This is a genomic window from Paenibacillus sp. FSL P2-0136 (assembly GCF_037975325.1).
Classification (GTDB): Bacteria; Bacillota; Bacilli; order Paenibacillales; family Paenibacillaceae; genus Paenibacillus_AQ; species Paenibacillus_AQ silagei.
The window spans coordinates 6110251-6225593 of the sequence record NZ_CP150244.1; the positions used below are offsets into that span (position 1 = coordinate 6110251).

Here is a 115343-nt window from a genome sequence, read left to right on the forward strand (position 1 = left end):
TACCTATCATTCCCTACTGAAAGAACTGAGCCGTCAGGGTAAGCACTTCCATCCTTAAAGCATACAACGTACATATCCCAAAATTCCCCACGAACCCCTTCAGCGTTCTCATAGACATAGAATGGTGAGATGAAAAATTTCCCGCCTACAGCTGGGGATACTAACTGACTACTGGTGCAAAAATTATACACAACATTTTTAGTTCCATTTCTTGATTTTTTGACAAAGCCCTGCCCGACGTTTTTACTAGAGTAATCATAAGCAGTATAGTCAGAACCGTTGTAACCTGCTGGAAAGTGAGTAAACAATCCTACAAAATCCTTTGCTACTAACGGATCTTCATTTTCATATGACATGAGCCTTCCCATATACAAACGTAAGGGATAAACAGTGGGCGTGCCGTCCGTCTCTCCGTTTATATATACAAAGTTACTCGTGGTAAATACAGTCAACTGTTTGTAGTAGAAATCACCCGTGCCTGACGTAATTAATGGTGTAACGGCGTTATTATAACTGTTAATATAGTCCCTTCCAATATCAGCAATGATATTTCCACCCTCGGCTTCGTAAAATCCCGCCTGTATGAAGTGATTGCTCTGAGTGTTAATATTCAACATAAAATATAGCGTAGGGTCTGCCTTATTTTTAAAAGTCATGCTCCCTCTGTTTGTACTATTAAAAGGTTTGGGTATCACGGTAGAGTATGCAACCACCCAGTTTGGATCATCTACCAGGGCAGTTGCAATAGTTGATGCTAGAGAATAGACATTAACACGACCTAAATCATACCTATTTGGTGCTGCCATCTGCTTCACTCCCTATAGTTTTCTTGATATTACTTTTACTACATTGAATTGATTATCATACTGGAAGGTCCTTTTTACAGTCCCCCTCTCTGTCGAAACCTTCTCAGTAGCTACGTAGCCATTAATGTATGTGTAAGCAACTTCCTTCAGTAGAACAGGTACTTCATCTGTGCTGTATGTTCGTTCTGCCTTTATGGAATTGTCAGAATTGTACTCATACTCAATATTTGCGTCAGCCATTTCTGAAGGCGCATTTGTATCTTCACCGCTTACCTCTAAGCAGATAAAGGTTATCCTCTGATTAGCAGGAATGCTCTCGTTAAATCGGATCTTAGTACTGCTGATTTCTTGATAATCCTCTTTTGAGGACATTAAGATACCTTCTGCAAAAACAAGTAAAGAATTATTCCCAACAGTAAACTCCTGGATTGTGAAATCTGTTTGAGGGGAGCTTCGACTCCCAGGGGCTGATTCAAAACGGTACTTTAATCCCCCGCTCCCCCCTTTTCCTCCATCCCCCCCGCCCCCGGTCGCGTTTTTTTGGATATATGACAGCCGGGCATCCAGATCAATAAAATCTTTACGGGCAGCGTCCAGTTCCAAAAGGGCAGAATCGATTTCCTCATGCGTGTAAATACCTTTATTCAGGAGCTCATTATGATCCGTAACTTTAATGTTTATTCCCGTACGTTTTAGCCGAACGGCCAACGAATTCACCCCCACTTGCCCGTTTCTATGAAATAGACTTAACTTATTTAATGTAGTTCGAGACCATATTTATCCCGAACTGAACATCCGATATGCCAGATGAGGCCATCGCGTCCGTGATACGATATATCCGTAGCCAGAAAGGGGTTGCAGTCCCGGCTGCAATTGTTGGGTAGTCAAGAACGGCGTACTTTACAGCCGGCTGGCCATTAATATCCCGATATAGATCCGCTAGTTTCAGATCAGCGGTGGTACCCTTGGGCCAAGTTAGATTAATTTTTATATTTTTTATGGTTCCACTAGCCATATTGTTACGAATCAGAATTCGGAAATCCTTATAATCTTGCCCCATAGATTGCACGTAACCCAAAAACCTCTCCATATTCTCCATTAAGGGAACCTCTTCCCCCGCATCATCCACAAGGTATAAATCGGCGTTAGGTTCGAAATGATACTCATCTCCGCCCCATATCTCCAGGTTTTCCACGCTACTAAACACATTATTTTCTGGAAGCCTTACAACAAAGTTTCCTGTGAAGGGAAGGCTAATTCCTGACACATCCAGATCCAGTTCCGATAACCCCTTCCGGCATATACCAGAAGAGACAATGGTACTTCCTTGCCATAAATCCACCTGGCTTCCTTCTACTAAGCCGGTGATCTTCACCTTGGTGGAGCGAAAAATCCGCACCTCTTGCACAAGCATATCTACCATGCCAGTAAGAAACACTCCCACCTTCGGTGCTGTAATATCAAACTGCTCTGCCCCTTCAAAATTCCACAGCGTACCAGTGTCCGACCATAATGCGCTGTAGGCATAATAACTGCGGATCATACGTATCCATGGGTATGTTTTGGTCCCCCCTTCCGATTCGTCGCAATACTCTTCCATATCCAGACGATCCGCATCTCTGCCGAATATAGTAAGCCCTCCCCTGTCTCCTGAGATAGACGGGGTATACTCATTTTTCAGGTCGAATACGAATTCATTTTCCGCTGTAAGCTGGGGAAAGAACAAAAACAGCGGTGCTGCTTCTGACTTTAACCGTAGCCCCCCTCCTGTTAATTCATAGCTTGCCGGGTCGTGCGGTATCAGCTCCCAGCTACCATCCAGGGCTGTAGCATCAAACTTATCTTGATAGATCAGCCCGCTTTTCTTCAGCGTGACAACTCCCAAAGCAAGAACCCCCTTACGTGAACAGCCATATTTTCCTGCCTATTGAACAAGCTTTTGGTCTGTCCCGCCATAATTTCAGCAGACACTTTATGAGCTCTTCAACACATTTGTCCCCGCCGCCTTTTTCGCAGTAAGGCGTAACACGCACCTTGTCACAAATCCAGTTCTTCAATTGCAGGAGATCGATATCACAGTAGTCCCAGCTGTAACCGCTCCCGAGCTCTGTGAACACCCATTTAAATTCATGAGCTCCCTTGGGGACGGGGTATGAGACATCATAAAAGCCTCCCGGGTCTGTATATGTGCCGACAAGTGTGTTGTCGATAAAGAACTCCAACTTAGCCTGGAACGGATCAGGAACAAAAACCCAATTCTCGTAGGCTGTAAAATCAACCAGCTTGAAGGTTGTCATATAGGGTTTCCCTGTTATAGCACTGATTTGACCGCCCTGCTCTGTCTCAACCTCAACCTTATACTTAGTGTAGGGAGAAAAGGGTAATTTACTAACAAGGAATGAGTTTAGCCCTCCACCAGCGTAAGAAGTACTGTATACCAAAGCTCCTGCTTCGTTATATACTCTGACGTGCATCTTACTTGTATAGCAACCGCCCATCCAAATCGGTTTGTGGTTAGTGGCCTTGAAGCCTGTAATTCGAGCATAGGATGGAATGATAATACTTTTATCAATCAGTTTATACTTTCCTTTGAATAGAGAAGCCCTATCTCCGCTGCATCCGGCTAAGAAAAGCATCGTGACTTCATAAGTCCGGGCTGTTTCAGTATTATTATTTAAATTCACAGTCACTTGCTGCTGTCCTGGTGAACTGTAAACATGCTGGGAAATAAGATTCCCCCCACTTGTGACTGTTACATCCAGCCCGGTACCTGGGCAAATAGTAAGGTTGGACTGATGGAGTTTGATAGCATCAATCCAGCAGTACGAATCATCTGTGGGAAGTGTATATGGCGGATTGGTTGTGGGCGATGGGTAAGGGCTGTTGCCTGGAATATAGTAATTCCCGTTCTTATCCCGGCAATACGGAGACCAGGTTTCGAAGAACTGCCCGGAACTAAGTTGCATGCTCCCCCCTTTGCCGTATAGACCTCCCTTTGTTCCATTCCCCTTTAGCAAAGTATATTTCACCTGGTAAGCATGCCCTGGCTGAAAATCATCAAAGAAAACTTGCACAGTTCGGCTTGTAGCACCTGCTGTTTCGTAAGTTTGTGATTTCACCAAAGACCCGTTTGAGATATCAATAAGTTCAACCTTCACCTTTGTATTATCCACACTATTTGGTATTGTTGTGGGAGCAGTTGAAACCTTAAGGTTAACATTTTTGAATGCAGCATAATATGGATAATTGTTAATATCCTTGTCATAGTCATGGATGGCATCAAACATTTTTAAATAGATATAGTAATTGCCCGGGGGAACGCTTTTCTTAATGGGTGGAATGGATAGTGCATCATTCCAGCTAGTAATATTCTGATAGTAATCAATTGGCCCTATATTCTCCAACTGCTGAAAAACCTGGTTTTCCTTTGTAGCAACTCCAGTAGCAGGAACAATGTGTACACTGAATTCTCCTCGATGATCTGTGTCACGCCCCGATTTATTTCTGGTATCAGGTGTTAGTAGAACTCCTGTCGAATCGACCAGATATGACAATAAATCAAAAGTTATACTCACCCAACCATGGGTGTAGAAGGTGTCAGTTTTCCACCCTGAACCATTCCCTGGTTTAACCCCTGTAATATTTAAGCAGTAATATCCTTTACCTGCAAACAGGTCTTTGTTTTCAGTTGAAATCCCAATAGAAAGCTGCTTTGTCTGGCTTGGAATTGGGATATCTTTTCCAGACTGAATAATTAGTGTTTCAGAGAAGTCCATTTTCGCAAAGCTGTTAAAAGATAGATTTCGCGTAATAGTTGCTCCATCGTTGCCTGTTGCCTGCTGCATTGAAGAGGTATTGAAATTCGTTCCTCCGCTGCGCATCCGTGAGTGCCGGTCTGTCAATAAAGTCCAATCACTTTGGCCGTATACAACAGGCTGGCTAAAGGAGCCTGCAGGATAGCAAACCTCACCTGTATCAGGCGCCACCGCTCCTTCTCCAGGCTCGGTATATGTTGTACCACCAAGGTCTTTGTATATCCATTTGTACACATGTGTCCCTGCGTTGACGGGAACCTTCACAGTTGTTCCTGTAGCACTACTTGTAGTCTGAGCATCGGCCCAAACTACAGCTCCATTAATAGTAAGGGCTAGACTTTCTTTCGCCCCAAACTTCCCCCCGTACTCAAACTCAAGAAACCCATCATTTGATAGAGTGACCCCGGAAAGTGTAATAGTGTTAGTTGAGTTATCCTTCCCAATAACTGCGTATACTCCATCCCCGGTAGCAGGAGGAGAAAACCAGGTGAGAATATCTTTCCACACCCAATTTGAGGTCATATTTATATGAGGGTCATAACTGCCGTTAGTTTTGTTAAACACCTCTTCAAAAATAACTTTGCTGGTACTCTCGTTGACTGGGGCAGTTAGTTGAAGCATCTCTTCTAGATTTAAAGAAGCCCCTGGGTTCAGAGTAACCGTGTAGTTGATTGGGTTTCCGTTCTGACTTGTTGTAGTTCCTGCGTTGCTCATATCCCAGTCTCGCGTGACCGTAAATCCACTTCCAAAGGGTCCCGTTTTGGTAAAGGAATCCCCTTGTGTTGCTGATCCGTAGCTGAAGTCAGACTCTGTAACAGCTGTAATCCTTTCTTCTGTATAGGTGTCTGTAATTCGAAAAGAAATAAAATGCTGTCCTTGTTTTAGGGGAATGTAAATATTTTGTCCTGAGTTCATCTCCCCGGATTCAAACACAACCTCTTCATCAACAAGAACCTCAAACCGTTCTGAAGGCCGAAGCGAATGATCGAAACTGAATTCAAACCAGCCGTCATCTTGCAAGTACAGAACTGTCTGCAGTGAACCGCTTCCTTCAGTGGGGTTGTCCATAAGATATGTGCTGCCGTCTATTTTCTGCCAGTGAAGATTACCACTCTGACTCCAGTTTGCGTTTTCTATGGTCTGGATCATGGAGTCCTCATAATGGTCTATTTCTAGTGGAGGGCATATCATCTCGACTGTCCCACGTGCATCTACGGTGCAGTTCCCTCCAACCACTATGGAATAAGTGATTTTTGCTTTATTTCCTTGCGTGCTGGAGCTGTTCCCATTCAGTGCCCATGACTGGTCGTGGGTTGCTGAAACGGAACTTCCACGCTTCCCCTGGCCATATTGAGAATGGTCTGTGAGGTTGTCGGAAAACATCCAGTAATTCTCACTCTCTACAGCAGGCTGAGCGGTGCCCATCCTGTAAGCAAAGTGAACAGTCCCGTCACATTCATTGTCCAGGCGGTAAAGAAAGGTTCGTGCCCTGTTTTCATTAGTCACCACTCCGTTAAAGTGGGTCTTCACCACACTGCTCTTTGAGTGGGTAATCCATTCAAAACCAGGGACACCATACGCAGCGGAGCCCATAGTGTCATAATCAGGAGGGGTATCGCCGCCCAGGCTACGGATCACTTCGATACACTTAACATCTTTGATATAGACTGCATTCTGTCCAAACTGATCTCCTACTTGTTTTCGTATTAACCAGTCAAACTTATACGTTTGTCCAGGCGCCACATTAAATCTCACCTCCTTCCACCCGGCTTCCCCAGACCATTCTCCGCCTACCTGATTATTATTGATAAAGAAATTAAGACCGTTTCCGCTCGCTGCACTGGCCCAGTATTTAAAGGAGATGTACCCCATGCGCTTCCAGCGCCAGTTAAACGTAATCTTTGAAGAGTTGCCAGGGAGCAGCTGAGAAAGCGCTAGCTTCATAATATTTTCGTTCCCGCTGCTCTCACTATCCCCCACCGAATGAACGATCTCCCACTCCTGATCCTCTACGGATGAAACATACCGAAACAATCCATGAAAATCATCCGATTTTGGAAGTGCTGTCATATCAAACAGTGTACGTTTCACATCATTTCCATCAAAGTGATTATAATAGTCCGCATTGAATGGAAAATAAAAAGGGGCCGGACAAAGAGGAAGTGTCACATTATGAGCAAGTTCGGGGTCTTGCGCTTCTTCTAGAATATGTCGGATGCAATCCTTAATTAATAAGAGGGCCCGCTGGTAATCACTCCGGTTGGGGTCAACCTGCTGCTTTACCCACCACTCCAAACGTTTGTGCATATTCCAAAGCGCTTCACGGCAGCGAACGTTAGAGTACCAAGTCTTATCCCGAAGATATTGCTCAATAATCTGATCTATAACAGATTCAAGGGAATCCAGATTCATTGTTTGCCAGCGGCCTATTCGACCTTTTCCAGGATCACCAAGAGCCGGATTCACATCCCCCGGTTCACGCTGGCCTATCCTAGGTCTATTCGGACTAGCCGGGTTCTCGGGATGATTGGGATCAGTGATATTGTTCACCAGCGATGCCTTCATTCGCCCGAAGACTACATTACCTTGAGCTTTTGTAAAAATGCCAAATGTCGATTTCAAATACCCGCACCTCTAATCTGTAAAGTCATATTGGAGCCTTCCGCTCACGGACAGCTTGATACGTGATCCTTCAACGGAAACCTGAAGCTTGTACCACTTATTCCGTTCCCAGGCAAACGAGTTCATGGGTGCTCCTAGCTGTAGCTGTTGGCCGTCCACTACTTTATAGAGCTGCATAGGACGACTCATACCTAGCGTTCCGCCTACATCTCCCCCATGGATTACGAACATGTAATAATTCTGAGGATTGGTGTACCGGAACAAAATTCCGGCTGCATTATCTCCTTCTTCTGAATCGACCCGAAAGTCTGCCTCAAACATATAATCTTCGTGAGAAAAATCATTCCGGTATAATCCTGTGATAGTATCTAGTCGCTGTTCGCATTTGAATAATCCTTGATTCGGTTCTCTGCTCCAAGCCATTGTCGGCTGGTTATCAAATCGAATCCATTCATCCTGTCCGAGTTCCAGCGTGTCTAGATCCTCCACCCAAGGATAATAAGGATTGGCAGGATCATGAGGATCGTAATCTTCTGGCACTCCATAGCCGCCTGTCCAATCTTCAGGATCCATGCCGTTCTCTAATACGCCATTACTGTAGTCATATACAAGCCCTTGTCCTTCAGTCTGGATAGCCTCCATAAAGGCCTGCTTAATTCTCTCAGTAACTGTCAGGTCTTGATTAAAAGTGCTGTCTTTCAGTCTCTTCACTGCCGACAGGTACTCTTCAAGAACAGCCTCCGCAAGCTCCTTCGTTCCGGCAATTTCCACCAACAGTTCGGTATAATGTTCCCGCTTGTCCGCGATAACTACATCGTGATTAATGGCTGGAAAAGGTTCCATCCTACCGACAATATCCTCTAGCAGTTCTGCAGCATCCGATGGCTTATTTGCAAACATATGCTCCTCCAGAAATGCCTGGTGAAACACTAGACGTGCATACCCCAACAGGCTGTCATTAAGGATGCTGTCATGCTTACTAAACCGAACTGCCTCGTAATACATCTCTGATATAAATCCTGCCCGATCCTGGTGCTCCCCAAAGATGTAGCCTGATGCGAGATAGCTGAGACGCTCCTGAAGTTCAGCTAAGCTGGACTCTTCTGTATCAGCATCTCTTGAAACTTGACCTCCTGTCCCCCCCTCACCAGTGTGCATTGAAGAACGTTCTTTTTGCTTGCCTAGCTTTTCTTCCCCTAATTGTGTGACTTGGCGATTAACTTGCTGTCCGAGTTTTCCTTCTTCTAAGTGCAGCACAGGTCGCTCGTCTTGCTTAGCAAGGAGGGATTCAGGTTCACTTAGAGCAGAACGAATATCTGGTCTTATTCCCTCCAATTCCGCGCCTGTCACTGAGGGTTTAGTAAAACGATCCATCTCTGTATCATCCAATATATTACCTTGGCGATTAGGTTCAGTTCCCTGTACCCCTACCTCGTAGTGAGAAATTCGTTCGTCTACACTGCCCAGATTGAATTCACTTATTTCAGAAGGTTTCCGAGGTTTACCTGAGGTCTTCCCCTCTTCAACGTGAGTGAGACGTCCGGTCTGCCTCCCTTGGGTGTGGCTTCCTAAATAAGAAGGATCCGGTTCAAAATACCCAAAAGGATTTTCAACATGGATGACTGCTGGACGCAGCAGCATATCATTAGCGTCCAATCCTTCTTCTAAATAGGAAGGAATTTGATTTTTGTCTAATTGTTGGACTTCCTCCACATGACTGTATTTGGGATCCTGGGATGCCCATTCTTCTTCCCTGAATTCTGCTGCCTCACGTAAGATCTCCCGATCAGCAAATTTCACATTAAAGACCAAAAGTCCGCTATATGCTTGGTCATTAGCAAATACAACTTTAGATTCAATGAGAGCTTCAATCCGCCCTCGGGCACCCACTAAGAAGTCAGAGGACATCAACTCAGCCGCTCTTTCCTTATTGGCCCATCGAATAGCATATTCAAGTAAGGAGTGACCATTATGCGATCGATCCGCAAAAATCATTGGGTCAAGAAAATCAGAGAAAAACCCTTTCCAAGCGTAAATAACATCCAGAATAGTACCCATAAGTTGCCGGTCTATAACACCTATGTCCAAATCCTCAGGCAGCATTCCCCATTTATTTTCTTGGGCGTTTTCACTGAAAAGGCGCTCCAGTTCCTCAACTATATTGGATGCCCGGGGTATTGTAATCCCGTTGGCATAGGTAGGTTCATCCGTTAACTCGGCAAGAGGAATTCCGCCTTGCCGTACCTTTGCTCCCTCTGCGCCGCTTGGAACATAGAGGTCCTTTGCTTTCTTGAAACTGCCTAACGCGTCTGATAAATGATAGACCGGAACAGTTGCATCTCGTGCTCCCAGTATAGTCTGAGACAGTAATGTATTTTTCTGCAGGTTCTTACTGCTGAAAATTGTTCTGAAGATCTCTGTATTTCGTTCTGTATTGTTTGAGGCTGATTTTATGTGTAGTAGCCGGGTGACCAGCCAATCCGGACGGTAGGCTGCTCCAATTTCCCGTGGGAGGTAGACCTGCAATGGATTTCGGTAAGCCCGTCCAAATTCCTGCATAACCTGAATTACCACTTTACGAGTAATTTCTGCTTTTTCGGAATGGGTTAAGTATGCCAAGAGATTGGCACTCCTAACTGCCATTCCCACTTCATGCCGGTGTAAGCGACCGTCCCAGCTACGGGCACCTGCAGATCTTTCTTCTAGAACACGGGCGGTTCGGTGAATCCCCCTAGATCCCAAGGTATCTATACCCAACTCCATGATTTTATCGATTTTCCGCTTTGCTGAAGACGGGATAAGCACACTGGAACTATTCAGAACGTCACGGGCTGCCTGTCGTATCCGATAGATATCAGTTAAAAAGTCCGTGGATCGCCAGGCTGCAGCCGTTTTATTTGTATCCATTTGGCGTTCCCCGTTACGGTACCCACTGAAATTGACAGCATTCCGGATGGTAAGAAAATCCTTCCTCCGCACGGACTGAATTTCCTTTGTCAGATGTGTTTTATACTGTCTAGTCTTTATCTCGGCCCACTTATACTCTAGAGGAACAATAGCCTCATCGATTGCGTCATCTCTTAGAGCAGAAACTAGATTCGGTACCTGAATAGTGGGATGGTTGTCTCCAACACGTGTAGCCCTAATTCTGTAATAGTCCACTTTGGTAGGCGAATTATCCTTACGCTGGCCTGCGGTGTGACTGGGGGCTACTGAGACGGCATCCCAGGTAAGTAGACGCTTGGCTTCTTCTCGATCATTAAGTACATCGCCTAACCAATTGAAAATACGATGTCCTGTTGAGTAATTACTACTAACCTCGCCCTCCCAATTAAAAGTCCTGTGACCCAAGAGCCGCTCCGCGTTCACCCGCAGATCAAAAAGACTGAGACGGTGACCTGCTCCCCTCTTCTGCATAACCGTTCCTGCTGAGCTAAAGGGACGGAAACCTGCTTCATTCTGCAAATCAATTAATAGGTCCTGCTTATCTACACGAAAGCCCAGGTCCTTCATCTGCAATTTATGAACACCTGAAGTTGAAATCCGGTTCGAGATAAAAATATTTCGTAGCACATTAAAATCCCAATCAATTGGGCGTTCTGCCTGGAACCCATCCGCTTCGGTTATACTTTCAGACTCTTTAGGTTTTATTGCAGCAGGCAGAACATCATCGAAAAAATTACTTTCTCTCTCTTTAATTTGGCCCAGGACATCGAGCAGCACGTAACCCTCCCGGCTACGCTCACTGATTCTGGCCTCCAGGGATTCACTATGGATGGACCGGCGGCTATTTTCATCCTGCTCTGCCATTGCTAAATCTGTAGGTACCCCTAGCCGCTCCCGGCTCTGAACTTGCATCGTTTGAAGGTTGGCAGAAAAACGCGGGTCTTGTTCGGCCAGAGCTATGCTAAATGCCTCTGCTGAACGAATCGGCTCCTGTTCTAAAATAACGATGCCGCTCTCCATTGCAGCCATATCTTCCCGAATGGCTTGTGAAATCTGCTGATGCAGCGCTGCTGGGACCTCTTTTCGAGTCGTAACGAGGAAATCCAGCATAAGCACACTGCTATACCTTCCAAACGGAATGTAGACTAAAAAATAGGACTTGGCGGATGGCCGTAACGTAGTGACTTTTAAGAGATATCCGGTCTGAGACACTGCATAATCAGACACTTTGAAATTGAATTGTTGACCGGGCATAAGAGAATCCTCCGTCCTAAGAAAAAAGGGAATTTCAGAGGGCTGTCTGAAGTTCCCTTTAAGCTCTTATACGATTTATTGAGACAATTTTTTTAGTATCGAACTTCCTTCAGGAAGGCAATCCCCATCTGGATGTTTGCCGACTTCTTCATGAAATGATTTTCGGTATTGTGGTCGAAGTACCTGTAAACTTCCTGCTTCCAAGTTTTCCCTTCGGTTCCATCAGGAATATCTACAATCAATTCATCCAAATGAAGGATATTATTTTTCGAAACAGCAATGCAATAATCAAGACTGCCCCGGTACCCATCGAATGGATGCACAATGTAGATTGGAGAAAGGTGGTACTTTTTCGTCCACGACGAAGCGTTGAAGCCTTGAGGTTCCAGCTTGATGCCTGTATCCCCTACCTGAGTGTCCACGAATGCCTTGCCAGGCGCAGGAGCCTGTGTAATGAAAGAAGCAAAGTGCTGCTGAAACTTGATTCCGGATTTTGTTTTGAACATTTGCAGTGTGTTGTTACCATAAGAGGTATAAGCTCCAAAGTTATAAGGTGCAGCAGGTACTGCAGACGGTTCCGGTGTGACTGAGCCACCGGTAACCATAATATTGCCGTCTACATCCTCCTCATTATATTTAAATGGCTTCAAGGCTCCAATATATACGAAGGATTTACGGTAGTCATCAAAGTTAACCGCCGGATCGCCGACAAGTACCATTGTTAAACGGTTATTCATTACGTTCATGTATAAGTACACTGGTTTATCATGAGTTCGGTCAGTAGTTGGTGTATAATCCTGTTTGGCCCACTCAATAGTGACCGGCTGGCCTGCCTCACCGAATGTGGCAGCACTACCAGTACCTGTTTTGTTAAATAGAGTCTGCACAACCATAGAGCTGTGCTTGGCCGATGTACCAAATCCGCTATTAGTGAATTTCACATAGAACTCCCGGGTTAGAGCATTGATCTTAGAAATTCCTTTTAAAGTAAGTTCTTTGATTTTTCCAGTAGCCACGTCCGAGGTTTCGGAATCAACCGTCCATGTGTTCGTAACTTCAGTCTCGCCAGAGGTTGCGTTGAAGGGGTATTTCACGCCAACTACCTGTGCTTTGATGGTATCGAGAAGCTCACGGGAAGTGGTGATCGTTTCAATATATCTAAAATTAGCCATGCGGGGGAGTCCTCCTTGTATGTGGGAAAATTAATTCGGGGTTGTACGAGTAAAAGGGGAGCCTTCCCCTTACTTTACCTCTTTTAAAATTGCAATAGAGCATTCATTAGGATTTGCGGAAAATTTCAGAAAATTAATGGGTGAATTGACACTAAAGAATTTATAGACCTCTGTCCATGTTCCTTTAGAGTGGTCTGAGGGATCTTTCCATTCCTCTGTATCCACAATCAGCTCGTCTTTATTAATTAGATTAAAGTCATTAATTGCAACTACACCATCCATGTATCCGCGATAGCCTTCGTACTGATGTACAAGGTACACAGGGCTGGCATGGTACCTTTTGGTCCAGACCGAAGCCTGAAAGAAGTTCTTAGTCTTATCAAGGATTAGTTTAGATAGATCGGAAGGAATGCTGCCAACACCACTATAGGATGGCAGTTGTGTAATAAATGCGGGGTAATACGCTTGGTAGAGGACATTTGATTTGGTTCTAAACATGGACAAGGAATACATACCGTTAGAGGTGTTTCGGCCAAACTTGGCATACTCTGGATTCTGATCGACACGGATATCGGAGATTTGGAATCCTGTCTTCTCTTTTACCATATCCCCCATACCCACAGTTACACCAAAGTTACCGCCGTAATCCGTTTCATTAAATGAAATGATCCTTCCAATATAGCCAAAACTGCGATAATATCCTTCAATATCCGGTGCAGGATCACCTTCGAGAACTAAGGTGACTCGGTTATTGTTCACAGAAACCCAGTAGTTTACGTCATAGTCCGGGCGTCTTTTCTTATTAGCAAGCCATGTTACCGTACTGTCTGCACCGAAAAAGAAATGCGCGGCAGGACTAGTAATTTGCGACGTCCCATCGTAGTCATACAGCCAGGCGATATCCGCTGGACTGAATTTACCTACAGAAGAGTTGGGATCATTCCATCGTTGGTAGGCAAGGTGGGCCTCCACTTGGTTTTTTATGACTGGAACCTGATTGATTTTGACAGAAGCGATGTCACAAGCCAGCTTATAAGTATCCGATGAATTGCCTGATGAAGGAATGACTTTAAACTCCTCACCGTAGTAAACATCGAAGTAATTAAATTGCTGTGCAGGCATTTTTAGCATTACATAATAGGCCTTTGCTGCTTGCCCTTCAGGTGGCGCCTTTTCTGACTTCAGTACCACTGTTGTGTCTGAATAATGAGTCTGATTTGCTTTATACGATAATTGGGTATAAGTGTAGGATGTACCCAACTGGGGAGTTAGGGATCCATAATTCCTGTTGTAATAAGCTTGAATAGATGTTATTCCTCTTCCTAAGAAATAATCGTAGTCAGATGGCATCTCACTAATAACGCGGAAGTTCGGCCATCTCTCATTTGCTACAAATTCTGAATCAACCATGTAACCTTGCTTTACAATGTAACACTTTTTCATGGATGCTGTAGTTTCATCATCTACTACAACTACTAAGGTGCCCGCTACATCTTGAATAACCGGGAGGTGGGTATCGGGGTCTGTATATGCCACTTTAGTTACAAGAATTCTTTTACCTGTTGGAACAGTGCCCGTAATGGTTCCGGCACTGTTCAAAACATATCTAATCTCCTTGACGTATCCGTCCGCATCTACCAATGAATTATTATCAGGGGTGCTATCTTTTAAATCGCTTAAATCACTCAGCTTATAGACGGGATAGGTCTTTCCATTAGTGTGTGTATATTGCCCTACTGTCTTGGGGGTAGTCACTGGTGTGTACGTAACCCACTTATCCTGAATAGAGCGGTGGGCTTCCGTCCACCCGTTTACTTCCCCATCAGGGAGTTCAGCCTGTACGATTTTACTAGAAAGTTCGAATACAATTTTGTCTGCATATGCGCTCCCTTCAATCCAGGCTACTTTGTTACTTGGCATTATTACGCTCCCTCCTTATTTTCGTAGGAACTTGATGTTGTACCACACCTGCTTGGCTGATCCGCTTAGATTGTGGTATTCAAATTTGATTTCAGCGTTTTCCGGGAGTGGATATACGATCCCGAAAGAATTGCCCATCGATACGCTTTCCGGAAGTTCCTTGGTGTAAACCGTTTCGCATATCTTGTCTCCATTTACAGTTAACTCCCAGAAATCTCCGATGCAATATTCGCTAGCTGCAAAAGCTACGGACAGAAACTCCGTCGCATAAGGTAGTTTATAAGAATCCTCATAAACTTTAGCCACACTCGTCACATCCACCATTCTGCCGCGTACAAAGGGCCGGGTGAATTTACTGAAATGTGGATATGGAAGTTCACGGACTTTATCGATCATACCTCCTGCCGGGTGTGTAATCTGAAAAGACATTTTGCTTCACCTCCTCTTATATACGAGTTAAAGTTGTCCCAGTTAAGAGTCCGCTTTCCTCATCATAGTTTAGGCTAATGATCAGATTTTCTAGCGTTGCACCAGACGGGGTCTTACGGATCACATTCACTGCTCCCAGCCGCCAGACCGTGTAGTATTCCCAGTCTGGATGTTCCGAATCCACGTTAACGGGAACCCCGGTCATATCATCTCCACATCCAAAAGTCATATAAACATCAGTAATGTATCCTGACTCATAAAGCATGTGCGCACCAGTTACCTTCTCCACATCGAGAGGATGCTCTCTGCTCAAAAGAACTGAGGGTGTTCCTGCAAACGGATCGATATCTGTTCTTTTTGTTGAAGCCTTTTTTGTTTCAGCCTTGATCAGATCCATAATAGGGTAAATCAAATAGTCATTTGCTACTCCGGCCACTACAGAATAGCCCCCTCTCCGCTTGACCAGGTTAAGTCGATGATTTGCAGGTAGCCATTCTCAACAGAGAACGACGATTTGATCCCTTTAATAGTATAGACACTTCTTGTGGTTGTATTGCGGTCAGAGATATATACTCTATCCAATACTTCAAGCGCAGGATTACCCGGAACAGAGATTTGAAGAGTCCGGCAAAGACATTTGATATCAAAAAAGAATCTCTCGGCTATCTTACGTTTCTCTGCCTCACTTTTAGCATATGGAACGTTAAGAACTGCAGTCCGAACCTCACCTTTAAGCTCCATCAGAATTTCCGTATCCACAAAATGCATATACTTCCCTTCATCATCAAAAACTGCAAGATGACTCCGGCCCCTGCTCCAGTCAGTACTCTTTTCCAAAGACACCAGGTTTTCATATTCGGTAAACTGTCCTGCTATGGACTTATTCATGTTAATCATTTCCAGGCGGTATGTGCCGTATCGATCACAGTAAGACCGGTAGTTAGTATCTTTGGTAATTTCCGAGATGGCCTCCCCGGCTTTACTCTGTAGGGCCTCGAATTCTTTACCATACTCTTCTATATAAGGGTTAAGCCAGCCATTCGGGGTTAGAACAGCATCAATATCCACCTGTTCAAACTCACCTTCCTTATTAGGAATAGCACGAATAACTTTGCCAGAAGCTTGGCTGGTGCTGATAAAATACGATTCTTCTATGACATAATCAGGATAATGTATATCGTTAGGAGCTTGACGCCAGCCGGTCATTCCTGCTGAAACAATCAGATCTGTTACAACAGCAGATTTCAGCCACGCAGCCTTCAGATCGTCTGGTCCGGTACCTGTTGCTGCAGCAGTTGCAGATGTTGCCTGAGAATATGCAGGAATATCAGCAAATGGCGATGGATCTGCCACATAGCTTTGATAAATCTTCCAGACTGGATTTGGCCAATTGGTATCTTGCGACCATTGATAACTTCCTTTATCCCCTCCCTGCCAGAAGTATTTCACGTCCTCTAGCGAATTGATCCGCCATCCCCGGCTCTTAAGCGCCTCTGCGTATCGTTTAGCTCCGAAATAGAGTTGTTTGTTTATTCCTGCATATTGTGGTTGTTTAGCGGAACCACTGGGCACACCATAGCCCAATATATAACCTCCGCTGGATTCCCTTCCCGCTCCTGTCGTCCCCATATTTGTTTCATGCTTAGCAATAGCCAGCAAGAAGAGGTAATCTACAGAAGCCCCCTTGAAGTCTGGGTGCTTGGCATTAGACTTGGCTCTGGCTACAATCTCTTCAAACCTAGAACCTTTATATCCATCGTTTACACTACCTGCATCGATAACCTTCGTTTCTGTTTTTCCAGTGTTCACTACACTCACCTTAGGATAGGCTTTATCCTCCAACAGTACATGATTCAACACTTTCTTATACATATCTCTGCATGTAATGGTCAACTGGTGGTCTTCACCCATGCCATCCACTTTATCAATAAGTCCTGTAAACACACGCATTAAGTTGTGGCCATATCCATAATAAATTCGCACCGGTGTATTCTCGGAAAGAACACCTACATGATAACCATTAATAAAATAGCTCCATGGGGATTGCTGATACATCTCGGGGAAGTGGAAGGGGTTATAGTCAGGGGAGTAGTATCCATCAGGGTTAGATATGACAATTCGAGCTTCATGAGACTCCATCCCAAGCTGGTCATCGATATCAACGGAAATAATATTATCCAGAACCAAAGTATCCATATATACGAACTGTCCAACCTGTAAAGCATTCTGTTTTGTAACTTCATTGAATACAAGAGATTCAATTTCAGCGGTTTCATAATAACCTTTTTTCTGTGTAGGATCAGCTTCAGACAGCATATTAGTACCTTCCGGAGCTTTCAATTCATGTATTTTCACATAATTAAGACCAAACTTGCAACTCTCCCCCCCATACCACAGAACCTCAATTCTTATCTTGTATGCTCCTGCGGGAAAAGGAACATCTTCAACAGATTCTATTGCACTCCCATTATCGAACTTCTTAACCCTTACTTGTAACTGATCGTTAAAATAAATATTAAGTTCTAATCCTTCAGTAACATTGCAGAAATATCCCGCTTTAAGAAGGCAATCTTTGGCAGATTGGAATTCGATATCAAATGAACATGAACGAGGTGCATTCACCTTCTTTGCTACAAAATTATAAATTAAAAAACTGTCATAACTTGGCTTTTGCAACATCTGTACAGAGCCTAGGTTTAGAGCATCAGGACTAACATTCTTAATACCCGGTCCATTTACCCATTGCTTGTCCTTAAATTGTTGATTGAAGACCTGCGCGCCTACAGCCCCTGTAACCTTTGCTCCATCTGTAATACCTCCACCTGTATTTGTCGAGGAGGTAAACATTTTGGCATTACCTTCTAGATAAGGCTGTGGATCTTTATGATCATTATTCACTCTGATTTCAAAATGTAAATGAGCCCCCTTTCCTTTGGAGCGCTCTGAATTAGGATCTTCGAAATTCCCTGTTACATCCTTACCTCCAGACATAACATGTCCCGTGTTTCCAGCGAGTCCAATGATATCCCCTTGTTTGACTTCATCCCCCACCTTGACCAAAATCTGACTGAGATGGGCGTATCGGGACATTACACCATTGGTGTGCTGAACATCAATGAAATATCCATATCCTGTATAGGGTTTAGAATGGCTTGTTGCTGAGATGCGTCCAGACCAAACTGCAGCCACATTTTCCCCAACTGCTGCTTTTATATCAATACCTGTATGCATCTTCCCCCCTCGCATACCGTATCTACTGGTAATATCATCTGGAGTAAATGTTCCCCTCGCTGGAATTGGAGGCACAATAGTTTGATAATTGACAAGTGTCTGCCCCTCAGACCCATTTTGAATAAACGTCTGCTGAACAGTAACATATTTTTGAGCCTCGCCAGTTACAAAGGATATTTCCTCCATTCTTCCAGGAATGAAGGCCATTCGGTCCACTTCTACCCTGCAAACGGGTTTAGCATATTCCCCTAACTTTAATCGATCAGCTAGAACCTTTTGCAATTCATGTGTCATATACTGCATCCTTATCCTCCATTCTCATTTGAATCGTTCAACACACCATTTCCTGAACCGATTGAGGAACGTTACAGCCTGGGCACGGTTTAGAAGTGTGGATGGCAGAAAATATGGAAGTTTGTGTCCTTCAGAAACTGCATCTATCGGAGTGTACATATTATCCACTACTGGATTCCCATCCATAAACCGGGAGAGTTCATATCCTTCTATCAGATAACTGCCATTCTGAAAGGTTTCCCCTTCCATTGATAGAACCGGTTCTGCCCACCAGGAGCCATTAGGTATTCGACCATCTACACTGATGGTCTCTTTGGTTTCATTGTTATATAAGGCAGTAAGTGTACCCACATCCAGAAATCTTGTAGATACCTTCTTTTCATAATAAAAATATAAGGTAGTGCCTGCTGACTGCGGATTCACAAAAGTAACGGTATGGTTGTCCGTCTCCAGATAGTTGACATCTTTTGTGAGCAGCACACCATTGCGTTTGACCTTCAGCACCCCCTGACCTGCCGGATACGTGCCATTCAGCCGGAAGCGTCGCTGCCCTTCCTCCGCATACATGTATTGATCCAGCCTGGCGGTTGGGGCATCAATATCACTAAATCGGCTATACAACGTCTTGCGCACTCTATCAATTAAAGTGAAAGCCTCTCCACGGGTGATGTATGCATTGGGGAAAAAGCGGTCATTACGCCAGGTCATCCCTGCTGTCGCCTTGAACTCACCGCCCTTTAACTGATGGTACCCATCTTTAAATACGACATAGTTAAATTTGCAGGTTACACCGTTCAGATTATAGGGAAGATAGATGCAGGCATTAGGAGCGGGCGATACCATATAAGAATCTGTTTTGTTTCCAAGATATTTCGCAACAAGCGCACTGGGTACACTTACTCCCCACAACTCCTCATCAATTATAATTCGCTTCAGGGGTCTTCCGAACGCATAGCAATATTCCTGATAACTTCTGTTGAATGGGTCCCATACGTAATCATCTCCATTATCTAGCACATGCTTCGGATGTCCAAATCCAGACCAACTTATAGGCTCCTCCGGACGGCCGAATCGATCTGTAAGAACTTTTCCCTGGCTTATAAATGATACAATTGCCCCTTTGCGCGGGGCACTGTAGAATTCAACCAGAGTCGTTGTAACGGAAGGATTACTAACTTTCTTATACACAGTCTGTACTCCATCTACATAAACAAATAATGGATTCGCTGGAGTTGGTATGATTTTCTTCAAAAGAGTAAATTCCTTTTTCCCCTCCGAACCACTCTGTTCTTCATACAGATAGGGGGCGTCTGTCATAAACCGTCCATACTCAATCCCGGAAATCATTGGACTACCATCTTCCAAATAAATCCCCGATGCTTCCATAACTTCGTTATAAAACCAATCATTAGGGGTAACATCCACCCAAGTACCCATCTCAGCTCACCTCATGTATAGTATAGAATGGGAAAAAGAATAGCCTGCAGGCTACTCCCTCAATATCCGTTCAATGAAACGCCGGGTTCTGTTCAAAAAGGAAACAAACTCAGCCCGGGTGATATAACCGTTCGGCCTGAAGTAAAGAACCGGAGTGCCGTCTGCAGATACTACCGTTATCAAACCTGCGTCAGCCATCTCCTCGATATCCGTTTCAGCCCAGTGACCTGCAGTATCCTGATATTCAAAACGGTGTTTCTGGTCATACTTATCTTTCTTAATCAGCACTAGCTCTACAACACACTTATATCCGCGGTTCTGGTCTAAATTACTGTCCAGCTCATTGTTTAACCATACAATTGTAGGGGTGATACTCTCCAGTGATCCTAAGTATAGAACCCCACGTTCATCATAGAATTTATGGGTCCATCCGCAGTAGGTAAGATAATTATTATAGGCCTCTTTATCCTTAAAAAGCAGATTGAGATGAATCTTATAGCTTGAAATACCCATCTGGTGAAAATGGCTAGGTGCATTTAAAATCTTTATTTCTTTAAGAGATAATTGCGGGCTTGGCGGAGCATAGGGTTCAATGATTTTAGCATCTACTTCTGTGAAACTTAGTCCTGATTCTACGAATAAACGCTTCTTATAGCGATCATTTACTGTTCCAAAAGGATACTGAGCAGGCATTGCCTCTCCTCCTATCTATGATTGTATTGCATCCCCGTCTTTACCTGCTGCGAGAGCTCTCGGGAGACATTGACGTTGGCATTTTTAACAATGCCTGCGACCTGATTGCCTACAGCCGCCCAATCCTGCTGCCCTTTAACATTCGCTTGAATAGTGATATTAACATCCCCAGAACCAAAGGATATCTGCCTGGCTGTCCCTTCACTGACCTTCGTTTCGTAATAACTCATGGCCTGTACACCTTCCGGAAGATTGAATGTAGATTTTCCTTGTAACAGGCTATTTTTAATGTCTACCAGATTATTCTTCTGCTGTACTTCCAGTTCCTTAATCTGCTCAAGTATCTTATTACGCTGAGTTTCATTATCTTTGTTTTGAACAAGCAACGCCTGTAGATTGCTAAGTGTAATGCCAATCCTTGAGTTTACATTGCTAGCCATCGCAGACTGAATTTGCTTGACACTATTCGAATCTTCTTTTGCACCTGACAGAATAGCATCACTTCTCTTCATACTCCAGTCTGCATTAGAAATCTTCAGGTCATGATTAAGCTGCTCCATAATGTCATTAAACTCACCGTCAGTGTCCATCTGATAGCTTTGAAGATTCAACGAAGATATCTGTCCTTTTATCTTTGCAATCTGAGCATCTATTTCGTTGTAAGAATCTGAACCTACAGTCAGCCTGTCACGTTTGGCGATTAAGCCCTCATCAATAATTTTTCCGTTCGCATTTTTTGTTCCATTTAAGATACCATCTAGCATTTCAATATTCTTCTTAAAATAAGTTTCGAATAAAGCCCTCATCTCAGCAGAATCTTCACGCACACCGGACATAACAAGTTTGGCGTAATTTTCATCATGAGCAGCCTGAATTTTAGTAGCTTCGTTTTGTTGGAGGTTCAGATTTCTGGACATTATAGTCTGAGCATCCTTGTATTCGATAAGCTGATTCTGATTTAAATTGCCTAAACTGTTCTGCTCGCTGTCTTCATTTGAATCAATTGCCTTTCCTGAATCCTTTGGTTTTTCCTCAAGCTTATCGGATTCCTTCTTAGAGTCTGCATTCCCTTTAAGCTTTTGCTCCAGCGCTTTAGCAAGATCTCCGCCTTTTTTTCCACTAAAAGCTATTTTTAAAGCATCTGCATATTCTGTCCACTTTACCCCGGCGCCACCAAATATTTGATTAATGCCACCTCGAATACCACCATCTAGAACCATTTCACCTATACCAAACGCTTTTTGCAGAAAATTACCATCGCCTATAGCCTGAGCCTTTTTTTGGAGATCAACACGTCCACTCGCGTCCAGTTCTTTTCTTTCTTCGGGGCTCATACTGAGAGGGGCAACAACATCACTATAGAAGTCCATAGCGGTTTCAACAGTCGAAATCAAAGGGATTTTTTTAAGTCCGATCTTTAACCCTTTGCCCGTTGCTGAAGCAAGTTTCCCAAGCTTACCGGCTTTAGAAAATAGTTTCCCGGCTCCTTTGGTCAGACCTGCTAGCTTTGATGTAATTCCCCTCCTGCCGCCTCCAGCCCTCCTTCTTCTGCTTCTTCTACTACTTCTATCCGAGCCGCCGGAGCCTCTTCTTCTACCTCCATCATCACCCTCATCCGAGCCGCCGGAGCCTCTTCTGCCTCCGTCATCATCCTCATCCGAACCGCCGGAGCCTCTTCTTCTACCTCCATCATCATCCTCATCCGAACCGCCAGAGCCTCTTCTTCTACCTCCATCATCACCCTCATCCGAGCCGCCGGAGCCTCTTCTTCTTCCCCCGTCATCATCGTCCTTGTCATCATCCTCATCCTCGTACCAATCATCAGTGAAAAACTCTTGAATTTCCTTTGCAGTTTCATAGGCAGAATTCTCATCCTCGTCGTCGTCCTTGTCTTCCTCCTTATCTCCCTCTTTGCCCTTGTCCTTGTCTTTGTCCTCAGATGTTTGCTTGCTTTTGGTTTCAGCGCTCTTCTCATTGGCTATCTCTAAATTATTTAGTTGAGCCGCATTCTCTAACTGGACTAAAGCATCTATATATTTTTGAATATCACTTGTATCCTGGAATTCTTTATTAAGATTTACCATGTCATTAATGAACTGCTTAATACGTAGATCTGAATACCCTGTACTCGAACCAATACGTCTCAGTTCTTCCTCAAATTTCTGGGCACTTATAGTCCCGCTGAGAAATCCCCCGGATATCTTTGCTATTGTTTCAACCAGCATATCTCCGTCCAGCCTATTATCCCTAATGGCTAGATCCAATAGCTCCATTCGGTTATTCGCAGATTCGGTTTGACGGCCTAACTCTTTCATTTGACGTATAAGAAATGTCAGTTTACGCTCCAAGTGCTGCGCTTCTAAGTCTAGCCTAGGATCAACCGACTGTGCCCAAACTAGACTCCGCCGTGTCTGATTGATATCCCATTGCTTCTTATTCATCTGGCGGTTAATATTCATATGGACTTCAGAACCATATTCGCCGCTTCGTTCGATTTCTGCACGTCGCTGCTTAAGCTGTTCATACTCCTCGTGTTGTTTACCAAGCGTATCGTTCAAATTACCGACACGGAGAACGCCGCGCTTACTATTCACGAGATCGAGACGTTTTTGGACAGCCATTATCTGATTATGCAAATCCTCCTTGGGAACCTTCTGGGCAGTATAGCCCTGCCCAACCTTCCCCATGCTTTCAATCCCCGATGTAAATAATCCTGCGTTAGCACGGATCACATTTAAAAAAGTGATAATCCTCAAGCTTACGGTTTGAAACTCCTTCTTAAGACGATCAAAAATCCCTTTTGTTGAAACCTCCCACATCGTCTTCAACTTTTGCTCCTGAAATTCAGGGGTAAGCATATTTTCTGCAAGTAACTGGTTTGATTGATTTGCCGTCCAGTCCTTGTCTTGCAGCTTCTCTACAAATCTTACTGCGCCACCCTGTGCCATAATACTCGGGATTCTATGGATCCTATCCATGTCCTCGAATAAAGCCGCAGTTATACCCGAGTCATTCCCTAATTTGCTTGTATAGGTGCCTCTAACAAAGCCATGGTCCTCTGGAGTTAATCTATCAATGACATCCGTAATCGCAAACAGCATATCAATTCCTGATTTTTGCTGCTTAATTGTCCTCCCATTCTCATCTTTCTCTTCATTCCAAGGATTGAGGGTCTTAAGTCCAGTCCGCTGAGAGATCACTTCAAAATTCTTGGCTGAAGGCTCGTCTAGTGGAATCGCCATATTTTTAAAGAACATCTCACCATGATCGCCTGTCCTGGCCAGGGCAGAAGTGTACATGGAAGACATTGCAATAGAATAAGCCATCGCCTTGTGCTTATCTTCATCATTGGATGATACAGAGGAAAAACTTGATGATTGTTTCAAAAAATCCATAATATCGCTTATTTTAGAATCAGTTAATATTGAACTAGTAGTTATCATATTAGCGGCATCTTCAACGCCTGCAGCGTTTAGCCCCCAATTGACGGCTAAGGCCGCAAGACTGCTTGCGGATTGGCGAATATCCATGTCTCCAACATTTTTCTGCTTGGCAGCCGAGGTAGCAATGCGCTGTGCTTCAAGAGGATCGGTTGATGCCGTTGCTGCATGCTGGTAGGCTGTAGCAGCGTCTTCCAGAGGTAGTCCATAAGCAAGGGCAATGTTTTGGACTGGACTATCTGGTGAATTATGAGTTCCCGCATCCTTATTCCTAAAATTTAAGGCCGCCCTTGCCATTGTATATTCAAACTCTTTATTGACCTCATACCCCATAGAGAGCAGTAAAGATGCACCACTGTCAAACGAATCGCCCAGGACATTTTTCATGGCGTTTAAAACAATAGACATTTGCTTTTGGCTTTGAACAGTCAACAACTTTATTGCAGTACTCATCTCAGCGTTCTGATACTTGGGCTTCTTCTGTTGATCAGCAGTATTTATCACGTGCTGGGAGTACCCGCCTGACTGAATGGCTGCGTCATTGTTACCAATACTCACCGGTACTGCTTGAAGCTCATTTAATGCTTTGACAAGCTCTGTAAACTGTTGCTCCAGCAAAGATCTGACCTTATTTGTAAGTTTTTGCTGAAGAGACTCCATCTTTTGTGCCAAAAGAACAGCCTCTGAAAAATCTGTTGTACTTTCAATATCGTTAATATTATTGCTGATACTCCTTATCTTTTGCACTATAGCCTGCAGTTTGCGTCCCACAATGTCAATTGCCCCAGTTCCCTCAGCCATGTCGTCAAAAGAAGCAATTAACACCTCCGCTTGCTCAGCAAATGAGGAAGTCTGGCTTGTAAGAGATCCCATTGTGAGCGAAATTTCCGCTTCTAGCAAATTACTTTGCTCCTGATTATGATCAGATGCCATAGTTCCACGTCTCCTCTCTTCAAATAAAAAAGCCCTTCCTACATAGAATAGGCCGGACTTCACTTTCACCCTCCTCCAAACATACGTGCAAGCTCCAAAACACCGTCTTCATCTATTTCACGGTAGTCTGCATCATCGTAACCTTCAGAATGTGTCTCCGCTCCGTTACCTCCGCCAAATATTGCACGTATAGGAGCGGTTGAAACCTCCACCTCAAAGCGAATATATTTATGCACTTGTTTCAGGAGTTCCTGAATCTGCGGGTAAGTGTATCTCCTGATTGCCCACTTATCGAGGTTGCAGTGCTTATGAAGATAGAAAAACACCTCGTTCCAAGTAACAGGCTCTCCTGTCTCGGCGTCGCGGACTTCTACCCCTGTCTGCTCTTCTCCCTCAACCCGTTCTACTTTTTTAATCCGTTAAGATCCATCATGATCTCTAGAATATGCTTAGCCATACGAAGATCCACATTACGGTCAATAAATGAATGATCCACAACTAGATTTCCATCTTTATTTCGGAAAGCAATTTCTGGATAGACTTGAAAAGCTAATCCCAAAATATCATGAAGTTTCTTTTCCTTGGCTTCCTGACCTGGAGCAAAATTGAGAATAATCTCTCCCACATTTACAGTTTTTAAATACTGCATGAACTCCCTAGTATCTCCAAAGGTCATTGGTGGAATTCGATACAACTTTCCATTGCGCAGCATAATCTCTTCATCTTCCTCAAACCACACACGCTCAGATATACGAACGTCCTTGTCTTTTGGCAACTCTTCTTCTGCGCTTTCAGCTTTAATTCGCTGCAGCGATGCCTCATTCATCTCTTTTGAGTGCATTGCTTCCTGGACTGTCTTACTCATACACTCTCTCCTTTATACTTCTATTGAAATAACAAAGACCCGGGTGGGAGGACCCGGGCCCCTTTCTTGTTGCTAACTTCAAAGGTTGTTACACGCTGGAGGCAGCCGAATATCGTTTGATACTTCCTAGCTTACGGTCCGCACGTTCTGGATCAAGCACTTGCAGAGTAACCTGCGAAGTAGATGCAGTAGCCCGGGCAGCGTCAATGGAGAACGTCCCCTTTGCCCGACATTGATATAGTTCTGTTTCGATACCTTGGAATGTACCATCCTTTTGCAGAAAAGATCCATGATGAATGATGTGAACCGGGAATGGAACCTCATCTACCAGAATATCCACTACATCAATTGTTTCTGTGCGCTGGTAGCTCAGTACAATATCCTTATTGGTATGCGATGCATTTAGAATCACATAAGTTTTTCCTTCATCGGAAGTGATCATGAACTGTTTGTCTGTTGGTCCTACTGTTGAACTATAGGCTACTTTCTCAAGGAGCGAGTTGCTGTCCTTCAGCCTCACTGTGAAATTACCGTCGCCGTAAAGAGTGTTGCCAAATATAACTTCTGCTACAGCAACTTCAGGTCCGGTATTGTGGTCAAGTCCTCCTTTAATTAGCTCATGTTGTTCATTTAGCACCCAGAGAGAACCACTTACATCTTCTTTGACAGTTGAACCCATCATTAAGGATAGCTGAGCCAAGTCGAATTTTGCGTCTGTAGCTGTAATCTCAATCGATTTGGACTTTACAAGATTATCAATTGCAAATAGGCCATCCGAACCGAATACATCTTCCAGTTCTACATTAAGATCAATTTTAAGATTTTGAAGTGTACCTAGTGAAACCACCTCAACACCTTTACCATCAGATGCATATTTCTTTGCAAGAAATTGTCCTACTCCCTTAATAATCATCTTTTTAGCCATCGAGCACTCCACTCCTTTAATTGATGCATCAGGCTTATCCATATCATAATGATCTCAATAAACCTGAAGCTCTTATTTGTTCTTCCTGCATAGAGTAGGCAATCTGAATTAATTCCTAACACATCATTTTTGTCCAAAAGCAAGAACTGCAGCATTATATTGAAATGAAAAATTATAGGATATTTTTCCGTTTTACTAAACATAAAAAAAAACAGCACTATAACAGCACTGGGTTCATATCTAAACCTAAAGCAAAATGAACTATAAAATATAATCCACCTTTTTTCTAAACAATCTGAGAATAGTCGCGTATGTAACAATGAGGCAGTAAAAGCCTCATCCTCTGTTCACAGTCCTCCCAGGACTGTTTCATTATAAGCGGCCTCCCGGTCGCCTCATTAGGCGGGACCTCCTCCCGCCTTCTTTACTAAACAATTTTTATTAAGGAGTTACAGGATGGAATTGATTTTTAAAACAGCAGACGGACATGGACTAGGTGTTAATAACACTGTAATCTTGGATACATCTCCGTTCTTTGTTAACGCTTTAAATCACAGTCATATTATTGATGTTTATATCGAGTCCAATAGTTATCAGCTACAAAGCTCACAATCACAATATCTTAAGAATTTTTCTCAAGTCGCACGTAGCCTAAATTATGCACCCTACATATATGTGCGTAAATCGGATTGGGCTAATCCATTACGTCTTTGGCTCTTAGAAGAACTTGTACATTCGGTTATTCAGTTTAACCTTAAGCATAGTGATACCGACTTTGACGGGATTCTCCTTGACATCCAGCCCTGTGAACTTCCAGCAAGTAATGAGGATCTGTACTTTAAAAATTGCTTAATTCAGTATATTAATACCTTGGAGCAAGAGAAGATTAGGATTAATACCTATAACAAAAACTATAATAAGAATTTCAAACTCAAAATTGTGATGCCTCGACAACTCACTCGTTTTTTTGTGGAGGAAGCTGCCTTGATATATGAGCGCCTTACAAATTCTGTTGATCAAGTTATAGTAGTAGAGTATCTTCAAGGGAAGTGCAAAAATGAATAGACCATTAATGGGTGATTCTTCATATCCTGTGTATTACGCTCTAAAAGCAGGTTTGTCACATGGTACTGGTAACTTCGATCAAATTATTGCTGCTCTTAAGTGCAATAATATGGGAATAAAAATAATAGAAACTAACAATAATCTTCAAAATCTTATTTCATGTGGATTTGTAACAGAATACATTGGTAAAAATCCTCACAACGGGAAAGAAAACGATACGCTATATCGTATTACTGAGTAAGCAAATATTATTCTCTACCTTGAGTCTCCTCCAAATGATGCAAAATAAGCGATCTTATAATCAACCTTCCGGGCAAAGCTCTGAAAAAACTTGATCTTCTCATCGATATGCTGTTTATACTCCTGCAGTAGTCTGCGCTAGTCGGGCAAGGCTTCTCAGCCTTCCTGCGAGAGCACGATGGATTACTTAATATCCGCTATAGCCATTCCGGTATCCTTACTTACACCTAACTCTAAGGTCTAAGCTTACACTATACCTTCATTTAAGGAGTGAATAATTAATGGTAAAAAGAATTAATGTGGCTAACGGTACACTTGAGGTGTCCGAGATTTCACTCGGCTGTATGCGGATCGCTGATTTGTCTCCCAAAGAGGCTGAAGTCCATATCCACAGCGCCCTTGAGGTGGGCATAGACTTTTTTGATCATGCGGATATTTATGCCGGCGGCAAAGCGGAGGAAGTATTCGGGGATGTACTGGCTGCAAATCCCGGCATGCGCGACCGGCTGATGATTCAGGCCAAATGCGGCATCCGCAATGGCTTCTTCGACTTCTCCAAGGAGCATATTGTGACTTCGGTAGAGAACAGCTTGAAGCGGCTGCAGACCGATTATGTAGATGTCCTGCTCCTCCACCGCCCCGATACCCTGATGGAGCCGGAAGAAGTAGCCGAAGCCTTCGATGATCTGGAGCGCAGAGGGCTGGTCAAGCATTTCGGCGTCAGCAACCAGAACCCTCTACAGATTGAGCTGTTGAAAAAGAATGTCAAGCAGTCCCTCCTCTTCAACCAGCTTCAGCTCAGCATCATGGTTACCGGCATGATTGATGCCGGCTTCAATGTGAACATGACCAATGCGGGTTCCGTAGTCCATGATGGTGGTATCCTGGAATACAGCCGCCTGCACGATATGACCATCCAGCCATGGTCTCCGTTCCAGTACGGCTTCTTTGAGGGCGTATTCCTGGGCAGTGAGAAGTTCCCTAAGGTGAACGAAGTCATTAACCGTATCGCCGAGGACAAAGGAGTAACCGACACCGCGATCGCCATTGCTTGGCTGCTCAGACACCCGGCCAAAATGCAGCCGATTGTCGGCACCACCAACACCGCGCGCCTGCTCGACATCGCCAAGGCCTCAAGCATCACCCTCAGCCGCGAGGAATGGTACGAGATTTACCGTGCAGCGGGAAATGTGCTGCCTTAAACCAGACCATCTGTATGAAAGACCTGCAAATCCTCTTTAGAAAGGGGTTTGCGGGTCTTTTTGTATTGCACCCATGACTTCAAGCAAGTTTTATAATAGGCTCTTGCAAAAAATTTTATATCATAATACGCTTTTCACAGACATCGATGTACTTATATTTAGAAGGAGAACAACTATGAATAACAGAATTCTAGATTTCGAGAATCTGATTAAAACAGAGTATGGCAATATTGCAGGTATTGTAGTACTGCTCGGCAGCGAAAAGGTATATGAAGGCTATTTTGACGGCTACACCGCTAACGATCCGATCCATATTGCATCGGTGACGAAGAGCGTTGTGTCTGCACTGATCGGCATTGCCATAGACAAAGGCTATATTAAAAGCATTGACCAGAAAGTATTGGAATTTTTCCCTGATTACACGGTCAAACGCGGTGAAAAAACGATACAGAATATCACAATTAAAAATATACTGACAATGACCGCACCGTATAAATACAAGTCGGAGCCATATACAAAGGTCTATACTAGCGAGGATTGGACCAAAGCTGCGCTGGACTTGTTGGGTGGCAAGGACGATCCTGGAGGATTCAAGTATTCCACAATCGGCCTACAGGTCCTGTCGGGAATCCTCACCAATGCAACCGGCCAATCTGTACTTGATTTTGCCACAGAACATCTGTTTGAACCGTTGGGAATCAAAGTGCCCCCTAATGCGAATATACATTGTAAAGAAGAGTATTTGGCGTTCCTCAAAGATAAATTTGTTAATGGTTGGATCATAGATCCCAAAGGAACGAGCACCGCCGGTTGGGGACTTACCTTAACTCCCTTGGATATGGCAAAGATCGGTCAGCTATACCTAAATGAAGGTTTGTGGAACGGCAAGCGAATGCTATCCGCAAAATGGATCAAGGACAGTACCCAAGAAAACAGCCGATGGGGAGAGTTACCTTACGGGTATTTATGGTGGATTGTTAACAATGAGGGACAAGGTTGTTATGCGGCTTTGGGCGACGGCGGAAATGCGATTTACGTAAATCCCGACAAGAAAATTGTAGTTACGATTGCTTCCCGTTTCATGCCGCGTGCGAAGGACAGAATTCAATTGATTACAAAGTATATCCTACCGTTGTTTGAGCCGACAAAGGAGTAACCGACATCACCCTCAGCTGCGAGGAATGGTATGAGATTTACCGCGCATCCGGGAATGTTCTGCCTTAACGAAGAAGGCAAAAAATATACCGCCAGCTTTAGACCAAAAGTGGTCTAAAGTCTGGCGGTGTTTTCTATTTTCTTTAACTACCTCGCGATTGGACTCGCTTTTTTACCTATCCTATAAATTCCGATCCAGGCTAACATTAATACGATCTGAGCCAGAACGACCAGCCACAATACTTCTGTGAAACCTCCTATGAGGCAAAATATAGTGTTAACCAGCGGGAACCCTACGAAAGTAAACATGATCGGAAAATCTTTTTTGGGAGTGATTGAATAGTTAGCCTTCCGGTCCCAGAACTTTGTGAAAGCTAATGCTAAAACTCCGATTGTAATGACAGAAAGTGCAATCAACATCACCCATTGCATATTAGATTCTCTGGCGAAGAACGGCCCCATATAATTAAAGAAGTTGGATAAAGGTGAGAACATACAAGCCAATGACGCAATTGCCGCCAGAAACGGATAGATGTAACCAACGGTTTTACTGTAGCCTTTCTTTTTATGCCACCATTCCCCAATTAGAATAAAGACGGTCCAATATCCCGCGATATAAATCCATCCTGTAAAATTCATCACGGGTTCCCCATAAATTTGAGGTTCACCGGCCAGCGGATAATAAGTCCATCTTGCAATGGTTCCATCCATGGTCTCAAAAATCTGTTTAACGGCCACCGGGTCGAGTGAAAAGTCAAACACCATCGCACTTAATCCCGTAATAAACGGTTTCGTCCAGGACGGTATATTTACAGACTTTAGCACACGCAAGGTGGAATAAATAATCAGGAACTCAATAATAGGGACAGTAATTGGTATGTTAAACAACATTAAAATACTGCGCCCATAGGCGTAGAACCCTTCCCCAAGCGATGAAGCAGTAATTTCAAAAACGGCGGCGTAAAAGAACACAAAACCTATAAATTGCAGTAAAACCGTTTTGGGATGTGTTTCCTTATCAAGGATATAGAACACCATTAGGACAGCAGCAATTAAGACAAGAATGTCTTGAATAACCCATACAGGCACTACAGTTATACTACCCATTTTCTTCCTCCAATTAATTTAATTTGAATCGAATGTTTAAATAAATTATAATATCATCATGTTAGTTAAACAACAGGCTGTTCGTTTGAATAATGTTAGTTATTATACAATTCATATTAGATTTGTTCATTTACTATTTTATTATTTTAAATTAGGAGGATACGATGTCAGACAAAAAAACAGATCACCGGGTGAGATATACAAAAATGGTTATCAAAGAAAGCTTGTTGAAGCTGCTGACAGAGCGGTCTATCAATAAAGTTACCGTGACCGACATTTGCAGTGAAGCAAATATTAACCGCAACACCTTTTATTCACACTATGCGAATCAGTTTGAGCTGCTTTCAACGATCGAAAATGAACTTTACGAAGAAATTAAGCAGCTTGGGATTCGTTCTGCAAGCCCCCAAAAGCTGTCTTATGAATTATGTAAGTATATAAAAGCGAATAAAACGATATGTGAGGTTCTGTTCTCCGAGCATGGCGATAAAGAATTATTAGAAAGAATTCTTTATATCAGTCACGATTTAACGATTGAGCGATGGAAGCAGGAATTAAAATATTTTGATCCGCAATTATTTGAGTCCTGGTATACGTTCACCGCTCATGGCAGTATAGCCATTATTAAAAAATGGGTGAGCAGTGGCCTGAAGGAAAGCCCGGGTAAGGTTGCAGCTTTTATTGATAAAGCGACCGAGGCAGTATCCAAGGCTTTTTATTCCGAGGAATTATAAATCATTAAAAATGAAGCGGTCCCTCTTTTTTGCGGGCCGCTTCTCTGCTCTTTTGCCAACATTCATTTTCATTCTGACTGATCCGGTTGATCTTTTGCTGCTTGTATAAGTGCGGCCTCTTTCGCTGAAAGCTCATTTATCTATTAGGCTGGAAGGGCCATTCATGGCTGTAGACATCGGATATCTTTTCCAGCACTTGCTTATCATATTATGTGAATTTCAATTCACGACTGAGGTTGTCCGCCGCATGGACTGCGCCTTGTTAGTGCCGGGTCAAGATATGCTTGAAATCCGGCTGATGTACCATCGCATCATAAATATAGAGCACATTTCCGCCAGGATAACCGAGTACGCACTCTACGCCTTCCTGCAGCAAGCCGCGCAAAAGCACCTCCGAACCGGTGATATATTCCCCTGCTGGCATGGTTGTTTCATTCGTCATTCCTAATTGCTGTTCCATGGGGCAGCCTCCTTTGCAAAATAAAACCCCTTTCCTCCTGAGCAAACTGACAGCGGTCAGCTCGTACAGGGACGGAAGGGGATTGTTTCGCGGTACCACCCAGGTTTACTGCAATCTCGCTTTCTGCTAGTAGCATAGACTCGTTTTTTTCAAATCGAATGAATACCTTTATGCTCAGTTGAGAGGTACGTTAGCGATAGAAGTCAACCATATCTCCAAACAACCGTTTAATAAATTCAAGCTCGCTTTCGTTATATTTCCCCAAAAATTCGTACATTCTTTGCTTTTCCTTCGCATGAAGCTCATCATGAGCAGCAAATAGCTTTTTGCCGACAGACGTTAGCCGAAAATACACTTCCTTTTTGTTGTCGTTGAGCTGGGCTTTTCGAACCCAACCTGCCTTTAGTAATTTATTTGCGATCTTGGAGGTATTTCCTTTGCTTAAATTTATTCTCTCCGCGATGGAAGTGAGATTGATCGGCTCCTGCTCACCGATGCACGCAATGATGTGCAGTTCCGTCATATTCAAGCTGAATTCCGATTCAATATGTTTCCGGATATCCTCCAGGTATGTGGCAGTTATTCGGGTTTCATATTGCTCTTTTTGCTCAAGAAACTGAACGAAAAATTTATGAATGGCGGTTTTGTTCTTATTGGCAGTATCCATGATTATACTGGCTCCTAAACTTGTTTTTATTATTATATCATAAATTGTTCTCTGTGAAACAAATGTTAATACACTTATTTATATTAGGGTTGACAGGACAAATAGCAACAAAGTAAACTAATATTGTTTCATATGAAACAAAAGTAGAATATAATTTTCATCACACTTGTTTTAACAGGCAGTAAAAAAGGTTCCAACGAAACAATAATTGATGAAGGAGGTTTACTGGAAATACTTGACCACTTTTCAAGAGAAGATTTATAAATATGGGAATGGAGCCTACCTGCCTATGGAAATTGTGAATCCGAAGATATTGACGGACAAGGTTACATCTGTAATTTCTCATGTCGTGGTAACTACTGCCTCAAAACTGGCTTTCATCTCAGGTCAGGTTTCTGTAGATGAATCAGGAGCATTGATCGGTTCAGGGGACTATTACGCGCAAGCGATTCAAGTGTTCACCAATCTTAAGTATGCATTGGAAGCCGTGCAAGCGGATCCCTTGTGCATTGCAAAAATGAATATTTTTGTCGTTAACCACAGCCCGGATTTGATTTCGATTATTTTTGACGCCGGATTTCATGTGTTTGGCCCTAACTGGCCGAAGACAGCAAGTACCTATATAGGCGTTCAAGCACTAGCCGATCCTGAATGGCTTATCGAAATAGACGCTATCGTGATCTTCCCATAATGTATAAGAAAAGAGGTTATTGATATGAAATATGAAGTCATCCTGATCGGTGGCGGTCCTGTCGGCATGATGTTGGCTGGAGAATTGTCCTTAGCGGGTGTAAAGGTATGCGTCATTGAGCGACTAAAGGAGACAACCCCATATTCACGTGCGCTTACCGTACATCCACGCACGCTTGAAATATTAGATATGCGTGGAGTGAAATCACAATTAATCAAGCAAGGCCGCTTACTTTCGAGAGGACATTTCGCCGGATTAGATACTCCTTTGGATTTCTCGGTGTTGGATTCTTCTTCCAATCATACCCTCTTTTTACCGCAGAGTGAGACGGAGAAGGTGCTGGAGGACTGGACTCTTAGTCTTGGCGCGGAGGTCTTGAGAGAGGTTGAGGCTCTGTCTGTGCATCAGGATGAGAATGGGGTCAACGTTAAGATCGCGGGACCGCATGGAGAAACAACGTTAAGATCAGCTTATGTGGTAGGTACGGATGGAGCCAGAAGCTTGGTTCGCAAACACGCAAATATATCCTTTGAAGGTACAGATGCGACCTTCACGGCTATTCTGGGGGATGCCGTTCTATCTGATTTGGCTCCTATGAGTGTCATATCCCGAATTACAGAACAAGGATTGGTCAGCATCATTCCAATACATGATCATATTTATCGAGTCTTGATGATCGATATGGAGAGACGTAACGTCTCCAAGGATGAGAGCGTTACATTGGAAGAGTTTCGTTCATCGCTCATCCGTACGACCGGAAGCGACCTGGGATTGAACGATGTGAAATGGATGTCCCGATTTGGAAATGCTACACGGCAAGCGGGACGCTATCGGAATGGTCGATTGTTCTTGGCGGGAGATTCGGCGCACATTCATTTTCCCGCTGGTGGACAGGGAATGAACGTCGGCTTACAAGAAGCGATGAACCTAGGCTGGAAGCTTGCAGGAGCAATCAAAGGCTGGGCTCCAGACTGGCTATTAGACAGTTATCATGCCGAACGTTTTCCATGGAATACGGCCTTGCTCCGGAATACCGAGGTCCAAACCCTGCTTCTGGACGTGACGCCTCTCATCACGGAACTGCGAAGCATGCTGGCTAATCTGATTCAAATACCGGAGGCTAATTATCAAATCGCTGCACAAATTTCCGCCCTGGACGTACATTATGCACCCGACGCCGAAGCGCGTTCCCATCCTTTAAACGGGAAACGTTTCAAAGATCTAAGCTTAAAGCTGAAAGACGGGCAATTAATTAACTCCTATCCACTCCTGCACAAAGGTACTTTTCTTCTGTTGCATTTCCATTCTAATGAACAGAATAGCGGTCAATGGGAAACGTATAGCAACCTTCAAGTTGTACATGCCTCTTTAGCTGAGGCTGAGGCGGATTGGAACGACGTCCACACGGCGCTTATTCGGCCGGATGGACATATTGCCTGGGCGATTTCTCTATCCGATCCAAATCCAATTCAAACCATAAAAGAAGGAATCATTCGCTGGTGCGGAGACATTACCGTGTAGTAATTCGGGATAAACTAAAATCACGCAGTGTTGTCTTGCTAGGATCGAAGCCAAGGAACTCCGGTGGCGCTGGTTATCCTTGACCGGCCGGCGGAGCTGGCGACTGGAGGAACTTTTGCGGTAGGGAAATGATCCAGAAAAATAAGAACAGCCCATTAGATGAAAAATCTAATGGGCTGTTCTTACTAAAAATAATACCGGCGAGAGGACTCGAACCTCCACGGTTTCCCACTCGATTTTGAGTCGAGCGCGTCTGCCATTCCGCCACGCCGGCGTACACATATATAAATTCCAGAAAAAAATAATGGAGGTGCCACCCAGATTTGAACTGGGGATAAAGCTTTTGCAGAGCTTTGCCTTACCACTTGGCTATGGCACCACATGAAATGGAGCGGACGACGGGAATCGAACCCGCGACCCTCGCCTTGGCAAGGCGATGCTCTACCGCTGAGCCACGTCCGCATATAATGGCTGGGGATATAGGAATCGAACCTATGAATGACGGAGTCAAAGTCCGTTGCCTTACCGCTTGGCTAATCCCCAATATATTTTTTAAAAGAAAATGGGGCGACCGATGGGTCTCGAACCCACGAATGCCGGAACCACAATCCGGTGCGTTAACCCCTTCGCCACGGTCGCCATGTGAAGCTTTTAAGTTGTATTGCTATGTAATTCTTATAAAAGAAATGGGGCGACCGATGGGTCTCGAACCCACGAATGCCGGAACCACAATCCGGTGCGTTAACCCCTTCGCCACGGTCGCCATATGATTCTTTTATATGAAATTACTTGGCAGGGGCAGCAGGAATTGAACCCACACCAACGGTTTTGGAGACCGTTGTTCTACCTTTAAACTATGCCCCTAAAAAATGGTGGAGGCTGATGGATTCGAACCACCGAACACGTACGTGAGCAGATTTACAGTCTGATGCGTTTGGCCACTTCGCTAAGCCTCCACGGTATGGTGCCGGCGAGAGGACTTGAACCCCCAACCTACTGATTACAAGTCAGTTGCTCTACCAATTGAGCTACACCGGCATATTAAGTTGTGTATGGTGGCGCGGGAGGGAATCGAACCCCCGACACAAGGATTTTCAGTCCTTTGCTCTACCGACTGAGCTACCGAGCCATAAAAGTAATTTTGTAAAGATGGCGGAACCGACGGGATTCGAACCCGCGATCTCCTGCGTGACAGGCAGGCATGTTAGGCCAACTACACCACGGTTCCAAATTGGTTGCGGGGGCAGGATTTGAACCTGCGGCCTTCGGGTTATGAGCCCGACGAGCTACCGGGCTGCTCCACCCCGCGTCATTGAACAAAATCTATTCGGTTAAGATAGATGGTGGAGGCTGAGGGGTTCGAACCCCCGACCCTCTGCTTGTAAGGCAGATGCTCTCCCAGCTGAGCTAAGCCTCCATGTATCAGTTCCAAAAAAATGGTGACTCGTATGGGATTCGAACCCATGTTACCTCCGTGAAAGGGAGGTGTCTTAACCCCTTGACCAACGAGCCATGCTGTGTAAAAAGTATTGCTACGGAGAGAGAGGGATACTCTTCACTTCGTTACGAGATTGCGAAGCAGTGCTAACGATGCCTATGCTCCAACGAACCACTGAGGGTTCTCATCCCTATCAAAGAAGTATTGCTACGGAGAGAGAGGGATTCGAACCCTCGAGACGCTTGTGGCGCCTACACGATTTCCAATCGTGCTCCTTCGGCCAAACTCGGACACCTCTCCATATGGCTCCCCGAACAGGACTCGAACCTGTGACAACTCGATTAACAGTCGAGTGCTCTACCAACTGAGCTATCAGGGAATATACATATCAGGCTTGATCGCCTGAAAACTGAATCCGAAACGAATCTGCGTGTTAGAAATTTGGATAAGCCCTCGACCGATTAGTATTGGTCAGCTCCATGCATTGCTGCACTTCCACCTCCAACCTATCTACCTCGTCGTCTTCAAGGGGTCTTACTAATTGGGAAATCTCATCTTGAGGGGGGCTTCACGCTTAGATGCTTTCAGCGCTTATCCCGTCCGTACGTAGCTACTCAGCCATGCTCCTGGCGGAACAACTGATGCACCAGCGGTACGTCCATCCCGGTCCTCTCGTACTAAGGACAGCTCCTCTCAAATTTCCTGCGCCCACGACAGATAGGGACCGAACTGTCTCACGACGTTCTGAACCCAGCTCGCGTACCGCTTTAATGGGCGAACAGCCCAACCCTTGGGACCTACTTCAGCCCCAGGATGCGATGAGCCGACATCGAGGTGCCAAACCTCCCCGTCGATGTGGACTCTTGGGGGAGATAAGCCTGTTATCCCCAGGGTAGCTTTTATCCGTTGAGCGATGGCCCTTCCATGCGGTACCACCGGATCACTAAGTCCGACTTTCGTCCCTGCTCGACTTGTAGGTCTCGCAGTCAAGCTCCCTTATGCCTTTGCACTCTGCGAATGATTTCCAACCATTCTGAGGGAACCTTTGAACGCCTCCGTTACTCTTTAGGAGGCGACCGCCCCAGTCAAACTGCCCGCCTGACACGGTCCCCGTACCCGATGAGGGCACTAGGTTAGAACCTAGATACGATCAGGGTGGTATCCCAACGGCGCCTCCGCAGAAGCTTGCGCTCCTGCCTCCACGGCTCCCACCTATCCTGTACAGATCGTACCCAAATTCAATATCAAGCTGCAGTAAAGCTCCATGGGGTCTTTCCGTCTTGTCGCGGGTAACCTGCATCTTCACAGGTATTAAAATTTCACCGGATCTCTCGTTGAGACAGCGCCCAAGTCGTTACGCCATTCGTGCGGGTCAGAATTTACCTGACAAGGAATTTCGCTACCTTAGGACCGTTATAGTTACGGCCGCCGTTTACTGGGGCTTCGGTTCACAGCTTCGGATTGCTCCTAACCGCTCCCCTTAACCTTCCAGCACCGGGCAGGCGTCAGCCCGTATACTTCGCCTTACGGCTTCGCACAGACCTGTGTTTTTGCTAAACAGTCGCTTGGGCCTTTTCACTGCGGCCCCCTCGGGCTATTCACCCTACCGAGGCACCCCTTCTCCCGAAGTTACGGGGTCATTTTGCCGAGTTCCTTAACGAGAGTTCTTCCGCGCGCCTTAGAATTCTCTTCTCGCCTACCTGTGTCGGTTTGCGGTACGGGCACCTTCTCCTGGCTAGAGGCTTTTCTTGGCAGTGTGAGATCATGACCTTCGCTACTATAATTTTCGCTCCCCATCACAGCCCAGCCTTACGATGTGCGGATTTGCCTGCACACCAGCCTCACTGCTTAGACGGACATCCATCAGTCCGCGTCACTACCCTCCTGCGTCACCCCATCGCTCATAGCGGATTACGGTGGTACAGTAATTTCAAACTGTTGTCCTTCGACTACGCCTGTCGGCCTCGCCTTAGGTCCCGACTTACCCTGAGCGGACGAGCCTTCCTCAGGAAACCTTGGGCTTTCGGCGGATCAGATTCTCACTGATCTTTTCGTTACTCATACCGGCATTCTCACTTGTATGCTGTCCAGCGCTCCTTACGGTACACCTTCAACCCACATACAACGCTCCCCTACCCCAGATGCAAAGCATCTAGCCATAGCTTCGGTGGTGTGTTTAGCCCCGTTACATTTTCGGCGCAGAGTCACTCGACCAGTGAGCTATTACGCACTCTTTCAATGGTGGCTGCTTCTAAGCCAACATCCTGGTTGTCTGTGCAACTCCACATCCTTTCCCACTTAACACACACTTGGGGACCTTAGCTGATGGTCTGGGCTGTTTCCCTTTTGACAATGGATCTTAGCACTCACTGTCTGACTCCCGGCAAGAAGTAAATGGCATTCGGAGTTTGACTGAGCTTGGTAACCCTTGCGGGCCCCGCACCCAATCAGTGCTCTACCTCCACCACTCCATTCACCGAGGCTAGCCCTAAAGCTATTTCGGGGAGAACCAGCTATCTCCGAGTTCGATTGGAATTTCTCCGCTACCCCCACCTCATCCCCGCATTTTTCAACATGCGTGGGTTCGGGCCTCCAGTGCGTGTTACCGCACCTTCACCCTGGACAGGGGTAGATCACACGGTTTCGGGTCTACGTCCACATACTCAGTCGCCCTATTCAGACTCGCTTTCGCTGCGGCTCCGGCTTCTCACCTTAACCTTGCATGTTAAACGTAACTCGCCGGTTCATTCTACAAAAGGCACGCCATCACCCATTAATAGGGCTCTGACTTTTTGTAAGCACACGGTTTCAGGTTCTATTTCACTCCCCTTCCGGGGTGCTTTTCACCTTTCCCTCACGGTACTGTTTCACTATCGGTCGCCAGGTAGTATTTAGCCTTAGCAGATGGTCCTGCTGGATTCATACGGGGTTTCACGTGCCCCGCACTACTCGGGATCCGTCTCGGAGGGAACACAGTTTAGGCTACAGGGCTTTTACCTCTATCGCGGGCCTTTCCAGACCTCTTCGCCTACCCTATTCCTTTGTAACTCCATGTGAGACGTCCCACAACCCCAAGAGGCAAGCCTCTTGGTTTAGGCTGTTCCGCGTTCGCTCGCCGCTACTGACGGAATCACTATTGTTTTCTCTTCCTCAGGGTACTTAGATGTTTCAGTTCCCCTGGTCTGCCTCTGCATTTCCTATGTATTCAGAAATGAGTAACTGCGAATTACCACAGCTGGGTTTCCCCATTCGGACACCCCCGGATCAAAGCTTGCTTACAGCTCCCCGAGGCAGTTTCGTTGTTCGCCACGTCCTTCGTCGGCTCCTGGCGCCTAGGCATCCTCCGTGTGCTCTTAGTAGCTTAACCAACGCGTTCTCCCTAAGGAAAATCACGGTAGCAACTAATAACTATTTCCACTTGCTTACACAAGTTTCAGCTAAAAGATGTTCTAAAACGCAAATTCGTTTCGGTATCCAGTTTTCAAGGATCAAGTTGCTGTTATTATGAAACAATCACGACTGTGATGTTCGGAATAACAGACAGTGTTACTTGAGAGTTTGAGCTCTCAAAACTGACCAACGAGTGAGTAACTAGCCGACCGGCTAGATTTAAGATTTGAATGTTTCCGTTGCAGGAAACGATTCTCCATAGAAAGGAGGTGATCCAGCCGCACCTTCCGATACGGCTACCTTGTTACGACTTCACCCCAATCATCTACCCCACCTTCGGCGGCTGGCTCCCTTGCGGGTTACCCCACCGACTTCGGGTGTTGTAAACTCTCGTGGTGTGACGGGCGGTGTGTACAAGACCCGGGAACGTATTCACCGCGGCATGCTGATCCGCGATTACTAGCAATTCCGACTTCATGCAGGCGAGTTGCAGCCTGCAATCCGAACTGAGACCGGCTTTGCTGGGATTGGCTCCACCTCGCGGCTTCGCTTCCCGTTGTACCGGCCATTGTAGTACGTGTGTAGCCCAGGTCATAAGGGGCATGATGATTTGACGTCATCCCCACCTTCCTCCGGTTTGTCACCGGCAGTCACTCTAGAGTGCCCAGCTTCACCTGCTGGCAACTAAAGTCAAGGGTTGCGCTCGTTGCGGGACTTAACCCAACATCTCACGACACGAGCTGACGACAACCATGCACCACCTGTCTCAACTTTCCCCGAAGGGCACCTGATGCATCTCTGCTTCGTTAGTTGGATGTCAAGACCTGGTAAGGTTCTTCGCGTTGCTTCGAATTAAACCACATACTCCACTGCTTGTGCGGGTCCCCGTCAATTCCTTTGAGTTTCAGTCTTGCGACCGTACTCCCCAGGCGGAGTGCTTACTGTGTTAACTTCGGCACCAAGGGTATCGAAACCCCTAACACCTAGCACTCATCGTTTACGGCGTGGACTACCAGGGTATCTAATCCTGTTTGCTCCCCACGCTTTCGCGCCTCAGCGTCAGTTACAGCCCAGAAAGTCGCCTTCGCCACTGGTGTTCCTCCACATATCTACGCATTTCACCGCTACACGTGGAATTCCACTTTCCTCTTCTGTACTCAAGTCACCCAGTTTCCAGTGCGACCTCAGGTTGAGCCCAAGGTTTAAACACCAGACTTAAATAACCGCCTGCGCGCGCTTTACGCCCAATAATTCCGGACAACGCTTGCCCCCTACGTATTACCGCGGCTGCTGGCACGTAGTTAGCCGGGGCTTTCTTCTCAGGTACCGTCACTCCGGTAGCAGTTACTCTACCGGACGTTCTTCCCTGGCAACAGAGCTTTACGATCCGAAAACCTTCATCACTCACGCGGCATTGCTCCGTCAGGCTTGCGCCCATTGCGGAAGATTCCCTACTGCTGCCTCCCGTAGGAGTCTGGGCCGTGTCTCAGTCCCAGTGTGGCCGTTCACCCTCTCAGGTCGGCTACGCATCGTCGCCTTGGTGGGCCGTTACCCCACCAACTAGCTAATGCGCCGCAGGCCCATCCCCAAGCAGCAGATTGCTCCGCCTTTCATTCTTCTCTCAGGAGAAAAAAGAAATTATCCGGTATTAGCTACCGTTTCCGGTAGTTATCCCAGGCTTGAGGGCAGGTTGCCTACGTGTTACTCACCCGTCCGCCGCTAAGTCTGAAAGGAAGCAAGCTTCCTCTCAAACTCCGCTCGACTTGCATGTATTAGGCATGCCGCCAGCGTTCGTCCTGAGCCAGGATCAAACTCTCCAAATTGGTATTTAGAAAGAGCGATTGCTCATTTTGAAACATCTGACGAGAATTTACATTCTCATTTTTGGATCTCACCGAAGTGATCTCCGATACTCACTCGTTGTTCAGTTTTCAAAGATCAAGTTCATCTTTCGTCGCCGTTTTTTGTCTCAGCAGCGACCTTTATAATATATCACAGCGCCCTCGTTTTAGTCAATCTTTTTTTTAATTTCTTTTTTCGGCTGATTTACGACTGCATTGCTGCGCATCGTTATGTCAGAGGGACGAGTTATAATTTATCATAAGAACTGCACACTAGTCAACCCTAAATATTCAATTCCCTCTCAGCTCTTCTGCAAACCTGGACAAATAAAAAAAGAGAGTACATTCACCCTCTCCATTCTCCCGCTAATGCTATCTATATAGAGCTGTTACCGCCAGTAGGCGATTTATTAACTTAAAGGGTATAACGAATGGCATGACCATCCCCGGCATCCACTGCCCACGAGGCGATCTCCCGAATTAATGAACGGGATACCAGCTTGCGGAGCACAAGCGGCAACTCTGCCTGGAGCGGGCTGAGCCCCGAATGCTGCAGAAGCTCCTTAATGCTCCACGCCTCCTTACGGCTGCCCAGGATATGAAGCAGCATGATACAGCAATCCTCCATTTTTGACATAAGGGCAAATTCACAGGCAAGCAGAATCAGTTCAATTCTCTGGTCCAGTGTCTCTGTGCTGATAGTCAACTCTTCATATAGCTTATGGACCGGGGAGTTCAGGCTTTTCACCTGTCCCCATACTGCCGGTTCCGGGAAATACCCCGCTTCACTCACTTCAATGCGCGCCCAATGATACAAGGCAATGAGTACGCAATTATAGGCATCCATGGTACAGCCTGCTTCAATATAACGCTTGGACTTAATATACATATGTAAAAAACGGGAGAATTCCATGAACAGCACCCGTTCTTTGAGCGGGCCCTCAAAATGGGTGAGCTGCTTACGCATCTCCGCCAAGATCCCCTTCGGGTCCCAGAGTACCTCTCCGGATATCAGGCTGCTAAGAAGCTCGTTGTTATCTCCGGCCATAACAGCACGTTCCAATGCAGATAGACCTACATGCACCGATTGTGTCCGCTTATCACCAGCAATGCTATGGGTTATGATGCGTTCCGTCTCCTGTTCCTCATGCAGCAGAAGGACCACCATATCAAAATCGTGCAGCAGCGCACTTTGAAACGTGGCGTCTCCTCTTTGCCGCCAAGCAACGGCTCCAAGAACATTCTCTTCAAAAGTCTCCCCGCTTAATAGGGTCAAATTGGACAGTTCCATGCTTCCCTCCATCAAATTTGGCGATTTTGCGTCCGTCAGTTATAATCTCTATACATAAGCTTATTCTACATATTCATGCCAGTTCCTCCTGAACAACCGAACTATATTTCAGTTAGGAGATCGTACTCATGAAATTTAAATCGGCCAAAATCAATGCTTTTCGCACCTGGGGACTGCTTCTGACCATGCTTGGCATGGGTCTCATGATCATGGGAACCGCAGGTATTGTATTCTGGGGCTCTGCCGGCAAAGTCGTTGCTGCTGTCGGTCTTGTCATTGGACTCGTCTCCATGATGGCCAGTCTGGCTATTTATTTCTGGGCGGGCATGCTCTCAACCAGTGCGGTTCAGGTGGAATGTCCGGAGTGCCATAAGCTGACCAAAATGCTGGGCAAAACCGACCGCTGCATGTTCTGCCATACCATCCTCACCATGGACCCTGCACAAGCTACCATTACTGCCGAAGAGCTTGAACTCCAGCAGCTTAAACATTGATCGTGTTCATGCAGCGTTAACTGCAATTATTAGTTATTAAACAGCATTCAGATTTTCTTGCAAAAAAGGTGGTGTCCTGTAGAGGACATCACCTTTTTTATATGATTATTTTATAATTCCCTTCAATGCTTCCCATGCCTCCGGACTGGCAAAGCTACGGTTCCAGGCTGCCACACCGCCCAGCTTCAAGGACTGGGCCAGCTCTACCCTGGCTGTGAGCGAGGTGGTGTCCTCGATCCAGATTTTGCGGAGAACATCCTCTTCCTTATACTCCACGTAGTTCTGTCCGGCTTCCTTATCGAATACGGGTGTCAGCTTCTTCTCAGCGATGATCTCCTTGACTGCATTCATGCTGACGGCCTTGGAGCTTACCTTGGTCTTCCCCTTCTCGGTGGCTTCCGTCCAGATCCGCGTATAGAGTGGCACTCCCAGAATTAACTTCTCTGCTGGCACCTTATCCTCCTCGATAATCCGGTTCATAGAGGTCTTAACCCACGGTAAAGAGGCTACTGATCCTGCAACCGGACTGGCTGCCCAGTGCTCGTCGTAGGCCATTACAATCAGGAAGTCGGACACGGCGGCAAGCGCCGGACGGTCGAGAAACAGGGACCACATCTCGCTCTTGGACTTCGGCGTAACATCAATAGAAACAATCAGATTACGGCTCTGGGCCATCGGCTTCAGTTCCCGCATGAACTGCGTTACGTTCGGTCCATCCTTGGTGTACACATTCTCGAAGTCGATATTAATCCCGTCTAAATTGTACAGGTCTGCATACTTAAGCATCTGCACAATGGCATTCATCCGATTGTCATACGTGGATAAGGCTTCAGTGGTCAAATCGGGTTCAAAGCTGTTGCTCAGCAGCCCCCATACCTCCATCCCCTGATTATGCGCCCAATCTACATAAGAGCGGTCCGCCTGGCTGCGCACATTCCCCTTCACATCAATAATGCTGAACCAGGTGGGGCTAACCACATTAATTCCAGGCAAGGCTGCGAATTTGGCGGGATTCGGCTTGCGTTCGTACACAGCTTCCCAGAACATGTTAACCGGCTTATCCTTCCAGCTGCGCTGCGCACGTGTAGGTGTTTCGGGCTTTTTCTCTATAGTTCGGGTACCGTCTTCGGTAATATCATCCGCCTGGGCGTAGCCCGAATAACCATTATCAAGCTGAGCGTATACCCAGTCCTTGGTGTCCGTGTTCCAGATCCGTACGACATCCCCGGGGTTCATATCAGCAAAAATCGGTGCATGCACCGAGGGTTCACTGCGCAGGGCTTTCGTTTTCCCGCCTTCTTTACCCTTCACCTTGCCAAGCGGCACCGATTCACCTGCAGTCATTAGCAGCACTGCACCGGTATTCGTATCCTCTTCGATCTCGAAGCCGTACAGATTCTCCAGTGTGTCTGCCGGAAGATAGGTCACTTTATCTTTAACCTCGGGAGCAAGGCGAAGCTGCAGAGGTTCATTGTTCAGAGCTGCGGCCTTGGATTCCTCCTGCATGTACAACAGACTGCTGTCCGTTGAGAGGATGACTGATTTGCTCTCTTTTTCATAGCGGATAGAAGAATCTACATATTCCTGCAAAAAAGGCAGCGGTAACAGCAGTCCGTCCCCCGTACCCGATGCTGAATAGCCGGTAAGCTGTCCCTTCACAAAAATCGGCTTGTCCAGCCCCTTCCAGTCCGGGTCCAGATGCTGGCGGTTCGGCAGTACATAATAAACAACCCAAAAGGCTGCGGCGGCTATGATGACAAGTCCCAATAAGCGGCGAGTAAGACTTCCACGCTTCGTGACGCGTCTTTGTCTCTGTCTTCTGTCCAAAATAGGTCCTCCAAACCATTCGTTGAATTTTAAAAGCAGGCAACACTTCTGTTAAGTATACGCCATGCAGGCGAGCTTGGTTGCGCGAATCTCTTGGAAGGTTTGTATTTTTGTAACAGCTTGATTCTCTCTTCATATAAAAAAGCGTGCAGAATCCGCATTCGGACTCTACACGCTTATAGGTATCATTCCATTCAGTGCTGCTTCTCGCCGCAGCCTTTGCACACACCGTACAGCTCCATACGCAATCCATGAATCTTGAAGCCTGTGGCCCGTTCGGCCTGCTGCTCTACCTCATGAAGAGTGGAATAGCTGAAATCCTCAATCTTGCCGCATTCCTGGCAGATAACATGATAGTGATCAGATACATTGGCGTCGAAACGGCTGGAATTATCACCGTAGGTCAGCTCACGGACCATACCTGCTTCCATGAACATCTTAAGATTGTTATACACAGTTGCCACACTCATACTCGGAAACTGAGGCTCAAGTGCCCGGTAAATATCGTCTGCTGTAGGATGATTCATCGCTTCCATCAGATACGTTAGAATCGCATGACGCTGAGGCGTAATACGGACACCGGTTGTCTTGAGTTGCTCCAATGCATGCTGTACGCCACTACCCATCCATGCCACCGCCTTTAATTATACAACTTAATAATAATTCTAATGTAATTGTATGACTCTGCTTTCAACGTTGTCAATGAAGTCATTACATTATATTCATTATTATATAATAAAAATTCCTTATTTCAATATTTGCTCACATTTAAATTGCTGTTTCCGTCTACACGCAGCTTGAATTCACCGGTTCCAATCTGGCCGGAAAGCACTTTTTTGTCAATAACGAGCCCTGGCAGGTCTGTTACGATATCTCCATATCCGCTGGAGCCCTCCACCGTATAATTACCTGTTAGCGGCAGGAACAGTTCAATATCCCCCACTGCACTGTACACATCCCAGTCTCCCCCGAAATCCCCGGAGCGGATGCTGATCCGGCCGTTCAGGGATTCGGCATGCAGCTTGGATCTTGCTCCGGATACCTCCACATTGCCATTCTTCGTGGACAGATCCAGCACATCCCCGCTGTCATATGCCGTGATGTTGCCGACCGCCGTTGACAGCTTCAGGGCACCTCTAACGTCCCAAGCCCCCATATCGCCTCCGCTTGTCCCCAGCTCCACATTGCCCAGGACATCTCTGGTGCGCACCGCACCGTTTAAGGTTTTACCTTTTACATTGCCGTAAATGCGGTGCAGAATCAGCTCCCCGTTCCCGGTCTCCAGCGAGATGTCGGCAATGGCTTCCACATTCTGCAGGGTAATTCCGCCATTCATCGTACGGACGTTCAGGTCGAACCGCCGGTCTTCCGGCAGGGAGATATCCAGGTTGATCCGCGGCTGGCGTTTGCCGGATTCACCGTACGCCTTACTCTGGGGTGTGATCTTGATTGTCGTACCTTCCGTCACCTCGACAAAGGACTGGTCCGCTATGGCTTCCGCCTGCACCCCGTCCAGCTGGTCCACCCATACGGTTGCCGTAATCTCGATATCCTCCACAGCAGCCCGGTGAATGAGAATGTCTCCATTAATAGCGTCAATATTGACCTTGGAGGTGTTCAGTTCGACCGGAACCATCAGCGGAGCCTTCTGATACGAGCTTCCTTCCGCTTCCCCGTAATCAACTGCCGCCACGGTCAGGTTAAGACTCACCTTGTTCCATAGATGCAGATAGTGCTCCTGCTCGGTTACGATAAACACACATGCAGCCAGTATTACCGCAGAGAACAATCCCCGCAGATCCATCCGCGCTCTTCCGGCAGTACCGTTCTGCTTCAGCCGGCGGAAAAGAATATAGATCAGCAGATACTCTACTCCCCATAATACCGGAATGATAGGCCACCATTTGAGCAGCAGCATCATATAATCTGTTCCATCACGCCAGTCCAGGAGAAGCAGGATTCCGACAGCAGCCAGCGTTACTGAGGCCGTATATCTGCCGATCCGCCGCTTCTTCCGCTCCTTGTCCTGACGCGCTATGGAGTCCCTGGCCATCTCTCTGATTCCCATAAGCAGGCCAAGGCCTATCAGCACCACGGAGGCGGCAGCACCGGCAGAGGTCTCAATGAATCCCCGAAGCCAGGGCGGCTTTTGCTGGAAAAGAAAGAGCATCGCCCCGCCGATAAGCAGCAGGAGGCCAAAGGAAATCCCCGGCTCGCTGATCCTTACCCGGCGTCTTGAGGTTGTTGTACCGGACTGGATGGTCTCCAGCTCTTCAAGATCATGCTCAACAGGAAACCGCAGAATCAGGTCTGCGTTCTGAAGCGCGTCAAACACATTATAGAAGTATAACACCGGAATCAGCAGCCCCAGTAAAATCAGCAGCGGTACATTGATTTGCATCCCGATAGATGAGAAATACAGCAGTGCCACAATATCCAGCACAATAAGGAAAATGACAGAAACCCCTTTGCGGAGCAGCCCGAGATAGAGATGTCCCGTGCCGGGAAGCACTGCAGCAAGCAGGCCGGCTATAAATTTACGTTTACGCGGACGGCGTTTGGGACGGGGAGGGATGTAGGGATGGTTCAATTCTACGTCAGCTTCAGACAGCGGCAAGCCTGCCTCATTCTCTTCTTCCCGCACGGAAAGCTCCTCATGATTCTGATGGCCGGAACTCATTCTCGGTACTCCTCCTTTCTAAATTGGGATGTACTTGTCATTTCAGCCTGCCTGTCCGGTGGAATTCCAGCAGCTCTACTCCAGGAACCACCTCTTCGGACCCGACAGGAATGAACCCGTGCTTGGTATAGAGCGTCACTGCCGGAAGGTTCAGCTTCCCCGTAGATACGATAAACTGCTCCATCTCCGCGTAACGGGCAAAGATAAATTCTAACAGTCTTCCGGCCACGCCTTGGCGGAAATGATCCGGGCTGACCATCATCCGGGTAACGGTTAGCTTGCCGGGAGACTCCTGGGTGACTGCAACAGCGCCGAGCAGCTCCTCCGTCTCATCGAAGCAGCCGTAGAACTCCTCTGTAACCCGGCTGAGCATGTCCCTCGTCTCCAGCAGCGGCGGTATGTCACGAAACCCGATGATCTCCGCCTCCAGGCGGTATGCCTTATGCTGAAGGCTCCATAGCTCATCCAGCGTGATCTCATCCTGCAGATTCAGCTTCACTATTGTATCCATCCGTAAATTCCCCTTATATACTGCACAGGGGCCTGCCGTTGCCGACAAGCCCTGTGCCCAAGATTCTATAATCTATTACCCAATCTAGCTGTTCAGCACTTCTGCAAGCAGTGTGTTCACAAGACCCGGGTTAGCCTTCCCTTTGCTCGCCTTCATGACCTGTCCTACAAGGAAGCCGATCGCTTGTTTCTTGCCGGCCTTGTAGTCTTCGACAGATTGCGGATTAGCAGCGACCACTTCCTGTACGATTTTCTTGATCGCACCTTCATCACTGATCTGCACCAGACCCTTTTCTTCAACGATAACTGCCGGCAGCTTGCCGCTCTCCAGCATTTCTTTGAACACGGTCTTGGCAATTTTGCTGCTGATGGTTCCGCCTGCGATCAGGCCGATCATCTCGCCCAGCCCCTGCGGCGTAATCTTCACCTGGGATAACTCCAGATTATTGCTGTTCAAATACCCCAGCAGATCGCCCATCATCCAGTTGGCGACAGCCTTGGCATCCTGTGTGTAAGCCAGACTACCTTCAAAGAAGTCGGCGAGCGGCTTGGAGGAGGTGAGCACTCCGGCATCATAGGCAGTCAGACCAAACTCCTCACTGTACCGGGCCTGCCGGGCATCCGGCAGCTCAGGGATCGTGGAGCGGATCGCTTCCTTCCAGTCCTCGCCAATATGCAGCACAATCAGATCCGGGTCCGGGAAATAACGGTAATCATGGGCTTCCTCCTTGCCGCGCATGGACAAGGTCTTGCCTCCCGCTTCATCCCAGCGGCGGGTCTCCTGTACAACGATTCCCCCGTCATCCAGAATCTCCCCCTGACGGAACTGCTCATACTCCAGCCCGCGCAGAACCCCGCGGAAGGAGTTCATATTCTTCAGCTCCGCACGGATACCGAATTCTTCCTGCCCTTCCGGCCGCAGGCTGATATTGGCATCACAACGCATCGAGCCTTCTTCCATCTTCACATCTGACACATCGCAGTATTGCATAATGGCGCGGATCTTCTCCAGGTAAGCACGTGCTTCCTCCGGTGAACGCAGATCAGGCTCCGAGACAATCTCAATAAGCGGAGTGCCTACCCGGTTGAAGTCAACCAGTGAAGCAAATCCTCCATCCACGTGAGTCAGCTTGCCCGCATCTTCCTCCAGATGAAGACGGGTGATCCCGATCCGTTTGGTCTCTCCATTCACTTCAATATCAATCCAGCCGTTCAGGCCGATAGGCTGATCAAATTGCGAAATCTGGTAGGCCTTCGGGGAATCGGGGTAAAAATAGTTTTTGCGGTCAAACTTGCTGACATCGCCGATCGTACAGTTCAGAGCCATTGCCGCTTTCATGGCATACTCCACCGCCTGGCGGTTAAGCACCGGCAGTACACCGGGGTGGCCGAGACAGACCGGACAGGTATGGGTATTAGGCGGAGCGCCGAATTCTGTGGAGCAGCCGCAGAAGATTTTGGACTTGGTATGAAGCTCCACATGAACTTCAAGCCCGATGACCGTTTCATATTTAGACATAGATAATCTCATCCCTTAAAAGTTTTGTGGGCATATACTCAAACTATATAAGAAGCACTAAAGAAATAAACAAAAAGCAAAAGAAACGGAGGGGAAATTTGGAACTGTAGGAGCGGTAGCGACCGCCTTTGTCACCGGATTTCAACCGCGAACAGCGGTATTAATCAAGAAATCTGGGGACAACAGCGGCCGGAAGTCCAAATGTTCACCGCAGTGACGATGTAGCTTCAAGTTCAAAATCTTAAGTGCATCTTAATATAAAAGCTACATTTGCGGGCGGGCCTTGTGATGCTCTGTATGTTGTTCAAAGGCATGCGCAACGCGCAGTACCGTACTCTCATCAAACTCCTTGCCGATAATCTGCAAGCCGACAGGCAGACCTTCCGCGAACCCGCAAGGGATGCTGATGGCAGGAATACCGGCCAGACTGACAGGAATGGTAAGGATATCATTCAGGTACATGGTCAGCGGATCTTCGGTCTGCGAGCCCAGCTTGAAGGCTGTGGTTGGCGCAGTCGGGCCGATCACGACATCATATTTCTTGAACACTTCATCAAAATCCTGCTTAATCAAGGTGCGCACCTTCTGCGCCTTCAAATAATAAGCATCGTAATATCCGGAGCTTAGCGCATAGGTGCCGAGCATGATCCGGCGTTTGACTTCAGGGCCGAAGCCCTGGCTGCGGGAGTTATGGTACAGATCCAGTAATCCACCCCCATCATCCACACGCACTCCGTAACGGACACCGTCAAAACGGGCCAGGTTGGAGGAAGCCTCGGAAGAGGAAAGGAGATAATAAGCGGCTACAGCATATTCCGTATGCGGAAGGGAAACCTCTTCCCACACTGCGCCTAGGCCCTCCAGCACTTTGAGTGCTGCGAGCACCGATTCGCGGACCTGGGCGTCCACACCTTCACCCAGGTATTCCTTCGGTACGGCAATCCGCAGACCTGAGATGTCACCAGTCAGCGAACTCAGATAATCAGGTATGCTGACCTTGGCCGAGGTGGAATCCTGGGCATCATAACCGGCAATCGCCTGCAGTACATATGCAGAATCCTCAACGCTGCGGGTAATTGGACCAATCTGATCCAGGGAGGAGGCAAAAGCCACCAGCCCGTAACGGGAGACCAGGCCATAGGTAGGCTTAAGGCCGACTACCCCGCAATAGGAGGCTGGCTGGCGGATGGAGCCGCCTGTGTCTGAGCCGAGGGTGAAGAAGACTTCCCCGGCTGCAACCGCTGCTGCCGAACCGCCGCTCGAACCGCCTGGAACACGCTCCAAATCCCATGGATTGCGCACAACGCCGAAGCTTGAATTCTCATTGGACCCGCCCATGGCGAACTCGTCCATGTTCAGCTTACCTATAGTTACGGCATCAGCCTGACGCAGCTTGGAAACTACGGTAGCATCATAAATCGGCTGGAAGTTATTAAGGAACTGGCTGGCACAGGTGGTGCGCAGACCTTGGGTCACAATATTATCCTTGATTCCGGCGGGCAATCCGAATAACAGACCACGTGCAGCTCCGGTTGCCAGCTTGTCATCAAGCACACGTGCCTGATCGCGGGCCCCCTCTTCATTCAGTGTCAAAAAAGCATGAACCTTGCTGTCACGTTCCGCAATGACTGACAGGGATTCTTCAGTCAGTTCACGGACCGAGACCTCTTTACTGTGCAGCATGTTATGTACTTCAGATAGTCGATATTGAAACAGGCTCAACTTGCTTCCTCCTCTCAGGGTATGGTTATTCCAGAACAGCGGGAACCTTGAAGTGTCCCTCTTCATGTTCCGGTGCGTTAAGCAGCGCTTCCTCTTGGGTCAGGCTCTCCTTTACCACATCGTCACGCATCACATTGCTGACTTGCAGCACATGGGTGGTCGGTTCTACATTCTCAGTATCCAGCTCATTCAATTTCTCGGCATATTGTAAAATAGCATTCATTTGTTCGGTGAAGGTAGCCTCTTCTTCCGGGCTTAATTGCAGCCTAGCCAGCTTGGCCACATGCTGCACATCTTTGACGGTGATGCTCATAATGGATATCCCTCCTGTTTAAAGGGCTAAAGCGCCCGGATAACGTTTTTAATTATAGGGTAGACGGCCTTACAATTCAATGCGCTTGTCGATTGAGGGGGATATATACAGCAAAAGACCCGCACCTGCTGATTGTGGCAGCAAGCGGGTCTTGAGTGCTTAAGCTTAATCCGGCTAATGATTCATCCGGTAATACAGGTCATTCCAGCGCAGCTCATTTTCGAGTGAGGTAAAGGTACTGGAGGCGTCGATGACGAGACACTCGATTCCTGCCATGCGCGCCCAATCCCGGAGCTGTTCACTTGTGGTGTGGAAGGAAAAGGCGAAGTGATGTGCACCGCCGGCCAGAATCCATGCTTCCGAAGCCCCGGTCAAGGAGGGTTCCGGTTGCCAGAGCAGGCGTGCTACCGGCAGACGGGGCATGCTGTGTTCATTCCGCACGGCATTCACTTCATTGATGATCAGGCGGAACCGGTCGCCCATATCCACCAGTGTGGCATTGATTCCCCGGCCGCTTGCTCCGTTAAAAATCAGCCGCGCCGGAGCCTCCTTGCCGCCGACAAATAAGGGATGCACTTCAATCCTTGGTCTGTCCGCAGCCAGGGACGGGCAGATCTCCAGCATATGGGAACCCAGTACCATTTCATTGCCCTTTTGCAGATGATACGTATAATCCTCCATGAAAGAGGTCCCTTGATTACCAGCCATAATCTTCATCATCCGTACCAGCGCCGCCGTCTTCCAGTCGCCTTCACCGCCGAAGCCGTAGCCTGCCGCCATCAGCCGCTGAGCCGCCAGCCCCGGCAATTGCTTCAGTCCATGCAGGTCCTGGAAGCTGGTCACGAACGCTGTATATCCGCCCTCCTCCAAAAACTCGCTCAGCGCAATCTCCATCCGCGCCTGTTCACGGATGGCTTCCCGTTCAGCGCCATCGGCGCGACCCTGATCCGTAAAGTCGTATAATTCCGCGTATTCATCCATCAGTGCACGCAGTTTGGCATCACTAACACTCCGAACCCGTTCAGCCAGATCGCCGGCCGGATAGCCGTTGACCGTCCACCCCAGCTTGATTTGCGCCTCCACCTTATCGCCTTCCGTCACCGCAACATCACGCATATTGTCGCCGAATCTGGCGATCCTCATCGTCTGGCTCCCGGTATAGCCCGCCGCCGTCTTCATCCACCCTCCGATTCTTGCACGCACCTCTTCATCCTTCCAGTGGCCTGCAATAATCTTTCGGGCCATGCGCAGGCGGGCGCCGATGAACCCGAACTCACGGTCGCCGTGCGCCGCCTGGTTCAAGTTCATAAATTCCATATCAATACTGTCCCAGGGAATCTCGATATTGTATTGGGTATGCAGATGGAGCAGCGGCTTGCGCAGCTGGGTCAGCCCGGAGATCCACATTTTGGCCGGAGAGAAGGTGTGCATCCATGTGATCACCCCCGCGCAGGTCCCGCTGGAATTGGCTTCAAGACAAACTCGCAGAATCGCTTCCGGAGCCGTGACCGTTTCGCGGAATTGGATCGGATACGGAAGGCCCCCTTCGCGGTTTAGCTCCTCCACCATTTTCCTGGAGTTCTCCTCCACTTGCTCAAGTACTTCCTCTCCGTACAAACCTTGGCTCCCTGTTACAAACCAGAATACATAAGGCTTAGCCTGCAGCATATCAAATTCCTCCGTTTGTTCAGTTCGTTTTGAATTTCAATTCAATCTCATAATGAACGGCTGCTCCAGGCTCCAGCAGCTTCAAAGCATGCGCTCCGCGTTCTTCCGCTCTCCCCCGGGTCCAGCAATTGGACGGCTCGAGTCCCAGCACATGTTCGCCTGCTCCGGGCATTCTCCACTGCACCAGTCTGGGCAGCGTCCGCTGATCCCACCTCAGCTCTGCCGTCAGGCCGCCCGCAGAAGAGGATAAGCCGGGTACAGGAAAAGAAGGGCTGCAGATTTGTGCGCAGATGTACGTTTGCTGTTCCAATGGCTCATGGTAGTACACTTGTTCTTTCAAACGCTGATCCGGCGCCTGCCATTCATGTATCCGTGATATCTCCATATCATCATCACGCGGAGCACAGCTGCTCTCCGGCAAGATGATCCTGGTATCCTCCGCAAGCAGCGGAAAGCCAAAGTTGAAATGATACAGCATCAGATGCGGGGCCGGTGTAAAGCCTGCATTCTCCACGCAATCGTTAAGCTGCAAACTGTTCTCGCCAAGCCTGCTTGTAATCGTGCGGGTCAAACGTAGCTTATGTCCAAAGATGGACGTCTCCTCTACGACTCCCCGCAGGCGTATCTCATATTCATTACCTTGCCATTCCGCCTGATAGGAAGCCTGGCGTGCAGGCGTATGATGAATCTGTCCATGCAATCCATAAGCTCCGTAATCGTCCCGGCCGGCCGCACCTGCCTGCGACAATCCGCAAGTCATCAGCAACCCGCCGGAAGCTGTCTGCAACCAGTGATTCCCCTCTTCCCGGAAATAAGCAGGATGGGGATCACCGTTGGCGGCAGACCAGTTAACCGGAATGCCGCAAAATTCAGCCAAAGAGATATCCATTCCCTTGCCGGGATGCACCCAATAGGAGAGGCCGGAGCCGGTCCGCACACGGAACACTTCCTGACCGGCCTCCGGCCCCTCTCTCATTACAAAGGGCTGCACTCCCGCAAGCTGCTCTATCCGGCCAACTCTGGCCTCCAGCTCACGCCGGGTCCATTCTCTGCCATAAAGTCTTGCCATACCGCCATTCCTCCTGTAACGGGCAGGAAAGCCTCAGGCTTGTCCGGCACTCCCGAAAATTCTCATCGTTCTCACAATATCCTGCTGTACAGCTTCCATAGCCCATGCGGAAATGTCATGATAATAGCTTTTGCGCTGCTGCGCGCTGTTGGCCGCCAATTTCGCCTGGAGGGTATTGGCCACTTCATGCGCCATATTGGAATAATAGTTAAGCTTGCGGATGCCGCACTGTATGGAGGTGATATAGGCGGCTTCATCCAGTCCAGACCCTCCATGCATCACCAGCGGCAGGCCGGTAAGCTCCTTGATGAGCTTCAGACGCTCAAAATCCAGAACCGGTTCTGTCAGATAAACACCGTGCGCAGTCCCGTAAGCAACGGCGAGCGCATCAACATCGGTATGTGCAATAAAAGTTTGGGCTTCTTGGGGATTGGTGTAGACATCGTCCGGATCATATTCTTCTATTTCTTCCTCCGCTCCTCCGCCCTCCGGACGCAGAATCTTGCCAAGCTCGGCTTCTACGGAAACTCCGAGCGCCTTGGCGATTCTGCTGATTTCATTGGTCTGGCGGATATTCTCCTCCAGCGGCAGATGCGCGCCGTCGAACATCACCGACGAGAAGCCGAGCTGCATCGCCCGGATCAGAATTTCGTGATCCTGGCCGTGGTCCAGGTGTACGGCAACGGGAACCCGCGCTTGCCTCGCAGCCGCCAGTATAATGGGAGCGATCACCTCCAGCGGAACAAGCGGAATATGCACTTCCGCAAAGGACAGAATGACCGGTGAGCGCGCCTCCTCGGCCCCGGCAATGATTCCCCGGATCATCTCCAAATTAATCACATTGTACGCGCCGACGGCATAACGTTTGGCTTCGGCATCCTTCATTAATTCTTTCAGGGTCACTAATGGCATTCTTCAGCATCTCCTATGGATTTGACATAACGTTGTTCACCGCTTGATACAGCCGTTTATATTTGGCGTAATTCTTATCATAGTGCCTGCGGTTCTCCGGGCGGGGATAGAAGGTAGTGCCCACCTTCACCAAAATGCGGGCAGCTTCTGCATAGGAAGGGAATACTCCCAGCGCCACCCCGGCCAGAATAACCGCTCCGAGAATACCTGCCTCTTCGATATCAAGGGCGATGACGGCCCTGTTCATGATGTCCGCCTTGATTTGCAGCCACAGGGAGGACTTGGCACCGCCGCCGCAGGCTTTTAGTTCCCTGATACTCATACCTGCTTGCTCCAGGCAATCCAGATTGAGCCTCATCTCATAGGTGACGCCCTCCATCAAGGCTCTGTACAGCTCACCCTTTGTGGTATTAAAATTCAAGCCCGCAATAACTCCAGCCGCAGCCGGATTCATGTATGGTGTTCCTGAACCGGCAAAATGGGGCAGCACCAGAAGGTCCGTGGGACCTTCTCCGGCGTTCTCGCCCATAATCTCATAGACGCTTCGGCCGGACTCATCTGCCGCGCATTTTTCTTCGTAGCCGAACTGGTCCCTGAACCACTTGAGCAAGGAACCCCCGGTAAAATTAAAGGCATACGTGGTGTATTTCCCCTGGAGATAAGGGACCAGCGACAGCTTGCTGGCGGCAAGCGCCTGGTTATTGACCTGCATTTTACGGAAAACGGGCGTGATGCACTCTACGGTGCCGATGCCGTCTACAGCCGAGCCTTCTTCCGTGATTCCCGCGCCTATAGCTGCGCATACCTGATCATGTCCGCCGAGCACTAGCTGGAGATGGGCAGGCAAACCCAACGCCTCAGCCGCTGCGGGTGAAATCTGGCCAATTCGTGATCCAAGCTCCTGCGCCTCAGGAAATAGCCCGCGCTTAAGCTGTGCCGCCCGGATAATATCTTCATCCCACCCAAGCCGATGGACATCAAAGGCCATCGTTCGGGATGCCAGCGAAAAGTCGATCACCGGTCTTGCACCCAGCTTGAACAGAATAAATGATCCAAACGGCAGAAATGTATGAAGCCGCTCATAAATGTCCGGCTGCTCTTCCCGGTACCACATCAATTTGGAGAGAGTATACATCGGATGGGGGTGAAGGCCCGTTTTGCCAATGATGTTCTCCTCCCCGAGCTGCTCCACCAAAGCCTCCAGCTGCCTGCCTCCCCGCTTGTCGATATACAGCAGACTGTTCCCCAGCACGTTGCCTTCACTGTCGAGCAGGACGGCAGCCTCCCCAAAGGAAGAGACGGACAGGCCGGCAAGCATGGCAGGCGGTCTGTCATACTTGTTCATTGCGGAACTGATCACAGCTACCACCGCTTCCCACACCCGCTGCGGACTCAGCTCATAACAGCCGCTTTCCGGCGATTCCATGGGGTATTCCCTGTATGCCTGGGCCAGCACCTCACCCGTTGGAGCCATGATCAGACATTTCGTGCCTGTTGACCCGATATCTAAGCCTATAAGATCGACGGCCATGTCCCCGATTCAGCCCCTCTCCCCATCCGGGACGTATTTCACACCAGCTATACTATAGCGCTCAGAGATTATGTCTTGTTGCTCTATGCTCAGACCGCCTTCTTGGGTCACCTTAATTGTGGCAAAAGGCAGGCTCTCAGAAATCATGGAATAGCTTACTGCATCATCACATAAAAGCGAGCATTCCCCTGCTTCCGCACCGTACAGAACAGACTCTATATTAAAAACGGTGTCGTCCCGGACACATAGAACGGGCTCTGCCCAAGGAATTAGCGCGCCCTGTTTGATATACAGAGGAACTTCATCCTCAGCAACCTGGCGGGTGATCCATTGTCCGCCGTTCAACCACTCTCCGGTCAATCGTTCATACCAGCGGCCTCCGGGTAAGTAAATCTTACGCGTATCACCATTGCCGTAGACAACGGGAGCAACCATCAGATCGTCTCCCACCATAAACTGGTCGAAGCAATCCAGCACCTCGCGGTCCTCCGGATAATCCATCACCAAGGGACGGATGGGCGGTACCCCTTGCTGACGGTATTTGCCAAATGCAGCATACAGATAGGGAATCAGGCTCATCCTGAACTGCATCAGCTTTCTGCATTGCTGCGCGAGCTGCGGCCAGTCCTCAAGCCACTCACCGGCATGGTTACGGTCATGATCGAATTGTTTCCAGGGCGGCGATGGGATCATATAACAGTTAAGTACAGCCATTGGTGAGAAAATCACAGCACCGATCCGGCGCAGCAGCTCCTCCCTCGTAGCGGTCTGGCGAACCTCCGGCGACCAGAGGAGACCTGAGAAGGATGCGGTGGCCATTCCCCGTACAAAGTCTTCATGGTCGTACAGGTCGCTGTACAGTACATAGGGATAGGGCGCCGCAAGCGCGTGGGAAGCGCGCACCTGTCCATAGGTCCGGCGATCCGCTGCCTTGAACGGGGCGAGCATCGTTTGCTGATAGAGCTGGCCGAACAAGCTGTGCATCTGCTCCCCGTCCGCCCCTCCCGGAAAACGGGCGAAATCGGGAAAACCCCAGTTACCGATATAATCGCCGTTATCACATTCATCCAGCTTGAAGCCTGACAACCCCGCCTCAATGAAGGGCTGGTGGATGTCCGTGAAGGCTTCCCGGGCCTCAGCTTGCGTGAAATCCGGCACCAGGCCGTCCCACACATAGCTGTCTGCCGAATGGGGCTTCAGCTCCGGGAAGACAGGGCTCTCCGGATGCACATAAGCATGTTCCCAGAGATTGAGGCGGTAGCCCATTTCATTCAGATCCCGGATAAGCCCTTTTTCATCCGGGAATCTGCTTTTGTCCCACACATAGGTGCAAGAGTAGGCGTTCGTCTGCCAGCCCGGCTCCAGACCGAACATGTCACAAGGCATTTCATCTGCCCTGATTTGCCGGGCGAGCTGCAGGACATCCTCTTGATCCGCATGCCAGTCAGCGCGGTACATCATCCCGAGGCCCCACATGGGCGGCAACGCCCCACCCCCGCTGAACAGATTATAGCGGCTGACCGCGTCCTTCATATCCCCGCCGCAAAACACATAAATATCTACTCCTTGCGCCGCAGGGATATCTACCAGCATATTGCCGCTTCCCTTTTTCACTTCCCAGTGCCCCTTCTCGGTGCCTGCCGATTCGAAGCCTTCCAGATCCTGCTTGCTGCCAACTCTCTTGCACCCTCCGCTGAAAAAAGTCGCGTACCGTGCCGTATCCACCAGAATGGCATAACCGGCAGTACTTACATAAAAGGGAACCGGCGCATGGGAGTCTCCCAGATCCGCGGACGGGTCGGAATTCGTGCGCAGCTTCTTCTTGCTGCCGCTCTGTCTGAACGATTGAAGCTGTAAGCCCAAACCGTATACTTCCTCTTCCGGCTCCAAGGGAATCTCCAGCAATATGGAGCCTTGGCGCGGTTGAAATTGAATGTCCTCCCTTAGAAAGGGAAGCGGATGATCTTCATGCGCATTCAGCGCTTCGAGGCATGTGACGGGCTTCAATACTGATACCGGTGTAAATTCTTCGGGTGTTCCGAAGGTCAGCTTAAAGATTCCACTGGCAATTTTCTGCATAATCCATTTCTCCTACTCTACTGTAAATAGTTTTTGGAACTATCCCTTCACGCTTCCCAGGACGAGACCAGACACGAAATAACGCTGTAAAAAAGGGTAGACGCACAAGATGGGCAACGTGGCCAGAATGATCTGCGCGCTCTTGGTCGTGCGCGGTGAGATGCTGGCCAGGAGTGCGGCATCCTCAGACCTCACATTGCTGAAATCGAAGCTGACAATAATGGAGCGTAAATAGGTGGCGAGCGGATAGTTCTCGGTCTGGTTCATGAAGATCATTCCGTCAAACCAGCTATTCCAATGCCCTACCATAGCCAGCAGCAGGATGGTCGCAAAGGCAGGCAACGACAGCGGGAAATATAACCGCCACAGGATGGTCCAGTGTCCGGCTCCATCTATGCGGAAGGACTCATCCAGTTCCCGGGGCAGTCCTCTGAAGAAATTGATCATCAGAACGATGTTGAAGACCGCCAGGGCTGTCGGCAGAACCAGTACCATCATGGTATCCAGCATGTGGAGGGATTTCACCTGCATGTACAGGGGAACAATGCCTCCGCTGAAGAGGATGGTGAACATGAAAAACCATACATAAAACGTCCGCATGCTGAAATCCCTGTTCTCCCTGGAAAGGGGATAAGCCGAAATAAAGGTAACCAGCATCTGCAGGGCGCTGCCCACAAGCACACGGATCACAGCCACGCCCAAGGATCTTAGAAATTCCGGACGGGTAGCGATAAATTTATAAGCGTCCAGTGAAAAGTCCGACGGAAAAAACCGTACCTTCCCCATCGCCACCGCCGAGGCGGAGCTGAAGGAAATGGCTAACGTATTGACAATCGGCGCAATGCAGAGGATTCCCAAGAGAATGAGAAACACTTTGTTGAATACTGCGAACACGGTGCTGCCGTTCAAACGGTATTTCACCCTTGCTCCCCCTTTCAAAAAATGCGGTAATCGGCAAACTTATAAGCCATATAATAGGAAACTGAAATAAGTACTCCGGATACCAGCGATTTAAACAGTCCTACGGCTGTCGCTACGCTGTACTGCGCCTGATTGAACGCCAGCCGGTAGACCAGCGTATCCAGGATATCGCCGGAATCGACCACCAGCGGATTGAGCAGCATGAATACCTGTTCGAACCCGGCGTTCAGCACATTGCCCAGACTGAGAGTAGCCAGAAGAATGATTGTGGGACGAATGCCGGGCAGCGTAACATGCCAGATCTGCCGCCAGCGGCTGGCTCCGTCAATCATGGCTGCTTCATATAAATCCGGATTGATGGATGTTAGCGCAGCCATATAGATAATCGTATTGAAGCCAAAGTTCTTCCACACTTCAGTAGTGACCAGTACACCGGGGAACAGCCGGTTGCTGGACAGGAAGCCCACCGGCTCTCCGCCAAAGGCCTGGATGAGGCTGTTAATCACCCCCTCCAGACTGAGAACATCCAGAATGATGCCGCCGAGCACCACCCAGGACAGGAAATACGGCAGGTACATCGCCGTTTGCAGCACCCGTTTCATCCGCTGGCCGCGCATTTCGTTCAGCAGCAGTGCAACCACGATAGGCACGAGCAACGAAAAGACTATTTTTAAAATCGAGATATAGATCGTGTTATACATGACTTGCCCGAAGCGGGGCATGGAGATGATATATTTGAAATTGTCCATCCCGACCCATGGACCCGCAAGCCAGCCCTTGAACACGCTAAAGTTCTGAAAGGCCATGACAATCCCCATCATCGGGATATAGCAGAATAGAACAGCCAGTATAATTCCCGGTATCAAAAACAAATGGTACGGTAATTCATGTCTGAAGCGGCTCTTCAGGTGCGATGCTCTCACAATAGGCTACCCCTTTCATCACAAGCTGGCGTTGATCTCGTCCAGAATCTGCTGGCCGCCCAGCTTGTGCCACTCGGATACGAAGGTATCGAAGGCGTCAATAGGCTCCGCACCCATGATGATCTTCGTGAAAATTTCACGTTCATAATCGCCCAGAATGCCCATTTTGTTCAGCATCGTTTCCGTGGTGCCTCCATAAGCCTGGGGAATCAGATGATCCGTGCCATAGCCCTCCACAATCGTTTTGAAGGCTTTGACCTGGTGATATTCCATATAGCCGGTCCCCTTGCCGTCCAGATAAGCTACGCTCGGTTCGTATTTCCCCGTCTCGGTCAGAGCCTGATCCAGCTTGCTGGGATCGCGCTTCTCGATGGCTTCGATCAGGTATTCCAAAGATTTCACGGTGGCATCATCGGTCGTAAGGGTCCGGGCCAGGGACAAGTGCCCCTGTTCCACAATGGTCTGCCCTTTTTCGAAAGCAAAGAATTTCTTGACCTCGGGATCGTTCCGGTTCGGACCGTAAGCCATCTCGTTGTAATCATTCAATAATTGGACAAGAATTTCGGGATGCTTATAGTCTTTGTTCACCGCGTAGTAGCTCACCACGGTTGTGCCTACATTGGCAAATACATCCTCGCCGTCGGCGCTTGGGGCCGCCAGTGGAGTCCAGACCATATCCGGCAGGCCCTCCAGGCCCGTACCGTACATGTATACGTTCCAGCAGCGTCCATAGCTGATGCCGTATTTGCCGCCGCTGACCTCCTCCGTTACCTTGGTCGTATCCTTCATGCCAAACTCAGGATCAATCAGGCCGGCCTGATACATTTCTCTGAGCTTAGCCAAGGCATTCTTCATTTCAGGCTGCACGCTGCCGTAGGTGATCTTGCCGTCATCTCCTTTGAGCCAGCTCTGCGGATAGGCATGGTAGCCGTTGAAGAATCCGGTGGTGGAGGTAATCCCGTCGAATAGCCAGTTGCTGAACGCCAGCCCGCCGGTGTCGTCAATGCCGTTGCCGTCCGGATCCTGTTCCTTGAAGGCCTTGGCCACCGCAATCACATCGTCAATGGTCTTCGGCACTGGTAAGTTCAGCTTATCCAGCCAGTCCTGCCTCACCCATAGCAGACTGGGTTCATAGATGACCGAGGTCGTGTAAGGCAAAGCCATGAGCTTGCCGTCAAAGGTAGCCGAATCCATCGCAAGGCCGCCGTCACCGGTGAGAATCTCCTTCGTCAAATCAGAAGCATGCTCCTCGAAAACATCGGTGAGATCCGCTGTCATACCGGCCTTTACCATGGTCTCCAGCTGGTTGGTGGAGGCTTCGATGACGATATCCGGAATCGATCCCGAGGCAATGACGATGTTCAGCTTCTCATTGTATTCATTCTGCAGAGCTGTCCATTCGTGTATGACGTTCAGATTGAACTTGTCAGCATAATGCCGGTACCAGATGTTGTTCGCAAAATCATCCCCTGCGGGATACCCCCAGGTGGGCAGGGAATAACGGCCTACCCGCAGGTCAATGGGTTGCTTGGGATCGGCACTGGAGCTGGCAGTGTCTTTGGTATTGGTATTGGATGGTGAGCTGCAGGCTGTCAGGGCCAAAAGAACGGTACTAATAGATAAAGCGGCAATTTTTCTCATGATTTTGCTTCCCCCTCATATTCGGTTTCTGCATGATCTCTTTATTGCACAATCAGAGCCGGCTGGCCCCAGAAGGCCCTGTCATATCCGTAGTCGCCCAAAGAATCAGTGATCAGGGTGATGATGACCGAAGTTCCGGCATATTCGGCCAGCGGGATACTGAACGGCGTCCAGGCCCCGCCCGGCATGATATCCTGCGACCACTTTACCGTTCCGTTCACCGCTATGCGGAAGCCGGCGCCCTGGGAGTCATCCGATCCGTCCTTAATGCCGGCGAATCCCTGCAGTACAGCCTGCGTGTCTGCGGGCAAATTCAAGGTATATTCAATATGCGTCTGCCCGTGCTGCGGCGGGTGGGCATCCAGCCCCTGCTTCTCAACGCCGAGTACAGAGCCGCTTCCCGGGAATCCGCCGAACGGAGACTGGGCTTGCCCTTCGCTTCCGTCCTCGAACACCAGGCTCGAATGATATGGAGCTCCGGGTAACGATAACGGCAGCTGCACAGGAGCAGACACGTTGTGAATCAGATACACCGTACCCGAGGCAGGTGCTGTAATTTCGTAGTGATTGTTACCTAGACTTACAGACGAGGCTGCTCCATAGCTGGATTGCACCACAGTTAAGGGCAGCGGGCTGTTCACCTTGAAGTTTACGCTGCGATTGCCGCCGTAAGTTGCGACGGCTACCGTAGGTGCCACCCATACGGCAGAATCATTGTCCACCGTCACACCGGGATGCGTCTCCAGCCGGAGGGTCACTTCTTTGCCTGCTAATTCCGACAAATCCAGCTCCATGGCTGTGGGTGAGGCACTTCTGCTGAACTGCTCTTCACTCAGCACCGTACGGTCTTCAGGCGCTTCTGCCTTATCCCAAGCGGATACCTTGAAGGTGACACCGTCACTGCTCGCAACGTTCTGCTCGGAGCCCAATTGCACACCGGCTTGAAAGCTCGCTGCCGCTGCCGCTGGCAGACTGATATCAAATTCCAGCCAGGTATGCCCGCCCTGCCACTGTCCTGCGTAAGGCGGATGGGCCAGGATCCGGTCGCCCCAGTGCTGCACAGTTCCTCCTCCGGGGAAGGAGTAGGAGAATCCGCCCGTGGTAGGGAACGGGGCAGCGGTAGTATGGACGGTACCGTCTCCAAGAACCTCTCCTGCTCTAACCGGTCCCTCGTAATTCAGCAGATCTATATCACCGGACAGAAGCTTGTCGTCCATAACGATGGTGGTGTGGGTGGACCGGCTGGACAGCCGTTTTAACGCCACATCCTCCGGCCACTCATAGACATGGAATCCCTCGGGATCGCGGACCTGGTTCAAATACAGATACGTTTTGTCCGGGTCCAGCCCGAACAGCTTCTGTTCGTCATAGAGTAGCCACCCCGGAATGCTTCCCGGCAACGGATAGGTCTCTGCCCCGTACAAATAACGCATGATGTCGGTGCCCCCGCCGGAAGGGTTCACTTCGTAGGCGGTCAGCTTCTCTCCGTAGGAATCGCGCACATATTTGGCACTGCCGCCATTAGCTGTCCTGAAAGCAAACAGAGTGGGATCTGACATATTGCTGAAATCAGCTGTAGGCTGTGCGCTCTGGTACCAATTCGCTTCATCCAGCAATTGCTCCATCAGCGGGGTGGCATTGGCGATCTGACCCAGATTGGGTCTGGTGAGCATCGGAATTGCCCCGAGCCTATTCTGAACGACCTTATGCCAGGCCATGTAATAGTCCTCCGTCATCGGGTTGGCATGATCGGGATGACCGTAAATGGTCGTATAGAGTGCAAAAATCGCAGAGCTGGCCGGAACCACCTGGTCGATTTTGCTCTCATCCCAGGTGCCGCTCGCGGCGAAGATGCCATATGCATGACGCTGTGCAAAGGACTCGTACCGGGTCGTGATTTCATTCAGGCTTTCTCCGCCCAAGGCGATATTCTCCGGCAGCGCTTCTCTAAGCTCGCGGTGCAGGGCGATATTGCCTTGCATCATGTTGTTGCCGTCAATCAGGCCGTTGGCATCGTTATACATGAGCAGCGACTGGTCCAAGTGCAGCGCGTCCGGTCCGACCTCATTCACCAGGGCAGTCATCTTGTTAACGAAGAGTTCCCGCCACGCCTCCGCCGCCGGATTAATAACGGCAAATGAAATCTGTTCCGATCCTGCTGTATACTCCCAGCGCTTCCGCTCCAGCGTGAACGGATCCTTCACCTGATAGGGCTGCATCTGTGTGTAATTCTCGTTGTTAAACGATGTTCCAAAGATGTTAACATACAGCATTACGCGGAACCCCAGCGCCTGAGCGGCGTCGATCTTGGCGGCGATATCCGGCTTAGGCTCATAATTGGGAAAATTCACGTCATAGGGGTCCGCTCTCCAGCCAGGAACGACCAGCAGCGTCCGCCCGGGATCTACCCGCTCTGCAAGCTCCTCCAGCATCGGCTGGTCTTCCAGATCCGTCAGCACCGTGAATCCGATATCCTTGGCCCAATCCGGTGCCTTCGCGGCAGATTCAGACAACCCGAAAGCACCATCTGCCCACTCCCGGTACATCGCAGATCCTTTTGCCCAGTCACCGGCGTAGGCTTTAAGCCGCCAATCCGTGGAGACCGACTTGGTCGTTTGCTGAAATGGAGCGGGTGATTGCGTCTCTATTCCAACATAGAAGCTGCCATTCTCATGCTTCACATGCAATGTTTTGAAGAAATCAGCATTGTCATCCGCATGAACCAGCAATCCGCCCTCTGCCCCCTGCACAAGAAACATCTGCGCCTCCCAGACATCGGGATAGGTGAACTGGGAGAAGCCATAGGCGGCGTCCGGTGATTCGGCAGTGAGCCGGATCCCGCCCAGTGCAGGAATAATCAGATCATACGTATCGGGGATAATGAATCCCCATTGCATGCCCGATATGCCTGGCTGCTCTGTCTGCGCATGTTGGCTGACGGTCAAGGTACCGTCATATTTACGGGCAACCGTCGTCTCCAGCTCAGCCAGCGAAGTGCCCGACCCCCAGGTGTGTTCATAGGTGACATGCCCTCTCTTCGCTGAAACGATGGAAGCTGCCGTATCATTCCACAGATTGTTCTGCGCCAGATGGCGGATACCAGTCAGCTTGCCTTCGTTGCCGCGGGCCAGATTTATCGTTCCATAGGTGAAGTCGATGGCGGCTGTGCCGGAATCAATCGTTACCTTCCCATTGACTGGATCTGCAGCACTGAAGCCCGGCAGAAGGCTATACAACAGCATACACGCCACACACACCATCACTGTTCTTCTGACAATATTGATCATTACCTATCCCCTCTCTTGATCCGGATTGGAATGAATCTGCATTTCAAACTGGCTGAACCTGAATTCCGCACTCCCCTCACTAACGAACAATCCCTTCCCTCCTTGCTGGAAATCATACAGCCGCGTGCTTAACGCAATCTCCCCGTTCACATAGACTACGCAAACCTGATCTTCCAGATAGACGCTTAACGAGCACGGGGTTCCGGGCAGCAATTGCAGCGGCCGCTCCATGCCGACGGCGTAAGGGACATCCCCCTTCCTCGGCCACTGGTCAACAACAATCCGGTTACGGCCCGGCTCCAGCCGGATCATATACCCCTGCCCGAACTCCTGATCGGTCCGCAGAACAATGCCGCAGCCCCGGGTGCCGGGAGCGAACGTTATCGTTGCCTCCAGCTTGCAGGCGCCGTCCGGTAATGGCCCCGCATAGGCACCGGCGAAGGAATCGGCTGCCGTAACCGCGGCCGTGCTGCCGCTGAACTTCCAGCGTCCGAGCACTTCGGTGAAGGATAAAGCGCTTTCTTTATTGAACGCAGCATTCAGGGTATCCGGCACTTTTACAAGCAGCGCACCATCCGTGCCCTGTACGACTTCATGCACAACCAGATGTCCGCCCCATTGCCAGGTGCCCCCGTCATGCTCGCCTTCCCGCGTCGGATTCCATCCGAATGCATAACGCCGCTCACCGTCAGTCCAGGTCTTGGCGGCATAGAATGCCCGGGTATCAAGTGCATCGTTCTCCGGCGCCAGCCAAGGCCCCTGCAGCGAGCGGCTCATCCGGTAATGCGTGACCGTACGGTCCGAGAATGTCGAGTACAGAAGGTACCACCAGTCCCCCATCCGGAACAGGTCCGGGCATTCATGAGTCGTATACAGGTAGGGAGCCCAGAACGGATCGCGTACCTCCCAGCTGGTCAAATCCTTGGAGGCGCATAGGGCAACGCAGCCGCGGCGACCCGCGGGGCCCTCCTTCAACCGGGCGGCAAGGAGCATCCAATATTCCCCCGCCTCCTCGTTCCAGAACACAAACGGATCACGCCAGTCATGCTCCTCGTAGCCCTCCGTTGGTGCGTAGAAGGCATCCTCCGGCCGTTTTTCCCAATGTACAAAATCGCTGCTGACCGCATGCATCACTGCCTGCTGCGCCTTGCCCTCCGCCGGATAATGAAAATTGTTGCCGGTATAGAAAATATGATACAGTCCGTCTTTCTTCAGCACGCATCCCGTATAGATATACAAGTCCTGCTCGGATACCCCGCCCCTCGGCAGAACCTCTCCGTATTCCTTGTAGTGAATGAAATCCCGGGTCCCCAGCAGAAACCAGGGCGTGCCTTCACCGTGTCCTTCCCTGTCGCGCCAATCTTTCAGATACAGCAGCTTGAACTCGCCGTCTTCATAGAACGGGATAACGTCGGCCAGCCAGCCGTCTTCAGGCTTGTAGAATAATTTGCTCATGCTGCTCGTTCACTCTCCTCCATACGGTTCATTAATTTCTTCCAGGATCGCCTTACCGCCAAGCCGGTTCCAATCCTTTACGAATCTATCGAATTCATCAATGGAAACCGCCCCCATAATAATTTTGGTGAAGGTTTCTTTCTCGAGTCTGTCCAGCATGGCCCACTTCTCTGTCATCGTAGGGGTCTGTCCGCCGAAGGCAGTCATCAGCAGCCGGTCGCCGCTATAGTGGTCCATGGTCGTCTCGAACCCGAAATATTGATGGGCAACGGCCCAATTATCCATATTCCCGGTTGTCAGGTAATCAAGGGTCGGCCCGTATTTGTCGGTTTCGGTGAGCGCATCCCTCAGCAGGCTTCCATCCTCGTTCCTGATGGCCTCGCGCAGTAACGACAACGACTCTGCCACATCCTCGTTGGATACACCGGATTGGACAAAGGACAGCCTGGAGGTGTTGATCCGTCCGCCGGCTTCTTCCACAGTAATGAATTCGCCTTCGCCGCGTCTGGAGCCGTGAACCACCTCTTCATGCAGGTTCAGCATTTTCACCACAGCTTCCGGGTGCTGATAGCCTTTGCGCACTACGACATATCCGCTGGCCGAGAATCCGACGCTGGCCTTGGCCGGCACACCATCCACTGAAGGCACCGGAAACGGCTTCCACTCCATTCCGGGGTTTTGGCGTACAGCATCCAGGAATACATAGGGATTCCAGTTGGCGCCGAACGTCATGCCCAGCTTGTTGGCCGAGATATCTTCCACCACCTGGTCGCTGTCCTTGACACCGAATTCCCGGTCCAGCTGCCCGCTCTTATACATCTCCTGAAGCTTGCCCAGCGCATGCTTCATCTCCGGCTGTATGGAGCCGTAAATCACCTGACCGTTCCCGTCCTTGATCCAGGTCTGCGGATAAGCGTGATACGCATTGAAGAATCCGGTAACCGAGGCAATGCCGCCATACAGGTAATTATTGATGGCCAGGCCAAAGGTGTCCTGCCGGTTGTTGCCGTCGGGATCTTGCCCCGTAAATGCATCGGCAATCGCAAACACCTCCTCCAGCGTTTTAGGCTCAGGCAGACCTAATTTGTCCAGCCAGTCCGTTCGCACCCACAGCAGATTGGCTTCGTAGATCGGAGCATTGACGATGGGAATCGCCAGCAGTTTGCCGTTGAACGTAGCGGAAGCCAAGGCCGCACCGCCGTCTCCCAGCTGCAGTTTTTTGGTGCGGCCGGAAGCGAAGCGCTCGTATACCGCCGTCAGATCTTCCAGTTGATCCGCATCCGCCAGCTGTTTGAGCTGGCCTGCGGAAACGGAGAACATCTCCGGCAGACTGCCCAATGCAATCAGGACATTCAGCTTGCGGCTGTACTCCCCCGGCAGGGCGGTCCAATCGTGTTCAATTTCGATGCCCAGCAGGCTGCGGTACTCCCGGTACCAGATATTATCTTCAATGCTGTCACCGCCGGGATACGTCCAGGTCTGATCGACCGGACGCGCGATATGAAGCTGAATCGGCGGATCGTATTTTCCAAACGGGTAGACTTCATGTTCCGCAGAGTTCAAAATTCTGCCTGTTCCGGGACTGCTCGCGCTCAGCAGCAGCGACAGAACAATTCCGTAAGACGTCAAGACTGCCAATCTCTTTCCCTTCACTTCTTATCCCCCTTCAATCTTGGAGGAGCTTCGTGAAAGTTCGCCTTATTTAGCATTATTATAGGCTCGCTTCCCCTGACCCCTCTACTCGCCGATTTTCACTTTTGATTATCCGATTTGGATAAGGTATGCCGCTCTCTGTATTCCTGGGGAGTAATGCCGGTCTCCTTCTTGAAAAAGCGGTAGAAGGATTGCTCCGTCATAAAGCCGACCGCTTTCGAAATGTCCTGAACAATCAGACTGCCGCCCTCCAGCAGCTTCCGGGCTTCAGCCAATCGGGAAGAAGCCACGTAATCCGGCAACGACTGGCCCGTTAAACGCTTATACAACCGGGTCAAGTAATACGGATTGTAGCCGACGACATCACCGATCCGGGTCAGTGACAGATCACCGGCCAAATGGTGCTCCACGTACAACCGGACGCGGGTAATCAAATCATGCTCGCGGTAGACCTGGTCATCTTGCTTTTGTTCAAACAGCTGCATGGCCAGCGCCGACAAATAATCTTCCGCGCTCTCCCAAGAAGGGTGGGCCCCATATCTTGTAAGCTTGTCCAAATCAATGGACTCTCCGATGACCTCATGCAGTTCCCAGCGGTTCATATAAGACAGCAACAAACACATGAGCGAATAGTAGATCTCCAGCTTCAGCCGGTTGTCGGTGCCACGCGCAGTGGAGGCCAAAGCTGCCAGCTTGCCGAATTCGAGAAAAAAATGCTCCTGCTGTCCGTTGTCCAAATAAGCCGCCATGGCCCCCAGCTTCCCCAATTGGCTGCTAATTTCATGATTGTGCAGCTCTGCCTGCTGCGCCTCCTCTCCAGCTTCCTTGCGCTGTTCGATCAGAACTAGCTCCTTGCCCATGCCGAGTCCCCGGCCCAGCAGCGCCTTCAGGGTGCTGAACTGCCGGGGCGCCTCGTCCCAGGGGCGAAATGCTGCACCGGCCGAGAACGACAGCCGCAGCTTCAGCAGCCGCTTGCAGCTCATGGCGATCGTCTCAAGCGTCCCATGGATGAACCGGAGCGCCCGCGCCCTGTCCTCCGGAGCATCTGCCATAGGCTGCAGCAGCCACAGCAGCTTGTTCTTCTCATAACGCAGACTGAGGCAGCGCACGGAGGGGAGCCAATATTCTTCGGCAATATTCCGGATAGCGTACAGCATCAGCTCCCTGTCTGCTACACTAAGCTCGTCCCGCCAATCGTCCACACGCCCGATGGTGAGCAGTACGCCCCGGGCAGCATTCAGCGGGCATTCCAGCTCCTGGAATTTATGTGCAAGCTGGCTTACGCCCGGGCTATCCCCCTGCATCAGCTCCAACAAATAATCGCCCAGCAGCATCGGGCGGACAAGCTGTAGCTGCCGGTGCGCGCGCTCGATCAGCTCTTCTGCTTCCACCGCCGCATCCAACTGTGCAGCAGCCTGCTCCACAGCGCGTAGAATCGCGTCCTCGCCTTCTGTCTTTAACAGATAGTCCACCCCGCCGCCACGCATGACTTGCTGTATATAATCAAATTCGTTATATCCGCTCAAAAAAATAATTTTGCACCACGGCCAGTGACGTCTGATTTCCTGCTGCAGCTCAAGCCCGTCCATTCCCGGCATACGGATATCGGACAATACAATATCGAACTTCATCTTCCCCAGCTGCTCCAGTGCCTCCGTAGCGGAATACGCACCGTATACCTCCAGCTCCAGCTTGTCCCAATGCCCGAACAGATCAAGCAGGTTCCGTACAATCCACCGTTCATTATCGACAATCAGCAGTCTGATCATGGCTGTCTCCCTTCTTCCCGTCTTATCATCAGCAGCACCTTCAATCCGCCCAGCCCGCTGCGTGACACCTCAATTCCGAACGCCGGACCATAGTGCAACTGAAGCCGGCGGTGCACATTGAGGATTCCTGTCGTCTCCATAGCTTCTTCAGCAAGAGCCAGCGTTCTGCGCAGCGCATGCAGCTGTTCATCATCCAGCGATTCGCCGTTGTCTTCTACCCCGATGACCAGCCGGTCCGCCCCTTCCTCCCGGAAGGTTACCCGCAGCATCCCTTCTGCCAGCTTGTTCTCCAGCCCGTGGGCATAAGCATTCTCAATTAATGGCTGGACAATGAGCCGAGGCACCATGGAAGCCTCCCACCCCTGCGGTATGGACTCCAGTTCGGCTGTGACCGTACCGGCGAAACGTATATTCTGAATCTCGACATAAGACCATGCGTGCTTCATCTCTGCAAGCAGACTGACCTGCTCTGCTCCACTACGTGTAATAAACTGAAAATAGCCGCTGAGATGGTGAAGCATCCGCTCGGCTACTTCATGTTCCCTCATTCGGACAAGACCCTGCAGAATGAAGAAGGTGTTGTAGAAAAAATGGGGGTTAATCTGCGATTGCAATTGCTTAAGCTCGGATTGCTGGGATCTGATTCTCTGCTCATACACCTCATGAATCAACTCCTGAATCCGCTCCAGCATATGGTTGAAGTGGTTATATACATAATTGAATTCATCCTGATTGCCGTGATAGAGCCTGACACTCAGATCACCCATCTCCACTCTCCGGAAGGAAGTAATCAGCCGCCTCATCGGCTTATGAATAAACCTGTATATCCAGTAAGAGAAAACTACGGCGAGCAGCAAAGCGACTAGCGACTCTCCCCAAATCCAGTTGCGATGCTTGTTCAGCGGCTCTAGCACCGTCTCCGCAGGAACAAATACGGCCAAAGTCGTCCCCAGCAGTGATGAATATTCACTGGCTCCAAAATAGTCAATGCCTGCTGACTCCAGCCGGTATTGGCCGGACTCGCCGCTGTCGTCGAGCAGTTCTCCCCGCAGTGCTTCCCCGAACGCAGCCAGCAGCGAGTCCTCCACGCCGGAGGTAATCTGCCACTGGCCGCCGATGTCCATCCATACAGCTCCGCCGCCCTCGCCCTCCGCCATGCTGGAGAGTGAGCGGAGAATCTCCGGGCGTGACAGCTCAATTTCGATGGCCAGCACAGGCGGCCGGCCGGCGTACACCGCATCGGGGTACACGCCGCTCATCAGCAGCTTCTCGCCCATGCCGAAGATCGGTGATTTCATGTGAGCCGGGTTCAGAATGCCCTCCAATTCTTCAAGCGGCATCTCACTGTCGAAATTGTTGGCATTGATGCTTCGGTCCAGGGAAGGAATATACAGCTTAACGTTCTCCACGAACGGGCTGGAGCTTTTGAGCAAATACAATTTACTCTTGGCGGATAATAAGGCGCGGGTGCGTTCATAGTCGTTCAACTGGTTCGGAACCGTCGCCAGCAAGAGCAAATCGTCATCATTGACATACTCCAGCTTCAGCCGCGTAAGCCGGGTCAGCTCTGTCTCCAGCGAAGTCAGATAGAAGTGGACACGGCTGGCCATGGATTCCGAGATTTGCTTCTGGACAACCTCCTGTCCGGATTGATTCATGACCAGACCCCACAGGTAGAGCGGAATAATGACAAGCAAGAAAGCCATAACAAGTTTGGGATAAATTGAAAGCGTTCTCATAAATCTGATCAACAGCATCTCTCTCCTTCCACAAGCCTCCCCTGTAGTCCCATCATACCTCTGCAGCAGGCCCTTAAACAATAATAAAGAGAGGCGGTTAGCCTCTCACATTTCAAGCAGAAATTGTATGGTTTTGTCCTCGAAGCCCGGCAGCCGTTCATGGATGAAATCGGGATAGATCTCCAGTTTCTTCTCGCAGCGGATTCGGTTGTAGGCGGCGAATTGTGTCGAAGGCGGACACACCGTATCCAGCAATCCCACACCCATCATCACCTTGCCGCTGATCCGGTCCGCCAGATGTTGAACATCAATATAGCCGAGCCGTTCAAAAATCTCATCCTCCCGCAGGTGCTGGGGATCGCGGTGACGGAAAAACGTCCGCAGTTCCTCGTAAGCATCTCGGGCCAGGTCCATTTCCCATACCCGTTTATAATCACACAGGAACGGAACACTGGGTGCAGCCCGGTTGATCCGCGGCTCAAGCGCCGCACAGGCCAGCGCCAGCCCTCCTCCTTGCGATCCGCCGATTGCACCGACGCGGGCCGCATCCACTTCCGGCATGTCCATTACAATTCCAGCGAGCTGTGCCGTATCAAGATAGATCTGCCGGAACAGCAGCCGTTCGGGCGCATCATCCATTCCGCGAATTAAGTGCCCTTTATGTGTGGTTCCTTTGACCCCGCCAACATCTTCGGACAGTCCTCCCTGGCCTCTGCAATCCAATGTGGCTATAGTAAAGCCCAAGGATGCATAGATTAGCTTGTCGGCCCAGTCATCCGAATGGTGGGCGTACCCATGGAACTGCACTACCGCCGGGTGCGGACCTGCAGCATGCTTCGGCTTGACCAGCTTCGCATGGATACGCGCCCCGCCTGTCCCCGTGAAATACAAATGGAAGCATTCGGCGAACGGAACCTGAAATTCGCTTCTCACCAGTTCAACACGGGCATCCGTATTTCTCATCTCTTGCAGTGCTTGTTCCCAATAAGCCTCGAAGTTGGCCGGACGGGGATTACGTCCCTCATAAGTCAATAATTGTTCTAACGGCATATCGACTAACGGCATTAATAAGCACCTCCGTCTCTTGGTTTGTGTGTCCCATATCAAATACAGTACAATGTTGCCAGCAACGCAGATTAGCCCGGAAGAAGAGGAGGCCGAACCATGAGCTTGTTGTTCAACCTGCCCGAAGTCAAGGAATTGCTGCGCAATTTCTATACATTGACCGGTATCCGCACCGTGATTTTCGACAATTCCTTTACTGAGCTGGCTGCCTATCCCACCCGCCATTCGACATATTGCCATATCATTCGCAGTGATCCGCGCGCGGAGGCCCAGTGCATCCTCTGTGACCAGGCAGCCTGCACCCAAGTGAAAAAGGAGAAAACCCTCTACACCTATCAATGTCATGCCGGACTTACCGAAACGGTGGTTCCTATTCAAACGGACAATCAGGTCATCGGATATATTATGTTCGGCCAATTGCTGCAGACCGGGTCCCGTGATGAGTTATGGGAGAAGGTCTGTGAGAATATGAGTCCCTATAATGTGGATATGAATAAACTGTACAGCGCCTTCCAGCGCAAAAAACACATCTCCAAGGAAGTCATTGATGCTTACGCCAAAACCATGGAGATGAGCGCCAGCTACCTGTATCTATCCCGGATGCTGGTTCTGAAGGAGGATACGCTGGCACAAAAGATCGACGGTTATATTACAGAGCATATCCAGGAACCGCTCTCCGTTCCCGTTCTGTGCAAAGCATTCAGCATCAGCAAATCCCATCTCTATAAGCTCTCGGAGCAGAACTTTGGCATGGGCATGGCAGAATATATCCGTAGCCTCCGTATCCAAATGGCCAAAAGGCTGCTGGGTGACACCGACAGTCCGATTTACGAAATTGCGGAGCAAGTCGGCATTCCCGATTATAATTACTTTACCAAAGCCTTCAAAAGGGTCACCGGCACATTGCCCAGAGTCTACCGCAAAGAAAACACTTTACAAGGACGCACTCTGGACCGGTTCTAATTATAAATGGGAGCGTATACAGCATGGGAGGCGCCATGGCTGTCTCCCGTAAGCAGCTGACTTTTTATCCCCCCCGGTTTATAGCTATATTGCCCTGCTCTTTGCTGATCTTATCATCCATTCCTGGACCAAAATAGTAATATTCGTTTGAATTAATAGTCATTTTGTTTCAAGGGTGTGGATTATAGGCGGCGTGCCTATCTTATCACAAGACAAAAAAAAGCCGGCATTCGCCGGCCCTTACTTAAATCCAAGCGCGAAGATTCACCTGCTTGATGAAATCCGCCTGGGACAAACTTTCTTGGGATGTTGTCTCTATCTCTTCCACTTCAACTTCTTCGCCATTCATCAGGTGATGGAACAGCTTCTCGTTGTACGTTGACAGTGCATAATCTATCAGCGCTTCGTGCGTGGCTCTCTCGGCTTCTGCTATCAGCAATTGCTCCTCGGCCTCAATATCCTCTGCCGTAACATAGAAATTCCGGTTAGCTTCGGGAACACGAATGACATAATCAAACGCATTATCAGGATTGCGGTCGTAAGCAATCAGGTAGCCATAGTCTCCGATAGGAAGACTCTGCTCAAAAGCGTCCGCGACAATGACAATCTTCTCTCCTAAACGCAGCATCATCCTACCTCCTGACCAAATCTATCATGGATCTGCTTGTTTCAACAGTCTACTAAAAAAAGATAGAGCTGTCCAGCAGCAGGATGATGGTACGATGAATTTCCGCAGAAAACACTCTGAAAATTCATGAAAGATCGCTTACTTATTGCAAAGCTTGCTAAACTGGCAATTTATTCCTTCCAGCCAGCAGTGAGGCACCGGCAATACAAATAATAATCAGGAGCACTGCGGAGACAATCGGTGCCAAGCTCACTCCGGTGCCTCCATCTGCAAGCACAGCGGCAGACATTCCCGGCAGAGAAGCAGGCATCCAGTTCAGCTTAACCGGCAACAGGCCATGGACGAGGCTCATGACCGCTGCCAGCAGGAGAGATAGACCGGCAGCAGCAGGCCCGCGCAGCCAGGCACTGAAGAGCAGCGTAAGCGACACCGCACAGAGCAGCCACAGCGCATACAGTCCGGACGCTGCAATCACATCCCGCCAGGATAAAGCCCCCATAAGCTGTACTGTATAATAAGCCGCTCCCGCTGCCCCCAGCCCAATGGCAATAACCAGCACTGTGAAGTTCGCGGTCCATTTGGCTGCAACAACGGATATAGAGGAGACCGGCTTCGCCATTAACAGTTCAGAGGTACCGCTGCTGCGCTCACCTGCCAGGCTGTTCATCGTTCCCAGCACCAGAATCAGCATCCCAATTGTTCCATACTGGCCCAGGGCCTGAGCCATTACAGAAGACGCGGCCGGTCTCTCCATATTCTCCATCAATCCAGCCGGGACATTGGAAGAGAACGCCAGGATATCCGCCATATAAAAGCTGACCAGCGGCTGCATAATTCCCAGAACAATAAACACCACCGGAATCCAAATCAGCTTATAGCTGCGCACACTCTCCAGCATCTCCTTCAAATATAGAGCCCAAAGTCTCCTCATGTTCCCACCACCTTCATGAACAGGTCCTCCAGTGTCGATGAGCCTGCTTCAAATTGCAGCAGCGGAATATCCAGCTCCACAGCTTCCTGCAAGAGCGTCCGGCGGGCGAGTTCTACATCTGTGACGTTGAACACGGCCTTACCATCCGAAATTAGCGCTTCTTCAATAAAGTCCTTGTGTCTAAGCGCTTCAAGCCAGCGGATAGCCAAATCTTCTTTCCTTGTAGTGAGCCGGATTACCGGCAGACTGTACTCTGCGCGGAGACTGGACAAGGTTCCTTGAACGGCTATAGTCCCCTTGTTCATCAATACGACATCATCGCATATCTCTTCCGCATCATGCAGCACATGCGTGGAGAAAATAACAGTTGTCTCCTCCCGGATGTCCCTGAGCAGCTCCATGACTTCCCGGCGTCCGATAGGATCAAGCGCGGAGACAGGCTCATCCAGCAAAAGCAGGCGCGGTCGGTGTACCAGGGCCTGGCCCAGCCCAAGGCGCTGCTTCATCCCCCCGGAATAACCGCCAATCCGTCGCCGTGCCGCAGAGCCTAGTCCCACACGCTCCAGCACAGCGCCCGATGCCGCCGCAGCCTCCCGTGCATTCATGCCGCTCATCCTGGCGGCAAATAAGATGTATTCGTGACCGCTCATCCAGTTGTAAAAAGCCGGGGCTTGGGGGAGATAACCCAAATACTGACGGTAATCCGTCCCCGGAGAGCCCCCGCCAAAAGTGATCGTTCCGGCAGTCTGCGGCAGAAGACCGGCAAGCATACGCAGCGTTGTAGTCTTCCCGGCTCCATTGGGTCCGAGCAGCGCGACACAGCGTCCTGCTTCAATTCCAAAGCTGATGCCGTTCACCGAGGGATGCCCCTTAAAGCTCTTGTGAAGATCCTTGACCTCAAGCAGCGGCATCAGAATTCTTTCCTTCCAAGAGTGAAGTAAGCCACGCTGCCCAGCAGGTTGCCAAAAATCAAGAACAGAACCCACATCCATTTCGGTCCGCGTACTTGCTCTGTCTTGCTCAATGAAATCAGACCGATTATTGCCAGCACTACCTGCAGTGCAAGCAGCGGCCCAATCAATCCCCAATTCAAATCCTTCATAAAGGTATCCTCCTTGTCTCCCTGGCAAGGGACGATTGTCTCAGCGGCTCCTTCCAGCCTTCCGTTTGCGCTTATCTGGAAGAACTACAAACAGCAGGTAACATACTGCCGGTGACGGTGCACCGGTAAGTCCCCAGATTCCCCAGAACCAGGCCTTCCTCCCCTGACCTCTGTCCCTGGCATCACGGAACAGCCAGGTTCCCTGCAGCAGCAGCACAACTGCAAGAATTATCCAAATCCAAACAGGTATCTCCTGCAGCTCCTTCACGATTATGATTCCTCCCGCCCGTGTCTGATCCGCGCTGCTCCCAGGCTGCCAAGTGCGCTCAGAATGAACACTGCCTGCAGACTCCAATACAGCACCGGCGCCGTACTTAGAATAGAAATCACTATGGTAACCAGCACAAGAGCCACTAGAATGAATAGCAGCAGTTCCTTACGGCGCCGCTTCCTCCGGCGGACAGCTTCCCCGGCAATTAGCTGCTCCAGCTCCGGCAAGGAGGGCAGAGTAACATCGGCGTACAGCATATCCAGATGATCCAGTTCTTCGGACAGCTTACCCAGCAGCTCCTCGTCACTCTTAAACCTCATCCTCATTCAGCTCCTTTCGCAGTTGACCCAGTCCGGCAGCTACCCGTGATTTGACCGTTCCGGAAGGGATCTCCAGCATCTCCCCGATCTCATCGTAGCTGTATCCGTAATAATGCTTCAGCAGCACAGCCATTCTGTGCGCAGAGGATAGACGCGACAAGGCGTCGAGCACTTCACTCCACTCCATATTCCGGCTCTCAAAGCTCCAGCGCAGACTGCGGTTACCCTGCTCCTGCATCTGCCCTTCCCGCCACTGCGCCTCCCGGCTCCAGCGCCGCTTACGGTCAATATACAACCGGCTGCCAATGGTAATTAGCCATGAAGAGAATGCCGAGGTCCCATTATAAGTCCCGATCTTCTCCATGCATCTGACCATCGTGTCCTGAGCAATCTCTTCCGCAAGCAAAGGGTCAAGTGTCGCTTTGATCAGATACTTGTACAGGAAGGGATAATGCTCCCGCAGCAGCACCGCCAGTGCGGCAGCGTCACCCTGCTGTGCCTGACTGATCATCTCCAGCGTCGTGTCGCCCATAGCCCCTCCCCTTATCTCTTCTGTCACACCTGTAATACGTCTATGTAATAGTTATCGTTCATTCCGAGTCAGAATTATTCTGCAGCTCCCACAGTCTGCGTCTCCATGGCTGAATAGCCCCCTTGCCTCCGGGAAAGCTCCAGAACAGCGTATACTTAGTATCACTCTTCCCGGCCAGATCATTCACTTCATTCCGCTCCGCTATCAATGAATCTTTCGCTTCTAATTCCCCGTAATCCAACTGGCAATGCATATTATCCTTCATTCTGCTTCCCCCAATAAAATTCATCTCTATAGGCAAAAAAAAGAACGCAAACCGGGATTATTCCACAGTCTGCGTGCTTCGCGAGGTAAATGTTACATTTAATTAACCATATTGTAACAATCTGGCCCCGGCTTGTCTACCTCTAATTTCCCGATTTGTGTCAAATCCGGCCAAAAGATGTCGTTACACGGCAAACGGAAACGGCTTTGGCGTCCTCTTACATCGGAACATAAGGGTTGTGAAGCTTTTCATAGCCGATTGAGGTTCGCGGACCATGTCCGGGAAACACTCTCACTTCCTCATCCAGCCGGTAGAGCTTGCCGCGGATCGAGTCAATCAGATCCCGTTCTCTGCCGCCCGGAAGATCGGTACGTCCCACTCCCATTTTGAACAAGACATCACCAGCGAACAAATCATTCCCGCACAGGAAGCTGACGCTTCCCGGTGAATGTCCCGGTGTATGCAGCACCCGGAAAGAAAGACCTAGCAGCTTCAGAATCTGGCCTTCCGCCAGATCGTATTCTGCCGGATCTGTGCTGACGGGAGGCGTGGTATCAGGCCACATCAAGGAGCCGTTCAGCTTCGGGCTGCCCAGCCACTCACTCTCCAGCGGATGGATATAAACCGGGCACTTCTTCGCTTTGCGGACCTCGTCCAGCCCGGCAATATGGTCGAAATGGGCATGCGTCAGAAGAATCGCTTCAATCTCCATTCCCTCAGCGCCGCGGAGCAGACCCGCAGGATTAGCACCTGGATCAATGATGACACCGCGCTTAGGGTCTGCCCCCGTCAGAAGGTAGGCATTGGTCTGGAGTGCCCCCAGATTATAAGAACGAATATTAAGCATCGGCATTAGAATCCGGAGATCAGACTGCGCAGCTCTTTGGCGATAACTGCGTGTGATTCCGTTCCTTCTCCGTAGGCTTGCCCCATTGCTTTGCGCACTTCGGTAATTTTGCTGTCATAGTCCGCTGCTTCGCGGTCCGGGTTCTCCCGTTTGAATTCTCTCATCAGGGTCTGGACATGCTCCGGACGCGGTCCCCACTGCCCCAGTACATAACCTCCGGTGTCCGCAAAAATCACGATGGGAACGGAACGGCCGCCCATGGTCAGGAAGTTGTCCATCAGGTCCTGGTTCTCTTCGAGAATCAGCACTTCCGTCTTGATACCCGCAGTCTCCAGAATCCGGAAGACCACCGGGACATTGCGGACCACATCTCCGCACCAGTCCGCAGCCAGAATCAGCACACGCAGATCATCACGGTGATTCAGGCTCTCGAAATATTCTCGGTCACTCTCGTCTTCCCAGGTGAACTTCTCGTACCAGGATTCAAAAGCCTGCTGGTTCTTCGTCATGGCTTCCACGAACTGGCGCGGAGTCAGGCCTTGGCCAAATTTGGATGCTACATTCTGCTTCATACTGCACTACCCTTCTTTTTGGATTTGTACCACTTGAACAGGAAATACAGAATAATTACCGCAATAGCGCCAAGAAGAATCTCATGAGTGTACTTGGCTGCGACCTCATCAATGGTCTCCCACTTGTCTCCAAGCGTATACCCCAGATAGACAAACAACGCGCTCCATGGAATGACTGCAAGGGTTGTCAGCAAAGTGAATTTGCCCAGCGGCATGCGGGAAATACCGGCCGGGACCGATATGGCATGGCGGACAACCGGGATAAAGCGGGCGGTGAAAATCACACCGGTTCCATACTTTTGAAACCATTCTTCAGAGTGGTCAATATGCTTTTTGGAGATGAAAATGTACTTGCCGTACTTCTCCAGCACAGGCCTGCCGCCATAACGGCCAATCCAATAAACAAAGATCTGGGCGATCACTCCCCCGACGGTACCGAACAGCACGGCGCCAAAAAAGTTAATATCGCCTTGTGAGACCAAATAGCCGCCAAAAGCCAGGACAATCTCACTTGGAATGACTTCAATCATGAGCCCGATCATAATTCCAAAGTAGCCCAGAGACTGAATCCATTCAAACAAATGTGAAATGACATCAGATATAAAGTGCACTGCAGGTCTCCTCCCGTATGGCGTAATAGCCTGGTATTCTGCTGGCAGAACCCATCTGCTTAACCGCTCTATGTATCCAGCTTCTCCTAGCCTATTCTAGCATATGCAGGCTTACGACTTCTAGTTGAGGGAAATGAAGCGGAAGGATTCCTTTGATTCAAGAGTGAAATCTGCAATTGACAAAGGCTGGAAACGGAACGAATCGTTCAAAGCGCTCGCAGACCCGACCCGGAGGAAAATTCTCCGGCTGCTGCGTGAAAAGGACCGGACGGCCGGGGAAATCGCCGATTTTTTCAATATGACGAAGCCCAGCATCTCTCACCACCTCAATGCGCTGAAGCACGCGGGGCTGGTGCAGGACGAACGTAACGGGCAATTTATCGTCTATTCGCTGGACTCCACGGTACTTGAAGAGGTGCTTGGCTGGTTTCTCGAATTGACGGGTACAGGCAAGGGCAGTACGGACAGCCAACCCGAAGAACATGCGGATGTTGGCTCAAAGGGTTCAGGACCCAAAAGGAAAAAGTAACCCGCACGCTATTAAACATACGGAGGATGAACATTGATGAAGAATTTCACATGGAAGTGGCAGGATACGCTGATTGTCATTCTCGGGTTCCTCTCACTGGGCTATGCGCTGGTGAATTACGACAGGCTGCCGGATCAGCTTCCCGCCCAATTCAGTCTTACCGGCAAGGTCAACACTTACTGGAGCAAGGGTTCGGTTATTGCTTTGTTCTCTTTTATAGGATTGATTTTTCCTTTGGCGATACAGTTTATACGTAATATTGATCCCAAGGGAGAGAATTATAATAAGTTCCAGGGGGCTTACAAAATGGGCCGTCTCACCATTGCCGTCATATGTGATGCCGCCCTTGTGCTGTCGGTCAGCTACGGGCTGGATGAGCATTTCGCCGCCGCGAAGTGGGCTACTGTAAGTGTGGGACTGCTGCTGGCTGTAATCGGGAATTTCCTGCCGCAGATCAGGGATAATTATTTCACGGGAATCCGCACGCCCTGGACGCTGCATAACCCTGCCGTATGGCGGAGAACCCACCGCTTCTCCGGGAGGATGTGGGTGAGCGGCGGTCTGCTAATTGCGCTTGCAGCCTTCATGCCCGTTATGCTGTCGATCAGCATGATCATCACTGCTCTGGTAATCATGATTATTGTCCCTATTGTGTACTCATGGCTGATCTCGCGGAGTGTTAAAGTCTGAGATTAGTCGGGAGGCAGGCTAATAAAAGAGATTCCAGTGATGGACAGTCTTAGGGTAAAGCTGCGGTCATTATGCTGATATGTTCACCCCAGCGGCTACCAAGCCCCGAATTCCACTCTGAGGTGCGTCTTATCTGTCGTTGGAGCTAAGCAGCGCCTGGGACTGTAAATGTGTTAACTGAAAGTAGATCCCTGCACTCTGCGGAAGCAGGGTGAAGTTGCGGTCATTGTGCTGCGGTCCTCTGTCCTGCTCCTTGGCGGTCAGCAGGCTGTACTGCCGCAGCAGCTCTAGTCCCGCCGCCGCGCTGTCCGCCGCTATACGTCTGTCTCCCTCTGCCAAGCTGCGTTCCCCCATCTCAAGCATTCCTCTTAAAGCAGCAAGCCTTCTGGCAGCATTAAAGTGATCCGTCTCTTGACTGCGGCGGACCCAGTATAACGCTTCTCCAGGATCACTGCCCCGCAGATAACTTGCCGCAAGCTCCCCGTGCAGGGCAACGTCCCCCGGAGAGAATGACAGGCTTCGCAGGAGCAGATCAACCCCCTGCTTCTGTGGAAGCAGCCGCGATAATGCAACCGCAGTCTGCGGCTCTCTCGGATTCCAGCTCAGTGATTGCTGCAGCAGCGTAATTCTTACGGCAGGATCATTCTCTCTGACCGCCTGCTTGAATAGGGCCGCCCCCTTCATGGCCTGGAAGGAAAGACTGCTGCATAGAAGGGTCAGCCCGCAGAGAACGGTTATGCCTGCGTATCTCCATAATCGGCGAAGCCGGTTCTTTCGCTGGTCAGCCGGCTTGCTGCGCCGCCAACGGGAGTCATGCAGAACTGTAGGGACAGCCGTCCTAGCGGTCCGGCTGTTTGCTTCGGCAATTGCCCAAGCGGGCAGCAGGAGCAGCAGCAACCAGACCAGTCCATAGCTCCAGTCGAAATCGGCTGCGCTATGCAGAATAATCACCAGCAGAGGCGGAAGCAGTCTTGGTGACGCCTTGAATACCAGCCCTCCTGCGGCCAGAAGCAGCAGGAGGACCGCAGCCAGACCCGCCATCCCGAGGTTCAGCAGGATGTCGAGGTAACCGCTGTGCACCTGGCTGCCCACGTAGGGGCGGGACTGGGCGGCCTGGTACGTATGCCGCCAGGTCTCGCCCCCGCGCCCCAGCCAAGGCGCCTCTATCGCGAGCCTCCAGGCGTCGCGGTAGAACAGCCCGCGCGCGGCGGCCGTCGGTGACGGCCCGGTAATCCGTGCGCGTACCAGCAGCAGGACGGCGCTGGCCGCCGCCGTCCAGCCCGCCGCCGCCAGCGCCAGCACGGCGGCGCGGTGCCCGCCCGCCGCACGGCAGCTGCGGCGGTGCAGCCATAGGCCGGCTAGCCACGCGCCGGCCCAAAGCCCGGCCAGCAGCAGCAGGCCGGGCAGGGGCTCTGCCGCCAGCCCGGAGCGGGCCAGCTGGCGGTAGAGCAGCGCCGCCGCGGCAACGGGGGCGGCGCCGGTGATTAGAAGCGGCACGAACAGTTGCCGCTTCAGGAGAAGGGCTGCGGCACCGGCGGCAGCCGCAGCCAGCCATGCGCCGCGCGACTCGCTGAGCAGCAGCGCGGCGGCGTACGGGAAGAGCGGCAGCAGGCGCGCCGCTCTTAGCCAGTGCGAAGCGGACCAGGTTCCGGTCCGCTCCCAATTGATGCCTGCATCTCCTGTACCTTCTTCCCCCGCCCTGCTGCTCCCCGTTCGCTCCGAACTTTTGCCCGCACCCGTATCTTCTGCACCTACCTCACACGCTCCACTGACACCCATACGCTCAGCATTATTGCCCGCCCCCGTACCTTCTGTACCTACCTCACCCGCTCCCCTGACACCCATACGCTCAGCATTATTGTCCACACCCGCGCATTCTGTACCTACCTCACACGCTCCCCTGACACCCGAACGCTCAGCATTATTGCCTGCACCCGCACCTTCTGCCCCTACCTCACCCGCTCCACTGACACTCGCACGCACCGCACTGCTGCCTGCACCTCCCTTATCTACTCCGCCTACAGCCACGCCTCCAAACGCACCGTTCTTCTCCCCATCCGCTGCTTTCCCAGAATCTCCAGACCCGAAGCTATAAGCGGCTGCAAACAGCCGTTCCAGTAAATACACGGCCATCACCGCACCAAAGGCATTCGGATACTGAAGCAGCCCGGCCAGCCTGGCACCAGTGGCACTGACTCCCGGCGATTGGGTATACGCCACCGCATAAGGAATCGGCAGACCTCCGCAGACCGCCAAAAGGGCCGACAAACTAATAGTGATTCCAATCAGATGCCACACTGCTGCAAGAAGAGTTCTTCCCCGGCGGGTTCGTGCCGCCAGCAAAGCGAATGTAACAAAGCTAGTGTAAAAGCCTGAGCGCAGCATTTCATTCACTGTTCCTTGGGCGGATACGGGTCTGCCTAGTGCCTGGATAGCGTATAAGAGAGAGAGTAGCACACAAGCGCTGAGTAACCCCCAGACAGCCAGCCCCCTCCCTCCACCTATACTGCCAGCCAACTCCCGAATATGCTTTCTACGTTCAGGCTGCTCCTCTTCTTGCGCCCCTCTACCAGCCGCCATATAGATAACTACCAATCCCAGCAAGACTCCGCACAAGCCAAACCACACCGTCAGGAACAAATACATCTCCCCGGTGAAAAAGAACCCTCTCAGCACACACGCCGCCGTCCCCGCTGCTATTAACGCCAACCCGCAAACCAAAGTAACCAACCAATCATTTTGCCGTTCATTCCCGTTCACCCGCATCCTAAATCTCCTATTGCTCATGATGCTTAACAGTCTGCCCATATTTACCGGAAAACAGAAGAGGCCACCGCTCCCCTCTAATTAAGCTCGAACACGCAAATGAAGAGCACTTATGCACCTGATCTCACCAAACGCATCTCACACGCTCAAATGAAGAGCACTTATGCACCTGATCACACCCAAACGCAGCTTACACACTCAATTGAAGAGCACTTGTGCACCTGATTCCACCAAAAGTAACTCGAACACGCAATTGAAGATCACTTGTGCACCTCATTCCACCAAAAGTGGCTCCCCCCCAATTCAAGAGCACTATTGACTCTCAAAAGCTATCTATAGCCATCATCCTGCCTACCCACCTTCGCGTCAGCACAAATTGTGTTCGGTTTTTCACATACAGCCCCGAACCCGCAAAAAAACAGCCGCCCCCATCAGGAAGCGGCCGGTCTGTCATACCCTAAACTATTCAACACATGAATTAAACTTCCGTACTGCCGGTGGGCAGCAGGTCGGAGCAGACGCGTTCCAGGTAAGGCTTGGCACCGAGGAAATCGCGGAATGCGGTGTATTCACGCCATTTGGCAGCCCGGTCACCGCTGTCGCTGCGGACGGCGCGGATCAGGATGTTCTTCGGGGTGTGCTCCATATCGATGAATTCCAGCAGTTGGCTGCGGTAGCCCATCAGGTCCAGCAGCTTCGCCCGGATTGCATCGGTGGCGAGCGCCGAGAACCGCTCCTTCAGGATGCCGTGTGACAGCAGCGGATTCAGCACCTCGCTCTCGACCTGCGCGAACAGCTCATGCTGGCAGCAGGGCACCGAGAGGATCACCGATGCGCCCCAGCGTACAGCCTTCTCCAGTGCAGCATCGGTGGCGGTGTCACAAGCATGCAGCGTGACCACCATGTCCACCTGATCCAGCTCATTATAGTCCGCGATATCGCCCACCAGGAACTTCAGCCGGTCATAGCCCAGCTTGGCAGCCAGCGCACCGCAATGCGCAATGACATCCGCCTTAAGGTCAAGACCGACAATATTCAGCTCCCGCTGCTCGCGGACGGCGAGGTAATGATACAGCGCGAAGGTCAAATAAGACTTGCCGCAGCCAAAATCCACAATCGTCAGCGGCCGGCCTGCCGGCAGATCGCCCAGCACATCCTGAACCATCTCCAGGAACCGGTTGATCTGGCGGAACTTATCATATTTCTTGGCCAGCACCTTGCCTTCGCTGTTCATAATGCCAAGCTCGACCAGGAACGGCACCGGCTCCCCCTCATCCAGCACATACTGCTTCCGGCGGTTATGGGCCAGATCCGGCGCTTCCTGCTTGCTGGCTGATTTGGTCAGAATCGATACCTTGTATTTCTTGCTGATCAGCACCTGATAGTCGGCACCGGCCGTACACAGCAGACCTTGGCGGAAGGTGTCCCTCAGCAAAGAGAGCATCTCTTCAGCGGCATCCTCTGCCGGAATGTTACGGTGCTCCACCTTAGGGCCGATATAATAGGCAAACTGATAATGCAGCTTCCCTTTTAGCTCAACAGGCTTAACCTGTACTTTATTGTAGGCGGCATCGCCCTTGCTGCGCAGCTGGCTTAGTGTAGCCGTAATCAGAGTGCGGCCGGTTATCACTTGCTCGATCAATTCCTTCAACGCTTCCAAATGGGTACATCTCACTTTCGGGTATATAAAATAGAGCACGTTGTCTCCTGAATATCGTTATATTATAGCATTAACCGTGAGCTTGCTCCATTCTTCCCTGCCCTGCTGCACTTCCTCCAGAGGAAGACTGCCCTGGGCTAACTGCTCCGGACTCAAGAGCAGCAGCCGTCCGTACAACTCCCTGCCTTCCTCGGCTACATTCTCCCCCTGCTCCCAGAGCCGGTAGAGACTGTTCTCCGCCTTGGCGTAGTGCCCCTGAGATTCGTGGTACGCCATCAAGAGGCGTTCGGTCTTGGCGGGAAGGCGGTACGGCTCCACTTCCTCCAGCAGCTCATTTATCTCTTCCGTCATGTTCAGCAGCTCACGGTCCGCGCCATGAAGATCGGCATAAATGAATAAATGCAGGGCACGCATCGCCCTGAACAGGGCCGCATCCCGGTCTCCTTTGGCCGCGTAAATCCCGCCTTCCTCCTTCAGCAGCCGGGCTACCCCTTGCAGCTTATCCGCCTCCAGCACTGTGCCAAGACGGAACATATCAATAATATCCTCTACGGACAACGAATTGAGCAGGCGTGAATTCAACCGGAAATGCCGCATCAGCAGCTCATCCACTTCCCACAGGGCTTCCGTTGTTTTTTTATCCTGCTTCAGGGTCATTACTTTGGCGACCATAGCTGTCATATCCTCAATCATCCGTACAATATAATCCCTCCGGAACATACCGAGCTCCTTTCGTTACGCAGTTGCTTCTCTTCTGTATCCTCTGCTTGCTGTTGGACTCATCGTGAACTACCATCCACCTAAGAGGTGGCGGCTTCTTGGTCAATGAAGCTACTGCTCCAAGTTTACCCAAGCTCAAAGGCTAGTCCCTAGCCCAATCATTGCCATATCACATGGCTAGTTTGAGTAGGTTTTGAGCAGCGTTTACATCGCGATCATGATGCACGTTACATTCTGGACAAGTCCACTCCCGCAAGGCGAGGTTCTTCACCTCTGCGTTCTTATAACCGCAACAGGAGCAAAGCTGACTGCTTGCATAGTGCTTAGGGGCAATAATAAGCTCTCTGCCATACCATTGAGCCTTATATTCAAGCATCGAACGGAACATACGCCAAGATACCTCGCTAATCGCTTTTGCAAGTTTGTGATTCTGCATCATATTCTTTACACGTAAGTCTTCCATCACGATAACTTGGTTTTCGTTTATCATTTTGGCAGACGTTTTATGCAAGAAGTCTTTACGCTGATTCGCTATTTTTTCATGTAACTTGGCAGCTTTCAGCCTAGCCTTATGACGGTTATGGCTTCCCTTCTTCTTCCGCGATACATCCTTTTGCAGCTTCGCTAATCGCTTTTCAGACGTACGCAAGTATTTAGGATTGGATATGATTTCGCCATTTGAAGTCACAGCAAAGTCTTTCAGCCCAAGATCAACGCCAATCTTCGTATGCATTTTGGGCAACTGGACGATATCCGTTTCAACCAATACGGAAGCATAATACTTTCCCGTTGGTGTTTTTGAAATCGTGCATGATTTGATCAGTCCCACGAATGGGCGGTGCAGCTTGATTTTAATGCCCGTTTTTAGCTTTGGAATCTTAAGATATCCATCCTCTATAGCCACGGTTCCATTTTGGTTATTCGTTGTGAAGCGATGATTACTCGTCTTCTTGCTCTTGAATTTAGGAAATCCCGTTTTCTGGTCCCGAAAAAAATTCTGATAAGCCTTGTCTAAATTCAGTTGTGCATTCGCTAAGGCAAGGCTATCGACTTCTTTCAGCCAGTCGAATTCCTTTTTGTATTGTGCGGGTGTATTCCTCAGCATCGTTTCCGTTTGCTTGTAATGTTCAATTTTATCTGCAAGCATTCTGTTGTAGATGAAGCGAACGCATCCGAACACTTTAGCGAAGTAGTGTTGTTGCCCATGGCTTGGATAGATACGGTATTTGTAGGCTTTCAGCAATGGCGATCACCCTTTCCCCCCTTGGGTTTCGATGTATTTTTGAATGACGTCTATTGGCGCTTCACCCGTGGTAAGCAAGCAATAAGAGCGTGACCAAAAGGCCTCTTTCCAAAGTGATGTTCGGAGGGTAGGAAACTCCTTCTTGATCAGCCTAGATGATGCACTTTTATAAGCGTTGAGAAATTTAGAAATGTCGGTATTAGGATGAGCTTTCATTAGGATATGAACGTGATCCCTGTCATGATTCCATTCCTGCAAAGTCACATTGTAAGTAGGCTGAATGGATGCAAATATCTCTTTCAGACGTTCCGATATGGGATCTGTAATGACTTTCCTACGATACTTGATGACTAGAATAAGGTGAAAGTGAAGGGAGAACACTGAATGGTTATTCGAGTCTAATTTCATTAACTTCACTGACCTTTCCAAGATACGACTGAATACTTTAATTATAGCATCTTAGGCGGTTAGAATCCATGTAGATTAGACCGTTTCCATTCATCCCCCACTTAAAGAAGATGGGAGAATTCTGTCAACTGAGGGTTAAACCATTCGTCTCTCCGGCGCCACTGTGCGGAGTTAAGTCTTGACCATACTATAATGATCAACTATAATTCAGTTACTCGATCTGTATTCCAGATTGAACTATTTAGCAGATTGGAATTGGATACAGACTGTATACATGTTAAAACGGACCCTACATAGGAGGTTTATTAATGACCAAGCCAACCGCCAACACGCAAGACTCCATCACAGCAGCCGTTTCAGGTCAACCGGATCTGCAGTCAAGCAACCGGATTTTAAACGTTACGCCGGAACAGGATAAGCTGCTGGAGAGCGCCTTACGGATTAAGATTATGCACACGCTGTCGGCAGAGCCGCTTACATCCAAGCAGGTTGCGGAGAAGCTGAACAAGACTCCGGGTAATATTCACTACCATATCGTCAAGCTCTATGAGGGCGGTCTGCTGGAGCTTGTCCGTACAGAAGCCGCAGGAGGAATCATCCAGAAATTTTACCGTTCCAAAGGTACGGTGTTCCACTCGGAGGCGCTTCGCAGCCTTCACTTCCGCGAAGAAGACCAGACCCGGCATTTCAATACCAGACTTACTCTCTCTCCTCAGGAGCTTGCGGAATTCCACCAGGAGCTGCTGGAGCTGATTACCGCCTGGGAGTCCAAGGTAACGGAAGGTGACGAATACGGTGTGGAAGTGATGCTGGGCCGTCTGCAGTCTTCCGATGCTGCTGCGCAGCCGGAAGAGGAGGCACATTAATAGATGAGCACCGCTGGCCCTTCCGGACAACCGAAGCATCATCCGCTTGAGGGCTTCGCCGCCCCTTTCCGGCAATCCCGCGCCTTTCCTTACCTGTGGCTGGGACATTTAGTTTCTTTTTTGGGCAGCTCGGTAACCATGGTTATCCTGCCTGTCCTGGTCTATTCCCTGACCGGCTCCACCACCATTATGGGGATGGTCATGGCCGCCTACATGCTGCCTAATGTAATCATGCTTCCGGTATCCGGACATATTGTCGACCGCTACGACCGTGTACGGATTATGATGCTGGCCGATATTGCCCGGTTCATCGTTATGATTACGACTGCTGTGCTGTCCTTGACCGGAGTGCTGAGCATTCCGTTGCTCTATGGACTAGTTGCCTGTTACGGCCTGCTGGACGGCTTATTCCAGCCTGCCTACGCTGCCGTCCGCGCTACCGTATTCACTCCGGATATCCGCGTAGCAGCGAATTCTTTAACTCAGATCACAACCCAGTCCGTGCGGCTGATCGGTCCCGCGTTAGGGGGACTGCTGATTACCCACCTGTCCGCGGGCATCGGCTTCGGAATTGATGCCTTCACCTATCTTATCTCCCTCATCTGCCTGGTCTATCTGCGCAGAGTGATGATGACCCGGCTGCAGTCTGCTGCCACTGAGACTGACATCCCGGCTAAGCCTGCTGCCGGGACCTCTCCCGCTCCGCACTGGAGGCAGGATTTCGCCGAAGGAATACATGTTCTGCGCAGCCAGCCCTGGCTCTGGATTACAATTCTCGCCTTCTGCTTCGTCAATATATGTTATACGGGCGTAATCAGCGTCCTTCTTCCCTGGCTGTTCAAGGTCCATCACGGCTGGCCTCCTTATCTCTATGGCCTGGCCGTTACGTTCTCCGGTGTCGGGGCCATAGCGGCCGGCCTGCTGTACGGCCTGCGGCCGAAATGGAATCACCGCGGCATCCTGGCTTACGGCGGCGCACTGATCAGCGGGGCTGCTCTGCTGCTGCTCCCGTTCGCAGGCACTCCGGCAGCAGCTGTCACCTTATTTGCCGTAGAAGGCTTCGGACTAATGATCTTCGGGCTGATCTGGGAGATCAGCCTGCAGGAGCTTGTTCCGAAGGAAGCCTTCGGACGGGTAGCCAGTCTGGATATGTTTGGGTCCTTCGCCCTGCTGCCGGTCGGATATATCTTAGTCGGCTGGCTGGCCGACCAGATCGGAGGAGTATCGACCATTATTATTTTTTCCGGCCTGGGCCTCTCCTGTGTTGCCCTGGTGCTGTGCGTTCCGGCTATCCGTAAGTTTCAATAAAATCCAGCCAATAAATTCTTATATTTGCACAGCAAACAGAAGGCAGCACCCGCCGGAGAGCGGAAGTGCTGCCTTCTGTCCCTATTGCCTGATGTAATTTACTTCTGCACAGGGGCCTGAACGAAATCCTTAATAATCTTCGCCAATTGCTCCGGTGCTTCAAACATACCCATGTGGCCTACACCCGGCAACGTCACCTTGGTGATATTCCGGTTGTCTGAGGTGAACGTCCGCTCCGGCGTCACCTTCGAATCCTCAGCTCCGGCAACGAGAAGCACCGGCAGCGCCGTTGCCGAGATCACATCTCGGCGGTCCGGGCGCTCACGCATCGCCAAGGACGCGCCAACCGCGCCTTGCGGCGGAGTCTTGTAGCCGATCTCCTTGGCCCGTTCCAGCAGCCGGGGCTCCGCTCCAGGAGCAAACAGTCCAGGCACCAGCTGATCCACAAAAGCAAAGATGCCTTCGCTCTGGATCATGGTGACGCTCTTCAGCCGGTTCTCCTTGGCTTCTTCACTGTCAGGATACCCGGAGGAATGAATCAGCCCGAAGCCCTTCAACCGGGAAGCATGGCGCTGGGCAAACGACAGGGTAATATAGCCTCCGAGCGAATGTCCCAGCAGATAACATTCCTGAATCTCCAAGGCATTCAGCAGCGACAGCACATCATCGGCCATCTGCTCGATGGTATAGGCTCCAAGCGGAGCATCGGAAGCCCCGTGCCCGCGCAGATCCGGAGCGATGACCCGGTAATGGGCTGTAAGGCCGGGAATCACCTTTTCCCAGTATTCGGCACTCCCGCAGAATCCGTGCAGCAGCACGATTACATCCCCTTCGCCTTGATCACTGTAGCAAATGTTGCTTCCCTCGCATCGAACATTTTCCATGGCTGCTTACCCTCTTTCTATGTAGTGGTCTATATTAATAAGCTAGAACAGCTGATTTGAAACGCTCTCAATCCGTAAGTCCGAATCCCAGGGCGGCTGCCCTGGCAATCTGGTCGGCCATAACCATTACCCGGTAGAGCGGGGTAGTCTGGATGGTCCGGTAAGGACGCGGACTGTTCACATCAACGATCGCCGCCAGACTGTAATTTCCTACAGCAGGCAAGAGTCCCCCTACAGATTCTGCCGGACGCAGCGGCTGCGCGGCCGCAAAGTAACAGCCCAGTGCGGCCGGCGGTCCCAGGCAGGCATCAACAGCGATAATAATCTGCCCTTCCGGAATCTCTGTTATCCGCTGAATCAGATTATCCGCATCACAGGGCGCCGGAAGCGTACCCGTTACATGCGGAAATCCGTACTCCAGCAGGCGGCTTCCCGTCAGCGGCCCCAGTGCATCTCCGGTGGAGCGGTCTGTTCCGATACAGAGGAAGGTCAGCTGCTCAGCGGAATACTCGTCTGCGATCCCGCGGAAGAAAGCCGCCAGTCCCCCGGCATCCATTTTACGCCGTTTTCTGCTCTCTTCTTCTCTGATGGCCAAAGACTCTCTCCCCCTTGCTAAGCAGCCAGTTATATTTACCTTTAATTTAACATGTTTGCGTGATCTGGACAAAAAAATGGTCATCCCCTGCCCAAACATGATAAGATATTTGAACTATACCGGTTCACATTCTATATTACTCAGGGAGGATGGTTATACTCAATGGATTTGTCAAAACCAAGCCAGGAGAACGTTGAATATATGATTGAAGGCATCAAAAGCAAGCTGAAAATGGCCAGTGCCGCTGCAATGCAGGCGTCCGCCTTTTCGGTGGAGCAGTATGAGGATATCCAGGATATTTATGAGGTTGCGATGGGCAGTGACCGGCTCAGTATCTCCCAGGTGGAGGCGCTCGTCTCAGAGCTTGGCCGCCTGCGCAAGAAATAGCACCAGCAGTTCGTATACAATATAAAGCCCTTCAGCTTCATTGTCCGTAAGACGGGACGTTGAACCTGAAGGGCTTTTGTATACTCCAATAATAATCTTACTGTCATGCTCCGGCCTGCTAAGGGAGATCAATCAGAATGAATTCTGCATCTCCTGAGCTGCTTATGCCTTTGAGCGTAAGCTCGCAGCTCTTGCGGATACGCGCCGCATCCCCCTGCTGGAGCTGGAATACACCGTCCGCGCATGAGATCTCCAGATTCCCGGAAATGACATACAGATGAGTTCGCCGCTCCTCCTGCTGGGGATAGCGCAGCTCCCGGTTCGTCTGCAGAACGGACAAGTAGATGTTAACATCATTGTCCAGCTGCAGCGAACCCTGAGTCCCTTCCCCTGAAGCAATAGGCAGCAGGTGGTTGAGCTTAAGCTCGGCCGGATAGAACCGGGCATCCCATTTCGGGGTCTTACCGGGCCGGTCGGGCAACAGCCAGATCTGCAGGAACCGGACATCCACATGGTCTGACGGATTCGTCTCCGAATGGTTAATGCCTGTTCCTGCGCTCATCAGCTGCACACTGCCTGCCTGCAGATCTGCATGATTCCCCAGATCATCCTGATGCTTCAGCACACCGGATACCACATAAGTGATAATCTCCAGATCATGATGCGGGTGCTCATGCATGCCTTGCTCCGGCTTCAATTCATTGTCGTTATGTGCCAGCAGTGCGCCGAAATGGGCGTTGCTGGGATCATCATAATCGGCAAACGAGAAGCTGAATTCACTGTGTATCCATTCTCTATTCGAAGTATGACGCTCGGCTGCTGTAACTACTTTTATCATAATGTTGCACCTCCATAGATGTTGGAATCTTATCAATATCCTAAACAGGGGAATGAATGCTCTTCAATATGGGATGTATAGATGCGCTATGATTAACTATTTCTTACCCCCTTCCCTTCGAGATCAATCAATCTTGTAAAGCCGCATATTCATCCAATTAGGTATGAAAAAACACCTTTTCGGCTGGAATGCTCCCTTATGCTCCGGCAATCTTTGCCAAGCTATTCCGCTGTTTCAGCACATAGCCCAAAGTGTATATACGAAGTAAGAACATTCAGGCTCACCTGAATTTGAATAACAATTCTGACAAGGAGTGATTGATAATGAATAAAGCAGAGAAGGAATATCCGGTAGAAAGCGGCGGCACATTCTTAAAAGGGATCTTCATCGGCGGACTCTTGGGAGCGGCGGCAGCATTGCTATTCGCACCAAAGCCTGGACGCGAGATGCGCAGTGACCTGTCCGATAAGCTCACAGTAGCTACGGATAAGACAAAAGAGGTTGCGGGAGCCGTAACTGACAAGACCAAGACGATTGCTACGACCGTAGGTGAAAAAGCTACTGATCTGGCCGGCACAGTATCAGCCAAGGCCTCCGATATCTTCACCACCGTCAGTGACAGCAAGCAACAAATTGCAGCTACTCTGGCGGAAACCGGCAAAAAGATTGGCGAAACGGTAAGCGATGCCTCCAAGGACATCACGGGCAGCGTTAAGGACGCCTCCCAGGACATAGCGGTTGAAGCCAAGGATACCTCCCAAGAGGTTGCCGACAAGGCGAAGGACGCTTCCAAGGAAATCGCAGGCGCAGCGAAGGATGCCAAGGACGAAGTTAAATCCTCTTATTAATCCCGGATGTTCAGGCTGATTATACATTGAAGGGAACGGCCAGATCTTCCGTAGCTGGCCGCTCCCTATTTATGCATGTCTTATATCTCAATAAAGCCTGATTCAGGCTACAGAAAGCAGGTACGCCTTATGGGAGAAGCGGACAACAGAACCAAAGCTTATGACGTAGATGAGCATCCCTTCGAGCTGCGGCATGAGGTCAAACGCTTGAATGCGAGGCTCGACAAGATCGCCGACTCACTGGAGAAATCCGAGTTCAAGGATATCCTGGAGAACTATACAGACCCCAAGAAGCGGATTATCACCAATCTGATGGCCGGGATCTCCAGAGGCCTGGGCCTCTCACTCGGTACCTTTGTCATTCTTGGTATCCTTGGCTATATCCTCAGTTTGTTTCTCAATGTACCGGTTATCGGGGAATATCTTGGAGAAATCAAAAAGTATATAGATGCTAACTAAACACATTTCCCGCGCATCCCTCCTGCAGCCTACTCTACCGTGAATAGACTGCAGGAGGGATGTTGCTCTTTAACCCCACAAAGTGGGGCCCCCAAAACATATAAATTCTTATCTACCCAAAAAAGGGCAGGCTCTATCCCTTACGGGATGGAACCTGCCCTGATAAATATAATGACCTTGATTCTTAATAGGATGAATTAGCCATGATCTGCTTCAGCTTCTCGGTGGCCCGCTTCTGGATGCGGGATACGCTCATCTGCGAGACACCCAGCTTCTGGGCAATGGCCCGCTGGGATTGGCCATCCTGGAAGGCCAGCAGCAGCACCTGCTGCTCCTGCTCCTTCAGTTGTCCGAGCGCCTGCTGGAGATCCATACGCTTCTCCACTGTCTCGTAGTCATTCGCATCGGAGCTGATCAATTCACCGAGTGTGGCCCCACTCTCTTCCTGGGAGAGCGGTGAATCCAGGGAGACATAATGATAACATTCTCTGCCGGCCAGTACTTCCACAGTTTCCTCTACGGTGAGATCCAGATAGTGGGCAATCTCTTCAACCGCCGGAGAACGTTCGAGCCGAATGGTCAATTCATCAATGGCCTGCTGAACAAGCGCGCCCTTTTCCTTAATCCGCCGTGGAACCTGTATGTACCAGGATTTATCACGCAGGTAGTTTTTCATATGTCCAATCATGCTCTTCATCGCATACGGCTCGAAGGGAATCCCCAAGCTGATGTCGTATTGCGCCAGCAGCCGGATCAGCGCCATTTGACCTACCTGATACAGATCCTCATAGAGATCCGGACGGTTACGGGCAATTTTGCCGGCTGCCATCTTTACCATAGGTTCATATTTGCGGATGAGCACTGTTGCGATTTCATTGTCTTTCGTCTGCTGGTATTCCCAGATCAGGCTTACTGCTTCATTCATGGACTCTGGGGGAGTCACTTTGTCATTCATACTTTCTCCTCGCTGAAATTGAGCCGTTTAGTCAGGGTAACGACTGTCCCTTTCCCTGATTCGCTAACAACGCTAACGTCATCCATCAGCGCCTGCATTAGATAGAAGCCCAGTCCGCCCACTTGAACATCATTCAGCTCCTTGTCATGAAGCGTCAGACGTTCCCCGGACGCATCCAAACCGTCAAAGCTCTCCCCCTCATCTTTGACAGTAATGGATAAGACACTTGATCCTACCTCAAAGATTACATCAACCATACCGTCCGCTTGCCCATAGGCATAGAGCACGGAGTTATTACATGCTTCCGAGACGGCTACCTTCATATCTTCAATGTCTTCATAAGTAAAACCCATTTTGGAGGCAATGCCGTATAAATTAAGTCTGACAATATCGACATATTCTGCACTGGCGGGTAACTGAAGAACTACTCTTTGTATGTCATCACTCATTCTTAGTTCGATCCTTTCCTAGTGGGAATTCTCTTGGGAGGCAAAAAACTTGGAAATGCCGGTCATGTCAAACAGCTTCTGTATTTGCGGGGGAACTTCAGCAACGGTGAACTTGACGTCCATTCCATGTCTTGCTTTGAGGATCGACAACAGGATTCCGATACCGGTGCTGTCAATATACTTCAGATCCTTCAGATTAATCACGAGATCAAGCCCCGTGTCTCCCACTAGCGGTTCCATCACCAGACGAAAGTCAGGCGCCACAGACAGATCGAGTTCACCTGTCAGATAAACAGTACATACCGAACCAACGGTTTCGGTCTTTGCGTGAAACTTTTCGCTTTTATGTGTATTCATAGACAACTCTCCTGGTTAAATGTTTTCTTTACCAATAACCCTAATAGCCTAGGGTTGAAACAACAAATAGACAAGACGGCACTGGTAAATCATGGGTCATGCGTTGAAAAGCGAAGTGTTCCGCGCGGTTGCGGGGTTATCTCTGCCTGAATATCTGGAGATCATTTGTTTGATGCTGCTTAGCTTGAGCGGCTTGCTGATGTAGCCGTCCATTCCGGCAGCGGTGCAGCGGTCCTGAATCCCCTCCATCACATTCGCAGTCATCGCAATGATCACCGTCTTGTCAGGCGAACCGCTGCTCTCCTCACGAATCAGGGAAGTGGCTTCAAGACCATCCATCACAGGCATCTGCAGGTCCATGAAGATAAAATCGTACTCGGATTGCCGGGCCAGTTCTACAGCCTGGTTCCCGTCCTCAGCAACATCGGCACAATATCCGAGCTTATCCAGCATGCTGACCATAAGGCGCTGATTAATCGGATGGTCATCTACGACCAGCACTTTGCTCCGGCTTGCTTCATCTACCTCGTCCGCTGTACCGTCCTCTTCCCGGCAGCCGCCTTCCAGCTCTTCCTCCGGCACGGCAACCTGGATAGTGAATACAAAGGTAGCCCCCTTCTCTTCCATCGACTCTACACGGATATCTCCGCCCATCATGCCCACGAGGGACTTGCAGATGGCGAGGCCGAGGCCTGTGCCTCCGTATTTACGCGTCATGGAGGAATCAAGCTGGGAGAAGGGCTGGAACAGCCGGTCACATTTCTCCGGTGAAATTCCAATACCTGTATCCTTAACGGTAAATTCTATTACCAGCTTATTATCCGCTGAAGGCAGAAGGGAAGCAACTAAATAAACGCCGCCCTGGTTGGTAAATTTCACCGCATTGGATACGAGGTTGATCAGCACCTGGCGCAGCCGGGCCATATCTCCATAAATCAGCCGCGGCAGCTTCTGGTCAATGAAATAGGCCAGCTCCAGATTTTTTTTGCCGGCTTCCGCCGAGAACAGACTAAATACCTCCTGAACGGTGGTATGCAGCTCGAATAATTGCTCTTCCATTTCCATTTTGCCCGATTCCATCTTGGTGAAATCAAGGATATCGTTAATCACGGTTATTAGTGTGTCCGCACTTTTACGGATAATCTCTGTATATTCCTTCTGCTCAGGAGCAAGCTGGGTCTCCATCAAAAGATCAATCATGCCCACTACGCCATTCATCGGCGTGCGGATCTCATGACTCATCATCGCCAGAAATTCGGTCTTGGCCTTAGCCGCGATCTCCGCCTCTTCCTTGGCTTTGATCAGTTCACCGTTCATGCGCTCAAGCTCCAGCGTCTTCTGCTGCAGCTGCATCGCCTGAATCTGCTGCTTCTTGCTGGTCAGATGCATATTCACAAAGCCTTCAATCTTCGACTTCAGAATCTGCGGGATAAACGGTTTGACCATATAATCAATAGCGCCGGCAGAGTACCCTGCGAAGAGATGCTCCGACTCCCTGCTGTTGGCAGAGATGAAGATGATCGGAATATCCTTGGTTTTCTCCCTGGCTTTGATTAACTTGGCGGTTTCGATCCCGTCCATACCCGGCATCTGAACGTCCAGAACAATCACGGCGAATTCATATTTCAATAAGCACCGCAGTGCTTCTTCTCCAGAATTGGCTTTGACAAGCTTGTAATGCTGACTCTCAAGGACGGCTTCGAGTGCCAGCAAATTCTCGGGACGGTCGTCAACCAGCAGTATATGAATCGGTTCCTGAACCCCCATAGGTCCCTCCTTACCCGCTATTTATTTTTGCGGTATATTTTCTCTACCCGGTCCAGCGGCTCGTAGCTGTCACTGTATCGTGTGAAATGAATAGATTCCTTGGAACCGAGGACCAGCACTCCGAACCTGCTGAGGCTCTCATGGAACAAGCCATGCACATGATCGCGGAGCTCGTCGTTGAAGTAGATCATTACATTCCGGCACAGGATCACATTGAATTCGTTGAAGGAAGTGTCCGTTGCCAGATTATGCTCTGCAAAAATGATGTTCTTGCGTAAATACGGCTGCAGAATCACTGAGTTATATTTCGCTGTATAGTATTCCGAGAAGACGCCCGTGCCTCCGGCCTCAAGGTAGTTCTTGGTGTATTGCTTCATCTTGCCGATCTCGTACACGCCTTCTTTGGCCTGCTGCAAGGAACGGGCGTTCATGTCCGTGGCATAAATTCTAGCCTTGTCATATAATCCTTCCTCATGCAGCATAATTGCCATCGAGTAGACCTCTTCGCCTGTCGAGCAGCCGGCATGCCAGATCCGGATATAAGGATAGGTCCGCAGGAGCGGAATGACCTTCTGACGGAAGGTCAGGAAGAGTCCGGGATCACGGAACATCTCTGTCACAGGGATCGAGAGACTATACACGAACCGCTCGAAGCAGGCACGGTCATGCAGCACCTTTTCCTGCAGGGCAGAAATAGTAGGTAAGCTCTCCGCATGGACATGATGCCAGATGCGCCGCTTCAAGGAAGGCAGGGCATAATTCCTGAAATCATATCCATACAAACGGTGTACTCCGTTCAGAAGCAGCTCAATCTCAATCTGTTCAAGCTCCTGCTTGCTCTCCGGCGGATTCCCCTGACCCTCATATCCGTGCTCCATCGCTGCCATTGTCATCAATACTCCCTTGCCTGCGCCTTATTTCCGTACTTGGTTTGAACCTGCTGTATAGCTATTACCCCGAAATCACCCTTACGAATACAACCAGACGCGCATTAACGAAAGAAGCTGATCCGTACTGATCGGTTTCTTCATATAATCGGAGGCTCCGGCTTCAATACACTTGGCCCGGTCCTCCTTCATAGCCTTGGCTGTGAGGGCGATAATCGGCAATTTCTGGTACTGCGGCATCTGCCGGATGCGGCGCATAGCTTCATATCCGTCCATCTCCGGCATCATCATATCCATCAGCACCAGATCATAATCACTCTGTTCGACAAGCATGTCGATGGCCTCGCGGCCGTTCTCGGCAAATTTCACTTCCATGTGATAGCCTTCGAGCACGCTGGAGAGGGCAAAGACGTTGCGGATGTCATCATCGACGAGCAGTATTTTTTTGCCTTCAAACAATTCCTCTTTATTGTGCAGCTTTTGCAGGATTTTACGCTTATCCTCCGGCAGATTTGCTTCTACCCGGTGCATGAACAGCGTGGTCTCATCCAAAAGCCGTTCCGGCGAGCGGACATCCTTGATGATAATGGATTCCGCATATTTGCGCAGCTTGGTCTCTTCCTTGCTGTCCAGATCCTTGCCGGTATAAATAATAATCGGCAGATCGTTCAGCTCCTCATCGTCGCGGATCTGATCCAGCAGCTCGAAGCCGGTCATATCATCCAGCATCAGATCAAGCACCATACAGTCATATCTCTGCTTGTGCAGCTCATTCAGCGCCTCTTGGCCTGAAGACACCGCTGTAATCACTACATCGTCATGTCCGATAAGCTCCTCGATGGAACGGCGCTGGATATCGTCATCCTCGACAATCAAGAGATGCTTCATCGTGCTGGCGGTGTAATTCTCAATCTGCGAGAAGGCCCGGTCCAGCGCTTCACGGGAGGACGGCTTTCTGAGGTAGGCCATCGCTCCCATCATGAGCCCCTGCTTCATCTCATCATTCACAGAGATTACATGCACCGGAATATGGCGTGTCTGGGAGTCGCTCTTGAGCTCTCTCAGAATCGACCAGCCGTCCAAGACAGGCAACTGGATGTCGAGGATGATCGCGTCCGGAAGCAGGGTCTTGGCCATCTGCAGGCCGATATCACCCTGCAGGGCTACCAGCCCCTTGAAGCCGCGTCCGCGGGCCATGCCCAGCAATATCTTGGCAAAGCTCTCATCGTCCTCAATAATCAGCAGCACCTTGTCGCCGCTGGCAAGGGATTCCCGGTCATCTTCCACAACTACAGGCTTAGCAGGTGTAGGCGTGATGTCCCCTGCCTTATCCCATGAAAGTTCCTCCCGGAACTCCTCAAGCTGCAAGGGCTCCCCGGCAGGAGCGGCTTCAACCGCTCCCGGCAGCAGGCTAAAATTCCCCTGAACCGGCAAATACAGTGTAAATACGCTGCCTTGCCCTTCACGGGACTCCAGTCCGATGGCCCCGCCCATCAGGCGGGCTAATTCGCGGCTGATCGACAGGCCAAGCCCCGTGCCGCCATATTTGCGGCTCGTCGTACCGTCAACCTGCTGGAACGCCTCAAAGACGATATCCATCTTATCTGACGGGATGCCGATCCCGCTGTCTTTGACGGATATGGCAATATAATCATATTCATGCGGCAGATAGGCAGGCAGCCGCTTGACGTCCGCACGGCTGACAGAGAACTCTACATACCCTTCGCTCGTGAATTTGAAGGCATTGGACAGCAGGTTACGCAGGATCTGCTTCAGTCTGTGACTGTCGCTATATACACTGTCCGGAAGCGGCTCGTCAAAGGACAGGCGCAGCGACAGCCCCTTCTGCGCAGCCAGCGGAGCAAAGTTCTGCTTCACGAAGGTCTTCAGCTCGACGAGCGGAATTTCTTCATGATTCAGCTCCATTTTGCCGGCATCGACCTTGGACAGATCGAGAATCTCATCAATCATCTTAAGCAGATCTGCACCTGACATATAGATGGTATGGGCGAATTCTACCTGCTTCTCGCTCAGATTGCCTTCCTTGTTCTCCGTAAGAAGCTGGGAGAGAATGAGCAGGCTGTTCAGCGGAGTACGCAGCTCATGGGACATATTGGCCAGAAACTCGGATTTGTATTTACTGGTTACTGCAAGCTGCATAGCCTGCTTCTCCAGCTGCATACGGGCATGTTCAATCTCATCCTTCTTCTCTTCAACCTCTTGCACCTGATCCTGCAGGGCACGTGTCTTGGAGACCAGCTCTGTATTGTAATGCTCCAGCTCCTCCTGCTGGCGCTGCAGCAGCTCCTCTGAGCGCTTCAGGGCATCCGTCTGCTCCTCCAGATTCTCGTTAGAGCGGCGCAGCTCCTCCTGCTGGGTCTGCAGTTCCTCCGACTGGCATTGCAGCTCTTCCGTGAGCGCCTGCGATTCGCGCAGCAATTCCTCAACCACAAGCCTGCGGCTGATGTTGTTCAGAATAATCCCCAGATTATTGGAGAGCTGATGCAGCAGTTCATTCTGCAGCACCGAGAATGGTGTGAAGGAAGCGAATTCCACAACACCCAGAACCTCATCCTCGAATAAAAGCGGGTGGATCGATATATAACTTGGATGCGACTCCCCGAATCCCGAGGACACTGAGATATAGTTGTCAGGCGCCTCCGTCAGCTTGATCGGCAGCTTATCCAACGCGCTCTGTCCGACCAGTCCCTGACCGATCTCGAAGCTCTCCCTGGGCGTAACCCCCTCCTCACCGGCATAAAAAGCGCTGCTGACCAGCAGGTTCGGATTATCCTGGCTCTTCAGATAGACGGCACCATACTGCGCTCCAAGCACAGGCGTGAACTCACTGATGAAGGTCTGGGCTACCTGATCCAGTGAGCTGACGCCGCGCAGCAGCTCCGTAATTCGGGCAATATTGGCATTCAACCAGGCCTGATCGCTCTGTGCCTGGGCATAGGATCTCTCGAGCTGCTGCTTCTGCTCAAGATCCTCGGCCATCCGCTGGAATACCCGGGCCACATCGCCGATCTCATCCTTCGACTTCACCTTGATCCGGCGGATCGCCCGCATTTTACCGTTGCCGAAGCTGGTAATCATCATGGAGACGACACTTAGGCCGCGCGTGATGCTCGGTATCACCCACAGAATGACACCCAGCCCGAGCAGCAGCCCTAAGGTCATGATCAGGGTTACCATCTGAATCGATCTGCTCGAAGCCTCCTGGGCGTTAGCAGTCTCCTCCGTCATCCGGAAGGCATTGTAATCAGACAATGCATTCAGGCTGTTAAGCACCTCGTTCTGAATATCCTGTCCTTCTGCATTGCGGTACGTGTTGGCATTCTGAAAGTATCCGGCACTCAGCATCTCCAGGACCTTGTCCTGATACTTCAGATAGCCGGAATAGGCATTCTCAATCCGGGATAACATCTGCAATTCCTCTGCCGTCTTCAGCGAGGCCTTAATATTCTCCAGATGCTCCGCAGACTTCAGGACCTTGCTGTCAATTTCCGCCTTCTGCGCTTCCAGGGTTACAGTATCAGCATTAAGCATGGAAGTGGTCAGTATCCGTGCCATGTCGTTCACTTCCCCGCGAAGTCCCGAAGAAGCACGGCCTTTGCTATATCTCTCCTGGTAGCTGTCCAGCTGATTGCTCATATAATGGAGCCTGTCATACCCGATCAGGGTAAGCGCCAGCATAATCGCCAGCATGGCACTGAATCCGATCAGCAGCTTAGCCTTAATCTTCATTCCTTATCGGTTCCTTTCTTCAGCGAGATCCACACCAGGCATTTATCGTCATCACGTTCCGAATTAACGGGCTCGCTCAGGAAGGCAGCGCGCACCAGGTCTTCCTGCCAGTCATGAGTGGCATTCAAATGCCCGATCATGAATTTCAGCTGCTCTTCCTGCTCGCCCTCCACCATCTCCATGAGGCCGTCCGTGAACAGCACCAGATGACCCTCGTCTTCGTAGCTGAGGCTCTGCTGCTGGATATCGATCCGGTCAAACAGCCCGACAGGGTGGCCGTTGCTCTCAAGCAGTACAGGCGTCTTGGCCTCCCCTTCAAAAAACAGCGCCGGCGGATGCCCGGCATTCACATAATTAATCCGCTTCATGCGGGTATCAATGACAAGATAGATCGCCGTGAAATAATACTGAACCAGCTGCTTCTCAATATATAGCTGATTAAAGCGTCTGTTAAGCTCCTGAATAACCTTCTCCGGTTCCACATAGGTCGTTACGGTATCCTTCAGGACCGAGGCCAGGAACATGGTAAACAAAGAAGACGAGATACCGTGGCCCATCATATCCAGCAGGATGACCGCATAGCGCCCGTCTCCCAGCGGATACCAGGCATACAGATCCCCGGCCAGCTCGAAGGAAGGCTGGTAAATCGCATGTACCTCCAGGGTCTCCTCGGCAAGCGGCAGACTGAGTACCGCATTCTGCACCAGGGCAGCCAGCTTCAATTCATCCTGTATCCGCTGGTCGCGCTCCTTATGCCAGTCCTTCTCGCGCTTCAGCCGCAGCGCGAGGCGGATACGGGCCATCAGCTCCACCTTGTTAATCGGCTTCGTAACATAATCCACCGCTCCGGCATCCAGCGCCTCTGCGAGCTTCTTGGAGTCACCTACAGCCGTAACCATAATAATAGGAATATCCTTTAGATGCTCATATTGCTGGACCACCCGGCAGGCTTCAATTCCGTCCATTTCCGGCATCATCATATCCAGCAGAATCAGATCCACATCGGACGGCCGGGGCTCTTCCCCCACACCGACGCCCAGCAGCTTCAGCATATCTTTGGCGGACGAAGCCGTTATGAAATTCCGGTAATCTTCCTTCTTGAGGATCTCACGGATAATAATTACATTGGTAGGATTGTCGTCTACGATTAATATTCTCAAGCTTCCTCACCTCACGCGAATATTGTGTTAAGGCCCTAACCCGCAGCTCTGTCATTCTATCATACGATATTTACACGGCCTGTTACCAACCAGCTAGATATTGGCATAAAGCAGGTCCCGGCTTCAACAAAGTAACCTCCAGCTCCACTAACGTCTAGTGGGACTGGAGGTTACGCTATTGTACTATTAAGGTCAGCGAAGCCGACCCGCGATTATTGTGGGTTTCTTTTGGCAATGACCAGAACCTTGCCTGTATCAAGCTCTTTCTCGTAAAATGCCGCCTCCGCTGCGCTGAAGCCAAGTGAAGTAATCTTGAAGCGTAAAGCGTCGCCGCGCGAACGGAAAAGGTTGGCAATGGCACCAAACAGCCCTTCTTCACTCAGCCCCACTTCATTAGTATCTGCGGCGTCCACGATACGCCCTTCGCGGTCTTCATCGTGACTGATCACATAAAGATCCTCTCTGGTGTAGCCGCTGCTACGGAGCCGATTCACTTCTTCGATCGCCTGAACGCCGTTCTCCAGGAGCTTGGCATAAGCCTGTGTACCTGTTGAATCCATGAGATCACTCTCCTTCATAATGAATAAGGGCCCAGCCACCGGATGGATGACTGAGCATTCATTAACCCAAACCGCCGCGCTTGAAACAGCTTCAGAAGGAATACGCGTCGAATAAATCCAGCCCGGCCCATTCACCGCTCTCCGTATTGCGGTAGATCTTGAGCGCAGCCTCTCCTCTAATATAAACATCCCCATCCTCAGCTTCAAAATCAGGCGCTCCCAGCATATCCTGCACGTTCATGGCCTGCGGATTAAGCATCCGTCCATTGAGGCTCAGACCATATTGTCCGGCCTGGGAAGGCGAAGCATGAACATACAGGACAACACCGCTGCATACCCCCGCCGAGCTATCGGCATACTGATATTCAAGACACCCGGCCCAAGGATCTTCAACAATCTGCTGAGGGGTTCCCTTGATCTGCAGCAGTTCCTCTTCCGTCATATATAAGCTAATACCGGACAAGGAGTCGAAGCTGCTTATGTAGAGATCGGCAGCTGCGCTATGCTCGAAGGCGAACATTACCGGCAGCTGTGCAGCGGTACCGGGAGCGGGAGAAACAGTCTCATCCTGCGGCGGTGCAGATATGAAGGGAGCAAGCAGACTAAGCAAGAGAATAACCATTTTCATAGGGTTCCCGCCTTTCATGAGCTGGTATTGCCCCGTCCTGAGCCCCGCCGTATTTCATTCCATCGTATTAATGGCGGAATTTTTGCCAGATTGCAGCCGCTGCATCCACGCCTTTGAGGGCTGAGGCTATCTTGCCCTTGGATTTGCTTGAACTCACTGCCTCATAGGATTGCACGGTTCTCTCCTCGGCCGGTGTTAACGGGGCTTCTGCGATGGATACCGATTTTGCCTTATCCTTCAGTTCACGTGATTTACGGAATTTCTCAATTACCGTTACAGATACCTGCTTCACGGTCAATGTCAGCTCGTTCATGACATCGCCCAGATTCTTTACAGAATCCACGATCGGGTCAATCTTCTGAATTTTACCCTGCACATCCGCTGTGATGTCATTGGCATGCCGGACTGTTGTTTTGACTTCATAGGTAAGCTCATCAATAGTCTTCTGAACCTCCTGCAGAGTCTGGCTGACCTTGTCGAGCGATTCCTTCGCTGACTTCAAGGTTTTGATTAAAAAGAATACGAGTACTGCGAATGCGATAGCAGCCAGTGCTACGCTAAGTTCAATGATCATTGTAGATAACCCCTTCCGAGTGTGTAAATTATCGGTTTGCACTGTCTGATACTGCATAGTTACCCTTACAGAATTGGGCCGAAACAAAGGCCAAGCCCCTGGAATCCTCTTCCTTTCCTCCCTGTTTCAAATGGATACACCCCGTTTAAACAATGACTACATCAACGCACAGAAAGGATGACATCTCATGCTAAGATGGTCAATAATTCTGCTGGTAGTCGCCCTGATCGCCGGTATCTTCGGATTCTTCAATATTGTGGCGGCGGCTGTCGGCATCGCCAAAGTATTGTTCTACATCTTCCTGGTCCTCTTCGTGGTCTCACTCTTTATGGGCCGCAGGGGACGATCTATGTAGGCAAGCACGCCGTTAGCTGACTGCCGGACAGGCAGTGCTGCAGGCCCGGAGGCCTCCGCCAGGAGATCTCCGGGCCTTTTGCTGTTCCCGCCAGTCTTATGTAGTGTTGAAATGGGCTTCATTCCCCTTCAAAAAGTATAGGCCTTTCCGCTCAGGTTGTCATCCGTGATTCAGTCCGTAATGAGGCGTTCCCCGCTAAGGCCGGACAAGAAAAATAAAATATATTGATGCCGCTGGTTCATTCAATGCAATTTATGTTTACATCCTTATTAGCACAGCATGAACATAGAACATCTCACCATCATACCTAGGAGGAATCATCGATGAAAAAATTAGCCAGTTTAACAGTAGCAATGGGTCTTATGGCTTCCTTGGCAGCAACAGCTTCCGCAGCTGAGGTAGTAACAGGAACAACAGAAACTACCAAAACCACTTCTTCCGATGCAGTAACTACTGTAACCGGAGTAACTTACCTGAATCCGGCAGACCCTATTATCACCCAGGCTGATATTAAGCCGGCAACACCTCAGATCATTCTGACCAAACTCACAGCATTCCATCTTTCTGCGGGAAGCACAACTGCTATTGGCTGGTTGGGTGCACAGACTGTTGATACTACTGGTGTGATCACGAAAGACGCTATGGGCAACGAATGGAGAGAAATCTACACTTGGCTGGGTAAAGCCTGGATCAAGGTTCCTGCCTCTGCATACGTAATCAATCCATAAGCGATTCGACATATAGGAGTCATAGCTGCTCCACTCATATGCTGCAGCTATGACTCAACGGATGTACCTAACAAGGCACGTGGACGCCAATCCAAACGGCCTTTTTTTGCGTCTGATGGATGCTAAATTCCCCCACCAAAACATATAAAAAGGGTTATCCCTCCAGTAGAATCTTCTACTGGAGGGATAACCCCGCCATACACCCGCTTGTAGTTCACCCGTCACAAACTTGTACTGCCTGTCGCTTCTTGCTGTCCTAGCTGTATATATTAGCGGATGACCGAGCCTCCGTACAGGAAACGGTTCATCCAAGAAGCGCTAAGATTATCCACTCTTACACCGCCGGAGCTTACTGAATAGGTATGCAGCAGCTTCCCGTCACCCAAATACATGGCGACATGCGTAATTCTTGCCGTAGATTTGTTGATTCCGGCATAAGCAGAGGGAGAAGTTCCTTTATAATCCATGAAGAACATCAAATCGCCCCGCTTCAAGCCGGATACATCCGTAACTGCACCACTGTTCTGCTTCACCCAGTCCCCTTGCTGCCGGGAATCGGCAGGCAGCTTCAAGTTCGCTGCATCCATGAAGATCTGGCGGATGAAATCAGAGCAATCGAAGGTACTTGTATTATTGCGGTCAGAGCCGTATTCATATGGCGTTCCCAGATAGCCCATGCCCGCTGATATCACTCGTTCAATCACAGCAGTCTGCCCGGCTGTAGGTACAGGTGCAGGTGTTGGTGTTGGAACAGGTGCCGGCACCGGTGTCTGAACAGGTGCAGGTGTTGGAGCTGGAGTGACTGGAGCAGACGGCGATGAAGCGCCCGCTGTAATATATTGATCGGATGAGCTTGTATAACCCACCGTCCCGTTTGCCGTTCTTATTTTGTACCAATAGCTGTTGGTCTCTTCAAGAATGGTTACCTGGTCATTCTTATAGAGATATCCAACCACTTGCCCGCTGGTTGCAGGGGTCTCTCTTACACGGACCGTGGCCTGAATCACCGCTGTCCGGGATGCAGGTGCGGAAGCTGTACCTACCCGGATATAGGAATCCCCCGAGCTCATATACCCCACAATTCCCTCTGCCGTTCTTACTTTGTACCAGTAACTGTTCGCAGCTTCCAGAATAACAACCTGGTCGCCTTTATTCAGATATTTCAATACCGTGCTGCTGGTAGACGGATCTGTACGCAGCCGTACCGAAGCTTCAATGATGCCTGTCTGTCCAGCGGACGCCGCAAGCGTTGTAATCGAAGAATCGGTTGCAGCGAAAGCCTGCCCGGGACTGAACACTCCCAAGGATAATGCCAGTGATGCGGAAACCCATAACGATGCTGTAATTTTCTTGCGTGATACGATCATAGCGTTCCCCCGCTTAGCGTATTAAGAAAATCAACAACGGCGCGCGCTACGTTTGTTGCTTTCTGCCCTCATTATAGGCTGGCCCGGGATTTGGAACATGCTCCAAATTTCACAAAAAACCTTTCCATCTTATGGTAACATACAGGTCTATAGTCTCGATTTCTCCTTGGATTTGGTGGAAATTACAGATAACTAGGAGAAATCATGGAATGTTAATCCTTGGGCTCCACGTGAACTTGCACATGCATGATGTTGTGCAGCTTGGTCATCCGTTCTTCAATCGAGTCGCTGATCTCATGCCCTTCCATGACTGTCATGCGGGCATTCACCTCTACGACTACATCCACCAGCACATGATTGCCGTGTACACGGGCCTTCAGATCCTTGATGCCCTCTACGCCCGGTGTCCGGGCAATGGTGCTGCGCAGGTCCAGCAGCTTATCTTCGTCAAAGCCGTCCGTCAGCCGGTACGTGGAATCGCGGAAAATATCCCAGGCGGTCTTAATAATCAGCAAGCCGACTCCGATGGCAGCCGCGGAATCGATCCACGGCAGTCCGAACTGTGCCCCTACAATCCCTACAGCTGCACCTACGCTTACGATAGCATCCGAGAAATTATCCTTGGCAGCAGCCATCAGAGCATGATTATTGATCCGCTTCGCCAAACGCTTGTTATATATATATACCCCCATCATCGCTACCGCACACACCAGCGCCACTCCGGCCGACCAGAGCTGCGGTACAGCCTTGCTTCCCTCAAACAAAGAGCGTACCGCTTCCACTATAACCTGGATGCCCACCAACGCCATAATGAAAGAAGCCATCAGCGCGGCAACCGTCTCGGCCCGGAAATGTCCGTAGGTATGATCGGAATCCGGCGGCTTCCGCGAGATGCGCAGCCCGATCAGCACCGCCAGCGAGGCCACAATATCGGTTAAATTGTTGAATCCGTCCGCCAGGAGCGCACTGGAAGCGAACAAGTAGCCGCAGATCAGCTTGAAGGCAGACAGAACCAGATAAGCAGCAATGCTGACCATCGCACCCTTTTCACCCTTGCGTATATCCTCATAAATATCGGTCATTTCTGTCGCCCCTCCCATCCTTTGCCGCATAATTACAGGAAAACTTTCTTTGAGTTATTCTTGCCCTTGTAGCAGCATTTAAAAACAATTAGAATAAGGAATAAGGACTTGCTGCCTAAGGGGGTAACATAATGAGCGAGAACAATGAGAAACCAAAAATTAATTTGGCTGATGCGATCCGCCAGAAGCTGGAGCAGAAAAAACAGCATGCTTCAGGAAAACCGGGTTCAACCTTCCAGGCCGGCTCCGCGAAGCCGCTGAAAAGCCAGAATAACAAGAAGCCTAACAATCAGCGCCGCCGGACTGGCGGTTCCTAGACTTCTAGGTTGTTGTATATGGTGAACATAAACGGCTGCGTAATCCCTCCGGGGACGACGCAGCCGTTTGTATATGAACTCATAACTGTTCATTCTGCCTATATCTAGTTCTTAAGCTTCTACAGGGTACATCCGGGCACGCATTTCCTTGATCTCCGGGTTCTCCAGATACTCGTCATAGCTCATCGTACGGTCAATAATTCCAGCCGGAGTAATCTCGATAATGCGGTTGGCAATCGTCTGGATGAACTGATGGTCATGGGAGGTGAACAGGATCGTGCCGTCAAAGTCGATCAGTCCGTTATTGAGCGCGGTGATCGATTCCAGGTCCAAGTGATTGGTAGGCTCATCGAATACCAGCACGTTGGCTCCGTTCAGCATCATCTTGGCCAGCATACAGCGGACCTTCTCGCCCCCGGACAATACGCTTGCCTTCTTCAGTGCTTCTTCGCCGGCGAACAGCATCCGGCCCAGGAAGCCGCGCAGGAAGGTCTCGTCCTGATCCTTGGAGTATTGGCGCAGCCATTCCACCAGGTTCATATTCACCCCGTCGAAGTAGCTGGAATTATCCTTAGGGAAATATGCCTGGGTAGTTGTCACTCCCCAAGTGTACTCACCCGCATCTGCTTCCTTCTCGCCCATAATGACATCGAACAACAGGGATTTAGGCTGGGAATGCGGTCCTACAAAAGCGATCTTATCCCCTTTGTTGACTACAAAGCTGATTTCATCCAGTACCTTCTCGCCGTCCACTGCCTTGGTCAGGCCGCTGATCGTAAGCAGCTGCTTGCCGGCTTCACGCTCCGGCTTGAAGTTCAGGAACGGATATTTACGGTTGGACGGACGGATGTCATCCAGGGTAATCTTCTCGAGCTGCTTCTTACGGGAAGTCGCCTGCTTCGATTTCGAGGCGTTCGCCGAGAAGCGCTGAATGAAGGCTTGCAGCTCCTTCATCTTGTCTTCCTTCTTCTTGTTGGCATCGCGCTGCAGCGCCTGGGCCAATTGGCTGGACTCATACCAGAAGTCGTAGTTGCCGACATACATCTGGATTTTGCCGAAATCGATATCCGCAATATGCGTACAGACCTTGTTCAGGAAGTGACGGTCATGGGATACCACGATAACGGTGCCTTCGTAGTCCATAAGGAAATTCTCCAGCCAGCCAATCGATTCAAGATCCAAATGGTTGGTAGGCTCATCGAGCAGCAGGTTGTTCGGACGTCCGAACAGGGCCTGGGCCAGCAGGACCCGCACCTTCTCGTTGCCGCTGAGTTCGGCCATTTTCTTGTCGTGCATCTCACGCATGATCCCAAGACCGATCAGCATGGCGGCTGCGTCAGGCTCGGCGTCCCAGCCGTTCAGCTCCGCGAATTCGCCTTCCAGCTCACCGGCACGAAGTCCGTCCGCTTCGGTGAAGTCGCTCTTTGCGTACAGGGCGTCCTTTTCCTTCATAATTTCATACAGGCGGGTATGACCCATGATTACGGTCTCCAGCACCTGGAACTCGTCATACTCGAAATGGTTCTGTTTCAGTACGGCCAGACGTTCACCGGGTGTGATGTGCACATCGCCGATGTTCGCTTCGATCTCTCCGGACAGAATCTTTAGGAAGGTCGATTTGCCGGCGCCGTTCGCGCCAATCAGACCGTAGCAGTTGCCGGGTGTGAATTTTATGTTTACATCCTCAAATAGTGCGCGTTTTCCGTAGCGGAGTGTTATACCGCTTGTGCTAATCATTAAGCATTACCATCCTTTTCACATAGGTTCCGGCTCATTATAGCATAAAATCAAGCAAAATGGCCCTTATTACGGCTCTTATTTAAGTAGAAGTGTTTAATACAAGCCTTGTATGGGCTATTGCCCAGCCGGGCGTTCCTCGGGCTGGACGACCAGCGTCTCCCCGTACCCGAGGGTACGGATACGCTCCTCGCCAAGCCCCTGCGCCACCCTCGCCTGCTCCATCCGGTCCAGCGCTTCGCGGGCGGTATCATCGGCCAGCCTGAAGGTGCCGAAGTGCATCGGAATCATCAGCTCGGCCCCTACATCAAGGAAGGCCTGCACCGCCTCCTCGGGATTCACATGCTGGGAGTTCATGAACCATTCAGGCTCATAAGCGCCAATTGGCATCAGCGCAACATGCAGCTTGAAGCGTCTGCCGATCTCCTTGAAGCCCGGGAAGAAGCCGCTGTCTCCGGCAAAATAGAGGTTCGGCGGAAGCAGCTTATGCTGCGCCTTACCCTCCTCCCCCTCCGGGTGCTTCTGCGGGTCTGCCGGCTGAAGCACATAACCGCCCCAGTGCGAGGAATTCGTATCGAACGGCGTTCTCCGCGTCCAGTGCTGAGTCGGGACAAACGTCAGCTTGACAGCGCCCAGCGTAATCTCCTGCCACCACTGCATTTCCCGGCAGTTCGGGAAGCCTTTGCGGAGCATTTTGCGCTTAAGTCCGGCAGGCACGACAATGGTTGTTCCTGCCCGGTACAGCTTGCGGATGGACGCGATATGCAGGTGATCGTAGTGGGAATGAGAGATCAGGATCAGATCGATGGGCGGAATATCCGCGAGCGGAATGCCCGGCTGACCGATCCGCTTCTCGAAGCCCAGCCGCCGCGCCCAGATCGGGTCGGTGATGATATTAAGCCCTTCGTATTGCAGAAAAAAAGTCGAGTGCCCGATCCACGTGATCGTCGTCTCCAGCCGGTTCCCGGCCAGATAGTCGAGCCGCGGCGGATGATTCGGCACCTTATAGGTGTAATCCTTCTTCTTCCGGCGGCGTTCCTCGCGCCATTGGCGGAATTCCTTAAGTGTTTTATCGGTGCTTACATTGTCGATGTTGTTATAACGTATTCTGGCCATAGCAAGAACCACTCCTTATAGCTGATTTGCCATTTCTGTTGCCGGGCGGCAAACCACATATCTTAACTATAGGGTTCCGCAGAATCATTTGCAAAATTACAGGGCCCTGCGGGACGCTCATTACAAATTGTACCCAAATGGCCGGGCGGGAAACGTGCGGCCATCAGTTGTCAGGGATCAGGCGGATTTAACGGGCGGCATGAGGCGGTATCGGGCGGCATAAGGAAGGATGAAATCCTGCACGAATTGCAACATTCCCTCCCTATCTCAGCCTCATACCCAAGATTGTTGCATATATATCAGCATTTCTACCCCACCGTGCGGTCTTAGTGGGATATTTCCTGCATTCCATGCAACATTCCCTCAACAACCCGGTTATTTAAGAAGTTCAAATTGCAAAGTGTGCAACATTCCCGTTTGAGTTGCTAATTCAACAATATTTTAAATTTTAGCGGGTTCGCGTCCGCCCCTTTGTATTCACTTGCTTAAATGAGGTAAAATGCGGGTAAAGCAAACGGTGCTTATGCTACTTAGAAGAGGAGCTGACATATGAAGATTACATTTATTGAACCGACACCGAGTCCAAATACCATGAAGCTTCATCTCGATGAAAGCCTTGCACCCGGTATCCGCCGGACCTATACCCCGGAGACCCGGCGCTCCGCCCCTTCCTGGGCGCAGGAGATGCTGGAGATTCCAGGCGTTACGAGTATTTATCATGCCGCTGACTTCGCCGCGCTGGAGCGCAAAGGCAGTGCGGACTGGGCTGCAATTCTGCGCGAGGTCCAGAACCGCTTCGGAGCGGACGGCCTCAGTGCGGAATACAGTCTCGGCGATGAGAATGACGGCACCCACTACGGGGAGTCCCAGGTGTTCGTGCAGATGTTCCGCGGCATCCCGATCCAGATCCGCGTCAAGACCGGCGCGAAGGAGGAGCGCATCGCCCTCTCCAGCCGCTTCACCCAGGCGGTGACCGATGTGGCTAGCGCCGTGATGATCAAGGAGCGCAAGCTCAGTGATTACGGCGTACGCTACGGCGAGCCGCCGGAGATTGCCCGCGAGGTCGAGCAGGAGCTGGAGGCGGCGTATCCGCAGGAACGCCTCGACTCCCTCGTGCAGCAGGCCATCGCGCACGGGGCTGCAGGCGAGTTCGTCGAGCAGCGGCACAAGAAAGAGCAGGCCGAGCTGCTGCGGGACCTGCACGATGCGGATTGGCGCGTGCGCTACGCCGCGCTGGAGGATCTGGCGCCGGGCGAGCAGCTCCTGCCGGAGCTGCGGGCGGCGCTGCACGACCCCAAGCTGCAGATTCGCAGACTTGCGGTCGTGTACCTGGGCGACATCCGCACGCCGGGTGCGATGGAGCTGCTCTATGAGGCGATGTCGGACAGCGCCCCGGCCGTGCGGCGCACAGCCGGGGACACGCTCTCCGACATCGGCGACCCGGCGGCGACGCCGGTGATGACGGCGTCGCTGAGTGATGCCAGCAAGCTGGTGCGCTGGCGGGCGGCACGCTTCCTCTACGAAGTCGGGACCGCCGAGGCCCAGGACGCGCTGAGCGTGGCTGCCGAAGACCCCGAATTCGAGGTAGGTCTCCAGGCCAAGATGGCGCTGGAGCGAATTCTGTCCGGCGAGGAAGCAGCGGGCACTGTCTGGCAGCAGATGTCAGAGCGCCGGCGGAGCTGACGTGAACCTGCCGTATTTTGTCATTGCCTGAGAAGCCGGTATGCCTTATACTGATTCCTGTTGTTCATATCGTTCAAAGATAGCCTCATCATACCTAGGATGAGGTAGAGGTCGCGGATAAGAAGAGTAAGCGCGTGGAGATGCCTAAGAGCCATCAGTGATACGCGCCCAAAGGAATATCCGCCGAAATCGTAACTGCTGCTCTTAGTCCGCAGCTACGATTGGGGCCGTTTGCCGAAAGGCGCGGAACTGTCACTGTGTATTGCC

Annotated in this window: 92 protein-coding genes, 16 tRNA genes, 2 rRNA genes, 1 pseudogene and 1 riboswitch (2 of these 112 only partly in view); of the genes and pseudogenes, 20 read left to right on the top strand and 91 right to left on the bottom strand. The window is 50.2% G+C overall.

All coding sequences use genetic code 11. From position 1 onward, the window contains the following. From NYE26_RS25935 to NYE26_RS26005, 15 genes are all read right to left on the bottom strand, one after another. A protein-coding gene (locus NYE26_RS25935; protein WP_339251186.1) for a hypothetical protein crosses the window boundary here: on the bottom strand, positions 1–806 show its 5' portion. It extends 160 nt beyond the left edge of the window; only the first 806 of its 966 coding nucleotides appear in the window; the start codon lies at positions 804–806; the stop codon falls past the left edge of the window. Between the two features lie 12 nt (positions 807–818). Next, the gene (locus NYE26_RS25940; RefSeq protein ID WP_339251188.1) at positions 819–1514 is read right to left on the bottom strand and encodes a hypothetical protein; all 696 of its coding nucleotides are present in this window, start codon (positions 1512–1514) and stop codon (positions 819–821) included. A 43-nt stretch (positions 1515–1557) separates the two neighbouring features. Continuing rightward, the gene (locus NYE26_RS25945) at positions 1558–2691 is read right to left on the bottom strand and encodes a hypothetical protein (RefSeq protein WP_339251190.1); all 1134 of its coding nucleotides are present in this window, start codon (positions 2689–2691) and stop codon (positions 1558–1560) included. 13 nt (positions 2692–2704) lie between these two features. Further along, positions 2705–7243 (bottom strand): hypothetical protein, encoded by a 4539-nt coding sequence (locus tag NYE26_RS25950; protein ID WP_339251192.1) that lies wholly within the window; start codon positions 7241–7243, stop codon positions 2705–2707. Positions 7244–7255: 12 nt separating this feature from the next. Next, positions 7256–11443, bottom strand: a complete 4188-nt coding sequence (locus tag NYE26_RS25955) for a hypothetical protein (protein WP_339251194.1) — start codon at positions 11441–11443, stop codon at positions 7256–7258. A gap of 92 nt (positions 11444–11535) precedes the next feature. Then, positions 11536–12615, bottom strand: a complete 1080-nt coding sequence (locus NYE26_RS25960) for a hypothetical protein (protein WP_339251196.1) — start codon at positions 12613–12615, stop codon at positions 11536–11538. A 69-nt stretch (positions 12616–12684) separates the two neighbouring features. After that, positions 12685–14535, bottom strand: a complete 1851-nt coding sequence (locus NYE26_RS25965; protein ID WP_339251198.1) for a hypothetical protein — start codon at positions 14533–14535, stop codon at positions 12685–12687. A gap of 15 nt (positions 14536–14550) precedes the next feature. Further along, complete coding sequence (locus NYE26_RS25970; RefSeq protein WP_339251200.1) at positions 14551–14964, bottom strand: hypothetical protein; 414 nt, start codon at positions 14962–14964, stop codon at positions 14551–14553. Positions 14965–14980: 16 nt separating this feature from the next. Beyond that, the gene (locus tag NYE26_RS25975) at positions 14981–15400 is read right to left on the bottom strand and encodes a hypothetical protein (protein ID WP_339251202.1); all 420 of its coding nucleotides are present in this window, start codon (positions 15398–15400) and stop codon (positions 14981–14983) included. Beyond that, positions 15400–18498 carry a M23 family metallopeptidase gene (locus NYE26_RS25980; RefSeq protein WP_339251204.1) on the bottom strand — a complete coding sequence of 1033 codons (3099 nt, stop codon included), beginning with the start codon at positions 18496–18498 and terminating at the stop codon, positions 15400–15402. Before NYE26_RS25980 ends, NYE26_RS25975 begins: the two co-directional genes overlap by 1 nt. 15 nt (positions 18499–18513) lie before the next feature. Continuing rightward, positions 18514–19926 (bottom strand): hypothetical protein, encoded by a 1413-nt coding sequence (locus NYE26_RS25985; RefSeq protein ID WP_339251206.1) that lies wholly within the window; start codon positions 19924–19926, stop codon positions 18514–18516. Between the two features lie 51 nt (positions 19927–19977). Next, a complete protein-coding gene (locus tag NYE26_RS25990) occupies positions 19978–20619 on the bottom strand; it encodes an S-layer homology domain-containing protein (protein WP_339251207.1) in 642 nt (213 codons plus the stop codon). Positions 20620–20630: 11 nt separating this feature from the next. After that, a complete protein-coding gene (locus NYE26_RS25995) occupies positions 20631–24992 on the bottom strand; it encodes a hypothetical protein (RefSeq protein WP_339251209.1) in 4362 nt (1453 codons plus the stop codon). A gap of 403 nt (positions 24993–25395) precedes the next feature. Next, the gene (locus tag NYE26_RS26000) at positions 25396–25857 is read right to left on the bottom strand and encodes a hypothetical protein (protein WP_339251211.1); all 462 of its coding nucleotides are present in this window, start codon (positions 25855–25857) and stop codon (positions 25396–25398) included. A gap of 88 nt (positions 25858–25945) precedes the next feature. Further along, positions 25946–26782 (bottom strand): hypothetical protein, encoded by an 837-nt coding sequence (locus NYE26_RS26005; RefSeq protein ID WP_339251213.1) that lies wholly within the window; start codon positions 26780–26782, stop codon positions 25946–25948. Positions 26783–27238: 456 nt separating this feature from the next. Here NYE26_RS26005 and NYE26_RS26010 point away from each other — a divergent pair, with 456 nt between their 5' ends. The 4 genes from NYE26_RS26010 to NYE26_RS26025 all read left to right on the top strand — a co-directional run bounded on the left by NYE26_RS26010 (position 27239) and on the right by NYE26_RS26025 (position 30445). Next, positions 27239–27847 (top strand): hypothetical protein, encoded by a 609-nt coding sequence (locus NYE26_RS26010; protein ID WP_339251215.1) that lies wholly within the window; start codon positions 27239–27241, stop codon positions 27845–27847. Continuing rightward, on the top strand, positions 27840–28088 hold the full coding sequence (locus NYE26_RS26015) for a hypothetical protein (RefSeq protein ID WP_339251217.1): 249 nt from the start codon (positions 27840–27842) through the stop codon (positions 28086–28088). The genes NYE26_RS26010 and NYE26_RS26015 overlap by 8 nt, the downstream gene beginning before the upstream one ends. A gap of 280 nt (positions 28089–28368) precedes the next feature. Then, positions 28369–29289, top strand: coding sequence for an aldo/keto reductase (locus tag NYE26_RS26020; RefSeq protein ID WP_339251219.1), 921 nt, complete (start codon positions 28369–28371; stop codon positions 29287–29289). Between the two features lie 175 nt (positions 29290–29464). Then, positions 29465–30445: a serine hydrolase gene (locus NYE26_RS26025; RefSeq protein WP_036731063.1), complete on the top strand. Its 981-nt coding sequence runs from the start codon at positions 29465–29467 to the stop codon at positions 30443–30445. A gap of 146 nt (positions 30446–30591) precedes the next feature. Here NYE26_RS26025 and NYE26_RS26030 read toward each other — a convergent pair whose 3' ends face one another. Then, positions 30592–31551 (bottom strand): carotenoid biosynthesis protein, encoded by a 960-nt coding sequence (locus NYE26_RS26030; protein ID WP_036731061.1) that lies wholly within the window; start codon positions 31549–31551, stop codon positions 30592–30594. Positions 31552–31715: 164 nt separating this feature from the next. Here NYE26_RS26030 and NYE26_RS26035 point away from each other — a divergent pair, with 164 nt between their 5' ends. Further along, a complete protein-coding gene (locus NYE26_RS26035; RefSeq protein WP_200869598.1) occupies positions 31716–32285 on the top strand; it encodes a TetR/AcrR family transcriptional regulator C-terminal domain-containing protein in 570 nt (189 codons plus the stop codon). 265 nt (positions 32286–32550) lie between these two features. Here NYE26_RS26035 and NYE26_RS26040 read toward each other — a convergent pair. Together NYE26_RS26040 and NYE26_RS26045 are read right to left on the bottom strand one after the other, a co-directional pair. Continuing rightward, positions 32551–32745 (bottom strand): annotated as a pseudogene (locus NYE26_RS26040) (thiamine pyrophosphate-binding protein); the annotation flags it as partial. A gap of 190 nt (positions 32746–32935) precedes the next feature. Continuing rightward, positions 32936–33412 carry a MarR family transcriptional regulator gene (locus NYE26_RS26045; protein ID WP_339251224.1) on the bottom strand — a complete coding sequence of 159 codons (477 nt, stop codon included), beginning with the start codon at positions 33410–33412 and terminating at the stop codon, positions 32936–32938. A gap of 235 nt (positions 33413–33647) precedes the next feature. Between NYE26_RS26045 and NYE26_RS26050 the strand changes: the two genes are divergently transcribed. Both NYE26_RS26050 and NYE26_RS26055 read left to right on the top strand, forming a co-directional pair. Further along, entirely contained in the window at positions 33648–34103 is a 456-nt protein-coding gene (locus NYE26_RS26050; protein ID WP_235192044.1) for a RidA family protein, read from the top strand. Positions 34104–34127: 24 nt separating this feature from the next. Then, entirely contained in the window at positions 34128–35624 is a 1497-nt protein-coding gene (locus NYE26_RS26055; protein WP_339251227.1) for a monooxygenase, read from the top strand. Positions 35625–35819: 195 nt separating this feature from the next. On the opposite strand, the gene NYE26_RS26060 is transcribed toward NYE26_RS26055, so the two are convergent. From NYE26_RS26060 to NYE26_RS26150, 19 genes are all read right to left on the bottom strand, one after another. Beyond that, a tRNA-Leu gene (locus NYE26_RS26060) sits at positions 35820–35898 on the bottom strand. A 31-nt stretch (positions 35899–35929) separates the two neighbouring features. After that, positions 35930–36003, bottom strand: a tRNA-Cys gene (locus tag NYE26_RS26065). A gap of 8 nt (positions 36004–36011) precedes the next feature. Then, a tRNA-Gly gene (locus NYE26_RS26070) sits at positions 36012–36086 on the bottom strand. Between the two features lie 6 nt (positions 36087–36092). Then, positions 36093–36167: transfer RNA gene (locus NYE26_RS26075), tRNA-Gln, on the bottom strand. Between the two features lie 20 nt (positions 36168–36187). Next, positions 36188–36263 (bottom strand) — tRNA-His (locus tag NYE26_RS26080). 48 nt (positions 36264–36311) lie between these two features. Continuing rightward, positions 36312–36387, bottom strand: a tRNA-His gene (locus NYE26_RS26085). A 27-nt stretch (positions 36388–36414) separates the two neighbouring features. Continuing rightward, positions 36415–36488: transfer RNA gene (locus NYE26_RS26090), tRNA-Trp, on the bottom strand. Between the two features lie 6 nt (positions 36489–36494). Further along, positions 36495–36580 (bottom strand) — tRNA-Tyr (locus NYE26_RS26095). A gap of 6 nt (positions 36581–36586) precedes the next feature. Continuing rightward, positions 36587–36662: transfer RNA gene (locus NYE26_RS26100), tRNA-Thr, on the bottom strand. A 15-nt stretch (positions 36663–36677) separates the two neighbouring features. Then, positions 36678–36753, bottom strand: a tRNA-Phe gene (locus NYE26_RS26105). 21 nt (positions 36754–36774) lie between these two features. Further along, positions 36775–36852 (bottom strand) — tRNA-Asp (locus NYE26_RS26110). A gap of 4 nt (positions 36853–36856) precedes the next feature. Continuing rightward, positions 36857–36933, bottom strand: a tRNA-Met gene (locus tag NYE26_RS26115). 32 nt (positions 36934–36965) lie between these two features. Then, positions 36966–37041, bottom strand: a tRNA-Val gene (locus tag NYE26_RS26120). Positions 37042–37061: 20 nt separating this feature from the next. Continuing rightward, a tRNA-Glu gene (locus NYE26_RS26125) sits at positions 37062–37136 on the bottom strand. Positions 37137–37272: 136 nt separating this feature from the next. Continuing rightward, positions 37273–37362 (bottom strand) — tRNA-Ser (locus NYE26_RS26130). A gap of 3 nt (positions 37363–37365) precedes the next feature. Next, a tRNA-Asn gene (locus NYE26_RS26135) sits at positions 37366–37441 on the bottom strand. Positions 37442–37503: 62 nt separating this feature from the next. After that, a 23S ribosomal RNA gene (locus NYE26_RS26140) occupies positions 37504–40429 on the bottom strand. 285 nt (positions 40430–40714) lie between these two features. After that, positions 40715–42275: ribosomal RNA gene (locus tag NYE26_RS26145) — 16S ribosomal RNA — on the bottom strand. Together the 16S and 23S rRNA genes with 16 tRNA genes alongside form the textbook arrangement of a ribosomal RNA operon. Before the next feature lie 433 nt (positions 42276–42708). Continuing rightward, positions 42709–43584, bottom strand: a complete 876-nt coding sequence (locus tag NYE26_RS26150) for a nucleotidyltransferase-like protein (protein WP_339251229.1) — start codon at positions 43582–43584, stop codon at positions 42709–42711. Between the two features lie 128 nt (positions 43585–43712). Between NYE26_RS26150 and NYE26_RS26155 the strand changes: the two genes are divergently transcribed. Beyond that, positions 43713–44078, top strand: coding sequence for a DUF2614 family zinc ribbon-containing protein (locus NYE26_RS26155; RefSeq protein ID WP_036726202.1), 366 nt, complete (start codon positions 43713–43715; stop codon positions 44076–44078). Between the two features lie 105 nt (positions 44079–44183). Here NYE26_RS26155 and NYE26_RS26160 read toward each other — a convergent pair whose 3' ends face one another. The 21 genes from NYE26_RS26160 to NYE26_RS26260 form a co-directional block, all read right to left on the bottom strand. After that, positions 44184–45905: a glycosyl hydrolase family 18 protein gene (locus tag NYE26_RS26160; RefSeq protein WP_339251232.1), complete on the bottom strand. Its 1722-nt coding sequence runs from the start codon at positions 45903–45905 to the stop codon at positions 44184–44186. A gap of 194 nt (positions 45906–46099) precedes the next feature. Next, the gene (gene perR, locus NYE26_RS26165; RefSeq protein WP_209880018.1) at positions 46100–46531 is read right to left on the bottom strand and encodes a peroxide-responsive transcriptional repressor PerR; all 432 of its coding nucleotides are present in this window, start codon (positions 46529–46531) and stop codon (positions 46100–46102) included. A 125-nt stretch (positions 46532–46656) separates the two neighbouring features. Beyond that, complete coding sequence (locus NYE26_RS26170; RefSeq protein WP_339251235.1) at positions 46657–48585, bottom strand: DUF4097 family beta strand repeat-containing protein; 1929 nt, start codon at positions 48583–48585, stop codon at positions 46657–46659. A 37-nt stretch (positions 48586–48622) separates the two neighbouring features. Continuing rightward, complete coding sequence (locus NYE26_RS26175) at positions 48623–49096, bottom strand: GNAT family N-acetyltransferase (protein WP_036726204.1); 474 nt, start codon at positions 49094–49096, stop codon at positions 48623–48625. Between the two features lie 84 nt (positions 49097–49180). Continuing rightward, positions 49181–50626: an Asp-tRNA(Asn)/Glu-tRNA(Gln) amidotransferase subunit GatB gene (gatB, locus tag NYE26_RS26180; RefSeq protein WP_339251238.1), complete on the bottom strand. Its 1446-nt coding sequence runs from the start codon at positions 50624–50626 to the stop codon at positions 49181–49183. Between the two features lie 252 nt (positions 50627–50878). Continuing rightward, positions 50879–52336, bottom strand: a complete 1458-nt coding sequence (gene gatA / locus NYE26_RS26185) for an Asp-tRNA(Asn)/Glu-tRNA(Gln) amidotransferase subunit GatA (protein WP_339251240.1) — start codon at positions 52334–52336, stop codon at positions 50879–50881. A 25-nt stretch (positions 52337–52361) separates the two neighbouring features. Continuing rightward, the gene (gatC, locus tag NYE26_RS26190) at positions 52362–52649 is read right to left on the bottom strand and encodes an Asp-tRNA(Asn)/Glu-tRNA(Gln) amidotransferase subunit GatC (protein ID WP_076080520.1); all 288 of its coding nucleotides are present in this window, start codon (positions 52647–52649) and stop codon (positions 52362–52364) included. Positions 52650–52823: 174 nt separating this feature from the next. Continuing rightward, the gene (gene araA / locus NYE26_RS26195; RefSeq protein WP_339251243.1) at positions 52824–54317 is read right to left on the bottom strand and encodes an L-arabinose isomerase; all 1494 of its coding nucleotides are present in this window, start codon (positions 54315–54317) and stop codon (positions 52824–52826) included. Between the two features lie 19 nt (positions 54318–54336). Next, positions 54337–55386: a DUF4432 family protein gene (locus NYE26_RS26200; protein ID WP_339251245.1), complete on the bottom strand. Its 1050-nt coding sequence runs from the start codon at positions 55384–55386 to the stop codon at positions 54337–54339. Between the two features lie 33 nt (positions 55387–55419). Further along, a complete protein-coding gene (locus NYE26_RS26205; protein ID WP_339251247.1) occupies positions 55420–56298 on the bottom strand; it encodes a class II fructose-bisphosphate aldolase in 879 nt (292 codons plus the stop codon). 13 nt (positions 56299–56311) lie between these two features. Continuing rightward, positions 56312–57829, bottom strand: a complete 1518-nt coding sequence (locus NYE26_RS26210; RefSeq protein ID WP_339251249.1) for an FGGY-family carbohydrate kinase — start codon at positions 57827–57829, stop codon at positions 56312–56314. Between the two features lie 9 nt (positions 57830–57838). Continuing rightward, a complete protein-coding gene (locus NYE26_RS26215; RefSeq protein ID WP_339251250.1) occupies positions 57839–59908 on the bottom strand; it encodes a TIM-barrel domain-containing protein in 2070 nt (689 codons plus the stop codon). Positions 59909–59947: 39 nt separating this feature from the next. Beyond that, a complete protein-coding gene (locus NYE26_RS26220) occupies positions 59948–60829 on the bottom strand; it encodes a carbohydrate ABC transporter permease (RefSeq protein ID WP_042139988.1) in 882 nt (293 codons plus the stop codon). A gap of 14 nt (positions 60830–60843) precedes the next feature. After that, a complete protein-coding gene (locus NYE26_RS26225) occupies positions 60844–61752 on the bottom strand; it encodes an ABC transporter permease subunit (protein WP_339251251.1) in 909 nt (302 codons plus the stop codon). 18 nt (positions 61753–61770) lie between these two features. After that, complete coding sequence (locus tag NYE26_RS26230; protein ID WP_339251253.1) at positions 61771–63393, bottom strand: extracellular solute-binding protein; 1623 nt, start codon at positions 63391–63393, stop codon at positions 61771–61773. A gap of 41 nt (positions 63394–63434) precedes the next feature. After that, positions 63435–66680: a DUF6259 domain-containing protein gene (locus tag NYE26_RS26235; RefSeq protein ID WP_339251255.1), complete on the bottom strand. Its 3246-nt coding sequence runs from the start codon at positions 66678–66680 to the stop codon at positions 63435–63437. A 3-nt stretch (positions 66681–66683) separates the two neighbouring features. After that, positions 66684–68135 carry a family 43 glycosylhydrolase gene (locus NYE26_RS26240; RefSeq protein WP_339251257.1) on the bottom strand — a complete coding sequence of 484 codons (1452 nt, stop codon included), beginning with the start codon at positions 68133–68135 and terminating at the stop codon, positions 66684–66686. 9 nt (positions 68136–68144) lie between these two features. Then, positions 68145–69788, bottom strand: coding sequence for an extracellular solute-binding protein (locus tag NYE26_RS26245; RefSeq protein WP_339251259.1), 1644 nt, complete (start codon positions 69786–69788; stop codon positions 68145–68147). A 98-nt stretch (positions 69789–69886) separates the two neighbouring features. Continuing rightward, entirely contained in the window at positions 69887–71557 is a 1671-nt protein-coding gene (locus NYE26_RS26250) for a response regulator (protein WP_339251261.1), read from the bottom strand. Continuing rightward, positions 71554–73296: a histidine kinase gene (locus NYE26_RS26255; protein WP_339251263.1), complete on the bottom strand. Its 1743-nt coding sequence runs from the start codon at positions 73294–73296 to the stop codon at positions 71554–71556. Before NYE26_RS26255 ends, NYE26_RS26250 begins: the two co-directional genes overlap by 4 nt. 105 nt (positions 73297–73401) lie before the next feature. After that, the gene (locus NYE26_RS26260; protein WP_339251265.1) at positions 73402–74361 is read right to left on the bottom strand and encodes an acetylxylan esterase; all 960 of its coding nucleotides are present in this window, start codon (positions 74359–74361) and stop codon (positions 73402–73404) included. A 99-nt stretch (positions 74362–74460) separates the two neighbouring features. Between NYE26_RS26260 and NYE26_RS26265 the strand changes: the two genes are divergently transcribed. Further along, entirely contained in the window at positions 74461–75324 is an 864-nt protein-coding gene (locus NYE26_RS26265) for a PocR ligand-binding domain-containing protein (RefSeq protein ID WP_339251267.1), read from the top strand. Between the two features lie 244 nt (positions 75325–75568). Here NYE26_RS26265 and NYE26_RS26270 read toward each other — a convergent pair whose 3' ends face one another. The 11 genes from NYE26_RS26270 to NYE26_RS26320 form a co-directional block, all read right to left on the bottom strand. Continuing rightward, the gene (locus tag NYE26_RS26270) at positions 75569–75952 is read right to left on the bottom strand and encodes an ATPase (protein ID WP_339257619.1); all 384 of its coding nucleotides are present in this window, start codon (positions 75950–75952) and stop codon (positions 75569–75571) included. Between the two features lie 157 nt (positions 75953–76109). Beyond that, positions 76110–76883: an ABC transporter permease subunit gene (locus NYE26_RS26275; protein ID WP_339251269.1), complete on the bottom strand. Its 774-nt coding sequence runs from the start codon at positions 76881–76883 to the stop codon at positions 76110–76112. Next, positions 76880–77794, bottom strand: coding sequence for an ABC transporter ATP-binding protein (locus tag NYE26_RS26280; protein WP_339251271.1), 915 nt, complete (start codon positions 77792–77794; stop codon positions 76880–76882). The genes NYE26_RS26275 and NYE26_RS26280 overlap by 4 nt, the downstream gene beginning before the upstream one ends. After that, on the bottom strand, positions 77794–77985 hold the full coding sequence (locus NYE26_RS26285) for a PLD nuclease N-terminal domain-containing protein (RefSeq protein WP_036726214.1): 192 nt from the start codon (positions 77983–77985) through the stop codon (positions 77794–77796). Before NYE26_RS26285 ends, NYE26_RS26280 begins: the two co-directional genes overlap by 1 nt. A gap of 40 nt (positions 77986–78025) precedes the next feature. Next, the gene (locus tag NYE26_RS26290) at positions 78026–78253 is read right to left on the bottom strand and encodes a hypothetical protein (protein ID WP_209879990.1); all 228 of its coding nucleotides are present in this window, start codon (positions 78251–78253) and stop codon (positions 78026–78028) included. A 2-nt stretch (positions 78254–78255) separates the two neighbouring features. Continuing rightward, the gene (locus NYE26_RS26295) at positions 78256–78576 is read right to left on the bottom strand and encodes a YxlC family protein (RefSeq protein WP_339251274.1); all 321 of its coding nucleotides are present in this window, start codon (positions 78574–78576) and stop codon (positions 78256–78258) included. After that, positions 78566–79108, bottom strand: a complete 543-nt coding sequence (sigY, locus tag NYE26_RS26300; protein WP_209880030.1) for an RNA polymerase sigma factor SigY — start codon at positions 79106–79108, stop codon at positions 78566–78568. The genes NYE26_RS26295 and sigY overlap by 11 nt, the downstream gene beginning before the upstream one ends. Before the next feature lie 58 nt (positions 79109–79166). Beyond that, on the bottom strand, positions 79167–79373 hold the full coding sequence (locus NYE26_RS26305; protein WP_036726218.1) for a hypothetical protein: 207 nt from the start codon (positions 79371–79373) through the stop codon (positions 79167–79169). 217 nt (positions 79374–79590) lie between these two features. After that, positions 79591–80220, bottom strand: coding sequence for an MBL fold metallo-hydrolase (locus NYE26_RS26310; protein ID WP_036726226.1), 630 nt, complete (start codon positions 80218–80220; stop codon positions 79591–79593). A gap of 5 nt (positions 80221–80225) precedes the next feature. Continuing rightward, on the bottom strand, positions 80226–80792 hold the full coding sequence (locus tag NYE26_RS26315; RefSeq protein ID WP_036726219.1) for a thioredoxin family protein: 567 nt from the start codon (positions 80790–80792) through the stop codon (positions 80226–80228). Then, positions 80789–81403 carry a DedA family protein gene (locus NYE26_RS26320; protein ID WP_036726220.1) on the bottom strand — a complete coding sequence of 205 codons (615 nt, stop codon included), beginning with the start codon at positions 81401–81403 and terminating at the stop codon, positions 80789–80791. Before NYE26_RS26320 ends, NYE26_RS26315 begins: the two co-directional genes overlap by 4 nt. A gap of 175 nt (positions 81404–81578) precedes the next feature. Between NYE26_RS26320 and NYE26_RS26325 the strand changes: the two genes are divergently transcribed. After that, a complete protein-coding gene (locus NYE26_RS26325; RefSeq protein WP_339257621.1) occupies positions 81579–81932 on the top strand; it encodes an autorepressor SdpR family transcription factor in 354 nt (117 codons plus the stop codon). Positions 81933–81968: 36 nt separating this feature from the next. Further along, the gene (locus NYE26_RS26330; RefSeq protein ID WP_339251279.1) at positions 81969–82622 is read left to right on the top strand and encodes an SdpI family protein; all 654 of its coding nucleotides are present in this window, start codon (positions 81969–81971) and stop codon (positions 82620–82622) included. A gap of 129 nt (positions 82623–82751) precedes the next feature. On the opposite strand, the gene NYE26_RS26335 is transcribed toward NYE26_RS26330, so the two are convergent. From NYE26_RS26335 to tnpA, 5 genes are all read right to left on the bottom strand, one after another. Beyond that, on the bottom strand, positions 82752–85331 hold the full coding sequence (locus tag NYE26_RS26335; protein ID WP_339251281.1) for an O-antigen ligase family protein: 2580 nt from the start codon (positions 85329–85331) through the stop codon (positions 82752–82754). A gap of 535 nt (positions 85332–85866) precedes the next feature. Then, a complete protein-coding gene (locus NYE26_RS26340; protein WP_339251283.1) occupies positions 85867–87048 on the bottom strand; it encodes an SAM-dependent methyltransferase in 1182 nt (393 codons plus the stop codon). Between the two features lie 57 nt (positions 87049–87105). Continuing rightward, positions 87106–87768: a DUF6483 family protein gene (locus NYE26_RS26345; protein ID WP_339251285.1), complete on the bottom strand. Its 663-nt coding sequence runs from the start codon at positions 87766–87768 to the stop codon at positions 87106–87108. 169 nt (positions 87769–87937) lie between these two features. Then, positions 87938–89011: an IS200/IS605 family element RNA-guided endonuclease TnpB gene (gene tnpB, locus NYE26_RS26350; protein WP_339251287.1), complete on the bottom strand. Its 1074-nt coding sequence runs from the start codon at positions 89009–89011 to the stop codon at positions 87938–87940. A gap of 6 nt (positions 89012–89017) precedes the next feature. Continuing rightward, positions 89018–89419, bottom strand: a complete 402-nt coding sequence (gene tnpA / locus NYE26_RS26355; protein WP_339251289.1) for an IS200/IS605 family transposase — start codon at positions 89417–89419, stop codon at positions 89018–89020. Positions 89420–89727: 308 nt separating this feature from the next. Between tnpA and NYE26_RS26360 the strand changes: the two genes are divergently transcribed. Further along, a complete protein-coding gene (locus NYE26_RS26360; RefSeq protein ID WP_339251291.1) occupies positions 89728–90285 on the top strand; it encodes a winged helix-turn-helix domain-containing protein in 558 nt (185 codons plus the stop codon). A gap of 3 nt (positions 90286–90288) precedes the next feature. Then, positions 90289–91593: an MFS transporter gene (locus tag NYE26_RS26365; RefSeq protein ID WP_339251293.1), complete on the top strand. Its 1305-nt coding sequence runs from the start codon at positions 90289–90291 to the stop codon at positions 91591–91593. Between the two features lie 98 nt (positions 91594–91691). On the opposite strand, the gene NYE26_RS26370 is transcribed toward NYE26_RS26365, so the two are convergent. Both NYE26_RS26370 and yyaC read right to left on the bottom strand, forming a co-directional pair. After that, a complete protein-coding gene (locus NYE26_RS26370) occupies positions 91692–92477 on the bottom strand; it encodes an alpha/beta hydrolase (RefSeq protein ID WP_339251295.1) in 786 nt (261 codons plus the stop codon). Positions 92478–92544: 67 nt separating this feature from the next. Continuing rightward, positions 92545–93072: a spore protease YyaC gene (gene yyaC / locus NYE26_RS26375; RefSeq protein WP_339251297.1), complete on the bottom strand. Its 528-nt coding sequence runs from the start codon at positions 93070–93072 to the stop codon at positions 92545–92547. Positions 93073–93234: 162 nt separating this feature from the next. Between yyaC and NYE26_RS26380 the strand changes: the two genes are divergently transcribed. Next, entirely contained in the window at positions 93235–93459 is a 225-nt protein-coding gene (locus NYE26_RS26380) for a DUF1128 domain-containing protein (RefSeq protein WP_036730289.1), read from the top strand. A gap of 118 nt (positions 93460–93577) precedes the next feature. Here the strand turns inward: NYE26_RS26380 and NYE26_RS26385 are convergent, their stop codons facing one another. Further along, a complete protein-coding gene (locus NYE26_RS26385; RefSeq protein WP_209876824.1) occupies positions 93578–94297 on the bottom strand; it encodes a pirin family protein in 720 nt (239 codons plus the stop codon). 323 nt (positions 94298–94620) lie between these two features. Here NYE26_RS26385 and NYE26_RS26390 point away from each other — a divergent pair, with 323 nt between their 5' ends. Both NYE26_RS26390 and NYE26_RS26395 read left to right on the top strand, forming a co-directional pair. Beyond that, positions 94621–95145, top strand: coding sequence for a YtxH domain-containing protein (locus NYE26_RS26390; RefSeq protein ID WP_209876822.1), 525 nt, complete (start codon positions 94621–94623; stop codon positions 95143–95145). A gap of 129 nt (positions 95146–95274) precedes the next feature. After that, entirely contained in the window at positions 95275–95604 is a 330-nt protein-coding gene (locus NYE26_RS26395) for a DUF5665 domain-containing protein (RefSeq protein ID WP_036694977.1), read from the top strand. Positions 95605–95788: 184 nt separating this feature from the next. Here NYE26_RS26395 and NYE26_RS26400 read toward each other — a convergent pair whose 3' ends face one another. The 10 genes from NYE26_RS26400 to NYE26_RS26445 form a co-directional block, all read right to left on the bottom strand. Then, the gene (locus NYE26_RS26400; protein WP_036730293.1) at positions 95789–96559 is read right to left on the bottom strand and encodes a sigma-70 family RNA polymerase sigma factor; all 771 of its coding nucleotides are present in this window, start codon (positions 96557–96559) and stop codon (positions 95789–95791) included. After that, positions 96556–97008 carry an anti-sigma B factor RsbW gene (gene rsbW / locus NYE26_RS26405; protein WP_036730295.1) on the bottom strand — a complete coding sequence of 151 codons (453 nt, stop codon included), beginning with the start codon at positions 97006–97008 and terminating at the stop codon, positions 96556–96558. The genes NYE26_RS26400 and rsbW overlap by 4 nt, the downstream gene beginning before the upstream one ends. A gap of 18 nt (positions 97009–97026) precedes the next feature. Next, the gene (locus tag NYE26_RS26410) at positions 97027–97365 is read right to left on the bottom strand and encodes an STAS domain-containing protein (RefSeq protein WP_036730297.1); all 339 of its coding nucleotides are present in this window, start codon (positions 97363–97365) and stop codon (positions 97027–97029) included. 96 nt (positions 97366–97461) lie between these two features. After that, the gene (locus tag NYE26_RS26415; protein ID WP_339251302.1) at positions 97462–99132 is read right to left on the bottom strand and encodes a response regulator; all 1671 of its coding nucleotides are present in this window, start codon (positions 99130–99132) and stop codon (positions 97462–97464) included. A gap of 17 nt (positions 99133–99149) precedes the next feature. Continuing rightward, a complete protein-coding gene (locus NYE26_RS26420; RefSeq protein ID WP_235192022.1) occupies positions 99150–100010 on the bottom strand; it encodes a protein-glutamate O-methyltransferase CheR in 861 nt (286 codons plus the stop codon). A gap of 90 nt (positions 100011–100100) precedes the next feature. Next, positions 100101–103769 carry a response regulator gene (locus NYE26_RS26425; protein WP_339251304.1) on the bottom strand — a complete coding sequence of 1223 codons (3669 nt, stop codon included), beginning with the start codon at positions 103767–103769 and terminating at the stop codon, positions 100101–100103. Continuing rightward, the gene (locus NYE26_RS26430) at positions 103766–104929 is read right to left on the bottom strand and encodes a fused response regulator/phosphatase (RefSeq protein ID WP_339251306.1); all 1164 of its coding nucleotides are present in this window, start codon (positions 104927–104929) and stop codon (positions 103766–103768) included. Before NYE26_RS26430 ends, NYE26_RS26425 begins: the two co-directional genes overlap by 4 nt. Before the next feature lie 212 nt (positions 104930–105141). Next, the gene (locus NYE26_RS26435; protein ID WP_076080447.1) at positions 105142–105489 is read right to left on the bottom strand and encodes a general stress protein; all 348 of its coding nucleotides are present in this window, start codon (positions 105487–105489) and stop codon (positions 105142–105144) included. Positions 105490–105580: 91 nt separating this feature from the next. Continuing rightward, entirely contained in the window at positions 105581–106117 is a 537-nt protein-coding gene (locus NYE26_RS26440; RefSeq protein WP_339251309.1) for a hypothetical protein, read from the bottom strand. Between the two features lie 67 nt (positions 106118–106184). Next, positions 106185–106691 carry a DUF948 domain-containing protein gene (locus NYE26_RS26445; protein WP_036730309.1) on the bottom strand — a complete coding sequence of 169 codons (507 nt, stop codon included), beginning with the start codon at positions 106689–106691 and terminating at the stop codon, positions 106185–106187. Between the two features lie 187 nt (positions 106692–106878). Between NYE26_RS26445 and NYE26_RS26450 the strand changes: the two genes are divergently transcribed. Together NYE26_RS26450 and NYE26_RS26455 are read left to right on the top strand one after the other, a co-directional pair. Then, positions 106879–107046, top strand: a complete 168-nt coding sequence (locus NYE26_RS26450) for a DUF1328 domain-containing protein (protein ID WP_036730311.1) — start codon at positions 106879–106881, stop codon at positions 107044–107046. 323 nt (positions 107047–107369) lie between these two features. Further along, the gene (locus tag NYE26_RS26455) at positions 107370–107774 is read left to right on the top strand and encodes a hypothetical protein (RefSeq protein WP_076080441.1); all 405 of its coding nucleotides are present in this window, start codon (positions 107370–107372) and stop codon (positions 107772–107774) included. A gap of 269 nt (positions 107775–108043) precedes the next feature. Here the strand turns inward: NYE26_RS26455 and NYE26_RS26460 are convergent, their stop codons facing one another. Together NYE26_RS26460 and NYE26_RS26465 are read right to left on the bottom strand one after the other, a co-directional pair. After that, entirely contained in the window at positions 108044–109141 is a 1098-nt protein-coding gene (locus tag NYE26_RS26460; protein ID WP_339251312.1) for an SH3 domain-containing C40 family peptidase, read from the bottom strand. Positions 109142–109353: 212 nt separating this feature from the next. Continuing rightward, entirely contained in the window at positions 109354–110223 is an 870-nt protein-coding gene (locus tag NYE26_RS26465) for a cation diffusion facilitator family transporter (RefSeq protein WP_339251314.1), read from the bottom strand. Between the two features lie 131 nt (positions 110224–110354). Here NYE26_RS26465 and NYE26_RS26470 point away from each other — a divergent pair, with 131 nt between their 5' ends. Next, complete coding sequence (locus NYE26_RS26470; RefSeq protein WP_036694961.1) at positions 110355–110540, top strand: hypothetical protein; 186 nt, start codon at positions 110355–110357, stop codon at positions 110538–110540. A 111-nt stretch (positions 110541–110651) separates the two neighbouring features. On the opposite strand, the gene NYE26_RS26475 is transcribed toward NYE26_RS26470, so the two are convergent. Both NYE26_RS26475 and NYE26_RS26480 read right to left on the bottom strand, forming a co-directional pair. Further along, positions 110652–112277 (bottom strand): ATP-binding cassette domain-containing protein, encoded by a 1626-nt coding sequence (locus NYE26_RS26475; protein WP_209876806.1) that lies wholly within the window; start codon positions 112275–112277, stop codon positions 110652–110654. A 117-nt stretch (positions 112278–112394) separates the two neighbouring features. Continuing rightward, on the bottom strand, positions 112395–113393 hold the full coding sequence (locus NYE26_RS26480; RefSeq protein WP_339251317.1) for an MBL fold metallo-hydrolase: 999 nt from the start codon (positions 113391–113393) through the stop codon (positions 112395–112397). A 549-nt stretch (positions 113394–113942) separates the two neighbouring features. On the opposite strand from NYE26_RS26480, the gene NYE26_RS26485 reads away from it, so the two are divergent. Then, complete coding sequence (locus NYE26_RS26485; RefSeq protein WP_339251319.1) at positions 113943–115076, top strand: virulence factor; 1134 nt, start codon at positions 113943–113945, stop codon at positions 115074–115076. A 97-nt stretch (positions 115077–115173) separates the two neighbouring features. After that, a riboswitch (Lysine riboswitch) is annotated at positions 115174–115343 on the top strand (it continues 48 nt past the right edge of the window).

Coding starts and splice junctions, on each gene's coding strand:
- gatC (WP_076080520.1), bottom strand. CDS start 52,649: ATGAGCATCACCGTCAAAGATGTGCAGCATGTGGCCAAGCTGGCTAGG.
- NYE26_RS26390 (WP_209876822.1), top strand. CDS start 94,621: ATGAATAAAGCAGAGAAGGAATATCCGGTAGAAAGCGGCGGCACATTC.
- NYE26_RS26370 (WP_339251295.1), bottom strand. CDS start 92,477: ATGGAAAATGTTCGATGCGAGGGAAGCAACATTTGCTACAGTGATCAA.
- NYE26_RS26395 (WP_036694977.1), top strand. CDS start 95,275: ATGGGAGAAGCGGACAACAGAACCAAAGCTTATGACGTAGATGAGCAT.
- NYE26_RS26435 (WP_076080447.1), bottom strand. CDS start 105,489: ATGGATTCAACAGGTACACAGGCTTATGCCAAGCTCCTGGAGAACGGC.
- NYE26_RS26455 (WP_076080441.1), top strand. CDS start 107,370: ATGAAAAAATTAGCCAGTTTAACAGTAGCAATGGGTCTTATGGCTTCC.
- NYE26_RS26310 (WP_036726226.1), bottom strand. CDS start 80,220: ATGCTTAATATTCGTTCTTATAATCTGGGGGCACTCCAGACCAATGCC.
- NYE26_RS26150 (WP_339251229.1), bottom strand. CDS start 43,584: ATGGAACTGTCCAATTTGACCCTATTAAGCGGGGAGACTTTTGAAGAG.
- NYE26_RS26360 (WP_339251291.1), top strand. CDS start 89,728: ATGACCAAGCCAACCGCCAACACGCAAGACTCCATCACAGCAGCCGTT.
- NYE26_RS26380 (WP_036730289.1), top strand. CDS start 93,235: ATGGATTTGTCAAAACCAAGCCAGGAGAACGTTGAATATATGATTGAA.
- NYE26_RS26055 (WP_339251227.1), top strand. CDS start 34,128: ATGAAATATGAAGTCATCCTGATCGGTGGCGGTCCTGTCGGCATGATG.
- NYE26_RS25990 (WP_339251207.1), bottom strand. CDS start 20,619: ATGCCTGCTCAGTATCCTTTTGGAACAGTAAATGATCGCTATAAGAAG.
- NYE26_RS25970 (WP_339251200.1), bottom strand. CDS start 14,964: ATGTCTTTTCAGATTACACACCCGGCAGGAGGTATGATCGATAAAGTC.
- NYE26_RS26475 (WP_209876806.1), bottom strand. CDS start 112,277: ATGATTAGCACAAGCGGTATAACACTCCGCTACGGAAAACGCGCACTA.
- NYE26_RS26485 (WP_339251319.1), top strand. CDS start 113,943: ATGAAGATTACATTTATTGAACCGACACCGAGTCCAAATACCATGAAG.
- NYE26_RS25965 (WP_339251198.1), bottom strand. CDS start 14,535: ATGCCAAGTAACAAAGTAGCCTGGATTGAAGGGAGCGCATATGCAGAC.
- NYE26_RS26465 (WP_339251314.1), bottom strand. CDS start 110,223: ATGACCGATATTTATGAGGATATACGCAAGGGTGAAAAGGGTGCGATG.
- NYE26_RS26230 (WP_339251253.1), bottom strand. CDS start 63,393: ATGAGAAAAATTGCCGCTTTATCTATTAGTACCGTTCTTTTGGCCCTG.
- NYE26_RS26420 (WP_235192022.1), bottom strand. CDS start 100,010: ATGGAGCACGGATATGAGGGTCAGGGGAATCCGCCGGAGAGCAAGCAG.
- NYE26_RS26480 (WP_339251317.1), bottom strand. CDS start 113,393: ATGGCCAGAATACGTTATAACAACATCGACAATGTAAGCACCGATAAA.
- perR (WP_209880018.1), bottom strand. CDS start 46,531: ATGGGTAGTGGCGTACAGCATGCATTGGAGCAACTCAAGACAACCGGT.
- NYE26_RS26440 (WP_339251309.1), bottom strand. CDS start 106,117: ATGAAAATGGTTATTCTCTTGCTTAGTCTGCTTGCTCCCTTCATATCT.
- NYE26_RS26265 (WP_339251267.1), top strand. CDS start 74,461: ATGAGCTTGTTGTTCAACCTGCCCGAAGTCAAGGAATTGCTGCGCAAT.
- tnpA (WP_339251289.1), bottom strand. CDS start 89,419: ATGAAATTAGACTCGAATAACCATTCAGTGTTCTCCCTTCACTTTCAC.
- NYE26_RS26200 (WP_339251245.1), bottom strand. CDS start 55,386: ATGGCAAGACTTTATGGCAGAGAATGGACCCGGCGTGAGCTGGAGGCC.
- NYE26_RS26035 (WP_200869598.1), top strand. CDS start 31,716: ATGTCAGACAAAAAAACAGATCACCGGGTGAGATATACAAAAATGGTT.
- NYE26_RS25955 (WP_339251194.1), bottom strand. CDS start 11,443: ATGCCCGGTCAACAATTCAATTTCAAAGTGTCTGATTATGCAGTGTCT.
- NYE26_RS26450 (WP_036730311.1), top strand. CDS start 106,879: ATGCTAAGATGGTCAATAATTCTGCTGGTAGTCGCCCTGATCGCCGGT.
- NYE26_RS26415 (WP_339251302.1), bottom strand. CDS start 99,132: ATGGGGGTTCAGGAACCGATTCATATACTGCTGGTTGACGACCGTCCC.
- araA (WP_339251243.1), bottom strand. CDS start 54,317: ATGCTGCAGGCTAAGCCTTATGTATTCTGGTTTGTAACAGGGAGCCAA.
- NYE26_RS25980 (WP_339251204.1), bottom strand. CDS start 18,498: ATGCAGTATATGACACATGAATTGCAAAAGGTTCTAGCTGATCGATTA.
- NYE26_RS26460 (WP_339251312.1), bottom strand. CDS start 109,141: ATGATCGTATCACGCAAGAAAATTACAGCATCGTTATGGGTTTCCGCA.
- NYE26_RS26205 (WP_339251247.1), bottom strand. CDS start 56,298: ATGCCATTAGTGACCCTGAAAGAATTAATGAAGGATGCCGAAGCCAAA.
- NYE26_RS26170 (WP_339251235.1), bottom strand. CDS start 48,585: ATGAGTTCCGGCCATCAGAATCATGAGGAGCTTTCCGTGCGGGAAGAA.
- NYE26_RS26315 (WP_036726219.1), bottom strand. CDS start 80,792: ATGAAGCAGAATGTAGCATCCAAATTTGGCCAAGGCCTGACTCCGCGC.
- NYE26_RS26280 (WP_339251271.1), bottom strand. CDS start 77,794: ATGCCGCTGCTTGAGGTCAAGGATCTTCACAAGAGCTTTAAGGGGCAT.
- NYE26_RS26010 (WP_339251215.1), top strand. CDS start 27,239: ATGGAATTGATTTTTAAAACAGCAGACGGACATGGACTAGGTGTTAAT.
- NYE26_RS26345 (WP_339251285.1), bottom strand. CDS start 87,768: ATGTTCCGGAGGGATTATATTGTACGGATGATTGAGGATATGACAGCT.
- gatB (WP_339251238.1), bottom strand. CDS start 50,626: ATGAGATTATCTATGTCTAAATATGAAACGGTCATCGGGCTTGAAGTT.
- NYE26_RS26275 (WP_339251269.1), bottom strand. CDS start 76,883: ATGAGGAGACTTTGGGCTCTATATTTGAAGGAGATGCTGGAGAGTGTG.
- NYE26_RS26330 (WP_339251279.1), top strand. CDS start 81,969: ATGAAGAATTTCACATGGAAGTGGCAGGATACGCTGATTGTCATTCTC.
- NYE26_RS25960 (WP_339251196.1), bottom strand. CDS start 12,615: ATGGCTAATTTTAGATATATTGAAACGATCACCACTTCCCGTGAGCTT.
- NYE26_RS26045 (WP_339251224.1), bottom strand. CDS start 33,412: ATGGATACTGCCAATAAGAACAAAACCGCCATTCATAAATTTTTCGTT.
- NYE26_RS26385 (WP_209876824.1), bottom strand. CDS start 94,297: ATGATAAAAGTAGTTACAGCAGCCGAGCGTCATACTTCGAATAGAGAA.
- NYE26_RS26020 (WP_339251219.1), top strand. CDS start 28,369: ATGGTAAAAAGAATTAATGTGGCTAACGGTACACTTGAGGTGTCCGAG.
- NYE26_RS26175 (WP_036726204.1), bottom strand. CDS start 49,096: ATGGATACAATAGTGAAGCTGAATCTGCAGGATGAGATCACGCTGGAT.
- NYE26_RS26295 (WP_339251274.1), bottom strand. CDS start 78,576: ATGAGGTTTAAGAGTGACGAGGAGCTGCTGGGTAAGCTGTCCGAAGAA.
- NYE26_RS26215 (WP_339251250.1), bottom strand. CDS start 59,908: ATGCAGAAAATTGCCAGTGGAATCTTTAAGCTGACCTTCGGAACACCC.
- NYE26_RS26425 (WP_339251304.1), bottom strand. CDS start 103,769: ATGAAGATTAAGGCTAAGCTGCTGATCGGATTCAGTGCCATGCTGGCG.
- NYE26_RS26155 (WP_036726202.1), top strand. CDS start 43,713: ATGAAATTTAAATCGGCCAAAATCAATGCTTTTCGCACCTGGGGACTG.
- NYE26_RS26260 (WP_339251265.1), bottom strand. CDS start 74,361: ATGCCGTTAGTCGATATGCCGTTAGAACAATTATTGACTTATGAGGGA.
- NYE26_RS25985 (WP_339251206.1), bottom strand. CDS start 19,926: ATGGGTACTTGGGTGGATGTTACCCCTAATGATTGGTTTTATAACGAA.
- NYE26_RS26400 (WP_036730293.1), bottom strand. CDS start 96,559: ATGAATGACAAAGTGACTCCCCCAGAGTCCATGAATGAAGCAGTAAGC.
- NYE26_RS26305 (WP_036726218.1), bottom strand. CDS start 79,373: ATGAAGGATAATATGCATTGCCAGTTGGATTACGGGGAATTAGAAGCG.
- NYE26_RS26030 (WP_036731061.1), bottom strand. CDS start 31,551: ATGGGTAGTATAACTGTAGTGCCTGTATGGGTTATTCAAGACATTCTT.
- NYE26_RS26285 (WP_036726214.1), bottom strand. CDS start 77,985: ATGAAGGATTTGAATTGGGGATTGATTGGGCCGCTGCTTGCACTGCAG.
- NYE26_RS26210 (WP_339251249.1), bottom strand. CDS start 57,829: ATGGCCGTCGATCTTATAGGCTTAGATATCGGGTCAACAGGCACGAAA.
- rsbW (WP_036730295.1), bottom strand. CDS start 97,008: ATGAGTGATGACATACAAAGAGTAGTTCTTCAGTTACCCGCCAGTGCA.
- NYE26_RS26410 (WP_036730297.1), bottom strand. CDS start 97,365: ATGAATACACATAAAAGCGAAAAGTTTCACGCAAAGACCGAAACCGTT.
- NYE26_RS26235 (WP_339251255.1), bottom strand. CDS start 66,680: ATGATCAATATTGTCAGAAGAACAGTGATGGTGTGTGTGGCGTGTATG.
- sigY (WP_209880030.1), bottom strand. CDS start 79,108: ATGGGCGACACGACGCTGGAGATGATCAGTCAGGCACAGCAGGGTGAC.
- NYE26_RS26365 (WP_339251293.1), top strand. CDS start 90,289: ATGAGCACCGCTGGCCCTTCCGGACAACCGAAGCATCATCCGCTTGAG.
- NYE26_RS26240 (WP_339251257.1), bottom strand. CDS start 68,135: ATGAGCAAATTATTCTACAAGCCTGAAGACGGCTGGCTGGCCGACGTT.
- NYE26_RS25995 (WP_339251209.1), bottom strand. CDS start 24,992: ATGGCATCTGATCATAATCAGGAGCAAAGTAATTTGCTAGAAGCGGAA.
- NYE26_RS26000 (WP_339251211.1), bottom strand. CDS start 25,857: ATGAGTAAGACAGTCCAGGAAGCAATGCACTCAAAAGAGATGAATGAG.
- NYE26_RS26445 (WP_036730309.1), bottom strand. CDS start 106,691: ATGATCATTGAACTTAGCGTAGCACTGGCTGCTATCGCATTCGCAGTA.
- NYE26_RS26250 (WP_339251261.1), bottom strand. CDS start 71,557: ATGATCAGACTGCTGATTGTCGATAATGAACGGTGGATTGTACGGAAC.
- NYE26_RS26270 (WP_339257619.1), bottom strand. CDS start 75,952: ATGCTGCGTTTAGGAGAGAAGATTGTCATTGTCGCGGACGCTTTTGAG.
- NYE26_RS26255 (WP_339251263.1), bottom strand. CDS start 73,296: ATGAGAACGCTTTCAATTTATCCCAAACTTGTTATGGCTTTCTTGCTT.
- NYE26_RS26470 (WP_036694961.1), top strand. CDS start 110,355: ATGAGCGAGAACAATGAGAAACCAAAAATTAATTTGGCTGATGCGATC.
- NYE26_RS26005 (WP_339251213.1), bottom strand. CDS start 26,782: ATGGCTAAAAAGATGATTATTAAGGGAGTAGGACAATTTCTTGCAAAG.
- NYE26_RS26015 (WP_339251217.1), top strand. CDS start 27,840: ATGAATAGACCATTAATGGGTGATTCTTCATATCCTGTGTATTACGCT.
- NYE26_RS26025 (WP_036731063.1), top strand. CDS start 29,465: ATGAATAACAGAATTCTAGATTTCGAGAATCTGATTAAAACAGAGTAT.